Annotated in this window: 80 protein-coding genes and 1 rRNA gene; 56 read left to right on the top strand and 25 right to left on the bottom strand. The window is 32.6% G+C overall.

All coding sequences use genetic code 11. The features are described 5' to 3' along the window. From ACI5KZ_RS14120 to uvrB, 6 genes are all read left to right on the top strand, one after another. The coding region (locus tag ACI5KZ_RS14120) for a T9SS type B sorting domain-containing protein (protein WP_406847992.1) at window positions 1-904 on the top strand (904 nt) is incomplete at its 5' end. Window positions 905-944: 40 nt separating this feature from the next. Next, window positions 945-2,783 carry a gliding motility-associated C-terminal domain-containing protein gene (locus ACI5KZ_RS14115; RefSeq protein WP_406847991.1) on the top strand — a complete coding sequence of 613 codons (1,839 nt, stop codon included), beginning with the start codon at window positions 945-947 and terminating at the stop codon, window positions 2,781-2,783. 93 nt (window positions 2,784-2,876) lie between these two features. Further along, window positions 2,877-7,739 carry a choice-of-anchor L domain-containing protein gene (locus tag ACI5KZ_RS14110; RefSeq protein WP_406847990.1) on the top strand — a complete coding sequence of 1,621 codons (4,863 nt, stop codon included), beginning with the start codon at window positions 2,877-2,879 and terminating at the stop codon, window positions 7,737-7,739. 78 nt (window positions 7,740-7,817) lie between these two features. After that, entirely contained in the window at window positions 7,818-10,148 is a 2,331-nt protein-coding gene (locus ACI5KZ_RS14105) for a choice-of-anchor L domain-containing protein (RefSeq protein WP_406847989.1), read from the top strand. 69 nt (window positions 10,149-10,217) lie between these two features. Continuing rightward, window positions 10,218-13,382: a T9SS type B sorting domain-containing protein gene (locus tag ACI5KZ_RS14100; protein WP_406847988.1), complete on the top strand. Its 3,165-nt coding sequence runs from the start codon at window positions 10,218-10,220 to the stop codon at window positions 13,380-13,382. Between the two features lie 44 nt (window positions 13,383-13,426). Continuing rightward, window positions 13,427-15,430 (top strand): excinuclease ABC subunit UvrB, encoded by a 2,004-nt coding sequence (gene uvrB / locus ACI5KZ_RS14095; protein ID WP_109309042.1) that lies wholly within the window; start codon window positions 13,427-13,429, stop codon window positions 15,428-15,430. Between the two features lie 82 nt (window positions 15,431-15,512). Here uvrB and ACI5KZ_RS14090 read toward each other — a convergent pair whose 3' ends face one another. Further along, window positions 15,513-15,914, bottom strand: a complete 402-nt coding sequence (locus tag ACI5KZ_RS14090; RefSeq protein WP_109309043.1) for a hypothetical protein — start codon at window positions 15,912-15,914, stop codon at window positions 15,513-15,515. A 225-nt stretch (window positions 15,915-16,139) separates the two neighbouring features. Here ACI5KZ_RS14090 and ACI5KZ_RS14085 point away from each other — a divergent pair, with 225 nt between their 5' ends. Beyond that, window positions 16,140-16,409, top strand: a complete 270-nt coding sequence (locus ACI5KZ_RS14085) for a DUF1456 family protein (protein WP_406847987.1) — start codon at window positions 16,140-16,142, stop codon at window positions 16,407-16,409. Between the two features lie 61 nt (window positions 16,410-16,470). Further along, entirely contained in the window at window positions 16,471-17,172 is a 702-nt protein-coding gene (locus tag ACI5KZ_RS14080) for a phosphoadenylyl-sulfate reductase (RefSeq protein WP_406847986.1), read from the top strand. Window positions 17,173-17,237: 65 nt separating this feature from the next. Here ACI5KZ_RS14080 and ACI5KZ_RS14075 read toward each other — a convergent pair whose 3' ends face one another. The 3 genes from ACI5KZ_RS14075 to sucC all read right to left on the bottom strand — a co-directional run bounded on the left by ACI5KZ_RS14075 (window position 17,238) and on the right by sucC (window position 22,211). Continuing rightward, window positions 17,238-18,752, bottom strand: coding sequence for a T9SS type A sorting domain-containing protein (locus ACI5KZ_RS14075; RefSeq protein ID WP_406847985.1), 1,515 nt, complete (start codon window positions 18,750-18,752; stop codon window positions 17,238-17,240). 219 nt (window positions 18,753-18,971) lie between these two features. Next, entirely contained in the window at window positions 18,972-20,855 is a 1,884-nt protein-coding gene (locus tag ACI5KZ_RS14070) for a tetratricopeptide repeat protein (protein ID WP_406847984.1), read from the bottom strand. A 165-nt stretch (window positions 20,856-21,020) separates the two neighbouring features. Continuing rightward, the gene (gene sucC / locus ACI5KZ_RS14065; RefSeq protein ID WP_109309046.1) at window positions 21,021-22,211 is read right to left on the bottom strand and encodes an ADP-forming succinate--CoA ligase subunit beta; all 1,191 of its coding nucleotides are present in this window, start codon (window positions 22,209-22,211) and stop codon (window positions 21,021-21,023) included. Between the two features lie 214 nt (window positions 22,212-22,425). On the opposite strand from sucC, the gene lysA reads away from it, so the two are divergent. Then, entirely contained in the window at window positions 22,426-23,631 is a 1,206-nt protein-coding gene (gene lysA, locus ACI5KZ_RS14060) for a diaminopimelate decarboxylase (RefSeq protein ID WP_109309047.1), read from the top strand. 68 nt (window positions 23,632-23,699) lie between these two features. Here lysA and ACI5KZ_RS14055 read toward each other — a convergent pair whose 3' ends face one another. Next, entirely contained in the window at window positions 23,700-24,689 is a 990-nt protein-coding gene (locus ACI5KZ_RS14055) for a T9SS type A sorting domain-containing protein (protein ID WP_406847983.1), read from the bottom strand. Window positions 24,690-25,161: 472 nt separating this feature from the next. Between ACI5KZ_RS14055 and ACI5KZ_RS14050 the strand changes: the two genes are divergently transcribed. The 35 genes from ACI5KZ_RS14050 (at window position 25,162) to ACI5KZ_RS13880 (ending at window position 68,980) form a co-directional block, all read left to right on the top strand. After that, a complete protein-coding gene (locus ACI5KZ_RS14050) occupies window positions 25,162-27,039 on the top strand; it encodes a tetratricopeptide repeat protein (protein ID WP_406847982.1) in 1,878 nt (625 codons plus the stop codon). After that, entirely contained in the window at window positions 27,040-27,783 is a 744-nt protein-coding gene (locus tag ACI5KZ_RS14045) for a LytTR family DNA-binding domain-containing protein (protein WP_109309050.1), read from the top strand. It begins immediately after the preceding gene. Window positions 27,784-27,965: 182 nt separating this feature from the next. Then, the gene (locus tag ACI5KZ_RS14040) at window positions 27,966-28,397 is read left to right on the top strand and encodes a hypothetical protein (RefSeq protein WP_109309051.1); all 432 of its coding nucleotides are present in this window, start codon (window positions 27,966-27,968) and stop codon (window positions 28,395-28,397) included. 149 nt (window positions 28,398-28,546) lie between these two features. After that, window positions 28,547-29,485: an NAD-dependent epimerase/dehydratase family protein gene (locus tag ACI5KZ_RS14035; protein ID WP_109309052.1), complete on the top strand. Its 939-nt coding sequence runs from the start codon at window positions 28,547-28,549 to the stop codon at window positions 29,483-29,485. Window positions 29,486-29,499: 14 nt separating this feature from the next. Then, window positions 29,500-30,531, top strand: coding sequence for a methyltransferase (locus ACI5KZ_RS14030; RefSeq protein WP_406847981.1), 1,032 nt, complete (start codon window positions 29,500-29,502; stop codon window positions 30,529-30,531). A 33-nt stretch (window positions 30,532-30,564) separates the two neighbouring features. Continuing rightward, complete coding sequence (locus ACI5KZ_RS14025; protein WP_406847980.1) at window positions 30,565-31,086, top strand: RidA family protein; 522 nt, start codon at window positions 30,565-30,567, stop codon at window positions 31,084-31,086. 38 nt (window positions 31,087-31,124) lie between these two features. Next, window positions 31,125-32,678: a M20/M25/M40 family metallo-hydrolase gene (locus ACI5KZ_RS14020; RefSeq protein WP_406847979.1), complete on the top strand. Its 1,554-nt coding sequence runs from the start codon at window positions 31,125-31,127 to the stop codon at window positions 32,676-32,678. 23 nt (window positions 32,679-32,701) lie between these two features. Then, on the top strand, window positions 32,702-33,139 hold the full coding sequence (locus tag ACI5KZ_RS14015; protein WP_406847978.1) for a hypothetical protein: 438 nt from the start codon (window positions 32,702-32,704) through the stop codon (window positions 33,137-33,139). Between the two features lie 79 nt (window positions 33,140-33,218). Then, the gene (locus tag ACI5KZ_RS14010) at window positions 33,219-34,106 is read left to right on the top strand and encodes an alpha/beta hydrolase (RefSeq protein ID WP_406847977.1); all 888 of its coding nucleotides are present in this window, start codon (window positions 33,219-33,221) and stop codon (window positions 34,104-34,106) included. Further along, window positions 34,093-36,087 (top strand): M1 family metallopeptidase, encoded by a 1,995-nt coding sequence (locus ACI5KZ_RS14005; RefSeq protein ID WP_406847976.1) that lies wholly within the window; start codon window positions 34,093-34,095, stop codon window positions 36,085-36,087. The genes ACI5KZ_RS14010 and ACI5KZ_RS14005 overlap by 14 nt, the downstream gene beginning before the upstream one ends. A gap of 13 nt (window positions 36,088-36,100) precedes the next feature. Continuing rightward, window positions 36,101-36,643, top strand: a complete 543-nt coding sequence (locus ACI5KZ_RS14000; RefSeq protein WP_406847975.1) for an acyl-CoA thioesterase — start codon at window positions 36,101-36,103, stop codon at window positions 36,641-36,643. A gap of 30 nt (window positions 36,644-36,673) precedes the next feature. Next, window positions 36,674-37,528, top strand: a complete 855-nt coding sequence (locus ACI5KZ_RS13995) for an SDR family oxidoreductase (protein ID WP_406847974.1) — start codon at window positions 36,674-36,676, stop codon at window positions 37,526-37,528. A gap of 360 nt (window positions 37,529-37,888) precedes the next feature. Further along, complete coding sequence (locus ACI5KZ_RS13990) at window positions 37,889-38,452, top strand: hypothetical protein (protein ID WP_109309058.1); 564 nt, start codon at window positions 37,889-37,891, stop codon at window positions 38,450-38,452. A 236-nt stretch (window positions 38,453-38,688) separates the two neighbouring features. Beyond that, window positions 38,689-39,747, top strand: a complete 1,059-nt coding sequence (locus ACI5KZ_RS13985; RefSeq protein WP_109309059.1) for a proline iminopeptidase-family hydrolase — start codon at window positions 38,689-38,691, stop codon at window positions 39,745-39,747. A gap of 10 nt (window positions 39,748-39,757) precedes the next feature. Further along, on the top strand, window positions 39,758-41,494 hold the full coding sequence (locus ACI5KZ_RS13980; RefSeq protein ID WP_406847973.1) for an amidohydrolase family protein: 1,737 nt from the start codon (window positions 39,758-39,760) through the stop codon (window positions 41,492-41,494). Window positions 41,495-41,537: 43 nt separating this feature from the next. Further along, window positions 41,538-42,788 (top strand): DUF418 domain-containing protein, encoded by a 1,251-nt coding sequence (locus ACI5KZ_RS13975; protein ID WP_406847972.1) that lies wholly within the window; start codon window positions 41,538-41,540, stop codon window positions 42,786-42,788. 28 nt (window positions 42,789-42,816) lie between these two features. Then, window positions 42,817-43,152 carry a hypothetical protein gene (locus tag ACI5KZ_RS13970; RefSeq protein ID WP_406847971.1) on the top strand — a complete coding sequence of 112 codons (336 nt, stop codon included), beginning with the start codon at window positions 42,817-42,819 and terminating at the stop codon, window positions 43,150-43,152. Between the two features lie 33 nt (window positions 43,153-43,185). Next, window positions 43,186-43,956, top strand: a complete 771-nt coding sequence (locus tag ACI5KZ_RS13965; RefSeq protein ID WP_406847970.1) for a DUF6090 family protein — start codon at window positions 43,186-43,188, stop codon at window positions 43,954-43,956. Beyond that, on the top strand, window positions 43,957-44,700 hold the full coding sequence (locus tag ACI5KZ_RS13960; protein WP_406847969.1) for a DUF6090 family protein: 744 nt from the start codon (window positions 43,957-43,959) through the stop codon (window positions 44,698-44,700). A 3-nt stretch (window positions 44,701-44,703) separates the two neighbouring features. Next, complete coding sequence (locus ACI5KZ_RS13955; RefSeq protein ID WP_406847968.1) at window positions 44,704-45,435, top strand: DUF6090 family protein; 732 nt, start codon at window positions 44,704-44,706, stop codon at window positions 45,433-45,435. Window positions 45,436-45,511: 76 nt separating this feature from the next. Further along, window positions 45,512-46,651, top strand: coding sequence for an FIST signal transduction protein (locus ACI5KZ_RS13950; RefSeq protein ID WP_109309063.1), 1,140 nt, complete (start codon window positions 45,512-45,514; stop codon window positions 46,649-46,651). A gap of 16 nt (window positions 46,652-46,667) precedes the next feature. Further along, the gene (locus ACI5KZ_RS13945) at window positions 46,668-46,976 is read left to right on the top strand and encodes an EthD family reductase (protein ID WP_109309064.1); all 309 of its coding nucleotides are present in this window, start codon (window positions 46,668-46,670) and stop codon (window positions 46,974-46,976) included. A gap of 16 nt (window positions 46,977-46,992) precedes the next feature. After that, on the top strand, window positions 46,993-48,132 hold the full coding sequence (locus ACI5KZ_RS13940; protein WP_109309065.1) for an FIST signal transduction protein: 1,140 nt from the start codon (window positions 46,993-46,995) through the stop codon (window positions 48,130-48,132). Window positions 48,133-48,135: 3 nt separating this feature from the next. Next, complete coding sequence (locus ACI5KZ_RS13935) at window positions 48,136-49,278, top strand: FIST signal transduction protein (RefSeq protein ID WP_406847967.1); 1,143 nt, start codon at window positions 48,136-48,138, stop codon at window positions 49,276-49,278. Between the two features lie 3 nt (window positions 49,279-49,281). Next, on the top strand, window positions 49,282-50,442 hold the full coding sequence (locus ACI5KZ_RS13930; protein WP_109309067.1) for an FIST signal transduction protein: 1,161 nt from the start codon (window positions 49,282-49,284) through the stop codon (window positions 50,440-50,442). Next, the gene (locus tag ACI5KZ_RS13925) at window positions 50,439-51,485 is read left to right on the top strand and encodes a sensor histidine kinase (protein WP_109309068.1); all 1,047 of its coding nucleotides are present in this window, start codon (window positions 50,439-50,441) and stop codon (window positions 51,483-51,485) included. Before ACI5KZ_RS13930 ends, ACI5KZ_RS13925 begins: the two co-directional genes overlap by 4 nt. Beyond that, the gene (locus tag ACI5KZ_RS13920) at window positions 51,482-59,035 is read left to right on the top strand and encodes an ATP-binding protein (RefSeq protein ID WP_406847966.1); all 7,554 of its coding nucleotides are present in this window, start codon (window positions 51,482-51,484) and stop codon (window positions 59,033-59,035) included. Before ACI5KZ_RS13925 ends, ACI5KZ_RS13920 begins: the two co-directional genes overlap by 4 nt. Beyond that, the gene (locus tag ACI5KZ_RS13915) at window positions 59,032-60,342 is read left to right on the top strand and encodes an ATP-binding protein (protein ID WP_406847965.1); all 1,311 of its coding nucleotides are present in this window, start codon (window positions 59,032-59,034) and stop codon (window positions 60,340-60,342) included. The genes ACI5KZ_RS13920 and ACI5KZ_RS13915 overlap by 4 nt, the downstream gene beginning before the upstream one ends. A gap of 22 nt (window positions 60,343-60,364) precedes the next feature. Then, entirely contained in the window at window positions 60,365-64,228 is a 3,864-nt protein-coding gene (locus tag ACI5KZ_RS13910) for a two-component regulator propeller domain-containing protein (RefSeq protein WP_406847964.1), read from the top strand. A gap of 7 nt (window positions 64,229-64,235) precedes the next feature. Next, a complete protein-coding gene (locus tag ACI5KZ_RS13905; protein ID WP_109309072.1) occupies window positions 64,236-64,610 on the top strand; it encodes a response regulator in 375 nt (124 codons plus the stop codon). Then, window positions 64,610-65,650 carry an adenylate/guanylate cyclase domain-containing protein gene (locus ACI5KZ_RS13900; RefSeq protein WP_406847963.1) on the top strand — a complete coding sequence of 347 codons (1,041 nt, stop codon included), beginning with the start codon at window positions 64,610-64,612 and terminating at the stop codon, window positions 65,648-65,650. Before ACI5KZ_RS13905 ends, ACI5KZ_RS13900 begins: the two co-directional genes overlap by 1 nt. 31 nt (window positions 65,651-65,681) lie before the next feature. Further along, window positions 65,682-66,242, top strand: coding sequence for a Pycsar system effector family protein (locus tag ACI5KZ_RS13895; protein ID WP_109309074.1), 561 nt, complete (start codon window positions 65,682-65,684; stop codon window positions 66,240-66,242). 69 nt (window positions 66,243-66,311) lie between these two features. Next, on the top strand, window positions 66,312-67,715 hold the full coding sequence (locus ACI5KZ_RS13890) for a vWA domain-containing protein (RefSeq protein WP_406847962.1): 1,404 nt from the start codon (window positions 66,312-66,314) through the stop codon (window positions 67,713-67,715). A gap of 2 nt (window positions 67,716-67,717) precedes the next feature. Beyond that, window positions 67,718-68,764, top strand: a complete 1,047-nt coding sequence (locus tag ACI5KZ_RS13885) for a hypothetical protein (protein WP_406847961.1) — start codon at window positions 67,718-67,720, stop codon at window positions 68,762-68,764. Between the two features lie 72 nt (window positions 68,765-68,836). After that, complete coding sequence (locus tag ACI5KZ_RS13880) at window positions 68,837-68,980, top strand: hypothetical protein (protein WP_406847960.1); 144 nt, start codon at window positions 68,837-68,839, stop codon at window positions 68,978-68,980. Window positions 68,981-68,985: 5 nt separating this feature from the next. On the opposite strand, the gene ACI5KZ_RS13875 is transcribed toward ACI5KZ_RS13880, so the two are convergent. The 3 genes from ACI5KZ_RS13875 to ACI5KZ_RS13865 all read right to left on the bottom strand — a co-directional run bounded on the left by ACI5KZ_RS13875 (window position 68,986) and on the right by ACI5KZ_RS13865 (window position 71,894). After that, entirely contained in the window at window positions 68,986-69,555 is a 570-nt protein-coding gene (locus ACI5KZ_RS13875; RefSeq protein WP_406847959.1) for a hypothetical protein, read from the bottom strand. 12 nt (window positions 69,556-69,567) lie between these two features. Further along, window positions 69,568-70,944 carry a M20/M25/M40 family metallo-hydrolase gene (locus ACI5KZ_RS13870; RefSeq protein WP_406847958.1) on the bottom strand — a complete coding sequence of 459 codons (1,377 nt, stop codon included), beginning with the start codon at window positions 70,942-70,944 and terminating at the stop codon, window positions 69,568-69,570. A 71-nt stretch (window positions 70,945-71,015) separates the two neighbouring features. Then, entirely contained in the window at window positions 71,016-71,894 is an 879-nt protein-coding gene (locus ACI5KZ_RS13865; protein ID WP_406847957.1) for a PPK2 family polyphosphate kinase, read from the bottom strand. Window positions 71,895-72,021: 127 nt separating this feature from the next. Here ACI5KZ_RS13865 and ACI5KZ_RS13860 point away from each other — a divergent pair, with 127 nt between their 5' ends. Continuing rightward, window positions 72,022-72,531: a flavodoxin family protein gene (locus ACI5KZ_RS13860; RefSeq protein ID WP_406847956.1), complete on the top strand. Its 510-nt coding sequence runs from the start codon at window positions 72,022-72,024 to the stop codon at window positions 72,529-72,531. Here ACI5KZ_RS13860 and ACI5KZ_RS13855 read toward each other — a convergent pair. From ACI5KZ_RS13855 to ACI5KZ_RS13825, 7 genes are all read right to left on the bottom strand, one after another. After that, window positions 72,512-73,255, bottom strand: a complete 744-nt coding sequence (locus ACI5KZ_RS13855; protein ID WP_406847955.1) for a hypothetical protein — start codon at window positions 73,253-73,255, stop codon at window positions 72,512-72,514. The genes ACI5KZ_RS13860 and ACI5KZ_RS13855 overlap by 20 nt on opposite strands. Further along, window positions 73,252-74,415 (bottom strand): sigma-54 dependent transcriptional regulator, encoded by a 1,164-nt coding sequence (locus ACI5KZ_RS13850; RefSeq protein ID WP_109309082.1) that lies wholly within the window; start codon window positions 74,413-74,415, stop codon window positions 73,252-73,254. Before ACI5KZ_RS13850 ends, ACI5KZ_RS13855 begins: the two co-directional genes overlap by 4 nt. A gap of 5 nt (window positions 74,416-74,420) precedes the next feature. Beyond that, on the bottom strand, window positions 74,421-75,251 hold the full coding sequence (locus tag ACI5KZ_RS13845) for a mechanosensitive ion channel family protein (protein WP_109309083.1): 831 nt from the start codon (window positions 75,249-75,251) through the stop codon (window positions 74,421-74,423). A gap of 1 nt (window position 75,252) precedes the next feature. Continuing rightward, window positions 75,253-76,566 (bottom strand): ABC transporter permease, encoded by a 1,314-nt coding sequence (locus ACI5KZ_RS13840; protein WP_109309084.1) that lies wholly within the window; start codon window positions 76,564-76,566, stop codon window positions 75,253-75,255. Between the two features lie 3 nt (window positions 76,567-76,569). After that, entirely contained in the window at window positions 76,570-77,496 is a 927-nt protein-coding gene (locus ACI5KZ_RS13835; RefSeq protein WP_406847954.1) for an ABC transporter ATP-binding protein, read from the bottom strand. A 287-nt stretch (window positions 77,497-77,783) separates the two neighbouring features. Beyond that, a complete protein-coding gene (gene dnaJ, locus ACI5KZ_RS13830) occupies window positions 77,784-78,914 on the bottom strand; it encodes a molecular chaperone DnaJ (protein WP_109309086.1) in 1,131 nt (376 codons plus the stop codon). Window positions 78,915-78,916: 2 nt separating this feature from the next. After that, window positions 78,917-79,426 carry a nucleotide exchange factor GrpE gene (locus ACI5KZ_RS13825; RefSeq protein WP_109309137.1) on the bottom strand — a complete coding sequence of 170 codons (510 nt, stop codon included), beginning with the start codon at window positions 79,424-79,426 and terminating at the stop codon, window positions 78,917-78,919. Between the two features lie 165 nt (window positions 79,427-79,591). Between ACI5KZ_RS13825 and ACI5KZ_RS13820 the strand changes: the two genes are divergently transcribed. Both ACI5KZ_RS13820 and ACI5KZ_RS13815 read left to right on the top strand, forming a co-directional pair. Beyond that, entirely contained in the window at window positions 79,592-80,263 is a 672-nt protein-coding gene (locus ACI5KZ_RS13820; protein WP_109309087.1) for a YceI family protein, read from the top strand. A 263-nt stretch (window positions 80,264-80,526) separates the two neighbouring features. Continuing rightward, complete coding sequence (locus tag ACI5KZ_RS13815) at window positions 80,527-81,876, top strand: DUF1254 domain-containing protein (protein WP_406847953.1); 1,350 nt, start codon at window positions 80,527-80,529, stop codon at window positions 81,874-81,876. Between the two features lie 136 nt (window positions 81,877-82,012). Here the strand turns inward: ACI5KZ_RS13815 and ACI5KZ_RS13810 are convergent, their stop codons facing one another. The 4 genes from ACI5KZ_RS13810 to ACI5KZ_RS13795 form a co-directional block, all read right to left on the bottom strand. Continuing rightward, window positions 82,013-82,924, bottom strand: coding sequence for a TIGR01777 family oxidoreductase (locus tag ACI5KZ_RS13810; RefSeq protein WP_406847952.1), 912 nt, complete (start codon window positions 82,922-82,924; stop codon window positions 82,013-82,015). A 157-nt stretch (window positions 82,925-83,081) separates the two neighbouring features. Next, a complete protein-coding gene (gene mnmD / locus ACI5KZ_RS13805; RefSeq protein ID WP_109309090.1) occupies window positions 83,082-83,762 on the bottom strand; it encodes a tRNA (5-methylaminomethyl-2-thiouridine)(34)-methyltransferase MnmD in 681 nt (226 codons plus the stop codon). Between the two features lie 3 nt (window positions 83,763-83,765). After that, window positions 83,766-84,203, bottom strand: coding sequence for a hypothetical protein (locus ACI5KZ_RS13800; protein WP_406847951.1), 438 nt, complete (start codon window positions 84,201-84,203; stop codon window positions 83,766-83,768). Then, a complete protein-coding gene (locus ACI5KZ_RS13795) occupies window positions 84,204-84,719 on the bottom strand; it encodes a DUF4920 domain-containing protein (protein ID WP_406847950.1) in 516 nt (171 codons plus the stop codon). 114 nt (window positions 84,720-84,833) lie between these two features. Between ACI5KZ_RS13795 and ACI5KZ_RS13790 the strand changes: the two genes are divergently transcribed. Continuing rightward, window positions 84,834-85,904, top strand: a complete 1,071-nt coding sequence (locus tag ACI5KZ_RS13790; RefSeq protein WP_406847949.1) for a branched-chain amino acid aminotransferase — start codon at window positions 84,834-84,836, stop codon at window positions 85,902-85,904. Between the two features lie 27 nt (window positions 85,905-85,931). Here the strand turns inward: ACI5KZ_RS13790 and ACI5KZ_RS13785 are convergent, their stop codons facing one another. Then, the gene (locus ACI5KZ_RS13785) at window positions 85,932-86,318 is read right to left on the bottom strand and encodes a nucleoside triphosphate pyrophosphohydrolase family protein (RefSeq protein WP_109309138.1); all 387 of its coding nucleotides are present in this window, start codon (window positions 86,316-86,318) and stop codon (window positions 85,932-85,934) included. 78 nt (window positions 86,319-86,396) lie between these two features. On the opposite strand from ACI5KZ_RS13785, the gene ACI5KZ_RS13780 reads away from it, so the two are divergent. Together ACI5KZ_RS13780 and ACI5KZ_RS13775 are read left to right on the top strand one after the other, a co-directional pair. Next, window positions 86,397-86,582, top strand: coding sequence for a hypothetical protein (locus ACI5KZ_RS13780; protein WP_109309094.1), 186 nt, complete (start codon window positions 86,397-86,399; stop codon window positions 86,580-86,582). A 174-nt stretch (window positions 86,583-86,756) separates the two neighbouring features. Then, window positions 86,757-90,152: a M36 family metallopeptidase gene (locus ACI5KZ_RS13775; RefSeq protein WP_406847948.1), complete on the top strand. Its 3,396-nt coding sequence runs from the start codon at window positions 86,757-86,759 to the stop codon at window positions 90,150-90,152. Window positions 90,153-90,222: 70 nt separating this feature from the next. On the opposite strand, the gene ACI5KZ_RS13770 is transcribed toward ACI5KZ_RS13775, so the two are convergent. Beyond that, window positions 90,223-92,262 (bottom strand): dipeptidyl-peptidase 3 family protein, encoded by a 2,040-nt coding sequence (locus ACI5KZ_RS13770; RefSeq protein WP_406847947.1) that lies wholly within the window; start codon window positions 92,260-92,262, stop codon window positions 90,223-90,225. A 93-nt stretch (window positions 92,263-92,355) separates the two neighbouring features. On the opposite strand from ACI5KZ_RS13770, the gene ACI5KZ_RS13765 reads away from it, so the two are divergent. From ACI5KZ_RS13765 to ACI5KZ_RS13750, 4 genes are all read left to right on the top strand, one after another. Beyond that, complete coding sequence (locus ACI5KZ_RS13765; RefSeq protein WP_406847946.1) at window positions 92,356-93,396, top strand: SRPBCC family protein; 1,041 nt, start codon at window positions 92,356-92,358, stop codon at window positions 93,394-93,396. 101 nt (window positions 93,397-93,497) lie between these two features. Continuing rightward, entirely contained in the window at window positions 93,498-93,863 is a 366-nt protein-coding gene (gene crcB / locus ACI5KZ_RS13760; RefSeq protein WP_109309097.1) for a fluoride efflux transporter CrcB, read from the top strand. A gap of 101 nt (window positions 93,864-93,964) precedes the next feature. Further along, a complete protein-coding gene (locus ACI5KZ_RS13755) occupies window positions 93,965-95,017 on the top strand; it encodes a hypothetical protein (RefSeq protein WP_109309098.1) in 1,053 nt (350 codons plus the stop codon). Between the two features lie 12 nt (window positions 95,018-95,029). Further along, on the top strand, window positions 95,030-96,484 hold the full coding sequence (locus ACI5KZ_RS13750) for a T9SS type A sorting domain-containing protein (RefSeq protein WP_406847945.1): 1,455 nt from the start codon (window positions 95,030-95,032) through the stop codon (window positions 96,482-96,484). 45 nt (window positions 96,485-96,529) lie between these two features. Here the strand turns inward: ACI5KZ_RS13750 and ACI5KZ_RS13745 are convergent, their stop codons facing one another. Next, window positions 96,530-97,132 carry a DUF1684 domain-containing protein gene (locus tag ACI5KZ_RS13745; protein ID WP_406847944.1) on the bottom strand — a complete coding sequence of 201 codons (603 nt, stop codon included), beginning with the start codon at window positions 97,130-97,132 and terminating at the stop codon, window positions 96,530-96,532. A gap of 230 nt (window positions 97,133-97,362) precedes the next feature. On the opposite strand from ACI5KZ_RS13745, the gene ACI5KZ_RS13740 reads away from it, so the two are divergent. Beyond that, window positions 97,363-98,580 (top strand): MDR family MFS transporter, encoded by a 1,218-nt coding sequence (locus ACI5KZ_RS13740; protein ID WP_406847943.1) that lies wholly within the window; start codon window positions 97,363-97,365, stop codon window positions 98,578-98,580. 7 nt (window positions 98,581-98,587) lie between these two features. Here ACI5KZ_RS13740 and ACI5KZ_RS13735 read toward each other — a convergent pair whose 3' ends face one another. Continuing rightward, window positions 98,588-99,031: an Lrp/AsnC family transcriptional regulator gene (locus tag ACI5KZ_RS13735; protein WP_109309102.1), complete on the bottom strand. Its 444-nt coding sequence runs from the start codon at window positions 99,029-99,031 to the stop codon at window positions 98,588-98,590. Between the two features lie 128 nt (window positions 99,032-99,159). Between ACI5KZ_RS13735 and ACI5KZ_RS13730 the strand changes: the two genes are divergently transcribed. Continuing rightward, window positions 99,160-99,543 (top strand): hypothetical protein, encoded by a 384-nt coding sequence (locus tag ACI5KZ_RS13730; RefSeq protein WP_109309140.1) that lies wholly within the window; start codon window positions 99,160-99,162, stop codon window positions 99,541-99,543. An 8-nt stretch (window positions 99,544-99,551) separates the two neighbouring features. On the opposite strand, the gene ACI5KZ_RS13725 is transcribed toward ACI5KZ_RS13730, so the two are convergent. Further along, entirely contained in the window at window positions 99,552-101,987 is a 2,436-nt protein-coding gene (locus tag ACI5KZ_RS13725; protein ID WP_406847942.1) for a helix-turn-helix domain-containing protein, read from the bottom strand. A gap of 224 nt (window positions 101,988-102,211) precedes the next feature. Beyond that, window positions 102,212-102,294 (bottom strand): 5S ribosomal RNA (rrf, locus tag ACI5KZ_RS13720); the annotation flags it as partial.

Genomic DNA, 102,294 nt, shown 5'->3' with positions numbered 1-102,294 from the left:
AAATGGAATTACGTTTCCTATTACCTTTTACGAAACCTATCAAGATGCACTTTTAGAACAAAACGAATTAGCCTCTACATTTAACAACACAGATCCTTACAACCAAACTATTTATGCTAGAGCAGAAAACAACAATGCTTGTTATGGTATTAGCGAGGTGTATATTACTGTAAATGTTTTGCCCGAACTTGAAGAAGACGAAACAGTTTTATATTGTTTAAATACCTTTCCACTAACCATTCCTTTAGAAGCTGGAATTCTAAACGATTCTACTACTAATTACACCTATTTATGGTCTAATGGAGAAACAACTGAAACCATTCATATAAATGCAATTGGCACGTATACTGTAACTGCTACTAATATCTTTGGATGTTCTGTTTCTAGAAATATTATTGTTGAGCCATCAAATACAGCCACTTTTAACGATATTATTGTAGTAGATGCTACAGAAAATAACACCATTACTGTTTTAGTCTCTGGTGAAGGTGAATATGAATACGCCCTTTACGATCAAGATGGCTTATATGCTACATATCAAACAAGTAACATATTTTATAATGTCTATGGAGGTATTTATACAGTAGCCGTTAGAGATATTAAAAACGATTGTGGAATTGTAACATATGATGTTAATGTGATTGGATTCCCTAAATTCTTCACTCCTAATGCCGATGGATTTAACGATACCTGGAATGTCAAAGGAATTTCTGGTTTATTCCAACCTAATACTATGATTCGTATTTTTGATAGATATGGAAAATTGGTAAAACAACTAAATCCTCTAGGAACTGGCTGGGACGGTACTTTTAACGGTGAACCATTACCAGCAGACGATTACTGGTTTTCTGCAACATTACAAGATGGAAGAGAATTTAAAAGTCACTTTACTTTAAAACGTTAAACTTAAAAAGTTGTACATTTATTTCAATAAAACGAATTGAATGTTTCGATTTTTTAAACATGTTTTTCTATTTAATTTACTTGCTTCTAGTTTTGCTTTTAGTCAAGAGATTACGTTGTTTCAACAATTTAATGGTCGATATGATTATTTAGCATTTGGTAACACTTTAAATAGGTTTGAAAATAATATTGAACGGGATTTTTGTGACATTCTATCAGAATCTCAAGCCGAATTACTTATACCTGCGAATACTCAAATTATTGCAGCCTACCTCTACTGGGCTGGATCTGGTGAGGGGGATCCAGAAGTGAGTTTAAACAATCAAACAATTATTGCCGATGAAACATATCTTATTGAATTCGATGACCCAAATTACGGCGTCCTTCCATATTTTTCATCTTATACAGATATTACAAACTTAATAACAACCATTGGTAATGCAACCTATACGTTTTCTAATCTGGATATTTCAGAAACTTTAGAAAACAATGTTGGTTATTGTGCAAATAGAACCAATTTTGCTGGCTGGTGTGTTTATGTAATATATGAAGATATCAACTTTCCTTTAAACCAAGTAAATTTATTTCAAGGACTCGATATTATAAACAGAAATATTAGAGAGAAAACCATCATCTTAGATAATGTGAATGTTTTAGATAATGAAGGTGCTAAAATTGGTTTTCTTGCTTGGGAAGGAGATTCGCTTCTCAATTACGGAGAATCTCTTTTAATCAATAACAATATTATTTCAAATCCACCATTAAACCCCGCTAACAACGCATTTAATGGAACCAATACCTTTACAAATAGTAGTGATTTTTACAATGGTGACATTGACGCCTATGATATTCAAAATAATATTACCATTGGTGACACTTCTGTAGAAATAAAATTAACCACTGGAGATCTAGATATTAATGGTAATCTGCAAGCAGATTTAATTATTATTAATAACATTATTACAGTTTTAAACAGTCAGCTTCCAGATGCAACTGTTCAAATTAATGCCATTGATCTCGAATGTTCTAACAGACAAATTATTATAGATTATACAGTATTCAATAACAATAGCACTGAATTCCTACCAGGAAATACACCTATAGCTTTTTATGCAGATAATGTATTGGTTGGTACAAGTCAAACAACAAATCAAATTGATATTGGTGGTTTTGAAATTGGACAAACTACTTTAACAATTCCCGATGATCTTCCAAACGAAATATCAATAACAGTCGTTGTTGATGATATTGGAGATGGAACAGGAATTGTTACAGAATTAAATGAATTAAACAACCTGGCATCCCAAGACATTCAATTACTTGAAATTGAAATAATACCTCTTCTTCCTCTAACCAGCTGTGATGAAGGTTTTAATAAAGCCTATTTTGATTTAACAATACAGCTCGATGCAATTAATACCAATGGAGAACCTACGACTTTTTATTTAACACTTGAAGATTTACAAAATGACTCTAACGAAATCTTAAACCCAAGTTATTTTCAAAACACAACCGAACCTCAAAGCATCTATTTAAAAGTAGAAAACCATCCATGTTACGATACGTATTATTTCAATTTATTCGTAGAAAATTGTCCACCACAAATCCCTCAAGTTTTCACACCAAACAATGATGGTTATAACGATTGGTTTAACATCCAAGGATTATACGATATTTTCGAAAATCACCAATTACTAATATATAATAGGTATGGCACACTAATTTTTGAAGGCAATAATGACACCCCCTGGATGGGTAAAGCCAACAAAGGCTTGAATAATACCGGCAAAATATTACCTACAGGAACTTATTTTTTTGTACTTTACTTGAACGATAACAATTACAAAACCCAAACAGGTTGGGTCTACCTAAATAGGTAAAAAATGTTAAATTGTGCATTTTATCGTTATTTTTTGCGTTTTGTCTAATTTTTGATTACTTTGCTCGCAGATTAATCCCAAAATCGCATTCTATTGAAAGTAAATATGAACTGGAAAACCTCGAAATATCCCATATGTAACTATTTTCTAGTTATTATATTTATAGTTTTTGTTCAAAACTCCTTTGCTCAGCAGATTACAATTAACGATAATGTACCATTAAACGAACTGATTGAAACACACCTAATTCAAGGTTGTGTTGAAGTTACTAACATCCAATCCAACAGTAATGGATCTGTAAATCAAATAGCTAGTTATGGCTACTTTGAAAAAGCAAGTTCAAATTTCCCATTTGAAAATGGTATATTACTTTCAACAGGATCTGCTGTCGCAGCAGGAAACACAGTAAATGCTAATCCTTTAAATGAAGGTGAAACTACCTGGGGAACAGATGCCGACCTAGAAAATGCACTAGGAATAACAAATACTCTAAATGCAACTTCGATTGAATTTGATTTTATTTCAGTATCTAATCAGGTGCAATTTAATTACATACTAGCTTCTGAAGAATATTATGCCAATTACCCTTGTGAGTATTCAGATGGATTTGCTTTTTTAATAAAGCCGACTGGTTCTGCTGTTCCATACCAAAATGTGGCTTTGGTTCCAGGTACAAGTATTCCAGTAAATACAAATACTGTACACGAAGAAGTCGTTGGTTTCTGTCCTGCAGAAAACGAACAATATTTTGAAGGCCACAATCTTGGAGACACTAATTTTAATGGAAGAACTACGGTCTTATCAGCAACTGCTGCCATCCAACCAAACGTACAATATCATATTAAATTAGTTATTGCAGACCAATCAGATGAAAATTTTGATTCGGCTGTATTTATTGAAGGAAATAGTTTTAATGCAACTGTAGATTTAGGTCCAGACATTACTACTTGTTCAGATAATGTTCTTTTAAACGCAGACACTCAAAATACATTAGCAACTTACCAATGGTTTTTAGACGGACAGCTTCTAGGTGGCGAAAACTCTGAAACATTATCAGCTGTAACTACAGGTTCTTATACAGTAGTTATTAGTATTCCTATTAGTAATACAACATGTGTTATTGAGGATGAAATAATAGTCACACTTAACTCAGAACAATCAGCAGGAGATATTGCTGATTATGAAATATGTGATGATGTTAGTAATGATGGTATTGAAACATTCGATTTAAGTACAAAAGATTCTGAAGTTATTAGCGCTGTACCAGCTTCAAATTATAGTATTAGCTACCATTATAGTTTATCTGAAGCTCAAAACAATATCAACCCCATAACAACACCTATTCAAAATACGGCTAACCCACAATCAATTTTTGTTAGAATTGAAGATTTAGATAATGGCTGTATGGCTTTTGCAAACTTTAATTTGGTTGTAAATCCCTTACCCGTTATTACAGCCCCGCAACCTTTAGACGTGTGTGATGATACCACATCTGATGGTTTTACACAAATTGACTTAACGCAAATTAACGACGAAGTTACTAGTGGTAATCCCAACTTAATAGTAACATACCATTATTCACAAGCTGAAGCAGATGATGGAACAAACCCCATTCCTTCGCCTTATGTCAATACCAACCAAACAGAACAACTTTTTATTAGAGTTATAGATGCCACTACAGGTTGTATTAACACAACATTTATTGTAATAACGGTCTTAGACAACCCTAATATTAATACGGAAACACAAACTATTAATGCTTGTGAACAGGATGGTGATGGCCTTGAAACCTTTGACTTAACATCCATTGTAGACGATGTATTAGCTGGATTAACTGGTGTCTCTGTTACTTTCCATGTAACTTATGAGGATGCTCAAACAGGGGACAATCCAATTACAAACATTACAGATTTCGAAAACACGACGCCAAATGTCCAAACAGTATATATAAGAGTTATTGATGATTTAACTGGTTGTATAGCTATTACAGCAATAGAGTTACATGCTAATATTTTAGATTCTTCAACTAATATTAGAGATTATAGTGTCTGTGATGATGCTTCTAATGATGGTATTGCTAATTTTAACTTAGAAAATATTGGTAATAATATTGTAAATAATCTGGAAAACACCATCATTACGTTTTACGAAACAGAAGACGATCAAACAAACGAAGTTAACCCAATAGATGTTACACAATTATACGAAGTCACTTCCAGTCCACATCCATTATTTATAACGATTGAAAGTACAGATTGCACTTATTTTTCTGAAATAAATTTAGTTATAGATCCTGCTACCATTATTCAACCATTAGAGCCAGTTGATTATTGCGACACAGACGACGATGGTTTTACAACTATTGAATTAGCTACTTTTGATAGTTATGTAAGCACAGGTATTGCTAATCCTGTAGTAAGATATTTTCTAACTCAAGAAGATGCAGATGATATGCAAAACATCTTACCACCATTTTATACAAATATTAGCAATCCTCAAATAGTTTATGTAAGAGTAACAAACTCTGATACTAACTGTTATGATGTATCTCCTCTAGAAATCAACGTCATTCCTGCTCCAACGGTTACACAACCTATAGATGTGGTTATATGCGACAACGATCAGGATGCATTTTATATTATAGATTTAGATGCTAAAATCTCTGAGATAGTATCCAATACAACAAATTTAAACATCACATTTCATACGTCTGAAGATGATGCCAATGCCGATTCAAATGCCATTCCTAATACTACAGCTTACAATGCAAATACACAAACGGTATATGTTAGAATAGAAAGCGATATTACAACCTGTTATGCATTAGTAGATTTTGAGATTACTGTAAATACGTTACCTATAATCTCTGAAATTTCAAATTTTAGAAATTGCGAAATTGATGGCAATCAAACTGCCGATTTCTATTTTGAAGATAAAGATGCAGAAATTTTAAATGGACAAGCAGGCAAACGTGTGTTGTATTTTGAAAATGCTAGTGATGCATTAAATAGAACTAATATTTTAGATAAATCGGCTGCTTATACCAACCAAACAAATCCTCAAAATATTCATGTACGTGTAGAAAACATAAGCGATCAAAGTTGTTTTGAAGTATCTTCATTTATTATTGAAGTAGGTTCAGTTCCAGTTTTCGACGCTCCTTTAGACACCTATTTATGTGATGATATCTCTAATGATAGTCAAGAGTCTTTCGATTTAAATGGCATTATTACCCTCATGTCACAAAACAGTCCTGAAACATTAACCATTACATTTTATGAAAATTTAATTGATGCTGAAAACGAAGAAAACCAATTACCACTAGACTATACCAACCAAACCAACCCTCAGCAAATTTATGCTCGTGTTGAAAATGGTACTTATTGTCATGCCATTGCAGAGTTTGGTTTGAATGTTATTCAAGTACCTTTGGTGAATTCAGCTTCAGCTTTAACGCATTGCGACACAGATCAAGACGGTTCTGCTAGTTTTGACTTAACGGTTTCAGAAACCGAAGTTTTAGATATCAGACAAAACGATATTCTTGTCACCTATCATGAAACAATCCTTGATGTTGAAAATAACGATGTTACCATTCCAAATCCAAGTGCTTATAACAATACATCCAATCCTCAAACGGTATATATAAGAGTGACAAATACGGTTTCTAACTGTTATGTAACCATTCCGTTAGATTTAATTGTAAACGTACCTCCTACCATTAATACAACTACCATAGAGACTTGTGAAAACGATTCAAATTCATTTGATTTATTAAATATTGTAGAAGATTTAATTGGAACTCAAGCACCCATCGATGTTTCATTCTATGCCAATTTAACAGATGCTCAAAATACTCAAAACCCGTTAGCTGCAGATTACACATACATGTCTAACAACGACACTATTTTTGTAAATGCCTTAAATACAGACACAGGTTGTGTTACTATTGCATCGTTTAATTTATTGGTAAATCCAAGTCCGATAGCAAATCAGCCACCAAATTTAATGGCTTGTGATGACGATTTTGACAGTATGCTGTTTTTCGATTTATCGCAACAAACTCCATTTGTTCTTGGAACACAAAATCCGAACCAATTTACCGTTAATTATTTTGAATTAGAAGAAGAAGCTATAGATAACACCAATGCTATTTTAGATTTAAATTACAATGCTTTCGACCAGCAAATAATCTATGTAAGAATTGAGAATAACACCACAGGTTGCTTTAGTACAACGTCTTTTAGTGCGATTGTAAACAGAAAACCAGACGTAAATATTCCAGACCAAACCGTTTGTTTAGACAATTTACCTTTAGTGGTTTCAGCAGAAACTGGCTTTGCAGACGACACCTATTTATGGTCAACAAATGCAACAACTCCTGAAATTGAAATCACTCAAATTGGCACATATTCTGTAACTGTTACGTCCATAAATGGCTGTCAAACTTCCTCGTCGTTTAACGTCATAGAATCTGAACAAGCAACCATAGAATTTACTGAAACCGTCGATTTCTCGAACCCGAATAACATAACGGTTACCATCAGTGGTATTGGAAATTATTTATATACGTTAGATCATGGTGTTCCTCAAGAGTCAAATGTATTTTACAACGTTACTTTAGGACCACATATTATAGAAGTTATCGATTTAAATGGTTGTGCATCTGCTATCAAAGAAATTGTTATCATTGATGCACCTTTATTTTTCACACCAAATAACGATGGTTATAACGATACTTGGCACATTACTGGAGTTAATCAACTAGAAGGAACAGTTGTTTATATTTTTGATAGATATGGGAAGTTAATAAAAACCCTAAATCATAGTTCACCAGGTTGGGATGGAACCTATAGAGGTAAACTTATGCCATCTAATGATTATTGGTTTTTAGCTCAAGTTAAAAAAGATGACATTTCTTTTGAAGTGAAACGACATTTTGCTTTGAAGAGATAAAAAAACACCTCAAGTCTTTAATAACTTTATTCCTTTAAAAAATTAGTATTAGTTATCTTTGCAAACTAATTACTATTCATGAAGCCCTTTTTATTAGTCACATTTTTATTGGTTTCCTGTGTCCTGTTTTCTCAAAACGTGACCACAGATAGTAGAACGTATTCTCCTCAAGAACTCATTGAAGATATTTTAATAGACAGCAATTGCATTACAGATGTCGTAGTTACTAATGTTGTTGGTGGAAATTTTAATGGTACAGATGCTAGTTATGGGTATTTTGAAAGGAATGGTTCTACGTTTCCATTTCAAAATGGCGTGGTTTTAAGTACTGGAACAATAACCAATGTGCAAGGTCCAAATACTACTTTAAGTGATGATGATGCAGCTGGCTGGGTTGGAGATGCCGATTTAGAATATGCATTACAGGAGTCGAATACAATAAATGCCACCATTTTAGAATTCAATTTCAAAGCCGTTGCTGACCAAATTAGTTTTAGATATCTTTTTGCTTCCGAAGAATACCAAGAAGGCAATAGTAATACCTGTCAATATTCCGATTTGTTTGGATTTTTAATCCGAAAAGAAACAGAAACCGAATACGAAAATATCGCCTTAGTTCCTGGAACCTCAACACCTGTTAAAGTTACGACGGTGCATTCTGGAATTCCAGGCGCTTGTAGTCCTATTAACGAAACTTATTTTGGAAGTTGGAATGATGCAACAGCACCTATTAATTTTAATGGCCAAACAGCTATTTTAACAGCTATTGCAGATGTTATCCCTAATGAAACGTACCATGTAAAATTGGTTATTGCAGACGAACAAAACTACAGATACGATTCGGCTGTTTTCCTGGAGGCTGGTAGTTTTCAACTAAATACCAATTTAGGTCCAGATTTAATAATTGCAAACAACACTGCTCTTTGTACCAACGAAACGATATTGTTAGATGCCAATCAACCAGGAATGAATACTTATAAATGGTTTAAAAATGGTATTGAAATTCTGTTAGAAACCAATCCTACCTATTTAGTTACAGATGCTGGGACTTACAGCGTGGAAGTCATCATAGATGGTACATGTTTTTCTTATGGCGAAGTGGTTATAGAAATAGCTCCTGATCCTATTGTTTTTAATACCACACTCATTAATTGCGATTACAATTTAGATGGTTTTACAACTTACAATTTGTTCGATGCAGAAGCAGATATCACAAATAATGACAATACTTTATTTATTGACGGGTTTTATTTTTCAGAAGCTGAAGCCAACACTGGAGCAAGCCCAATACCAACACCAACAAGCTTTGATAACACCTCGTTAAATCAAATAGTTTATGCCAGAGTCTCAAATGCTAATGGTTGTATTTCTGTAGTTGAAGTTGCTTTAGATTTTGCAAATAACCGTATTGTTTTACCATTATATCCAGCTTGTGATGACGAAACAAACGATGGTATTACCAGTTTTAACCTAGATGATATGGGGGCATTTGTCTTGTCTCAAAACAGTGTGCCAAATACTGCAATTGTAACCTTCTATGAGTCTCAAGAAGATCTAGAAAATCAATCGAATCCATTATCAGGTACGTATGAAAATACAGACACACCAGATTTTGATAACTTATATGTCCAAATAGTGGATAATGGTATTTGCTTCGCCTATGCTTCCATTTATCTAATAGTTTATCCAAGTCCAGAATTAGCACCAGACGAAGAAATAATGTATTGTTTAAATCTTTTTCCTCAGACATTTCTTTTAGAAACTGGTTTATTATCTGGAGACCCTTCAGACTTTAGTTATCAATGGCAATTAGATGGAGTTGATTTAATGCTTAACACAGAACAGATTTCAGCAAACGAGATTGGCATTTACACTGTAACCGCTACTAATATCGACGGTTGTTCAACCTCAAGAACCATAACTGTGCTTCCTTCAAACATAGCAACTATAGAAGACATAATAGTTTCAGAAGCATCAAGTAATAATTCAATTACCATTATTGTCTCTGGTGAAGGAGATTACGAGTATGCTTTAGATAATGGTTTTTATCAAAACAGCAACACTTTTTCCAATGTGCCACCTGGATACCATACAGTTTACATTCAAGATAAAAACGGTTGTGGTGTTATTCCTGTAGAAGTTTCTGTATTGGGTTTTCCAAAGTTTTTTACACCAAATGGAGATGGTTATAACGATACCTGGAATCCAATAGGTTTAAACAATTTGGAAATCTTTGCTAGAACAAAGATTTTTGACCGTTATGGAAAACTCATAAAAGAATTAAATGCTTTAGGTTCTGGTTGGGATGGTACTTTTAATGGCTATTTATTACCAAGCGATGATTATTGGTTTATTATTACTTTAGCCGATGGAAAAGAATATCGTGGACATTTTTCTTTAAAGCGATAATTAAAGTAACAATCACATAACGTTGAATCTTTAATTTATTTCCTATTTTTACTTGCTAATTATTTTTTAATGAAACATCTTTTATTTTTATCAACGATTATCTGTGCCTTTTTGTGCCTTAACAATAGTTTTGCAAACAATAATAAAAATATTATCTCTGCAAGCGAAATTAACACGTTTTGTCCAAACCCAATTATTTCAACTTTTTCTCTTTCAGAGGGTCCAGAGAACACGTTAATAACCATAACTGGCAGTAATTTTACCAATGCAGCGTCTGTGTTTTTTGATGGAGTATCTTCAAGCTTCACCATTGTTAATGACACAGAAATTACAGCTTATGTTCCTACTGGAGTTATTAATTCTAACACTATAAGTATTATTAGCACTGGAGGTTGCACAGGAATTAGTGCCTCTAATTTTACGATTATAAATTCAGAATGCGATATCACTGGAGATGTTTTTATTTCTGAAATTTACGATGCGCTTACGGGTAGTTATGGCGTTTTTGAACTTTACAATCCGACAAATTCGGCTATAGCGCTTGATGGTATTTATGAAGTTCAAAGATTTGGTGATATTGGAAACACAACGCCTAGCGTTTCAACACCACTGACAGGTTCGATAGCTGCTTTCAGCACATATATTATTGAAATGGCTTCTTCTGAAAATGTATGTAGTGTGACTCCAGACATCTCACTTCCTGCTGGAATTAATGATAATGATGAAATAAAGCTTCTTAAAAATGGTGTTGTTATTGATGTTGTTGAGGCTCCTAATGAAAGAGGTTATACCATTATTAGAAATCCAAATGTCAATCAACCACAATCAACCTTTGATGCTACCAATTTTCTAATAGATCCTGAAGAATATTGTTCTAATCTTGGGATACATGTTGCAGATCCAATTACAACAACAACTCCTAACATCACACACCCAACTTCTCAAACTGTCTGCGAAAACAATGCTACAAGTTTTTCTGTTTCTATTGATACTGGCGTTTATACTTATCAATGGAAAGTTCTTGACAGTTCAGGAAATTGGGTAAATATCACGAATAATGCGACCTATTCAGGAGCTACAACAAGTACTTTAACCATAAATAATATTCCTATTAGTTTTGATAATAACCAATACTATTGTGAAATGACATCGGTTACTTGTGATCTTGTAAGTCATGCTGCTCAATTATATGTCACAAATCCTCCAGTAGATACCATCTCTAATCAAATTGTTTGTACAAACTATACGCTTCCAGCATTGACTAATGGTACTTATTTTACTGGCACCAATGGAACTGGCACTCAACTAAATCCTGGAGATGTTATTTCTACCACCCAAACCATTTATATTTATAACGAAACTGGAACGGCTCCAAATATCTGTTCTAATGAGAGTAGTTTTACAGTAACCATTTCTGGAACACCTCCTGTAGACACCATATCAGATTATAATGGGTGTTCAAGTTACACTCTTCCAGCTTTAACTAATGGAACTTATTTTACTGGCACCAATGGAACTGGCACTCAACTAAATCCTGGAGATGTTATTTCTACCACCCAAACCATTTATATTTATAATGAAACTGGAACGGCTCCAAATATCTGTTCAAACGAAAGTAGTTTTAACGTCACCATTACTGGAAACCCTCCAGTAGATACCATCTCTAATCAAATTGTTTGTACAAACTATACGCTTCCTGCATTGACTAATGGTACTTATTTTACTAGCACCAATGGAACTGGCACTCAACTAAATCCTGGAGATGTTATTTCTACCACCCAAACCATTTATATTTATAACGAAACTGGAACGGCTCCAAATATCTGTTCTAATGAGAGTAATTTTACAGTAACCATTTCTGGAACACCTCCTGTAGACACCATATCAGATTATAATGGGTGTTCAAGTTACACTCTTCCAGCTTTAACTAATGGAACTTATTTTACTGGCACCAATGGAACTGGCACTCAACTAAATCCTGGAGATGTTATTTCTACCACCCAAACCATTTATATTTATAATGAAACTGGAACGGCTCCAAATATCTGTTCAAACGAAAGTAGTTTTAACGTCACCATTACTGGAAACCCTCCAGTAGATACCATCTCTAATCAAATTGTTTGTACAAACTATACGCTTCCTGCATTGACTAATGGTACTTATTTTACTAGCACCAATGGAACTGGCACTCAACTAAATCCTGGAGATGTTATTTCTACCACCCAAACCATTTATATTTATAACGAAACTGGAACGGCTCCAAATATCTGTTCTAATGAGAGTAGTTTTACAGTAACCATTTCTGGAACACCTCCTGTAGACACCATATCAGATTATAATGGGTGTTCAAGTTACACTCTTCCAGCTTTAACTAATGGAACTTATTTTACTGGCACCAATGGAACTGGCACTCAACTAAATCCTGGAGATGTTATTTCTACCACCCAAACCATTTATATTTATAATGAAACTGGAACGGCTCCAAATATCTGTTCTAATGAGAGTAATTTCAATATAACTATTGCAGGTGCTCCTCCAGTAGACACTATTTCAGATGTATTTATTTGTTCAGAATATATTCTTCCTAATCTAATAAATGGCACTTATTTTACTGGAACCAACGGAACGGGAACACAACTAAATGCTGGAGATATTACTTCAACGTCCCAAACTGTTTATATTTATAATGAAACTGGAACGGCTCCAAATATTTGTTCTAATGAGAGTAGTTTTATTGTAACTATTTATCCTGCTACAAATTTCACTCTTGATGCAACAAACATTGTTATTAATAACAATTCGATAACAGTAGTCATGACAGACACAAGTATTAGCTATGAATATGCTGTAGATAATCAAATTTTTCAATCAAATCCTACATTCCTTAATCTTACAAATGGCATCCATACATTATATGTTCAAGATGTTAATGGATGTGTTTTAAAATTCCTTCAGTTTGAAATTAAAAATACGAACACCCTTTATATTCCTCCATTTTTCACTCCGAATAATGATGGATATAATGACGTATGGCAAATAATAGACCCTCAGAATACAATTGAAGAAATTTTCATTTTTAATAGGTATGGAAAATTATTAAAACAAGTATCTCTTCAACATAAAAGTTGGAACGGCGTCTTTAATGGATATCCTTTGGAGACCAATGATTATTGGTATCTTATCAATTTAAAATCTGGAGAACAACTCAAAGGTCATTTCACCTTAAAGCGATAGTATATTTGGCGCAAAAGCATCATTTTTTTACGTAATTTTAAGGCATGAAATTCAAGATACAATCAGAATTCAGTCCAACAGGAGATCAACCAGCAGCTATTAACCAATTAGCTGAAGGTCTTGATGCGCAAGACAAATATCAAACCTTATTAGGAGTTACTGGTTCCGGAAAAACATTTACCGTTGCCAATGTTATAGAAAGAGTACAAAAACCTACTTTGGTTCTAGCTCACAATAAAACCTTAGCAGCGCAATTATATTCCGAATTTAAACAGTTCTTTCCTGAAAATGCCGTTGAATATTTTGTCTCTTATTACGATTATTATCAGCCTGAAGCTTACATTCCAGTCTCTGGTGTTTATATTGAAAAAGATCTCTCCATTAACGAAGAGATTGAAAAAATGCGATTAAGCACCACATCTTCCTTGCTCTCTGGAAGACGAGATGTGCTGGTAGTTGCATCGGTATCTTGTTTGTATGGTATTGGAAACCCTGTGGAATTTCAGAAAAATGTAATTTCTATTGAAAAAGATCAGATTATTTCTCGAACCAAATTACTTCATCGATTGGTTCAAAGCTTATATTCTAGAACTGAGGCTGAATTTAATCATGGAAACTTTAGAATCAAAGGAGATACAGTAGATATTTTCCCTAGTTATGACGATCACGCATTTAGGATTCATTTTTTTGGTGATGAAATTGAAGACATTGAAGCTTTCAACATTCAAACCAATGAAGTGATTGAAAAATATGATAGAGTCAATATCTATCCTGCAAACATGTTTGTAACATCGCCTGAAGTCCTTCAAGGAGCTATAAAAAGTATTCAGGATGATCTAGTAAAACAATACGATTATTTTAAAGAAATAGGCAAACATTTAGAAGCCAAAAGGCTCAAAGAAAGAACCGAATTCGATTTAGAAATGATTCGTGAATTAGGCTACTGCTCTGGAATTGAAAACTATTCTAGGTATCTAGACGGCAGACAGCCAGGCACAAGACCTTTCTGTTTATTAGACTATTTTCCAGACGATTATTTAATGGTTGTAGACGAGAGTCACGTCACCATTTCTCAAGTTCATGCCATGTATGGTGGAGATAGAAGCAGAAAAGAAAACCTGGTAGAATATGGCTTTAGGTTACCAGCAGCCATGGACAACAGACCTTTAAAATTTGAAGAATTTGAAGCTTTACAAAATCAAGTCATTTATGTGAGTGCCACTCCAGCAGATTACGAACTTCAAAAAACAGATGGTGTTTATGTAGAACAAGTCATTCGTCCAACTGGTTTGTTAGATCCAATTATTGAAGTACGACCAAGCTTAAATCAGATAGATGATTTAATTGAAGAAATTCAAATTCGTGTAGAAAAAGATGAACGTACCTTGGTAACAACATTAACTAAACGTATGGCTGAAGAGTTGACAAAATATCTAGATCGAATTCAGATACGTTGTCGTTATATCCATAGTGATGTGGACACGTTGGAACGCGTGCAAATTATGCAAGATTTACGTGCTGGAATGTTTGATGTTTTGGTAGGTGTCAATCTGCTACGTGAAGGGCTAGATTTACCAGAAGTTTCTTTAGTAGCTATTTTAGATGCTGATAAAGAAGGTTTTTTACGTTCTGCAAGATCTTTAACGCAAACCGTTGGTAGAGCTGCAAGAAACCTGAATGGAAAAGCCATTATGTATGCTGATAAAATAACCAAAAGCATGCAAAAAACCATCGACGAAACCAATTACAGACGCGAAAAACAAATAGCTTATAACACAGAAAACAATATCATTCCCAAAGCTTTAAACAAGAGTTTGGACAATGCCTTATCAAAAAATTCCGTGAGTACTTATAGTTATGAATTAGAAGCACTGAAAGCTGCAGAACCTGAAAGCAAATATCTTTCGAAAGGTGAATTGGAAAAGAAAATTCGTGAAAAACGAAAGTTTATGGAAGAAGCTGCTAAAGCTTTAGACTTTCTACAAGCCGCAAAATTTAGAGACGAGATTAAAGCTTATCAAGAAAAATTGGAAGAATTAAAAAGTTAATTTTAGGTTGAAATTACAGTGACTGTAATTCCTCATGCAAATTAATTGGTATTTTATGTTTCAACTTTTTTTAGAGTTGCTTTTAATTATATTGAACTTTAAAAATGTCAATAAGCACATCTGGAGGAACAATTTTATTAGGAAAACTCTCCATTAAGTATAAAACTTTATTTATTGATTCATGACTTAAACCCATACGAATACCATAGTTAAATAACTTGATTCTTTCTTTATGTGAATGTTCATCATCAATATTCATTAATAACACCAATCTATGGAACTGCACAATTCGTTCGCTATGAGATTCTAAATGTATATAATTAATAGGATGTTCGATAAGGTATTCGAAATCTTCTCTTGAAATTTCAAGTTGTTTTGCAATTGCTAGTAAAAAATTATACTCAATTGGCTTTAAATCGTTTTCGCTTTTGGCAAATGAAATCATTTCAGACAAAAGACTTAATTTTTCAACCCTGTTAATCATTAGAGGAATGGATTAATATTTACTTTATAAAGATACTTATAAACACTATTTGATAATCCCTTATAATTTGTAACTTGTCGAAAAATAACCTGCGTTTTATCGTTATAATCTTGCATTTTATATAAATAAATATGTATCTACCTGATTTTCAGAAATTTAAATCACTTGTGCATTTCATCGATTATTTTACTTTTGTGAGAAAAAAGAAACAGAAAATTACAGTATATGACTAACAACGATATCTTTAAAAAATTAAGAGTTGCCTTAAAACTTCGAGACGACGAAATAGTAAAAATTTTAGAATTAGTAGATTTTAGAATTTCAAAAAGTGAGTTAGGCGCCTTTTTTAGAAAAGAAGACCATCCTAATTACATGGAATGTGGTGATCAAATTTTAAGAAATTTTTTAAACGGTTTAGTGATACATCTTCGTGGACCTATGCCAAAAAAGAAAACTAAAGCTCCTATTACAAAAAAGCCAAAAAAAAATAAATAACTTCTCTTATAGTTTATTAAATATTCTTACATTGCATAAATAAGACTAATTAGTCCTAAATATGATATTAAATAATCCTACAACCATTCAATCATCTGAAATTACAGATGAGAGCATACAGTTACTTAATAAAAAATACAAGTCGCTTTCAGCTACAAATCGCATTAAAGAGCTCTACAAAGATTTCGATATTCAAGATGTTATGCTAACGAGTTCTTTTGCTGCAACCTCAGCTTTTTTATTAAAAATATTTTCGGATGTTAATAAAAAACAACCAGTTTTCTTTATAGATACTGGTTATCACTTTGAAGAAACATTAAAATACAAAGCAGAATTAGAACAACTCTATGGCTTACATGTAAAGTCTATAAGTGCTATTAAAGAAGAGCATGAGTTTACAACAAAAGATGAAACTTGGAAGAAAAATCCTGATTTCTGTTGTTCTATAAATAAAGTAAGACCATTAGAGACTATCAAAAAACATTACAAAGTCTGGGTTTCTGGTTTAATGGAATGGCAAAGCGACCATAGATCTACTCTAGATATTTTTGAAATGCGTGGAGAGATTTTAAAATTCTATCCACTGTTAGACATTACCAAAGAAGAGAGAGATGCTTATATAGAAAAACACCAGTTACCTTTTCATCCATTAGTTGCACAAGGATACAACTCTATTGGATGTAGCCATTGTACAGTTCCTGGAGAAGATAGAAGTGGACGTTGGAACAACAACCCAAAAACAGAATGTGGTTTGCATTTATAACAAAGAAAAGAGCAACAATTAATGTTGCTCTTTTAACTAATCAACTAAACTAAACGCTACTAAACTTAATTTTTAATAACCTTAAACGTTCTCCTACTGTTATTACCTAGTACTTCAATAAGATAGCTACCGTTTGAAAGATTACTCATATCAATAGCTGTTTTCCCTAGAGCATGTATCTGCTTTTCGAGACATAATCTCCCCATAATATCAACAACTTTAATCGTTTCTATTCTAGATTTAGAGATATTATTTATATATAAAATATCAGATGTTGGATTTGGGTAAACTTCTAATTCATTTTCAAACAGATTATTGATAACTGTTAAAGTTGAATAATCTGCATATACTTTTACAACACCACTTACACTATTAGGGTCTTGAGCGTTAGAACTAGTAAAAAGAACGCCTCCATTTGCTGTTAAACCTACACTCGTTCCTTTTCCTGCCTCAGCATCATCATCATATTCCCCTGGTTGAATATTCCAATTAGTTGGACTCGTCAAATTTCGTTTATACAAATAGGTTTTACCTAAATTATTTCCAAAAGTATCATTAAACGGTGCCCCAACAGCTAGAAATAACCCATCTTGATTTAGTGCTAAACTGCTACCAAACCTATCATTACTATTTTCACCAAGAATATATCTATAGAATGTATATGTGCCACCCGTTAAATAATATGTTTTAACATATCCAGCCCCATTAACTGGATCAAAATTAAGACTTTGTGTAGCACTCACAACTAATATACCACTATTGCCACTTAAAGCGACATTGCTACCTAAAATATCATTTTTTATAGATCCTGAATCAACAAAAATCTGATTCCAATCTGAGGTATAGCTATACACTTTAACTTGTCCTGTATTTTGTCCTTCAGGTGTCCCATTAGCGTCAACAAATGGCGCACCAACAGCTAAAAAATCACCTGTATCATTTAAATCAATGGAAGTTCCAAATCTATCATTATCAACAACACCTCCAACTGCACTCCCTAACTGTGTCCAGTTTCCTGTACTGTATTGATAAACTTTCACTTCTCCTTTTGCCACGTTTGCACCTGAAGCTGCTATAGCTATTCTGGTACCATCTGCATTTAGGCTAATAGCATTACCCAAAGAAAGATTTGCAGATTGCCCAACAAAATCGGAACCCAATTGCGTCCAAGTTCCTGAAATATTTTGAAAGACACGCACATATCCAGAAACACTACCATTGATAGCACCATATAAAGTCCCAACTGCTATAATATCTCCTGAAGCATTAATATCTAAACTAGATCCAAACCGGTTTCCTGCTGAATATCCAATAATATCGTCTCCAATTTTAGTCCAGCTATCTGATGTTTTTTGATACACTGATACTTTCCCTATCTGGCTCTCTGTACCAGAAACGCCATTGTAAAGTATAGAAGCCACAACAATAGTACTGCCATCTGCACTTACTGCAGAGGTATTCCCAAAATAATCTCCGGAAACTCCTGCAGGATCATAAACATCATTTCCATAGGTTTCATAATCTTGCGAGAACATCAAAAATGGCATAATAAAAACGTAAAAAAGTAATTGTTTTTTCATAAAATTTGTATTTAATGGTTAATAAAAAACCTATTTATACACTATATATTTTGCTTATGTGTATTTACCAATAGGCAATACAAATCAATACCAAAATTAGTTTTTATGAAAATTTACAGGGACTACAAATGGGCTACAGATTAAATTAAATTACTGTTTAACAGGTTTTTACCTCATATTATGCAATTACTAAGGATAAGTCGAAGAAATTATATGATTTTATATCTCGAATAAAAAGTTTTTAAGATCATCATCTTTTCCAAGGTTTAGTTTCTTTTTTAATCTATAACGACTCATCTTAACACTTTTAGGTGTCACATTAGTAAGTATAGAGACTTCTTTAGTTGATAAATTCATGCGCATATAAGCACATGCTTTTAAATCATTATTTGTCAAATTTGGAAATTCAGTATTTAATGTCTTAAAAAAATTGGGGTGGACATTATTAAAGTGCTTTTGAAATGTAGACCAATTATCATCAAAATTTAATCCTTGCTTAACGATGTCGTTTAATTCTTTAATAAAATTAGATTTAGAAGACTCACTATCATTAAACTCTTTTATCTTATCATCTAAATCTTCTAGTAATTTATTTTTTTGTAGCGAACTCATGGTAAGGGAACTTAACTCTACAGCTTTTAATTCGAGTTCTTTCTTTTGAAGTTCTGCTTCTAATTCTGATGCTATTTTTTCTTTCGTTAAAAGCGCTTCTTTTAATTGAAAGGACTTCTGTCTAATCTTATAGCGATTATATAAAAGCACTAACGTGATAATTGTTAACAATGAAAATAAAACAGCCCAATTTCGATATAACTTAAACAGAGCAACGTCTTTATCTTTCTTGATTGTTTCTGTTTTTAAAATTTGAATTTCCTTTGCTTTTTTTTCAGCTTCATATCGCTCTTGGTAAAAAGCAACTTTCTCGGAAAGATCTTTATTAAACAAACTATCTCTTGTTATTGTATAAAATTGGAAATTAGTGTAGGATTTGGTATAATCTTTCAATTTATGATAAGAATCTGTTAGACCTTTATAGGCATCAACCCGATATGGCATGGATTTCGAATTTTCAGCATTCACTAAAGCCTCTTTATAATAATAGTTTGCTTCTTTATAGTTCTTTTGTTTGTATTGAAGTCCACCCAAGTTTAATAATGTTAATGCTGTATTATCTGTATCACCGATGCTTTGAAACAGTTCATTTGAATTTGAATAATACGCAATAGCCTCTTTTAATTGACTTTTCCTTGCATAAATATTTCCTAGGTTTGAATAAGTACCTGCTAGAGCCCTTTTATCATTTAGCTTTTCAGCAAAATCTAAATATTTCAAATAGTTCGTTTCTGCTTGTTCATAATCTTCTGTTTCATAATAAATAGTTGCTATATTATTAATGGAACTAGCTATCAATCTAGGGTTTTTTATAACTTTTCGAATATCATAAGCTTCTTGTAAATACGATAATGCGTTAGTGTAATCTTCTAAATCTTTATAAAGCAATCCAATACCATTTAAAGCATCTGATGTTTCCTTCTCTAAACCGTAAGCTCTATAAATAGGTAAGGCTTTAAAGTAATAATCTAGAGCTTCATGATAATTCCCTTTTTGTCTGTATAAAGCTGCAATGTTATTGTAAGAACGTGCTACAAAAGATGAATCTTCCAATCGCTTTCTAAACAAAACAGACTTCTTATAACTACTTAAACTAGAATCTACAATCCCCAAACGCTGATAAAGCACTCCTAAATTACTATAAATATCTCCTTTCTTCCTAAAGTCTGAAGCTGGAATACTATGTAAAGATTTTAACCAATAAACGTTTGTACTATCATATTCTCTAAGATAAAAATAAGCAGTTCCTAAATTTTTATATGAATCTATTAAACCATTTTGATAGTCTAATTCTTTACTTAACTCAATAGCTTTAGGTAAATATTTAAAAGCTAATTGAATTTCTGTATTAAAGGATTTCCTCCCTATCTCGTTTAAGAGTTTTACTTTATTAGTATCACTCTTAACTGTTTTCAGTTGTAGAATTAAAGAATCAACTTGGGAGAAAGAATAAGTGGTTATAAGTAGAAAAACAAGTGTAATTTTCTTCATTTTTGGTGGTTTGGAACATCTAAAATACTTTAAATATATATTTTTTACGCAGTTATCCACAAAAAAGACTCCTGATAAAGAACACGTTACAAACCAATACTCACTTTCAAACAAAAAAAAGAGCAACAATTAATGTTGCTCTTTTTAATTTATATAGGATGTTTACTATCCTAAAACTTGTTGTACTTTATCTGCAGCTTCCTGGAATTCTGTTGCACTCATAACATCTAATCCTGAATTATCAATTAATTCTTTAGCGATGTCAGCATTGGTTCCTTGTAAACGTACAATAATTGGCACAGAAATATTTCCCATGTTTTTGTAAGCATCGATGACACCTTGAGCAACACGATCGCAACGAACAATACCTCCAAAAATATTAATTAAAATAGCTTTAACAGCAGGATCTTTTAAAATGATTTTAAAAGCAGCTTCTACTCTAGCAGCATCTGCTGTTCCTCCAACATCTAAAAAGTTAGCTGGCTCTCCACCAGCTTGTTTGATTAAATCCATAGTTGCCATAGCAAGTCCAGCACCATTAACCATACATCCAACGTTTCCGTCAAGGTCTACATAGTTAAGTCCTAAAGCTCCTGCTTCAACCTCAATAGGATTTTCTTCACGTAAATCGCGTAAATCTTGGTAATCTTTATGTCTGTATAATGCGTTGTCATCAATGGTTACCTTAGCATCCACTGCCATAATCTTATTATCACTTGTTTTTAAAACTGGGTTAATTTCAAATAATGAAGCATCAGATGCTACATAAGCTGTATAAAGACTAGAAACAAATTTTGTCATTTCTTTAAAAGCTAAACCTTCTAAACCTAAGTTAAAAGCAATACGTCTTGCTTGAAAAGGCATCAAACCTACAGATGGATCTACTTCTTCAGTAAATATTAAATGTGGTGTTTCTTCTGCAACAGTTTCAATATCCATTCCTCCTTCCGTAGAATACATAATCATGTTACGTCCCGTAGCGCGATTTAATAATACAGAAATATAAAATTCACTAGTTTCACTTTCACCAGGGTAGTAAACATCTTCAGTAACCAAAACTTGATGCACTTTCTTTCCTTCAGCAGTAGTTTGAGGTGTTACTAAATTCATTCCAATAATCTGACCAGCAATAGCTTCTACTTCACCTAGATTTTTAGCAAGTTTAACGCCACCACCTTTACCACGTCCACCAGCGTGAACTTGAGCTTTTATAACATGCCAACCTGTTCCAGTTTCTGCAGTTAATTGTTTAGCTGCAGCAACAGCTTCTTGTGCATTTTTTGCAACAATACCTTGCTGAATACGTACGCCAAAACTAGCTAATATGTCTTTTCCTTGATATTCGTGTAAATTCATCTTTATTAAATTAGTTGTCATTCATTTAAAAGAAAAGAATCTCTTAAATCTATTGTGATGCAAAAGTAAACAACCTAATGCTTTTTACCAATAAATTTTATAGGAAGTATTATTATACTTTTTAAATGACCGAAATATGAAATAATAATCCTAAAAATCGACTTAGAAATATAAAATACTTTTTAGTTTTACGCTTTAAAAAAATTGATTTCAAATGAAAACAAATACCTTATTACAAATTGCGAAGGATTATGGAAGTCCCGTTTATGTTTACAACTCTGAAAAAATGGTTTCTCAATATAAACGTTTAACAGCTGCTTTTAATAAGGTGAAACAGGTGAAAATTAATTATGCCGTTAAAGCTTTATCTAACATTTCGGTGTTAAAATTTATGCACTCACTTGGTGCTGGATTAGATACTGTTTCAATTCAAGAAGTAAAATTAGGTTTAACAGCTGGTTTTTCAGCAGATAAAATTATTTATACTCCAAATGGAGTTTCTTTAGAAGAAATAGAAATTGCTGCAAAACTTGGTGTTCAAATAAATATAGACAATTTATCTATTCTAGAACAGTTTGGTACTAAATATCCAAAAACACCAGTTTGTATTCGAATCAATCCGCATGTAATGGCTGGTGGGAATACGAATATTTCTGTAGGACATATAGATAGTAAGTTTGGAATTTCCATTCATCAAATTCCTCATATTCTTCGAATAGTAGAAAATACGAAAATGAATATTAATGGTATTCATATGCATACTGGTAGTGATATTTTAGACATTGATGTGTTTTTGTATGCCAGTGAAATACTTTTTGAAACAGCAAAACATTTTAAAGATTTAGACTTTATCGATTTTGGATCTGGGTTTAAAGTTCCTTATAAAGAAGGTGATATTGAAACCAATATTGAAGAGTTTGGCGAAAAACTAACAAAAAGGTTTAACGAATTCTGCAAAGAATATGGTAAAGAATTAACACTAGCTTTCGAACCAGGAAAATTTCTAGTTAGTGAAGCTGGCTATTTTTTAACTAAAGTAAATGTAGTTAAACAAACTACTTCTACTGTTTTTGCACAAATTGATTCTGGTTTTAATCATTTAATTAGACCAATGCTTTATGGATCTCAACACGAAATTGAAAATATTTCTAACCCAAAAGGTAGAGAACGTTTTTATTCTGTGGTTGGTTATATTTGCGAAACAGATACGTTTGCAAACAACAGACGCATTGCTGAAATAACAGAAGGAGATATTCTTGCTTTTAAAAATGCAGGAGCTTATTGTTTTTCTATGGCTTCAAATTATAATTCAAGATATCGTCCTGCTGAGGTTCTTTGGCACAATAATAAAGCCCACTTAATAAGAAAAAGGGAAACTTTTGATGATATAATAAAAAATCAAATAGAAATTTCTCTTTAATAAAAAAAATTATACAACACTAAGCGCTTCAAAATATTGAAGCGCTTTTAATAATTTTTACTGGTAATTTATTTTTTTAAGAATTTTTTAGTGTAAACACCTTTATCTGTTGTTATTTTAGCCAGATACATGCCTATTTGTAAATGAGAAACTGAGATAGATGTTATGTTATCATTTACAGATAATACTTGTCTTCCACTGATATCCATTAATGTGATAGAATGAATTGTTTCATTTTGGTTGAATTGCATGTTTAACACATCTCCAACAGGGTTTGGAACGACTGTAAACGCGTTAGTAACCAACACATTATTTGGCGTTGATAATGGGTTTGTTAAGAAACTTTCTAATACTGTTTCATTTATTCCAGCCAAAGCTACCTCTATAGTATTGGATCTAAAGACCAAGTTATTATTACTGTTATCATAATAGTAATAAGATGTTTGAGTAGCAGGGGCATTTATTGGAAATGGCGATGAAATAGATAGTGTTAAATTCTGAACCACCTTTAAACGAGTTATATTACCACTGTAAGTGCCTTCGCCAACATCATTCATATTCAAAGTTCCATAAGCATCTACTGTGGCATTGACTGTTCCAGTAAAAGTTCCCGATGCAAAAGCGGAAGAAAACGTTCCTCCAACTGTATCTGTATTGCTATAACCAAAGTTCAGTGGAAAAGTTCCTATATAAGCATTATCATTAATGTAATTTAAATCAACATCTGGCGCTGCTATTCCAGTTAGTGATAAAACATCTGATATATCCTTTGAATATATTTTATTATCTGCTGAAATTGATAGAACTTCCGTTGTTCCAGGGTAAGTAGCTAATTCACCTGCTGTAGGAGCAGTATAAATATCTAAGTTAGTTCCTGTTGAAGTTAAATTTGTAAAATTCCAAGTTAATCCACCACCAGAGGCACTTTGGTCAATTTCTGGAGTAGATTCCACAATGGCATACGATGACATAGGAATACCGAAAAAATCGTTAATTGGAGCTTGTGCAAAAAATAATGCTGGTAATAATAAGAATATGAATGGTAATTTTGTTTTCATTTGTTATGTTTTTTACAATACTACCAAAAAGATCATAATATGAATAAAAAATGGGGTAACTACTTTAAAATTTCGCTTAAGTGTATTAGCATTCCACATGTTTTTATATTTTTAAACATTTAAGATTGTCCGAAAAAAGTTATAATTATGGCAATAATTCTGCTTTTTATCGAGCAAACTTAAAATCTTATTAGAACATAGTTTACGTTAACAGAATACAAAACAAAGCTAACTCCTTCTCATTTAAATAATTACATGTTTATAAGTGTGTTGTATTTTTTTAGTATCTTTAAACTCTCCTCAGGTCTTTTTTAATAGCGCTAAAAGACTTATGAAAACCAACAAACTAATATCATTTGCACAATTTTGTGCAACCAAGTTTTATTGTGCCAAAATTTCATCGATTTTTTCTCGATGCACTTCATCCAACAATTACTTTAGAGTCGTTTTATTAATGGTTTTTTTATTCTTCATGCCATTTATTTTTGGTCAAAACCCACAAATAGATAGCCTCTCTAATGTACTTCAAAATGAAACTGATAGTTCCATCAAATTAGAACTTATTAATAAGATAGCTAATCTAGAATTTCAAAATAATTTTGAAAAATCTATTGTATACGCCAGACAAGGAGTGGCACTTTCAGAAAAATCTAAAAATACTCATTGGCAACCAATATTTTATGAAATGCAAGGTAGAATACATGCCAACCTTTTAGAATTAGATTCAGCTTCCTTCTATTTCACCAAAGCTTTAAAAGGTTACCAAGCTATTGAAAACAGGAAAGGTCAAGCAACAACATATTTTAAAATTGGTTGGGTTCATAAAAGGAAAGGAGAGATTGAAGAGGCTCTTAAAGTAGATCTTGAAGCCTTAAAACTTATGGAGTCTCTTGATGATAAAAAAGGAATTGCTGGAGCTTACAGTCGTATTTCTGAAGACCTAAATAAACAAGGAAGACATAATGAAGCCCTTGAATACGCACTAAAAACAGTTGAACTTAGTAAAAAAAATCAATTTAAATCCGAGTTGGCTTATGCTTACACATCAGCTGGAGACACTTACATGGCTATGGGTCGTTTTCAAGAATCTTTTAGATATTACGATAAAGCACTTAATCAAGCAAATACACTAAGCTTTTCGGCATTCGATTTAATTAATTTTTCGAACAATAGAGCCAATGCGCTTAAACGAATGAAAAAATACTCTGAAGCAAAAAAAGCATATGAAAGTTCTCTAGCTGAAGCAGAAGAAATAAATTATGAAAATGCCATATATGTTATAACTGCTAATTTAGGAGAAGTCAATCTATTACTAGGTAATTATGAAGATGCTTTAAAATACCAGCTTCAAACAGTTGCTCTCCAGGAAGCCAATAATGATGTTTCAAACTTAACTGAGAATTACGATCATGTTAGTACCATTTATGAAAAATTAGGAAACCTCCCAAAAGCTCTTGAATATCAAAAAAAAGCTAGAAAAATGAGGGATAGCACTGCTTCTATTGAAAGTGACAAAGCCATGTCTAAATTATTAACCCAATACGAAACGGTAAAGAAAGAACAAACAATAAAAAACCAGGAAGCTAAAATATCTCAACAACAAAAAACACAAATATTATACATTGCTATTGCTGCTTTACTAACACTTAGTTTGATTGGCATGTTTTCAAGCATGAGAAATATTAAAAATAAACGTAAAAAACTTCAAACTTTAAACTTAGAATTAGAAACAAAAAATAAGCAAAATGAATTATTGCTTAGAGAGATTCATCATCGCGTAAAAAACAACCTGGAATTAGTGAAGAGTTTGATTTCTTTACAGTCTGCACAACTAGAAGATTCTGCCACTAAAGACGCTATGATTGCTAGTCAAAACAGAGTACAATCCATGGGAATTATTCATCAAAAACTCTATCAAGGAACAAACTTAGGAAGTATTGAAATGAAAGACTATTTTCTAAATTTAAGCGAAGGCATTTTGGATTCGTTTAACACAGAAGATCAAGTAAAAATTGAATGCGCTATGGATAACCTTGAATTAGATGTAGACACTGCAGTACCAATAGGTTTGATAGTAAATGAACTCTTAACTAATGCCTTAAAATATGCCTTTCCTGACAATAAAAAAGGACATATTCAAATTAGTTTATTGCAAAATAATTCAGATATTTTAACTTTAAAAGTTGTTGATAATGGAATTGGCAAAATAAATGGAATAGCACCAAAAGGAACCGGTTTTGGTTCGCAACTCATTAAATTATTAACCCAACAATTAAATGGAGAAATGCACGAGGAAAACACCAATGGCACATCTGTATTATTTCATTTTAAACTTCATAAAGCAGCTTAAATGAAAACACCTTTTAAAATATTAATTGTTGAAGATGAAATGATTATTGCTGCAAATATTTCATTACAATTAACCTCACTAGGCTATGAAGTTACTGGTGTTATCCCACGTGGTGAGGAGGCGTTACTTCATATTAAAGAGCAACAACCAGATATGGTGTTATTAGATATTAATTTAAAAGGAAAAATTGATGGTATTGAAACGGCACTATTAATGCAACAAGATTTCAATATTCCTATAATCTATCTAACAGCAAATGCAGATGATGAAAACTTCAACAGGGCAAAAGCCACAAATCCGTATGCTTTCATTTCTAAACCCTTTAAAAAACTAGATTTACAAAGAGCCATTGAGCTTACAGCAAATCACTTGAAATTAGAAGTTAAAACCGAAAATGAGACATCTAACAACAGTGATATTCCATTAATTTTGAACGACTGTATTTTTGTTCGTCATCATGAAAAAATGGTAAAAATCAGCATCAAAGACATTCTTTATATTGAAGCCGAACGCAATTACTGTCGTATCTATTCAAAGGGTAAAGAATATTTAATTGTTACAACACTAAAGGATATTGACGAAAAATTACCTCAAAATCATTTTTTAAGAATCCACCGTTCCTTTATAGTTAATATTTCACAAATAGATGAAATAGCAACCACACATGTAGTCGTTTCGAGAAAAGCCATCCCAATTAGCAAGCAGTTAAAGTCTGAACTCCTAAAACGCTTACATACTATTTAAATACAATTACAGCCTCATTGTTAATTAGTTGAACACAAAACAGCCTTTATTAATTTCCCTTGATAAATAAATGCTTGTTTTCGGACATTAAAACATCTATTTCGTCCTAAGTCACTTTTAAATAGCAGATTAAATAACTTATTTAGTTAACCTAATTGCTCACTTTTGCACACTCATAAAACATGAAATATTTCAATGCAACTTTAATATTGATAGTTTGTTTTTTACTAATATCGGAAAAAACAACATCTCAAAATCAAGATAACACCATTATATCCCTTAGTGAAATTTACAATAAGATGATCCCTAATGAGGTATCAAGCACAAAGAACATAATTGGTCCTATTTCTAATAACACATTAATTGGCACAGATAAAGAGGGATCTGTTTCAGTAATTAATTCAACATTGATTAATGACATTGTTAATGATTTTAAAAGTAATTGGGAGCACCTCATATTTAACGATCTAGACATAAAAGAAGTAGAAGAAGGCAACATTTTGGTTACGGGATTTCTCATAGGAAAAAATTACGAACAAGGACTCGTCAATTATCAACCATTTCAACACACATGGCTCATTCAAAATGGAATAGTTGTTAAGTTTATTGATTAATCAAAAATATATAACAAACAAGTAGATACGTTATAAAAGCGAATAGCTATATGGTTTCGTGGGGAAAATATTAGTGCTATAAAAACTAATTCATATAGCTATTCTACTTGTTTTAATTTTAAATACAATTACGTAAAAATTCGTTAAAAATGAAAAAGGCAGGTATTATAGGTGGTTCAGGTTTTATAGGAAGCTATATAACCAAAGAGTTTTTAGATAATAATTTCGAAGTAAAAGTGTCTGCCACAGATATTTCAAAAGAAGAAAAATACCAACATTTAATGACTCTTGAAAATTCAGATTATTTGCATATTTGTGAATTAGATGTAACCAATAAAACTGCTCTAAGAGACTTTGTTAAAGATTGTGATATTGTCATTCATGGAGGAACTCCTTTCCAATTGGATTTTAAGGATGCAAAAACCGAATTACTAGAGCCAACAATCAAAGGCACAGAAAATTTTCTAGAAATCATAAAAGAAACACCAACGGTTAAAAAAGTAGTTATCATTGCGTCAGTTGGTGCTTGGAATACAGATTTTCCTTTGCCTGCAGGCACAAAAACTTCAGAAGATATCTTTAGTGAAAAAGACACCCCATTTTTTAATGAAGAAAGTCATCCTTATGCCCAAGCTAAGTTTATAGCCAATCAAACCGTAGAAGAATTTATAAAAAAAAATCCTAAGCTTAATTTCGAAATTACAAGTGTATCACCTACAATGGTTATGGGAAAATCCTTATCAAAACGGGAAGACTCCACCTCTACTGGTATCCAATTTCTTTTCAAAAACAAGATTGCTCCCAACCCCTTTATACAAATGTTTTATGATACAGACATACCATTAGCAATTGTAAATGTTAAAGATGTTGCTACTGGAATTTATAAAGCTGCTACAATTCCTGGAAACCATGGAAAAAATTATTTATTGTCAAGCGAAACTTATCCTGTGTCCGATGTGTCGTTGATGTTAAATAATAAAGATCCAAAAAATACGCCTAAAATCATCTATCAAAACCAAAAAGCAGAACGCGAATTAGGATTGCCCTTTCGTTCGGTAAAATCGACATTACAGGACTATAATTCATAATATACATTAAACACATGGAAACTCAAATAAAACCATCACCAGCAGCAATCCTTCAAATTGGAACTGGTTTTTGGGCATCAAAAACATTACTAACAGCTGTAAATATGAATTTATTTACACTTTTGGCAAATGGAGAAAAATCAGGACAAGACATTCAAGCGAAATTAGGTCTACACAACAGAAGTCTTTATGACTTTCTAGACGCATTAGTCGCTTTAGGATTTTTAAGCCGAACTGGAATAAAAGAAACTGCTGTTTACAAGAATACCGAAGACACAAATCTGTTTCTTGACAAAAACAAACCTTCTTATATTGGAGGGATTTTAGAAATGGCCAATAATCGTTTGTATCCATTTTGGAACGATTTAGAAGAGGGCTTAAAAACGGGTTTGCCACAAAACGAATCCAAAAATAATGGTCAACCGCCATTTGAACTCATCTATGCTGATCCTGCCAAGCTTAGTGAATTTATTCATGCTATGGCTGGTGTGCAAACTGGAAATTTTATAACTTTTTCAAAAGAATTCGATTTTTCAAACTACAAAACCCTTTGTGATATAGGTGGTAGTGGTGGTCATTTTTCTGCACATATTGTTATGAACAATCCGCATATCCATTGTACGTCTTTCGATTTACTACCTGTAGAGCCTATTGCCAAAGACATTATAAATACTATGAATTTGAGTGATAACGTAACACTTGCATCTGGAGATTTTTTTGAAGATGATTTTCCCAAAGCCGATATCATCACTATGGGAAATGTGTTACATGATTGGGGAGAACAAGACAAACTCATGCTTATTGAAAAAGCATACAGAGCCCTACCAATTGGTGGTGCCCTAGTGGTAATAGAAAACATTATTGATGATGCCCGAAGTAAAAATGCTTTTGGATTGTTAATGTCATTAAATATGTTAATTGAAACTGAAAAAGGTTTTGATTTCACCTTCGAAGATTTCAACAAATGGACAAAACAAGTTGGGTTTAAATCTACCACATTACTACCTCTGGCAGGACCAGCGAGTGCTGCGATTGCTTACAAATAATACAGTTTAACTATTAATTAAATATAAATTACAATGACAAAAGCAACCTTTTTAAACCTAGCAGTTTTAACACTTATTATTACTGCTTCATTAGTAAGTTGTAAGGAAGAAACTAAAACTGAAACTCCTCAACCAGAACCTCAACCAATTGTAGTTGAAGTAGATGAAACACCAGACTATTTTCTTCTACGTCCAGAAGTTGAAAAAGCATATGGCTATTCGCATGCAGTAAAAATTGGCAACGACATTAAAATTTCTGGAGCCGTAAGTATGGATGATGAAGGCAACCCAACTGCTGTTGGAGATTTAGAACAACAAATGAAAAACTGCTATGCGGATTTAGAAAAAGTTTTAAAACATTATGGCTGCACATTTGATGATGTAGTGAAGGAAGATGTATTTACAACCAACATGCCTAAATTTTTAGAAGTGGCAGGATATAGAGCTGAAATTTATAAAAAGCAATTCCCAACTGGAACGTGGCTTGGAGTTAAGGAATTGGCCATTCCTGAATTTATGATTGAGATAGAATTGGAAGTACATAAATCAAAATAACAAACATAATTACTCAGTATAATTACAAAATCAATAACATGAAAATATTATCTAAAATTTTTATAACAGGATTCCTTTTTATTGGATTTGCTGCAACCAGCCAAACAACATCTCAAGCACTATCTAAAATTAATACGGAAGGCTTTCAGAAATCGCAAGTTATGAGTTTAATTTCAGACTTATCAGATGTGTATGGTCCACGATTAACAGGAACCAATCAATATTTTATAGCTGCAGAATGGGCAAAGAAAACCCTAGAAAGTTGGGGAGTCGATAACGTGTATTTCGAAAATTATTGTGATGACTGCATGGGTTGGGAAGTAAAATCTTTTAATGTAGAAATGACGGAACCTGCTTATATGAAAATACAGGCCTATCCATATGCATGGACAGAAAGCTCCAATGGTGTGCAAATAGGTGATTTGATTTGGATTGAGCATTATGCTAATTTAGACCAAGTAAAAAAACAATGGGCTGGAAAATTACAAGGAAAAACAATCCTGATAGGTTCAGCTCCAGTACAAAATATGCTATTCGATCCTCTTTCTACACGCTTTACAGAAGACCAAATTAAAGAAGCTGAAAAATCTATTGTACCTGCACCAAACAATTCTTTAAGTCATAATGCTGGAGATTTGGATTTAATTGGAAATTTGGATATGATATTCGCAAGTATGGTAAAAAAAGATGATGCCTTTTTTGCCTTTTTAAAAGCTGAAGGAGCTTTAAGCATGTTAGGAACAACTCCTTTTTTTCCTGGTGTTATTCACCCAAGTGGTACGTATAATTTTAGAGAAAGTGATGAGAAACCAATCCCCTATTTTGCCATTTCGCCAGAAAATTTCGGAAAACTAAAACGTTTATCAGTTAGAGGAATGAACCCAAAAATTAAATTCCATTTAGATTCTGAATTGTATTTAAATCCTAAAAACAATGTCAATATTATTGCAGAAATTACAGGTTCGGATCCAAAATTAAAAGACGAAGTTGTGATGATTGGTGCACATTTCGACTCTTGGCATCCAGCTTCTGGAGCTACAGATAATGGCGCTGGATCTGCAGTCATGATGGAAGTGATGCGTATTATTAAAGCCTCTGGATTAAAACCAAAACGAACGATTAGAATCGCACTTTGGGGAGGCGAAGAACAAGCGTTTTTAGGTTCCTTGGCTTATGCGGAAAAACATTATGGAAAAGTAAAAGAAACGACTAGAAAAAAAGAAGTTGAAAAAATTTCGGCTTATATCAATATGGATAATGGTGCTGGCCAAATGCGTGGCATCTATTTACAAGGAAACGAAGCAGTTAGGCCTATTTTTAAAAGTATGTTAGAGCCATACGCTTATTTAGATGTGAATAATCTAACCATTCAAAATACGGATTTTACTGATCATGATGTTTTCGATTATTACAAAATCCCTGGATTTCAAATCATACAAGATCCATTAAATTATAGTACAGTCACACATCACACGAATTTAGATGATTTAGAATATGTTCCCGAACGCGATATGATGATTAATGCGACTGTAATTGCAGCACTAGTTTATCAAATTGCAGAGAGAGATTCGCGTTTACCTAGAGAAGATTAAAGATAACTATTGAATTTAAAACTATGAAATTAATTTTCGCCTTTATTGTAATGATTTCTATAAGCCTAAATTGCTTAAGTCAGGAAAAAAATAACGGACAAATAATAAATTATAAAACAGGAAATCCAGCAGATTGGCCAAAAGAACTTGATGCTGTGATATCTGCTCCAAATAATCATAAAATTCTATTAGAAAACGATCAGGTAAGAGTTTTAGAAGTGACTCTAGCTCCAGGTGAAATAGAAGCATTACATCATCACCAATGGCCAAGTGTTCTTTATATTCAAGAAGCTGGTGATTTTACAGATTCTGATGGCGATGATAGAGTGCATCCAGGACATGCTAGAAAAATGGTAGCTAAAATGAATGATATGGTTACAAAACCTATTATTATGAAAATACTGAAGGTGGTCATGCAGGTTCTTCAACAAATGAGCAAAGTGCAAAATCAAATGCTTTGATGTTTTCCTATTTGTTGATGAAGTTGAAGTAATTAATATCATAACAATCTGTTATATGCAACCTTTAAAACCAACCAAAATGACTATTTCAAAACCTAGTAATTTTTTATTTACAACAATACTATTACTAGTATTATGTAATTCTCTATTTAGCCAAAAATTAGAGCCAAAAGAAAGATTACCAGAACCTGACCATACTATAACCTCAAAAATAACAGGTCATGACTATCAACTATATATGTCTTTTCCCAGAGGTTACTCAACCAAAGACACCATTTCCTATCCTATTTTATATGTTTTGGATGGTTGGCGTGATTTTGAATTTTTTAATACAGAACAAAGAAGATTATCTGGAAAAATTGAAGATGTTATCATCATAGGTATTAGTTCTGGGCTTGACGGATTAAGTTTTGGACTTTCTAGAACTCTTGATTATACCACAACTGTTGATACAATTTTTACAAGGGATGGGGAAAAAAAATTCAACCTTCCAAAAGGAACTGCAAAATCTGGTGGAGCCTCTCAATTTTTAGAAGCTCTTAAAACCGAAATAACGCCATTTGTCGACAAACATTATAAAACCAATTCAGAGAGAGGTATTTCAGGCCATTCATTTGCTGGACTGTTTACGGCTTACGTATTTTTAAATTCAGATGGTTTTTTTACAAAATTCGGCATCAATAGTCCTTCGCTATGGTGGGATGAAAAGAAATTATTAGATCAAGCTATTTTACAATTTACCGAAAATAAAACCTGGAATATACCACCAACTAAAGTTTATATTTCCGTTGGAGGGAAAGAAGGAATAGATATGGTTCCCCAAATGATTGAGTTCAGCTTAAATCTTGAAGAAGCATCATATAATAATATAGATTTAAAATGGCATGTATTTGATGATGAATCACATGGATCTGTTATTAGACCAAGTTTGACGCAAACATTAATTGAATTGTATGGAAAAGATTAAAAAACACATGAAAATAAAAACAGGTATTACCCTTTGCCTTCAATTATCTATTTTCACCTTATTCGGGCAAAACATAACCGGAAAATGGTATGAAATTCAGGATCCGAATGCGAGTTTAGAATTCACTATCGACAAAACAAGCGAAGCATATTCTGGCTCTTTCAATTGGCAATGGAAAAGTTGGATTAGCACAGTTAATGCACCACTCGATCATATAATTGTTAAGAACGATTCACTTTTACTGGAATTAACACATGCAGACTTTAAACTAAATTTCAAATTAAAAAAAGAGGATAAAACTGAAAACTACAAAGGCTTTTTTTATCTCGGACCACGCCAATTAGGACCAGTTACTTTGAGTCGGACTCCTATAAAACGTGTTTTGACTATTCCCGAAGTCGTCGAAAAAACTTACAGTAGACAAGACACCTTAAGAGGCAAAATAACGGATGAAAGAGCATGGTGGAATTTAACGCATTACGATTTGGATTTTGAATTGGACATAGAAAATAAATTCATCAAAGGCTCTAACACCATTACGTATATAGTATTAGAATCAAAAAATGACATGCAAATCGACTTGCAGCCTCCTTTGAAAATTACTAAAGTGATTCAAGCTGGTGAATCTTTGACTTTTACACAAGAAGGAAATGCGTATGTCATTCATCTGAAAGAAAATCAAACAAAAGGATCCTCAAAAGAGATTGAAGTATTCTATGAAGGAAACCCAAAGGAAGCACCGAGAGCACCTTGGGATGGTGGTTTTTCGTGGGAGAAAGATGCAAATGGCAAACCTGTAGTATTCACCTCATGTCAAGGAGAAGGTGCTAGTTTATGGTGGCCAAACAAAGATCACATGTACGATGAGCCAGATAATGGCATGATCATACGTGTAACCGTACCTGAAGATCTTATAGCGGTTGCCAATGGGAAACTTACAGCGACCGAAAAAAAGGATAATGGTACAACAACTTATCAATGGACAGTTGTTAACCCTATCAATAGTTATGGTGTTGCTCTTAACGTAGCAGATTATGTTCATTTTTCAGATCCATACAATGGAATGGAAGGAACACTGGAATGTGATTATTATGTCCTGCCTGAACATCTAGAAGAAGCCAAGGTTCAATTTAAACAAGCACACTCAATGTTAGAAGCTTTTGAATATTGGTTTGGTCCTTATCCGTTTTATGAAGATAGTTACAAACTAGTAGAAGGTGTTGGCATGGAGCATCAAAGTTCCATTGGTTACTCTGGTGGCTTTATAAATGGGAATCGTGGTAATGATATGTCAGGATCGGGTTGGGGATTAAAATTCGATTATTTGATTATTCACGAATCTGGTCACGAATGGTTTGCGAATAACATTACTTACAAAGATATGGCAGATATGTGGGTCCATGAGGGATTTACAACCTACTCTGAAGCTTTGTATGTAGAATATCATTTTGGGAAAAAAGCTGGAGCAGAATATATAAAAGGACTTTCCCAAGGTATTAATAACGACATCCCAATTATTGGAGAATACGACGTTAATGATACGGATTACACACAAGATGCATACCTAAAATCTGCTACAGTTTTGCACACATTAAGGCAAGTTATTAATGATGACGAAAAGTGGAGAGCTATTCTAACGGGTTTAAATACAGAATTCTACCATAAAACAGTGACTACAGCAGATATTGAAAATTATATTACCAAACAATCAGGATTAGACTTAAGCACATTCTTTGAGCAATACTTAAGAACCATAGAAGTACCTACGCTAGAATACTTTTTTGAAGATAACAAATTTGCTTATCGTTGGATAAATGCTGTTCCCGGATTTGATATGCCATTGAAAGTAAAACTAGATAACAAGGAACAATGGATTCATCCAACCACCAAATGGACACATGAGTACACCAAAGACACTAAAAATGAATTGATCATTGATCCCAATTTTTATGTGGCTGGTTTTAGAAATATGAAAGAATAAACCCTTTTAGAATATGATATACTATTGGCTACATCTTTTTTACATATTCATTGGTTCCAAATTCTTTTGGAAACCAGTAGACTTGACATCTAATCTCACCAGAAAACGACGTGTTAACATTCTTGATTGCGAGACTTTGAGATACATGAACAATTCCAAATACACCAATTACATGGATTTTATTCGGTTTGAAATCATGTTTCGATCTCAATTATTTAATAATTCCGTTAAAAAAGGCATGTTTGCGGTATTAGGTTCACAGAAAATAATTTACAAGAAACCACTAAAAAGATGGTCCACTTTTTCAATAACCTTGTCTCTGGAAGGCTGGGATGAAAAATGGGTATACCACAAACATACTTTTACACAAAAGAATCAAGTTTGTGCAATTGGCTATACAAAAGCGGCTTTTTGGAAAGGTAAAAAAGCTCAGAATATAGACCAAATTCTTAAAAACTCTGGCGTGACTTTAAATGAAATGAACCCATCTGCAAACGTTCTAAAGCTTTTTGAAACCGATTATGAGCTTTTGAAAGAAACAGAAGAAGCAACATAATAATATTACTAATAATTAACACATCAAATTATGAAAACCGTACTCATCACAGGAACTAGCAAAGGCATTGGACTTGAAACAGCACTCACTTTCGGTCGTGCAAGCTACAAAGTTTTTGCAACCATGAGAAACCCTGAAAATGCTTCAGAATTTAAACAAAAAATAGCTTCCGAATCTCTGGACATCAGCATTCATAAAATGGACGTGGATTCAGATGCATCTGTTAATAATTGTATAGATTCTATATTCGACACTCACGAAAACATAGATGTTTTGGTAAATAATGCAGGTATTGAACGTCATGGTTCTATTGAAGAAATGCCTATGGACGATTTTCATTCCGTTATGAACACCAATTACCTTGGAGTCCTTAGATGCACCAAAGCCTTGCTCCCACAAATGCGAAAAAACAAAGCAGGCTGCATTATTAATATAGCATCTGTTGCTGGTCATATTTCAAACAGTCCGTTGGGTGCTTATGCCGCAAGCAAACATGCCCTTGAAGCTATTAGTGAGGCTTTGGCGCAAGAAGTAAAACCTTTTAATGTTCGTGTTGCCATTGTTGAACCAGGCATTATTAATACCGAAATGGCAAATGATATTTCAGTAGATGGAGAATCTATTTATCCGCATTCCAAACGTTTTTCCGGACTCTTTTCTGCATCGTTAAAAACGCCAACACCACCTTCCCTAGTGGCAAATAAAATTTTAGAAATCTCAGAAAGCAACTCTTGGAAATTAAGACATCCTGTAGGACCAGATGCAGAACCATTTATTGCATGGCGTGCCTCGATGAGCGATGAAGAATGGGTAGATTGGAACGCAGTAAATGATGAAGAATGGTATAATTCTGTAGAAAGAGATTTTGGCTTAAATGCGCGATAAAGAGCTGGTTTATTAGAAAATAAACAATAATACTAGTCGCAATTGGTATAAAAAATTGAAAAAAGTTAATTATTTTAAAAGTGTCTTGATTTTATATTTCTTGATTCTATATTTTTTAAAATTAATTAATTACTTGTAGGAAAACATTCGCTTAAATTTTGTATTTTTACTTGAGTGCCAGTTTTTTAAATAAACTAGCACTCAAGTATTTTCTGTTTAATAGCTATTAGCCCTTCCTCTGCTATTGCACATAAGATGATGTTTATAACAAGTTGTGTCTCGCAATTTGAATTCTATAATAAACACATCTAAAAACCTTATTACAGATTGTAATTAATTATTAACTTAAAACCAAGACCCATGAAAAATTTAGTTTTAATAGGTTGTTTATTATTCCTTTTCACTTCCTGCAACAATAAACATAGATACACACAAGAATCTGAAGAAATTGAAATTGTTAAAGCCAACATTAATGATTACGATTACCAAGAATGGGATAAACTAAAATCCCACTATGCAGATTCTGCACAAGTATTCTATAATTCTAGATCTAGAATATTTTCTCCAGATGAATTGATTGAGTATCACAAAAACAACGACATTAATTTATCTACTCGTGCTTTTGAAGATGAAAGTCGAGAATATGAAATGGTAGAAGACAATAACGGCAAAACTTGGGTGAATTTCTGGGGTTTGTGGAAAGGAAACTTAGCAGCCAATAACAAGCAAATTATTATGCCTGTTCATATCACCTATCAATTTGTCAATAAAAAAATTGTAAAAGAATATGGGTATTGGAATTCTGCTGAGATTCAACTAGAGCTTCAAAAAATAGAAGCTAATAAATCATTATTAGAACCTGAAGAAGAAACAGTAGAAATTGTTGAAATTCAAGATATAGAAGACATAGAAGAAGTTGAATAAACTTAAAAATCACCCATTGTTTCAATATTGTATTTCATTAGTGAAACGGACATTCTATGTCAAATTTTAACGCTTTCCTTATTTAATATTCATGTTTAGATAAAAATTTTAGCCTACTCGGACAATAAAATGAAGCATTCGTCCTAAATCGATTTTATACCTTGATAAATATCACTTACTTAGAATTCAATTGAATTTTGAAAAAAGTATAAAAAAATTTATAAAATACCTTCATTATGAAATCGAACATCTTTATACTATGTTGCTTTTTTAGTCTATTTTTTTCTTGTATAGAAAAACAAGAAAAAACTACCGACATTGAAACCGATTGCACGTCCATATATATGGATTATTCAAATAGTAAAGACCAATTTACAGGTGGCATTAATATGATTCCAATTAAAACAGCTAAAGGCACCTTCAATGTTTGGACAAAACGTGTTGGTAATAACCCTAAAATAAAAGTATTACTTCTTCATGGCGGACCTGGTGGGACACACGAATTATTTGAATGCTTTGATGGCTATTTCCCAAACGAAGAAATTGAATATGTATATTACGATCAGTTAGATTCTTATTATAGCGACAAACCAAATGATTCTACACTTTGGACAACAGATCGTTTTGTTGAAGAAGTTGAACAAGTTAGAAAAGCGTTAAAAATGGATCATAGTAACTTCTATTTATTAGGTCAATCTTGGGGAGGTATTTTAGCCATGGAATATGCTTTAAAATATCAAGATAATTTAAAAGGTTTAATTATCTCGAACATGATGGCTAGCATCCCTGAATATGAAAAATATGCTGCTGAAGTATTAGGACCGCAATTAGATCCTGAAGTTTATAAAGAAATTAAAGACATGGAAGCTAATAACGATTTTGAAAATCCAAGATATGCAGAATTGGTCACAACCAATTATTATACAGAACACGTATTAAGAATGCCTTTAAATTCCTGGCCAGAATCAATAACACGAGGATTTAACCACTTAAATCCAAGCATCTATATTTATATGCAAGGCTATAGTGAATTTGGAGTTACTGGTAATGCCTCTTTAAAAGGCTGGGATGTATCGGATAGGTTAAAAACCATAAACACGCCAACCTTAATGATTGGTGCTACTTATGATACTATGGATCCAAAATATATGGAATGGATGTCTAACCAAGTTCCTAACGGTCGCTTCTTATTGTGTCCAAACGGAAGTCATTTCTCTCAATACGATGATCAAAAAAATTATTTCAAAGGATTGATTTCTTTTATCAAAGATGTGGATTCTGGCTCATTTAATTAATCTATTTTTTATGAATAAAATACTTAGTACTTTAACCTTATTTTTCTCTATTACATTTGGTTTTTCGCAAACTTATATCACGAATGTAACCATTATAGATGTTGAGAATCAAAAGTTAATTCCCAATCAAACAGTAGTTATTACTGGAGATAAAATTTCTAATATTCAATCAAGTAAAAAGATTAAAGTTGCAGCAGATACTTCTGTAATTGATGGTACTAACAAATATTTAGCACCAGGTTTAACAGACGCTCATGTGCATTTTTTTCAAAATGGAGGGCTTTACTCGCGTCCTGATGTTATTGATTTAAGAAAGGAAAAATCTTTTGAAGAAGTCATTGAATTTTCTCATGAAAATATGGAAGACCAACTTCGAAGATACTTAAGAAGTGGTATTACTAATGTGATAGACGTTGGAGCCACTTATAACCTCCTTGAACTAAGAAAAACTTTCGAAAACAAAAATTTTGCACCTTCAGTTTACATGACAGGCCCATTGTTAACCACATACGAACCTCAAGTTTACATAGGATTAAAAAAGAACGAACCATTCAGTTTGGTTAAAACCGAAGAAGATGGCAGAAAAATGGTACAAGCACAATTAGCATATAAGCCAGATTTCATTAAAATCTGGTACATCGCTGGTGCAGATGGTTTGGATACAGAAACAAGTGCAAGGAAAAATTCTCCTTTAGTTAAAGCCATTATTGAAGAAGCCCATAAAAACAATTTAAAAGTTGCTGTTCACGCATCCGAAAGAATAACTGCGCAATTAGCAGTAGAAAATGGTGCTGATTTTTTAGTACATAGTGTGGACGATGAAATTATACAACCAGAATTTGTTAATCTTTTAAAGAAAAACAAAGTCATTCTTTGTCCAACTCTTATAGTTTATGATAATTACTTAAATACCTTTGGTCAAAAACACAACTTTAGCAATTTAGAATTTGAACAAACCAATCCATATCAATTAGGAACTTTATTGGACTTAAAGCATCTTCAAGACACAACTCTTGTTAACAACTACAAAAACATGGCAAATTCTAAAAGCCGGGTGTCAGCTCTTAAAAAATCAGATTCAATTAGCATGGTTAATTTAAAAATCCTTTCAGATGCTGGAGTAGTAATTGCAAGTGGAACGGATGCTGGAAATATTGGAACCTTGCATGCTTCATCTTATTTAATAGAATTACAAGCCATGCAAAAAAGTGGCATGAATAATTGGCAAATACTTCAAGCATCCACAATCAATGGCGCAAAAATTTTGGATAAACAAAATGAATTCGGAACCGTAAGTATTGGCAAAAAAGCCAATTTGATTCTTTTAGATGAGAACCCTGTTGAGAACCTAGAAAACTTAACAAAAATATATCGTGTAATAAACAAAGGAACTGTTTTTAATCCAAAGGATATAGTTACAGAAACTCCTGAAGCATTGGTACAACGTCAGTTAAATGGATATAACTCGAGAAACATAGATGCTTTTTTAGAGCCTTATGCAGACGATGTAGAGATTTATAATTATCCTGACCAGTTACTCATGAAAGGAAAAGACAATATGCGTTTAGGTTATACTCAAATGTTTGAATCGATACCTAATTTACATTGCGAACTTAAAGGAAGACTCATTAGAGGCAACGTTGTTATAGACCAGGAATATGTAAAAATGGGAGAAAGCATAGTTGAAGCTATTGCTATCTATCATATAGAAGACAACAAAATTAAGAAAGTATATTTTATAAATTAAAACACCCTAAGTCTTATTATTAATAGCATTATAACTAAGACAGATGACAACCAACAAACCACTACAACCAGTAACTAAAGAAGATAGAATAGATTTTTTGGATATTTTAAGAGGTATTGCTATTCTATTTATTTTCGCTGCTAATATTGTATTTTTTTCTGGATACGTCTTCTTCCCACCCGAGGCACATATACCTGCTACTATTCTAGTAACAGATAACTTTGTAGATTTTACAAATTTCACCTTAATAGATGGCAAATTTTATTCCATATTTTCTTTGCTTTTTGGTATTGGATGCGCCATACAATTCAATAAATTAAATAACCACAACAAACCCTTTGCTCCTTTTTTTAGACACAGAATGTTCTGGCTTTTAATAATAGGGTTAATTCATTTATGTCTTTTTTGGTTAGGAGACATTTTAACTCTCTATGCTTTACTTGGTTTTATACTTATTTGGTTTGTTAACATGTCCAACAAGAAGCTTATAACTTGGGCAATTATTTTAATTTTATTTCCTCTTGTTAACTGGTTTGTTATACATGTGGCCAATTTTAATTATCCGAAATATATATTTCAGCTAAACATAGATTACGCGAAACATTTCGGGTTTCAAATGGCTGAATGGCAAGGTAAAGAATTTACCGATTTTCAAGCATATTTAAAAAATGATAACTTGATTGAGTTTTTTAAAATGAACGTTGGTAATACCTTTATTAGAATAGGAAATATTTTAAGGGAAGGTAGAATCTTTAAAGTGCTTGGTGTTTTTTTAATCGGACTTTGGGCAGGAAGAAAAATTATAAACGAAAATTTGCTAAATAATACCAAATTTTTAAAGAAAGTGGCTATATATGGTTTTAGTATTGGTCTTCCAATAAGTATCATTAGAACCTATCTTGAATTTTTCACAAATCCTGAATCACAAATTTTAGGATTTTTAAACACCCTTTCATATGCTTTTGGCACAGTTCCTCTTGCCATGGGTTATGCTTCTTTACTAGCTCTGTTATATAGAAAAAATTTAAAATTTTTAAACTGGTTTGCACCAGTTGGAAAAACAGCTTTATCCAATTACATTTTTCAAACATTTATATCCATAACCATATTCTATGGAATTGGTTTTGGTTTTGTAGGCAAGCTTGGTATAACAGTAATTATGGGTATTTCAATAGCCGTTTTTTGTTTTCAAGTAGTCTTGAGTACCTGGTGGCTTAAGCATTTTAGGTTTGGGCCATTAGAATGGATTTGGAGACAATTAACCTATAAAAAAAGGATTAAACTTAAGAAATAACATATAATCAAATCAAAAACGAAACATCATGAATTCAATGGAGAAACCTTGGTCAAAAAAAGAATTGCAAATATATATTTTACTGCTTTGTGCCAATGCAGATTCAGAAGAAACTGAAGAAGAACTTGAATTAATAAAATCTAAAACAGACCCTGATACTTTCATCAAAATGCATAAAGAATTTAGTGAAGATACAGAGGAAGATAGGTTCGAAAAAATAGACACCAACGTGCATTTGCATGACTATTCCAATATGGAACTTTCAGATTTTAGAAAAGAGATGTACGAAGTTTTCTTAACAGATAAAAGATACCTTCTCATGGAACGTAATCTCGATCGTATTTTAGATAACATTCTGTATTAACCATCTCATATTTAGTTATTAAAAAAAATATAGATGATAAAATTCTTTAGACATATTCGCCAAACCATGATAAAAGAAAACAGAGTTAGCAAATACTTACTGTACGCCATTGGCGAAATCATCCTAGTAGTTATTGGCATTCTCATTGCTTTGCAAATAAACAATACTAACGAAGCGAATAAAGCAAGAGTAAAAGAATTGCATTATCTTAAAAACATCAAAACCGATTTACTCCTAAACATAGATAACATCAATAGTTTTATTGAAACCAGAGAAACTAAAATTAAATCGGCAAACATTGTTTTGGAGTATTATGAGGGTAAACCTCTCTCTAATCTTAATGATTTCAACAAAAATATTTTAAACGTTTATATCTGGCATAAATTCTATCAAATAAACAACACCTTTTTAGAATTAACCAACTCAGGAAATCTAGCTACAATATCAAATGATGCCATAAAGAACGGTTTACTAAATATAGATGCGCTTTATAAAGAATTAAAAGGCGAAGAAGAGCATTATCGTTTTGACACAGAGGTACTACTTTATGAGCCTTCGTTTAATGTTTTAGACTTAAATCCACTAACAAAAAAATTCATGTACGATGTTAGTAATGGCCAAGCTGGAGAAAATACTGAAATACCTAGAGAAAATTTTGAAACACTTTTAAAAGACACCAAACATAAAAATGGCTTCGTAATGGCAGTTTATGAATTTACAGTTATGAACGGTCAATTAGCAACCATGAAAAACATGTCTGAAGAACTTCTACATCTAATTGATAAGGAACTAAAAAAAGGATAAATGATTAAATTCTTCAGAAAAACACGTCAAAACATGATTAAAGAAAACAGAGTTAGCAAATACTTGCTTTACGCCATTGGCGAAATCATCCTCGTGGTTATTGGTATTTTAATTGCGCTTCAAATTAATAATTGGAATGAAAACAAGAAAATAAATAAATCTATTTCAGAACATTCAGTCATTTTGAAACAAAACTTATTGGAAGACAAAACACAGCTGGAACTATTACATCAAAACATGACTGATAATGTTATTTATTCAGATTCTTTGATGATGCAAATAAAAACTTTAATACCTATTGATGGTAATACAACTAAATATTTAGTGAAATTATTATTGGAATATCAGTTTAGGCCAAATACCAATGCTATGGAAACCATCATGCAATCGAACGAAATTCCTTTTTTAAAAACAGAATTACAAACAGCCATTCTTGACTATTATGCTTTAATTAAAAGTGCTCAAGAACGAGAAAACATTTCAAACACTCAAATTCAAAGTAAATATGAAGTTTTTATTACTTCTCAGTATCCATTGATATTTCAGAGAAATAATAGATGGGATTTTATAAACAACTACTACAAAGACGATCCAAGACCATTATTAGCTTTAAATGAAGAAGAATTTCTTGCTGATAAACAATTGGAAATTTTAATCACATCTCGTTATTTTCAAAGCGTTGCACTTAAAAAATTCTATTCTGATTTGCTGGAAGCTTCAAACTCCATATTAAAACTGCTTTAAAATATGATAAAATTCTTCAGACATATCAGACAGGACCTTCTCAACAAGGGTAAAACCACCAAATACTTCAAATACGCTATAGGAGAAATTGTATTAGTAGTTTTTGGTATTTTAATTGCCTTAAGCATCAATAATTGGAATGAAAACAGAAAACTTCAAAATGAAGAATTAAATCTATTACTTGAAGTCAAATCAAATTTAGAAGTCACCCTAAATAATTTCAAAAACGATACATTACAAAATCTAAATACTATTTATCAATACCGAAAAATAGAACATTACATCCAGGAAGATTTACCTTATAATACTGAGCTAGATGAGGCTTTTGGACTTTTAGGAACTTGGTGGAGTCCATATCCTATTTCAACAGCTTATACAACGCTAAAAACCAAAGGCTTGGACATCATTTCAAATCCATCTTTGAGAAATAACATTGCACATATGTATGAATTTGAGTTTAAGGTATTGAGCGATGATTATGATAAGGGAGAATGGGGAGTAACGTCAGCTATCACACCTCTTATTACTAAACATATTAAAAGATTTACTAAAAATTCCAAACTCTATGCGCGTCCAAATAGTTTTGAATATTTAAAACAAAATAATGAGTTAAATAATATATTAGGTATGCTAATTGCCAAAAGAGAATTTGGTATAAGAACTTACAAAAAAACTATGAATTCTATGGAGGATTTAATTCAAGCAATAAACGATGAATTAAATTCAAGGAAATAAATTAAACAACAAAGCTTAAGTCATAATTCATTTTAACTAACTTTAAAGAATCAAGTAAAAACTCACAATAAAATCCATGAAAGCAAAATCCATAAAAGGACATTCTAATTCAGAAATAAAAACAGCTTTAATTCAAAGTATGGCAGATGGATTTAAACCCACTTTGGCCATCGTCTTTTTATCTATAAGTCAAGATAGAAAAGCAATATGTCAGCTTCTAGATAAAGAAAATATTGCTATCTATGGATCAACAAGCAATGGTGAGTTTATCGACGAAGAAAATGAAAAAGAATCGACTGCCATTTTGTTAATGGATATTAAAAGAGAACATTTTAAAATTTACCTCGAAGAATATCCCAATAAAAACTATCGTGAAACTGCAAAAAACATAGCTTCAAAAGCAAAAAAAGAATTTAAAAAACCTGCATTCTTAATTGCTGCAAGTCATCTTGAAACTGATGCCGAACAATTACTTTATGGTTTTGAAGATATTATTGGAAAGCATGTTAATGTTTTTGGAGGAATGGCAGGAGACGATTATACATTTTCAGATCAATTTGTTTTTACAAATGGAAAAGAAAGCAATATTGGAACTGTAGTCTTAGCTTTAGAAGAAAACAAAATAAAGATTAAAGGAGTTGCCACCTGTGGCTGGAAAGCTGTAGGCACTGAAAAAACCGTTACTAAAAGCGAAGGTAATCATGTTTATACTGTAGATAATATTCCTGTATTAGATATTACCACAAAATATGGTGGTTTAGAAAATGTAACTCCCGAAAACGAAAACTTATTACTTGAGATCGCTGCCAATTTCCCCTTGCAATTACAAAGAGAAAAAGGCGACCCTGTAATGCGACCTGGTTTGGTTGTTGACTGGAGTGATCGTTCCTTTTATTGTAGTGGGTCTGTACCTCAAGGTTCTAAAGTTCGCTTTTCACTACCACCAGATTTTGATGTGATGGATAAAGTAATTAAAGGTGTTCAACACTTAAAAGATACTGAAATGCCTGAAGCAGATGCTTTAGTCGTTTTTAGTTGTGCAGGAAGAATTTTATCTCTTGGACCACTAATGAATCTAGAGTTGGAAGGCGTGAAGAATGTATGGAATATACCAATGGCTGGTATGTTCTCTAATGGAGAATTAGCCAGAGCAACAGGTGGCAACCTTGAAATGCACAACCTAACAACTTGTTGTGTTGCACTAAAAGAAAAATAATTAAACTATAATAAATATGTATAAACTAACTGTATTGTATGGTCATCCAACAAATGCTGAAGCCTTTGAGAAATACTACAAAGAGAAACATTTGCCACTTGCTTCAACTATGGAAGGTGTGGAAAAACTTGAAGTAACCAAGTTACTTGGGACACCAGATGGTCAAAAAGCCGATTATTATAGAATGGCAGAAATGTACTTTTCTAGTGTTGAGCAAATGCAAGAAACCATGGGGTCTCCAGAAGGACAAGCAACCGTTAACGATCTATCCAACTTCGCAACAGGAGGAGTCAATGTAATTGTAGGTATAACCGAAAATGATTAACAACTTAAAAGAATAAATGATTTCAAAAACAGTAAAAGGCAATTCAACCGAAGCTATCAAAAAAGAAATTGACAAGGCAACTTCTGATGGTTTCAAGCCAACATTAGCCATTGTTTTCACTTCAATTAAACAAGACTGGAAAGCTATTATTGATGTATTGAACCAAAAAGAAATTGCTGTTTTTGGAGCTACTACATCAGGCGAATTTATAGATGGAGATATTGAAGAAGGTAGCATGGTCTTGATGCTGCTCGATATAAACCCTAAGCATTTCAGAGTTCTATTTCTTGAAACAGGTGAACATACAACCCATGAAAATGCAAAACAAATTGGTATAGCTGGAAAAAACACCTTTAATAATCCTGCTTTTATTATCGCTTCAGGTTGGTTGCACATAGATGGTGAAAAAATCATTGAAGGCATCATTGAAGGTTTTGGTAATGAAGTAACCGTTTTTGGAGGCATGGCAGGAGACGATTTAGCCATGCAAGGACCACTAGTTTTTACAAATGAAAAAAGTGCCGTGAATGGTTTGCTTGCATTAATTGTTGATGAAGATAAAATTGAAATCAATGGTATTGCAACTTGTGGTTGGAAACCTATTGGAACCACCAAAACTGTTACAAAAAGTGAAGGTAATATTGTTTATACAATAGATGATAAACCCGCTCTTGATATGGTCATGAAGTACCTTGGTCTCGATATAGATTTAGATTCTGGAAATGATGTTCTGACCAATATTGGCGCTTATTACCCTTTACAATTAGAAAGAGAAAATGTAACTCCTGTGATGCGTACTGCAATGTGGGGAAATAAAGAAGACCGTTCTCTTATTTGTGCAGGCACAGTACCACAAGGAGCTAAAGTCAGGTTTTCACTTCCTCCAGATTTTGATGCTATTGAACAAGTAATTGACGAATGCAAAGAAGTGAAAAAAGAACGGCAAAAGGAAGCTGATGCACTTATCATGTTTTCCTGTATTAGTCGTCATTTATCTTTTGGTATTTTAATGACAGAAGAAATCGAGCAGGTGAAACAAGTTTGGGATGCTCCAATGGTTGGCTTTTTTAGCTATGGCGAATTCGGAAAATCAAAAACCGGAAAGCATGAATTTCACAATAACACTTGTTGTGTCGTGGCATTAAAAGAAAAATAAAAGATGAAATCAAAAACAATAAAAGCCAATTCCACAGAAACCATTATCAAAGAAATTGATAAGACAACTTCTGATGGATTCAAGCCAACTTTAGCAGTTGTTTTTTCTTCTATAAAGAGAGACTGGCTTAGCGTAAGTAATGTTTTAAACAAAAAAGAAATTACTGTATTTGGTGCGACAACTGCTGGAGAGTTTATTGATGGTGATATTGAAGAAGGTAGCATTGTCATCATGTTGCTCGATATGAATCCTGCGTATTTTAAATTAGAATTTCTTGAGACAAGTACAGAAACTACTATAGAAGATGCTAAAAAGTTAGGAATTATTGGTAAAGAAACCTATACCAATCCAGCATTCATCATAGCAACAGGTGGAATTTTCATAGATGGCGAACAAATTGTGGATGGCATCATGCAAGGTTTTGGAGAGGAGGCCACCATTTTTGGAGGGATGGCAGGAGATGATTTGATTGCTGAAAAACCCATTGTTTTTACCAACAATAAAAATAAAGACAACGCCTTAATAGCACTCATCATAGATGAAGACAAAATAGATGTAAGAGGTATCGCTAGCTGTGGTTGGGAAGCTATTGGAACTTCAAAAACAGTGACCAAAAGCGAAGGCAATATTGTATATACTATTGACGACAAACCAGCATTGGATATGTTAATGAAATACCTTGGTGTAGATGTAAAGCATGATGATAACAAAGGCATCGTTGCATTTCACAATTCTTGGTATTACCCACTTCAATTGGAAAGAGAAAACGGTGATACTGTAATACGTGCAACCAGATTTGCAAACAGTGAAGATCGTTCACTTATCTGTACTGGAAGCGTACCTCAAGGTGCTCAAATCAAGTTTTCACTGCCACCAGATTTTGACGCCATAGAAACAGTGGTTGCAGAATGTGCTAGTATTAAAGATAATGAGCAACAACAGGCAGATGCTTTAATTATGTTCTCGTGTGTAAGCAGACATTTATCATTTGGAGCCTTAATGAAAGAAGAAATAGAACAAGTACAAAATATTTGGAATGCGCCTATGGTAGGCTTTTTTACCTATGGCGAATATGGAAAATCTAAAATTGGCACAAACGAATTTCATAACAACGCCTGTTGTGTCGTGGCCTTAAAAGAAAAGTAAAAAATGAGATCAAAATCAATACATGGTAAATCTGTTTCTGACATCCAAAGTGAATTGGATAATGCAATGGTTGATAGATTTAACCCAACTTTAGCCATTGTCTTTATTTCTGTAAAGCAAGACAGAAAGGCTATTTGTGACTTGTTAGATTCAATAAATATTGATGTCTTTGGAGCCACATCTTGTGGTGAATTTATTAATGGCCACCAGACTGAAGGTGCAATAGCCATATTACTTCTTGAAGTAGCTAAAGAAAATTATAACATCTTGTTTGAAGATATAGAAGATACTAATCTAGATAACGCGGTCTCCAATTTGGCTAATAATGCGCTCAATCAATTTGCTAACCCATCACTCATCCTTTGCAGTTCAGGAATAAATTTAAAAGAAGAATTTTTAGATGGTGAAAAATTAGTAAATAGTATGAAAAAAAGCCTTGGAGCAGAAAAAATATTCTTTGGTGGTTTGGCTGGAGACGATTGGACATTAAAAGGAAGTTTTGTGTTCACAAATAAAAAAGATTCAGATAATGGTATCGTTGCTTTAGTATTAGACGGAAATAAAATCGCTTTAAAAGGAATGGCAGTAACTGGCTGGAAACCAATGGGAATTAGAAGAACTGTCACCAAAAGTAAGGGTAATTTACTCTACGAGATAGATGGTAAATCTGCTGTTGAACTATACTTGAAATATTTAGGAAAAGAAGAAAAACTATCGGATCAAAATTTTAAAATATACGAGGAAATAGGGTTTGAATATCCCTTCATTGTAGAGAGAGATAAAACCGAAACCATTCTGAAAACGCCTGTGAATATTGACAGTAAAGAAAAGGCACTTGTTATGAACATCCCTATGGAAGAGGATTCAAAATTTTGGTTCACACAACCACCAGAATTCAATATCGTTGAAGAAGTAATTGAAAAAGCAACCCAATTAAAACAAGACATCAATAAAGGAGTTGATGCCCTGTTAATTTTTTCGTGTGCAGGAAGACAACCTATTCTTGGACCCATGTCAACAGAAGAGAACGAAGGCCTCGCCGAACTTTGGAAAACACCTATGGCTGGATTTTTTACCTATGGCGAAATAGGCAGGTCGTATCAAGGCAAGCAAAATTTTCATGCAGGTGCATGTTGCTGGGTAACATTAAAAGAAAAAGCATGAATCAACACCTCAAACATATTTTAGATTTTATTGAAAGTTCAAATCACTTTTCTGAAGATGACAAAGCTGCCTTATTAAAATCGGTAAAGAGTGCCGATAAAGATTTGCTCATTTCAGATTTTAAATTAGAACGAACTGAAAAAGTAAAACGCACCACTGCTATTTTATTAGAGGAAACCATTGAAGAATTAGAGCATAAACGAAAAGCTATAGAAGACACAAACAATGCACTTCAAAAATCGTTAGATGAGCTTAAAGCGACTCAAACTCAATTAATTCAATCTGAAAAAATGGCAAGTTTAGGTGAATTGACTGCTGGAATTGCCCATGAAATTCAAAACCCTTTAAACTTTGTCAATAATTTTTCAGAAGTCAGTAAAGAATTACTCGAAGAAATGTTGGAAGAAATTGAAAATGGCGACATGGAAGAAGTCAATGCCATTGCACAAGATGTCATTCAGAATCTAGAGAAAATAAACCACCATGGAAAACGTGCAGATGGTATTGTAAAAGGCATGTTACAACATAGCCGAAGCAGTTCTGGAGTAAAAGAATTGACAGATGTCAATGTTTTGGTAGATGAATATTTACGTCTGGCTTATCATGGCTTACGTGCTAAAGACAAATCGTTTAATGCTGCATTGGAAACACATTTAGATGATAATATTAAAAGAATAAGTATTGTCTCTCAAGATATAGGTCGTGTGGTTTTAAACCTTATTACCAATGCTTTTTATGCTGTGAACGAAAAGAAAAAAAAACAAACTGATGCTTATGAACCAAAAGTAACTGTTGAAACAAAAAAATTAAAAGATGCCATAGAAATTTCTGTAAAAGACAACGGAAATGGCATTCCTAAAAAAGTATTGGATAAAATATTTCAACCGTTTTTTACAACCAAACCTACTGGACAAGGGACAGGATTAGGCTTATCCTTAAGTTACGATATTATTAAAGCACATGGTGGCGACATTAAAGTAAACACCAAAGAAAACGAAGGCACAGCATTCATTATCACATTACCAACAACCAACAACGCATGAAACTGACCAAAAAAATAGAAACCGAAATCTGGAAGATTTATGATACTTGGATGCAAGGATACCTGAATGCAGATGTCGAAACATATAATTATTATTTTGATGAAGACTATCATTTTATAGGCTCGACAAACAATGAAGAATTTCTAAACAAAAAAGATACTACAGATTTTTTTAAAGCTACAGGAGACCAATTTGCTGGATTGACAGATTTGCGTAAGGAAACCAAAACAATTGAAGTTTTTGGAGAACATGTTTTTATAACCCATTTTTTTGATGCTTGGTTTAAAAACGAAAAAGATTGGAGTTATTATGGGAGATTTCGATTTTCTTCTGTAATGCATAAAACTAAAGAAGGCTGGCGTTTTATATATCAACATTTTTCAATGCCAGACTCTAAATCAGAAGAAGGACAAACCATTGGCTTCGATAAAGTCCATCTTGAAAATCAAGAGCTTCGAGAAGCTATTCAACGTAGAACTACAGAACTAGAGCAAAAAAATCGTGAACTCGAAGTAGAAACAGCTTTAGAACGCATTCGCGCACAAGCAGTAGCCATGAAAGAATCCACAGATTTGCTGGATATTGTGGTAACCATGCGCAATGAGTTTATTAAACTTGGTCACGAAGCACATTATTTCTGGCACATGATGTGGCTCCCAAAAACATACGAAAAAGCCATGACTTCAGGTGATGGTAGCAAAATTGGTTTTGTAATGGAGTTACCAAGGCACATACATGGCGACATTCCTCAATTAGCAAAATGGGAAAAAAGCAAAAAACCAACCGTTGTGTATGTCATGAATGTAGATGAGGCCATTGAATACGTTGACAAAATGATCAACCTAGGGGACTTTAAAAACATAGATCCACAAGCGCCAACACATGATGACATCAGGCATATTGGCGGCCTGACCTTTATCATGGCACGAACCACACATGGAGAAATTGGTTACTCTTTGCCTGGAATTGTAAAAAACCCTCCAAAAGAAGACATTGATATTTTAGTAAAATTTGCAGGCGCTTTTGATTTAGCACATCAGCGTTTCCTCGACCTACAAAAAGCTGAAAAACAAGCCAGAGAAACTCAAATCGAATTGTCTCTTGAACGCGTTCGGTCTATTGCCATGGGAATGTCTAAACCAAATGATTTAATGAATATCTGTAAAGCTGTATTTACAGAACTTCAATCTTTAGGATTTAACGAGTTAAGAAATACGATGATTCATTCTTTTCCTGAAGATGACAGTTACTTTATCAACTATGACTATTCAGATAAAACAGGTAAAAACATCAATCAAATGTCTGCTAAAGGCGATCTCATGTTGGAGAAATTCACTAAGGAAATCCGTAATTCAGATGGTGCCTTTCAACATCTTTCAATTGAGGGGAAAGAGTTAGTTAAGTGGAAGGCGTTTAGAAAAGCAGATAATCAATTTGAAGATAAAAGATTAGATGCTATTGATGCATTACATTATTACAATTATTCAGTCAGTAACAGTGGTATTGGTATTTCAACCTATAGTAAAATTTCAGACGAAAAAATAGAATTGCTACAACGATTTAGAAATGTATTTCAACTCGCTTACAAACGATTTACTGATATTTCTACAGCTGAAAAGCAAGCACGCGAAGTTCAAATAGAATTAGCACTTGAAAAAGTACGAAGCCGAACCATGGCAATGCAACGTAGTGAAGAATTGCAAGAAGCCTCTTTTTTATTAGATCAACAAATAAGAGCATTAGGCATTAAAACTTGGGGATGCGCTTTTAATATTTACGGAGAAAACGAATCAACCGAGTGGTTTGGAAACGAAGCTGGTATTTTACACACTTATACAGTTCCGAGAGAAGGCATATTTAAGGACTATTACAACAAAGGTCAAAAAGGTGAATCACTTGTCATTAAAGAGTTTTCTGGAGACGACTGTGTAGCTCATTACGAATATATGAGTTCACTTCCTGTTATAGGAGATGTATTAAAAACCTTAAAAAAAACAAACAATGGTTTTCCAACCTACCAAATAGACCATGTTGTTTATTTTAGGTATGGCTATCTATTATTCATTACGAGAGAACATGTACCAGACTCACATGATATTTTTAAACGTTTTGCCAAAGTCTTTGAGCAAACCTACACACGTTTTCTAGACCTTCAAAAAGCTGAAGCGCAAGCCAGAGAAGCACAGATTGAAACTGCTTTAGAACGTGTAAGATCAAGTGCAATGGCTATGCACAAAAGTGATGATCTCACAAAAGCAGTAGATATTGTATTTTCAGAATTAAAACAATTAGAATTTAACACAGTTCGTTGTGGTATTGGCATTTTTAATGACCAGTCTAATAATGTAAATGTGTGGACTACCTCATCCAATAACAAGAAAGAAACCTCACATTTGTCTGGCGATGAAAAACTTGAAGGTCATCCACTTCTAGATGGAATCTACAATGCATGGAAAAAGCAAGTAGATTTTTCATATACTTTAAAAAATAAAGATCTTGAAAATTATTACCAGATTGTTTCAAATTCAAACCTTCCGGTCACTGCAACTTTTGATGATGATAAATTAACAACTCAATACTACCATGTCGTTGTTTTTCCTGCAGGAGGACTTTTTGCCTTTAGTGACACCGAATTCACTCAAGATAAAAAACTATTAATGAAGCGTTTTGGAGAAGTATTTCACCTTTCCTTTACTCGTCACCTTGATTTAAAACAAGCTGAAGCGCAAGCCAGAGAAGCTCGAATAGAAATGGCTTTAGAAAAAGTGCGTTCGCGAACTATGGCCATGCAAAATAGTAGCGAATTGCCAGAAGCTGCCAACAACTTGTTTCTTCAAGTACAAGAATTAGGTATTCCTGCTTGGAGTGCTGGCTATTGTATTTGGGAGGACAACCAGAAAAGTGCTTGGTGCAATATGAGCAGTGAAGGTGAGATTCAAAAAGGATTCTCCTTACCTACTATTGGCGAAGGCTATAATTTTGAGAAACCGCTTAAAAATAACGAACCATTTCATGTTGCAGAATTGGGTGGTAAGAAATTAGTAAAGCATTACGACTTTATGAAAACCCTTCCAGGCATTGGCGAAGTTTTAGAAGACTTTGACAAGAAAGGCATTGATTTACCAACTTTTCAAATCTTTCATATTATTTATTATACACATGGTTATCTCATGTTTATCACTTATGAACCTGTTCCAAACGATTGGGAAGTTTTCAAACGTTTCGGAAAAGTATTCGAACAAACTTATACGCGCTTCCTAGACCTTCAGAAAGCAGAAGCACAAACTCGCGAAGCACAAATCGAAGCCGCCTTAGAACGTACACGTACTCAAAGTATGCTCATGCAACATTCTAATGAATTAAACACAACAGCTCAAGTTTTTCATGAGCAACTACAATTACTAGGTATAGATTCTGAATTCTCCTATTTATGGCTGCCGGACGAAACTGAAAAAAATCATCAGTTTTGGGCAACATGGAGTGAACGCAAGAAAAGAAAAACCATTTACAAGAATAAAGCAGTTACGTTTCCATTAGATAAAAGTGAACCCTCTATTGAAGCTTGTTATGTTGCGTGGGAAAGTGGAGAAACTGTTCATGTCAACCCTGTACAGCCAGATCAAGTGGAAGACTATTTTAACACATGGTCCGAATTGCTTAATGGCGTTGAAAAATTTAAACCAGAATTATTTCCAGTGGGATTGTACTATATAGATGCCTATATGGACTATGGTTGCTTTGGTATTATGATAAAACGTCAACTTAATAACGATGAAAAAAATATACTAAGTCGTTTTTCTAAAGAATTTCAACGGACTTACACACGTTTTCTAGACCTTCAAAAAGCAGAAGCCCAAACCAGAACGGCACAAATAAACTTAGCAGTAGAACGCGTAAGAGCCAAAGCTTTAGCTATGCACAAATCTGAAGAGATTATGCAAGTAGTAGCAAAGCTAAAAGACGAAGTCATGTCTCTAGATATTCCTGATGTGATTGCCGCAACTATTTTCTTAAATGAAGGCGAGGATAAAGTAAGAATGTGGGATTTGTCATCCTTAGAAAAAGATGATGCTGGTTATGAGATCCCTTTTGACATCACTTTTAAATTAAAAAAATCGGATCCTCATTTATATGTAAAACGTGTTTGGGAAAATCCAAATGACTACTTTTTAGAATTACAAGAAGCAAAAGACTTTAAAAGAATTATTGCATGGCTTCGAGAAAATAATAAAAATGACATTGCCGATGAAGTTGAAGAATATACTGAATCCACAAAATTAGAACGTTTGCATCATGCCGTAAAAAAATTAAATAATGGCAAGTTGGTTATCGATTTATTGAATCCGCCTTCCAATGAAATGGAAACCATTTTAACTAAAATGGGAGCAGCATTCGATTTAGCCTACAAACGTTTTGAAGATTTACAAAAAGCAGAAGCACAAGCTAGAGAAGCACAGATTGAAGCGGCATTAGAAAGAGTACGTTCACGTTCTTTAGCTATGCAAAAAAGTGACGAATTACTAGATGTAATTGGTATTGTATCAGAGCAAGCAAATACTTTAGGATTAAAATTTGATAGTATTAGTTTTGGTAAAAGCAGCAAAGAAGGTGTTTTCAATTTCTGGATGACCTCGAAAGGGCAACCAAAACCTATTCTAATGGATGTTCCTTATATAAAAAATAATGTACCACAACGTGTAATTAAAGCTCAAAAACAAGGTCTAAAGTTTTTAGCAGATGTAGTAACTGGGAATTCTTATAAGAAATGGAATAATCATATTTTAACAAATACTCCAATACAATTTTTTCCAGAAGTTATTAAAAACTATTTAACTGAAGCACCTGGTTTTGCTAGATCTTCCTTTTTTCTGAAGGAAATTACGTTATATGTAATGAATTACCAAGCCGAGCCATTTTCTGATACTGACAATGCTATTTTTAATCGATTTGCACAAGTTTTTGACCAATCCTATACACGCTTCCTCGACCTTCAAAAAGCAGAAGCACAAGCTAGAGAAGCACAAATTGAAGCATCGTTGGAAAGAGTTCGTTCAAGAACCATGGCTATGCATAATAGTAACGAATTAGGTGAAGTGGCTGCCGTTCTTTTCGAGCAAGTTAGCCTATTAACAGATACACCTAATCGGTTTAACATTGGAATAATTAATGAAACGAAAAAAACTTTTAATATTTGGATTACTGATCAGGAAGGCAAAAATATCAATAACCTATTCGTTGCCGAAGTTAATAAATCACCTATTGTAAAGAAGAATTTTGAAGCGTGGAAAGCTGATAAAAAAAGAATTATTCAAATACTAGAAGGCAAGCAATTAGAAAATTGGATTGCCTATATGGGTGGTGAAGTTGGTGTGCCTTTTGACAAAAAACGCATCTCAAAACAACGTTATATAAATTCTATTTTCTTTAAGCAAGGTTTTATGGGAATCACAACCAGTGAACCCATTGAAGAAAACACTTTAATACTTCTTGAACGCTTTACTGCTGTATTTCAACAAGCCTACACACGTTTCCTCGATTTACAAAAAGCAGAAGCGCAATCAAGAGAATCGCAGATTGAAGCTGCTTTAGAAAAAGTACGTTCACGTTCTTTGGCAATGCACAAAACAGATGAATTACAGGAGGTGGTTGCAGTTGTTGCCGAAAAATTACACGAATTGGGAGTGATATTTGATGCAGGTGGTGTCATACTGTGCACCTATTTTCCAGATAACAAAGATGTTGTGCATTGGATTGCTGTTGATGACTTTTCAACTTCGGGAAGATATTTTGTGCCCTATTTTGATAATCCTATTTTTAACGAAGCTTGGGATTCTAAATCTCGAGGTGATGCCTATTTCTCTAAAGAATTTACTGTAGAAGCAAAAAATAATTTTTTTAAACAAGCATTTGAGCATAGTGATTATAGACAGATGCCAGATGATTATAAGCGGTTTGTACTTCAGGCTGATAAACATTATCTGTCTGCTGCTTGGTCAAAAAATTCTGCAATTATTATCCCTTCGCTTACAGGAGCTGTTCCTTCTGAAAGCGATGCGGAAATCATAAAACGTTTTGCCAAGGTTTTCGAACAAGCTTACATTCGTTTTATGGATCTGCAAAAAGCAGAAGCTCAAGCCCGAGAATCACTTATCGAAATTGGTCTGGAACGTGTAAGAAGTAGAACCCTTGCCATGCAAACTTCAGAAGAATTAGCAGAAACAGCTGTTGTTCTCTTTAAACAACTTATAGATTTAGGCGTTGCTCCAAACAGATTATTTATTGGTATTATCAAAGATGAAGGATCTGCTATAGAAGCCTGGGCAACCAATGAAGATGGTAGTAAAATAGCCAGTCAGTTTACCTTACAAGCATCCAAAAACAAATCCATAAACAAAATGCTGAATGGTTGGAAACAAGATGAAAAGTCTCTTGTTATCGATATGAAAGGCAAAGAATTGCAGGACTATTTTCAATACTTAAATAAAGAAATGAATATTCCTTTTATGTATGGATTAGAACAAAAAAGAAGAGTTCAGACCCTCGCCTACTTTTCAGGAGGATTAATAGGAATGGCTGCTCCTAATGAGCAATCTGAAGACAGCATGCGTTTGCTAGAACGTTTTGCTTCCGTTTTCAATTTAACTTATACGAGATTTAACGATTTAAAAATTGCTGAAGCACAAGCCAAAAAAGCCGAGGAAGATTTAATAAACTTACAGCTTGCTAAAAAAAGTGCTGAAAATGCCTTATCAGAATTACAACTTACACAAACCCAATTAATCCAATCAGAGAAAATGGCAAGTTTGGGAGAATTAACAGCTGGTATTGCTCATGAGATTCAGAACCCGTTAAACTTTGTCAATAATTTTTCTGAAGTCAGTAAAGAACTGTTGGATGAAATGCTGGAGGAAATTGAAAATGGCGACATGGAAGAGGTTAAAGCCATTATGAATGATGTTATACAGAATTTAGAAAAAATAAACCATCATGGCAAACGTGCAGATGGCATTGTAAAAGGGATGTTACAACATAGTCGTGCTAGTGGAGATAAAAAAGAATTAACAGACATTAATGCTTTGGCTGATGAGTATTTACGATTAGCGTATCATGGTTTAAGAGCAAAAGACAAAAGCTTTAACGCTTCCTTAATCACTGATTTTGATGATAAAATTGGTACTGTTAGTGTTATTCCACAAGATATTGGTCGAGTAATCTTAAATTTATTAACTAATGCATTTTACATAGTAAATGAAAAAAAACAATCCAATCAAAATGGCTACGAACCAACTGTATCATTAGTCACTAAAAAAGAGGTAAATGGAGTAACTATTTCTGTAAAAGATAATGGTAACGGTATCCCTAAAAAAGTTTTAAATAAAATTTTTCAACCTTTTTTTACCACCAAACCAACTGGTCAAGGCACTGGGCTGGGTTTAAGTATGAGTTACGACATTATTACAAAGGGTCATGGTGGAGAGTTGCTTGTGGAGACGAAAGATGGGGAAGGCACAACATTTAGTATTCAACTACCAATAAAATCAAATTTATGAAAGCTCTAAAGGATAATTTGTTAGAAAAATGCCATTCAGATTTTATAAATATTTGTTTCGGCGACTTTCCGATTAGAGAAGTAAAAAATAGCGTGAGTCAAAATATCACCGGCTATGGCACCAATATTAACGAAAAAATTAGATCCTTTCTTGATTTTATTTCACTTCTAAATATGCAACGAGAGGAATCGGAAGGCATTGATATGACATTCGATTTCGTCACAATTTCAAAAACGGTTTTTTCTGAAGGAAAATCAGCTGTTTTTATAGATGAAGGATCTGTGAAAATGACCATTGATAATAAACCTATTGAACTCTTTGTACGTCTTTCTTCAATTTTTGAATTTGAAAACATGAAATGGATGACGATTCACTTTCATGGTTCATTCCCTCAAGGTGAAGAAGGGGACCCAGACACTTGGTCTGTAAATGAATGGAAACAAAAGAATGAACGTTTAGAACAGCTTATTGAAAAACGAACGGAAGAATTGCGTCAATCATTAGAACATCTAAAAGCTACACAAACCCAATTAATACACTCAGAAAAGATGGCTAGTTTGGGCGAATTAACTGCTGGTATTGCACATGAGATACAAAACCCGTTAAACTTTGTAAATAATTTCTCTGAAGTAAGTTATGAACTAGTAGATGAAATGAATGACGAATTGGACAAAGGAGATATTGAAGAAGCAAAACATATTGCCTTAGACATTAAACAAAACCTCGAAAAAATAAACCATCATGGTAAGCGTGCAGATAGTATAGTAAAAGGGATGTTACAACATAGTCGAAAAAATACAGGTAAAAAAGAACCTACCGATATTAACAAGTTAGCGGACGAATATCTTAGATTAGCCTATCATGGTCTTAGAGCAAAAGACAAATCTTTCAATACTACAATAATTACCGATTTTGACGACTCAATTGAAAAAGTCAACCTCATCCCTCAAGATATTGGAAGAGTCATTCTTAATATAATTACAAACGCCTTTTATGTGGTTGATGAAAAAAAGAAATCTGAAATCAAAAATTATGAACCTACCGTAACTATTAGCACCAAACAAAGAGGTAAAAACATTGAAATTTATATTACAGATAATGGAAACGGCATTCCAAAAACCATATTGAACAGAATTTTTGAGCCTTTTTTTACCACCAAACCAACAGGTCAAGGCACAGGGTTAGGGCTGAGCATGAGTTATGATATCATTAAAGCACATAATGGTGAATTGAAAGTGGACACAATAAAAAATGAAGGCACTACATTTTCAATTTTACTTTTCAACAATAAAAAATCAAATAGGTAAACTACATAAGTAATTAGAAATTATGAGAACAAAAAAACTAATAAAAAATAAATTCTTTTTCTTAATAACGTTGGGTGTATTTCTATTGACTTTCTTACATCCAAATAATTTGTTTGCCCAAGAAATTGATGCTAATTATATTACAATTTCAGATGGAATGGCGTCTCCTACAGTACAGGCTATATTGCAAGATAGTTATGGTTATATTTGGTTTGGCACTTCAAACGGGCTTCAAAAATATGACGGAATTAACTTCGAGAATTTTAAAAGTATTCCCGGAAAAACGAATAGTTTACCAAACAATAATGTTTGGGTAATTACAGAAGATGACGAACATAATTTTTGGATAGGAACTGATGCAGGTATTTCCTATTTTAATAGAACTAATAAAACGTTTACAAACTACGATTTTACTAAAATATTCAACCTTTCATCCGAACTAAGTGCCGTATTCTCTATTTTTATCGATTCGCAAAAAAACATTTGGGCTAGCTCTAGAGGGGCTGATTTAGTACGCTACGATAAAGAAAAAGATACTTGGATTCGGGCAAGTTTTGCCATACCTAACATATCTGGTGAAGCAAATTTAAAGTTAAGTTTCAATTTATCAATAGTTGAAGATTCCAAAGGTGGTTTATGGACTGGATCTATGGCTTATGGTTTATTATATCGAGCAAAAAATGAAGAAAAATTTAAACCGGTTGTTTTTAAACAAAACGAAAAAGTAGACTTTACAAACGAAAAAAATAATGTCACTGCTTTATATTTCGATCATAAAGACCAACTCTGGATTACAACCTTAAAAGGAATCTACAAATATAATTCTGAAAATAATACCTTAAAAACATTACAAACTTACCAAGATGAAACGCTACTAATGGAAAACTATTTAAATAGTATCATGCAAGATCACAATGGTAATATTTGGATTACCAACAACATCCATGGCATGTTAAAGTTTGAAGGCATTTCAGATCAATTTCAAAACATTCTAGTAAGTGGTGTTTATAAAATGAAAGGACTAGGTTTTAACGTTATATTCGAATGTATGACAATAGACAAAAGTGGTATTTTTTGGATTGGAAGTACAACCAATGGTGTTCTAAAGTATGATCCTGAAAAGAAACCTTTTCTGCATTATACCCATGACCAAACAAATCAAAAAAGTATGAGTATGAATGGTACTTTTGGGTTGCTAGCTTCAAAAGTCTATCCAAACATAGTTTATGTAGGTACCCGTGGTAAAGGTCTAAATATTTTTAATGAAAAAGAACAAACATTTAAAGAGGTACGCTTTAATGCTGTGAATGATTTTTACGGAGGTGCTGTGAGAAGTATTGGAGAGAACCCAGATGGAACTCTATATATAGGTACTTGGGGAGATGGTTTAATAAAGCTAGATAAAAACTATAAAGAAACTGCAAGATATATTTATGATCCCAAATCTGATAAAAGTATTTCAGACAATAGCATTCGTGTGCTAAAAAAGGATGCCAAAAATAACTATTGGATAGGCACAAACAACGGACTCAATTATTTTGACATCAATACAAATACGTTTAAACGTTTTAGTAGTGTTTCAAGCAAAGCTTACCCGGATGAGTTAGTGCAAAAAATAGAGGCATGGAGCCAAAGAAAAAAGGTTATTGCTAAACTATTAGAAGTTACAGATAACCAAAACTTGACACAGACTTTTGAAATAACAAAAACAGGTACTTACTTGATTGCTTCAGTGGGAGAAGGTAATGTTACTAGCATGAGTGATTTTGGGCTTTTGCAAAATGCAGCTAAAGATACCCTTTGGATCTCAAATCAATTTGAGAAAACAAATTATGCTGGAGGAGCTAATAAAAACAGAATTGAAGTCAAGCTTATAGATCTTCAACCTGGAACATACGAACTTAAATACCATTCTGACGACAACCATAGCTTTAGTGACTGGAATGCTCTCCCTCCTGACAAAACAAGCTTATATGGAATTGTTCTTGTCGATTTAAACGACGCTTCAGATAATGCTTTAGTAGAATCTCTTTTAACACAAGGTACAGTTGACTATACTTTAAGTGCCAATAACATATTATCACTAGCACTAACAGATTCTGATTTATGGGTAGGTACAGATGTTGGCGGACTTAATAGGATTGACCTAAAAACCAATACCACTACTACTTATAGAGCAGATGCAAATTCAGAAAATTCACTTAGCAGTGATCTTATTTATGGTATTGCCATAGACCAAAAGGGCATACTTTGGCTTGCAACAAATGCAGGTTTAAACAAACTAGACCCTAAAACTGGAACTGTTACACGTTACGGTGAAACAGATGGTTTGCCAACAAATTTAATAGAAGCTGTTGTTATTGGTAAAAATGACGAATTCTGGGTCTCCACTCAAAACGGATTATCACAAATGGTTAACAACGAAGCTCTAGACAAAGTAACTTTTATAAATTACAGCTCTGATGATGGTCTAGGTGGCGATATTTTTATATCTCAAGTTGCAACAGTTACTCCAGAAGGTAGATTTTATTTTGGTGGAGAACACGGCCTTAATGCAGTAAATAAAATAAAAGCTAATGATGTTCCTCCAAACTTGGTTTTATCAGATTTGTTAATTTCTAACCAGTCTATCTATAACATGGAAGATGTATCTCCTCTTAAAAATAATTTGATGGACACTGAGGACATTTCATTGGCCTTTAATCAAAACAATTTGAGTTTTGAATTTGTTGCCTTGCACTATACAAATCCTAAAAAAAATCAATATGCTCATATGCTGAAAGGATATGACACAGATTGGATTTACGATAATCGTAACTATGCATCGTACACCAATTTAGATCCTGGATCTTATGAGTTTCTTATTAGAGCTTCAAATGCCTATGGTGTTTGGAGTGAAAAAGAAAAATCCATTCGAATTACTATCACACCTCCTTGGTATAAAACTTGGTGGGCATATTCGGCTTACGTATTGCTTTTTGGTCTATTATTTTTTGTTTTTGACCGTATCATGCGAAGAAGGCTAATATTAAGAGAACGCGAAAAATCCAGAGAAAAGGAATTAGCACAAGCTAAAGAAATTGAAAAAGCATACACAGAACTTAAGAATACCCAATCTCAATTAATCCAATCTGAAAAAATGGCAAGTTTGGGTGAGCTTACAGCTGGCATCGCTCACGAAATTCAAAACCCTTTAAACTTTGTGAATAATTTTTCGGAAGTGAATATCGAACTAATCGACGAGTTACAAGAAGAACTAAATGCTGGAAATACCGAAGAAGCTATCGAGATATCAAACGATATTAAAGATAATGAGAAAAAAATAACGCATCATGGAAAGCGAGCAGATTCGATTGTAAAAGGGATGTTAAAACATAGCCGTAATACAAGTGGAGAAAGAGAACCTACAAATATCAATGCGATTGCTGACGAATATTTACGATTGGCATATCACGGACTTCGTGCAAAAGATAAAACCTTTAATGCAACTTTAAACACAGATTTGGATGAATCTATAGGAAACATTAATGTGGTAGGTCAAGATATAGGTAGAGTTATTTTAAATTTAATTACCAATGCTTTACATGCCATTTCAACCAACACTAAAGATTCAAAAGAAAAAACTATTAAAAATCCAACAGTCTGGTTAAGTACTCAGCAAATTGGAGATAACATTATAATTAAAGTAAAAGATAACGGATCTGGGATTCCTAATAGAATAATAGACAAAATATTTCAACCCTTTTTCACAACTAAAGCTTCAGGGCAAGGAACAGGGTTGGGGTTATCCATGAGTTATGATATTATTAAATCGCATGGAGGCGATCTAAAAGTGGACAGCGAAATAGGAATAGGAACCACATTTACAATAACATTACCAAAATAGAAATAAAATGAAAATACTTGTAGTAGACGACGAAAAAGATGTACAAATACTTTTTCAACAACGATTTAGAAAAGAAATAAGAAAAGATGAACTGGAATTTATGTTCGCCTTTTCCGGTGAGGAGGCTCTAGATATTTTAAAATCCATGGACCAAGAAGCAGTATTGATTTTGTCTGACATCAACATGCCAGGTATGAGTGGCTTACAACTTTTAGAAATTATAAAAAAGGATTTTGTAGCACCTCCTCCAGTAGTTATGATGGTTACTGCTTATGGAGATGAAGAAAACTATAACACAGCTAAAAAGTTAGGTGCAGATGATTTTTTAACTAAACCTGTGGATTTTAAGGAATTAAAAAATAAACTAACACAAAATATATAATGGCTAAAATACTAGTAGTAGACGATGAAGCAGATTTAGAGGTCTTAATAAAGCAAAAGTTTAGAAAACAGATTAGAGAAAAAAAATATGAATTCTATTTTGCAATTAATGGCGTAGATGCACTTGAAAAAATTTCTGCTGAACCAAATTTAGATATTGTTCTAAGCGACATTAATATGCCAGAAATGGATGGATTGACTTTATTGACAAAACTAAGCGAACAACGTCCTTTGCTCAAATCTGTTATTGTATCAGCTTATGGAGATATGGAAAACATTCGAACAGCCATGAATCGAGGTGCATTCGATTTTATAACAAAACCCATCAATTTTGAAGATTTAAATATTACCGTTGAAAAAACACTAAAGCATAGTAATCAAATTAAAGAAACACTACAAGCCATCAAAGAAAATAACATTTTAAAAATGTATGTCGATGAAAATGTACTTAACTTTATGGGAAGTCGTGAGTACGAATCCACCATTATGGATAACGATACCATTGAAGCTACAGTCATGTTTATAGATTTATGTGGCTTTACTAAAATAAGTGAAACAGCTCCTGCAGATACAGTGGTTACTATGATAAACACTTATTTTGATGAAATGGTAAAGGAAATCATGGCACAACAAGGTTTTATTGATAAATTTATTGGAGATGCTATTATGGCTGTTTTTAGAGGCGAATATCACTTAGATAGAGCAATTGATGCAGCACTAGCTGTGAGGCATAAAATAAATAACCTTGCAAAGTCTAAAAACTTGCCAGATTTTATACCAAAAGTTTCTATAGGAATTAAAAGTGGCGAAATGATTTCAGGTAATATTGGTTCGGTTAGTTTAAAAAGATTAGATTATACTGTAATTGGAGATACTGTAAATACAGCAGCTCGATTCCAAGATGCAGCTAAAGAAAACCAAATAATTATTTCCGAAGCCTGTTACAACCAAGTAAAAGAAGCCTTTAAATGCGAGAAAATTGGAGACATTAAATTAAAAAACAAAGCAGAAGCAATAACTGTTTATGAAGTTTTAGAATAGAAAATTCAACTTTTTCAAGAAACCAACCCATATGGAAACGCAAGAACCACAAAAGCCAAAAAACAGAAAAAACAAGCATACCGATGATTTAATTGACCATTATTGGGGAAGCATTTCATATGTATCATCCTTAATAAAAGCCTCTGAAATTAAAGCTGGTCTTATTCTTTCATTTTATGGAATTTTACTTAATTTTTCATATAAATACATCGAAATAATTCTTGAAACAGCAACAGACAAAACGTTTCTATATGTACTACTTGGTGCTTGGTTTATAAGCACAGTAATTTCCATTTATTTTAGTGTGCGTTGCTTTATGCCTAGAATAGAAGCTAAATACGAAAAAAATATTTTCTTTTTTGGAGATGTTATTTCAAAGTTTGGAAACATCAAAGAATTTTCAAAAACCTTTTATAATATAAGCTTAGATGGAGAACAACTTTTTGATCAATTAGGTCAACAGATTTTTATTATTTCTAAAATTGCTGCTTTAAAATTTAAGTATGTTAACAAGTCCTTGCGCTTTTTAGCTTTGGGTCTTTTTTTACTCCTTGTATTAGTATCATATAATTTAATAGTCACTCATTCTTAAAAAATTAATCCAATTATAGGATGTGAATTGATTTTTTAATTATCTTTAAATCACTTAATACATCTCATTATGAAACTCTTAGCTTTTATTCTGTGTGTGTTTTGTTTTATTATTAAACCTTTCGCACAAGAACCAAAAGCCCCATCTCCTATTCTATTTATTTATGACGCAAGTGGCTCTATGTGGGGTAAACTAGATGCACAAACTAAAAAAGACATTGCAGCTAACGTTTTAACCACAACGGTAAGCAATTTACCTAAAAACCAACAAATTGGCCTCATGGCTTATGGCCATAGAACCAAAGGAGATTGTGAAGACATTGAATATCTTGTAAATCTTTCAAATAATTCAAAAGAAAAAATTGTTGAAGCAGTAAATGGTATTAATTCTTTAGGTAAAACACCTTTAGCACGTTCTGCAACTCTTGCTATTAATTCCTTGCGGGATAGTAAAACAAAAGCTACCATCATTCTAATTACCGATGGTATTGAATCCTGCGATGGTAATATATGTAAAGTCGTAACAGATGCTAAAGCAGAAGGCATCAATTTTAAATTACACATTGTAGGTTTTGGTTTGAAAGAAAGTGAAACTGAACAATTAAAATGCGCTGCAAAAGCTGGAGATGGTCATTACTACAATGCTGCTGACGCAAGTAGCTTGGATGAAGGACTTGCTGAGGCCACCTCAGAAACAATAGATAAACCAAATGGAAATTTTTCTATTTATGCTACAAAAAACGGACAACCCGTAGATGCTTGGGTAAAAGTAGTAAAATCGGGTACTAAAGATGAAATAGCAGGAACTAGAACCTATCGTGATACAGGTTGGGTTTATTTACCTCCTGGAAAATACGATTTGATAGTCAATCCTCTAGAAAATTCTAGAATTAAAGGCACAACCATTTCCATTGAAAGTGTTAAAGATGAAATAGGACATCAAACAGTAAGTTTTGATGGTGGAAAAATCAACCTCATCACGCTAAACAATAACGAAGGTTGGGATTGCACAAGCAAAGTTACAACACAAGAAGGTGTGGTTGTTGGTGGTAGCAGAACTTATGGTAGACCATTGATTATAGAACTTAATCCAGGAGTTTACGATATTGAATTGATTGCATTAAACATGAAAGGGCATGAAAGCAAATTCACCATTGAAGATGTCATAGTGGAAGCAACAAAAACAACAGATGCAACACATAATTTTAAGACAGGGATTGCTATGATAGGTGTAAAAAGTGACGAAGAACTAATTGATGCCTTAGTCAGTATTAATAGTAAAGATACTGGTCTAAACGTTGCTGGTAGTAGAACCTATACATCAGAGTCCAGCAATCCAAGAGAATTTATTCTAAATCCTGGAATCTATGATGTAAAAGTAACTGCAGCAAAAAAAGAATATTCTGGTAAAACAGAAACCTTTTCCATTGAAGTGAAACAAGGAGAAGTTGTTACCAAAATTTTAAACTTCTAATTATGGCACATCAAGCAGTAAAACCATACAGTTTTTTAATGTACTTTCTAGCTATAATTACTTCATTTTTTGTTGGTCTTACTTATGCTAGTATTGTAGAAGCAGGAAAAGGGCAAATGTTGGCTGGTGGAGCCATTGTATTTGGTTATGGTGTTATTGGTGCTTTTTTGGGTTTAATTATAGCCATATTTATTACCGTAAAAACTAATAGAAAATTAATTATCAAACTCAACCTCTTTCTTGCTTTGGCGATTGTCGCATTTTTCTCTTACTACACCATTAAGTATCAAAAGCTACAAAAAGTAAAAGAGAAAGAAAAATTAGAACAAGAAAATCAAAGACAGGAAAAACGTCTTAAAAAAAATTTAACGGCACCTGTTATGGAAGCTAAACCTAATCATGATAAAGAAATATCTTCAATAAATTATATTCGAGCTAAGCAATTGGCCATGTTAAATAAAAAAGCTGATTTCTCACAAGACAATTCAGAAATGGGTTTAGGTATGTTTTCACCAAATATGTACGAAAATAAAACACTTTATTTCTACGGAAACATTAATTATGAAAAAACTATTAACGACCATACACCTTATGACAGTATTACGTTTAGATTTGACAAATACAACAATATCGAAATTGCTACTGCTCCATCTTGGCTTGTTCCAATGCATTTAAAATTAGACTATGGCATTTTATTTTTTAAAGTAAAAACCATTATTCGAGATTTTATTGAAGTAGAAGTTAATACAACCAATGGACAATCTTCTTATGTAAGCCCAAGTCAAGGAACCGTAAAATTTTGGCCAGAATTTTTATTGCAAGTCCATAGTATCGAGTTTTTAAATCCTGAAACTCAAGAAGCAAAATCTCGTCCTTTTGAATATTCTGACAGAGTGAATATTGCTTTTAAAATCATGCAACCCATAGCCATTAAACAAGATTGGATATTAGTGGCTTTAAAAGACAATAACTATCATAAAGTTGGAACAGGTTGGGTTAAATGGCGTGAAAACGGAAAGCTTTTAGTTAGATATTCTTTTTTAAGTTAATGTTAAATCCTTTATAACATTATAAACAACTCTATTTATTATTTATAGATTCGCAGATTAATAGATTGTGTTATGAGTGGGTTTAATATTGTTATGGTTATTGCCATCATCTTGTTTGCAAGATTAGGTGTGCGTTTAGTGACTGGATATTTTAAAATGAAGAAGGAAGATGAAGAATCTGACAATCTTAATAATTCTGAAGATCCTACTAGTTAGGAGCTTTAGGATTTAACTTTCCCATTAAAATGATCTACTTTAGAATTAATTGGATTTCCTGAGCTTCTTCTAAATGAAGCTATTTGTCCACAATGCCATATGGCATCTGCAATAGGTCCATTTATTTCATTCCAAAAAGGAATTTCTTTATCTCCAATGATTTTATATTGTGAAATATCATCACTCGCCTTTAAAATATTGGCAGCTATTTCTAAATTCAATAAGGTTTGAATGCGTTTTTCTTCAAAAGTCATTTCAACAACACTTTTAGTATTTGGTTTTTTTAAAGTGGAATTTACTATAACTAAAGATAGGCTATAAATATGATTTATGGTTTCTGAAGTAGATCTTGCATTTTCACTTGGTTTATAGTTTAAGTCGGCTTCCGTTAAACTTTCTGTTGCCCAATAATATCTAAAGCCCAAACTTTCAACCATTCTTCCAGCAACTGTTCCAGCTGTATATGTTTCTGGATAATCAGGTAATTCGTAAAAAGGAAGTGTTTGCTCCATGTTTTCTTGTGCTTTAACAATGAAAACTGAAAAGAAAGTAATTAATAATATAAAAGATTTCATAATAAAGGATCTTTAATTAGCTAAACCATATTTATCAAACAAGTATACCAAACTCGCCATAGTTGCAGCTCCAAGTTCAAGCTCACGTTTGTTTACAGCATCAAAGGTATCGTTTGCTGCATGATGATAATCGAAATAGCGTTGCGAATCTGGACGCAAACCTGCCAGCACATTGGTATCTGTTTTTAATGGACCAACATCTGCTCCACTATGTCCTTTCTCAAAATAATGGATTAAATAAGGTTTAAATAGTTCTTTCCAACTTAATATTTGATTCATATCTGTGTCACTACAATCGAAGCTAAATCCACGAGGCGTAAATCCACCCGAGTCACTTTCTAAAGAAAATATATGATTTTCACCTTTTTGCTTTGCAATCTCAGCATATTTTGTGGCACCACGAAGTCCGTTTTCTTCATTCATAAACAAAACAACTCGGATGCTTCGTTTGGGTTTAATACCACTTTCTTTTAGTAACCGCAATACATCCATAGACTGTACCACTCCTGCGCCATCGTCGTGAGCACCATCTCCTAAATCCCAAGAATCTAAATGGCCACCAACAAGAATATATTCATTTGGAAACTGGCTTCCTGTAATTTCACCAATGACATTATAAGATTGTACATCATTTAATTGCTGGCAAGATTGGCTAAAAAAGAATTTTAAGTTTTTGTTTAATGCTAACATACTACTTAACAAATTTGCATCGTTTGTACTTATGGCTGCTGAAGGGATTCTTTTTGAGACAGGTATATCGCCATAGGTCATACTTCCTGTATGAGGAAAATCGTCCTGACGCAAATTCATAGAGCGAACTATTACACCAACTGCACCAAACTTAGTAGCTTCCATAGCACCTGCATACCTTTGATCTACACAACCTCCATAAGCTTCAAATGTTTGTATTAAATCTGCTTGCATAGGACGATTAAAAAACACTATTTTTCCTTCAATGTTTTCTTTTCCTAAAGATTCAAGCTCATCAATACTTTTAACCTCTAAAACCTGTGCTTTTAAGCCTCCAAAGGGTGTTCCAATAGATCCTCCAAGCGCACAAATATTCACTTTAGTTGTTGCTCCAGAAGCTGTTTCAATAAAAGCAAATTCTGGAGCTCCACGAACCCATTTTGGAACCATTACAGGTTGTAACCACACCTTATCTAAACCTATTTTTTGTAATTCTTCCTTGGTATATTCAATAGCTTTTTCGGCGTTTAAAGAACCCGATAATCGTCCACCAATTTGGTTGGACAAATGGTCTAACCATTTATAACTGTTACCATTTGTTAGAGAGGTTTTGTAAATAGTTTTTAAAATCTCTGCATCTGTTTGTGCTGAAACAAAACTTACAAATAGACATGTGAATACTAAAAAAAGGTATTTCATAATATGTGTTTGATAATTGAAAAGTCTAAAATAAGTAAATGCTAATCTATTATTCTAAAAAGAATCTTAAATTAATCGTTTTCTAATTGTTTACGATATGCATCCAAATTTGCTTTTATTTTTGGATCTAATTCTGGTTCTTTAATGTCTTTATATGTATTAAGGGTGTCCAATAAAATTTTAGCTACAATATAACGTGCTGTTGGTTTATCGTCTGCTGGAATAGCAAACCAAGGCGCATGAGGTTTGGAGGTTCTATTAATCGCGTCTTCGTAACAATCTTGGTAGCGATCCCAAAGTTTACGTTCTTTTAAATCTCCGGGAGAAAATTTCCAGTTTTTAGATTTCTTATCTAAGCGTCTAAGCAATCTGTTTTTTTGTTCATCTTTAGATAAATGCAAAAAGAATTTAAAAATAATGGTTCCATTTTGGGCTATATGTTTTTCGAAATTATTGATTTGCTCAAAACGTTTTTCCCAAAAAGCATCATTAACATCATCTAACGAATGTACATCTGGCAGATGCTCTCCTAAAATATATTCAGGATGTACACGAGTTACTAAGACATTTTCGTAATGTGTTCTATTAAACACCCCAAACTTTCCTCGAGCTGGTAAAGCAATATAATGTCTCCATAAATAATCGTGTTTAAGTTCTAAGTCTGTTGGAACTTTAAAGCTATGAACCACCACGCCTCTAGCGTTAAGCTCTTTAAAAACTTCACGAATTAAACTATCTTTTCCAGCTGTATCCATGCCTTGAATACAAATCAAAACAGCATATTTTCCATGCGCATACATGGCATTTTGAATTTTTGCCAGGTCTTTACAAACATCTTCAAGTTCGTCTTCAATTTTATCTTTATCTGCATCTAACTGGTAAGTGGTTGGTATTTTTTTTAAAGAAATTTTTTGAGTTAACTTAAATGTATTTGATTCTATGGTTTTCAATTTTAAAGGGTTTTATTAATTTGAGTTTTAAAGATATCAATATTTTCTGTATTCCTATTAATTGTTTCTATAACTAAAGTACCTTTTATATTCTAAAAACTCATTAATTCGTATTTTAAAATATACCATGAAAAAATCGGTTATTATTCAAGGAAGTTCTAGAAGTAAAGGAGACACCAGTTTAATTGTAAATTATTTAGCAAGTAACTATCATATAGATGTTATTGATTTAAATACAAAAACAATTGGTCAATATGATTATGACTATAAAAATGAAAAGGATGATTTTATAGCAACAATGACAGAAATTATTGAAAACTATGACACCATTATTTTTGCTACTCCAGTTTATTGGTATGCCATGAGTGGAATTATGAAAGCCTTTTTTGATAGAATTTCAGATCTTTTAAGAGTAGAAAAAGACTTAGGAAGACAGTTACGAGGAAAAAATATGGCCATGATAAGCACGAGTAATATGGATGATTTAGTAGCTGGTTTTAATATGCCATTTGTGGAGTCTGCAAATTATTTGGGCATGACATATTTGGGTGATATACATACTTGGGTAGAAGGCAACCGGATTCCTGACATTGTAAAAACCAAAATAGATACTTTTTCTAATCTTTTAGTTCCTTAGTAATTAGTTCTTGAATTTCACTATTATCTTTAAGTATGTCTTTAAGACTCTTTATCGTAATCTCTTCAGAAGCATTTTTCCATGCATGTACAGCTTCCATTACTAAAAAGAGTTTTGGGAAATTATATTCTGATTTTAGAAATTCTGTAAGCTCTGGCTGATTAACTAGTCGTTCTGAAAGTGTTGCACTCCCAATTAATAATGATGCTTTTTCTAAAATATTATTTTTATTGTCATCATTTCCAAATGAAACTTTTACAGTGAAATCTTGTGAACGTTTATAATCTGCTAACTTATTTCTGATATTTGGGTTTACTAATTTTATATCTCCAGTGTTTTCTAGAGTTTCAATGGTACTAGTATTAAATCCGATTACCAAAGATATAAAATTAACACTAAATAAATTTTCTAAAGCTTTATTTGGATCTAAATTGGAGTCTTTAAAGGTTTCGAGATAGGTATGATAATCTAGTTGAAAGGAATCTAGAGCTGCAATTGTTTCTTCAATATATACTTTGTCTTTATTTAGATCGTCTAAAAGCTGATGGTAATAGCCTTGCCTAACATCATTAAGTTTTTTGTTCTCACTCCATAAATTAAGTTGTAAAGCCAGAAAAATTCCAATAACCACAAGTACTATCTCTCCTATGGCATACAACAAATATTTGCTGAATTTGCTTTCAGAAATTAAACCTTGTCTTATTTTTCGGAAGAATTTTATCATTTACTTGCAAATAGTTTAACATCTTTTTCACTTACTTCTTTTTCGCCAAGAATAATCAGTCTTTCAACTACATTTCGAAGTTCACGAATATTTCCAGTCCAATCATAGTCCTGAAGCATTTTAACAGCTTTAGCGGAAAATGATTTTTTTGCAGTGCCTTGTTCCGTTGATATTTTCTCGGAAAAATACTCAATTAATAATGGAATGTCTTCACGTCTATCGTTAAGCGATGGGACTTTAATTAGTATCACTGCCAATCGATGGTATAAATCTTCACGAAATTTACTTTCGTTTATCTCGTTTTTTAAGTCTTTATTGGTTGCAGCAATTATACGAACATCAACTTTTATGTCTTTATCGCTTCCAACTCGCTGTATGCGACTTTCTTGTAAGGCCCTTAACACTTTAGCCTGAGCAGATAGGCTCATATCTCCAATTTCATCCAGAAAAATGGTTCCTCCATTTGCAGCTTCAAATTTACCAGCTCTGTCTTTTACTGCACTTGTAAAAGCTCCTTTTACATGACCAAATAATTCACTTTCTATAAGTTCAGAAGGTATTGCAGCGCAATTCACTTCAATTAAAGGCCCTTTAGAGCGTTCACTTTTCTGGTGTAGCCAATGTGCTACTAATTCTTTTCCTGTTCCATTTGGGCCAGTAATAAGCACGCGTGCATCGGTTGGAGCTACCTTTTCAATCATGTCTTTAATTCGAGAAATAGCATCGCTTTCACCAATCATTTCAAAATTTTTGCTCACCTTCTTTTTGAGCATTTTATTTTCTACTACAAGTTCTTTGCTATTTAAAGCAATACGAACTGTATTTAATAAACGGTTTAAATCTGGTGGTTTAGAAATATAATCGAAAGCTCCTAACCTCATGGTATTAACTGCAGTATCTAGATCGCCATGACCAGAAATCATGACCATTGGTATTTCAGGTTTAATTTTTTTAACTGCTTCAAGAACTTCAACGCCATCCATTTTTGGCATTTTAATATCGCATAATACCAAATCGAAATCTTGATTTTTAATTTTCTCAATTCCTACTAAACCATCTTCAGCCTCTTCCACTTGATAGCTATTGTTTTCTTCGGAAAGAATTTTTACTAAAACTCTTCTAATAGCTGCTTCGTCTTCAATTATTAATATTCTTGGCATAATATTTATTTCTGTTTTTCAATAATATGAATATCTCTTTGTGGGAATGGAATACTTATGTTGTTCTCTCTAAACAACCTGTCTATTTCAAATCTAATATCACTTGAGGGTATTCTTGCATTAAAACTATCGTTTAGAGTGAATGCCACTTTAAAATTTAAAGAGCTTTCTCCAAAATCTGTAAATAAAACTCTTGGAGGTGGATCGTTAAATACTTCTGGATGGTTTTGTGCTGCTTGTAATAATAGTTTCTTAACCAACTGAACATCGCTTCCATATGCTACACCAACACTTACACTTTCTCTAGTTGTAGACCCATTTTGAGTCCAATTATACAAACTGTTAGTTAAATATAAGTGATTTGGAATAATAAGCACTTTATTATCTACAGTTACAGTTCTAGTGGTTCTTAGTTTTATTTCTTCTACTCGTCCAATTTTCCCTTCTAACTCAATAATATCTCCAACATGAACTGTTTGATCTGAAAGTATAAAGATTCCAGAAATAATGTCTTGAAATAGGGTTTGGAGTGCTAAACCAATACCTATTAATAAGGCTGCTGAAGCAGCAAAAAAACCAGTTACATTTACACCTAAGGTATGAAATGTAATAAGCATGATGACGATATATATAAACCATCTAGCATAAGAAAAAACAGACCTAAATTTCTGTTTATCGTCATATGGCAGGTTTCTTGTAATAATTTTTCTAATGAATCTTAAAATTAAGGAAGCCACTACCAATACAAGTACTAGAATAATAATATCCATAATACTTATGGAAATATTTTCTGATAAGGCATACGATTTATTTAAAAATTTTAAAAAATCCTTCATTTTAATATTTAATCCACTTTAATAATTCTTTATATGTAGGTTTTTTACCATACATTAAAATTCCTACGCGATATATTTTAGCAGCAAACCAAACTGTGAAAATAAATGTTCCAATTAATAAACTTAACGACAATATTTGTTGCCATATTGGGACACCAAAAGGAATACGCATAAGCATGACAACTGGAGATGTTAATGGTATAAAAGAAAACACCGTTGAAACCGTTCCATGTGGATCTTCTATCACTGTAAAAATACCAATATAAACTGCCAGTATTAATGGCATTAAAATAGGCAATAAAAATTGTTGAGTATCAGTTTCGTTATCTACTGCTGCACCAATGGCTGCATATAAAGAACTATACAATAAATAACCTCCAATAAAAAACAGAATAAATGCCACTATTAAATTAGTTATTGGCAAATTGTAAAATGCTGTAATTACGTTTTGGATTTCCATATTTACATCTGGATTTTGCATGGCCTGATTTAATAGTTCTTGCTGTCCAGTTGATGACTGCGCAAAATCGATACCAAAAACAAAAGACACCAAGGTCATTAAAACGCCTCCTAAAATAATCCAAATAACAAATTGTGTAATTCCAGCTAATGAAGTACCTATAATTTTACCCAACATGAGTTGAATAGGCTTTACAGAAGAAATAATAATTTCGATTATACGACTTGTTTTTTCTTCAATCACACTCCTCATAATCATGTTTCCATAAATGATGATGAACATAAACAATAAATAACCAGCTAATCCTCCAAAAATTAATTTTACAACACTATCTATTTTTGAAGTTTTCTCACCAATAAAGCTCTCCTGAGCTATATTAACACGAATTCTTGAGGCCTTTATTTTTTCTATATCGACACCTTCAAATTCTAATTTTAAATCTGTAAGTTTTTTTTCTAATTTACTTTCTAAATCAGACATTAAGGTTAATGATGGCGAATCTTCAGAATAAAATTTAATATGCTCTCCTATTTCATTAATATTATTAAAGTTTTCTATATATAACAGACCATATTCTTCATTTTCATTTACATTTTTTTTGGCGTCCTCTAGAGAGATATTTTCTAGAATATTATATTTTATAGATTCTGTATCAGTAAAAGAACTTTTTAATATTCCAGACTCATCTAAAATAGAAATGGTTCGTTCTTTATTATTGTTTATTTGAGATAAGTAAGCTACAACAGCAATTAGAGCAATCATTATTATGGGGCTTAAAATAGTCATCACAATAAATGATTTATTTTTAACCTTGGTTAAATATTCTCTTTCTATGATAAGTGATAAATGGTTCATTTTTTAATTATTCTTTACAGCTTGAATAAAAATATCGTTTGCACTTGGTATTAACTCTACAAAATGAGAAACCTCTCCTTTTGAGGTTAGGTAACTTAATAAATCGTTTGGAAGATCGTTTTCTGAAAGTTTCACATTTAAGGTCAATGCATCACCTAAGGTTTTAAAATTAGCTGGCGATACCTTAAATTTCTGAGATAGTTCTTTTTCTAACAAACTACTATTGGATGTTCTTATTCCAATCTCAAAGGTGTTGGTTTTAAATTGTTTTTTTATATCAATTAATTTCCCGTCTAAAATTTTATTAGATTCATGAATTAAAGCAATCTGATCGCATAATTCTTCAACAGATTCCATACGATGGGTTGAAAAGATTACAGTTGCACCATCGTCTCTTAGTCTTAAAATTTCATCCTTAATTAAATTGGCATTAATAGGATCGAATCCAGAAAAGGGTTCGTCGAAAATTAATAGCTTGGGCTCATGCAAAACCGTAACAATAAATTGAATTTTTTGAGCCATTCCTTTGGAAAGTTCTTGAATTTTTTTATCCCACCAATCTCCGATTTCTAATCTTTCAAACCAGTATTTTAATCTCGTTTTAGCTTCAGACTTACTCAATCCTTTTAACCTAGCTAAATACATGGCTTGCTCTCCAACTTTCATAGATTTATACAAACCTCGTTCTTCGGGCAGATAACCAATATCTCTAATATGATGAGCTTGTAATGGCTCGCCATCTAATATCACCTGGCCTTCGTCAGGCATAGTTATTTGGTTGATAATACGAATAAGTGTTGTTTTACCAGCTCCATTAGGACCTAGTAAGCCAAAAATACTTCCTTTAGGTACTGAGATTGAGACTTTATTAAGTGCTGTAAAATCGCCAAAATTTTTAGAAACTGCATGTGCTTCTAATAAGTTATTCATATAAGTTGGTTATTTGAAATAGAATTGTAAATATATTAAATTTGAGTAGTAAACCTTTATATAAACTTATAATTTAAGTGGTTAAAAAAACAAAACCCACCCTGAAATATAAAATATTTTAGGATGGGAAAAAATTGCTATGAAAAAGAAAAAAACCACTATTCTAAAATAGTGATATATCAAATATAGTGATTTTTAATAAACTATCTCTTTTTTGACTATAATATCTCTGTATATAAACCAAAAATCCGTCTTATTAGACGGATTCATTGATATTGTTTTATTGTTTAAGAGAACATATCTTTGACCTTTTCAAAGAACGATTTGTCTGTACTCTCTGGCTTTGGCGAAAAATGCTCATCTTCTTTCATAGATTCGAAAAAATCTTTTTGTTGTTTATTTAAAGTTTTGGGTGTCCAAACATTTACATGAACCAATAAGTCTCCTCTTCCATAGCCATTAATACTTGGAATTCCTTTGCCTCTTAAACGTAATATTTTACCAGACTGAACGCCTGCTTCTACTTTAATACGCACTTTTCCAGTTACAGTATCTATTTCTTTTGAAGTTCCAAGAACGGCATCTGGAAGACTTATATACATGTCGTAATGAAGATTATCTCCTTCTCTTTGTAAACTAGCGTGCTTTTCTTCTTCAATAGCCACTAATAAATCTCCTGAAATTCCATCTCCTGGAGCTTCATTTCCTTTTCCAGACACTTTAAGTTGCATGCCATCTACAACTCCTGGTGGAATTTTAATAGAAACCGTTTCTTCTTTAACTAGCAATCCATGAGCATCAGCTTCATTAGGTTTCTTATCTATAATTTGACCAGCCCCTCCACAAGTTGTACATGTGGTTGCTGTTTGCATGCGTCCTAAAATAGTATTAGTAATACGTGTTACTTGTCCAGAACCATTACAGGTGTTACATGTTTTATAAGTGGTCCCTGGGGCTTGAACTTTACGTCTTACTTTTACTTTTTTCTCAACTCCATTAGCAATTTCCTCAAGAGTTAACTTAATACGAATACGAAGGTTACTTCCTTTTACACGACGTTGTTGAGCACCACCAAAGCCTCCTCCAAAGCCAGAGAATCCTCCTCCACCTCCAAAAGCACCACCAAAAATATCTCCAAATTGGCTAAATATGTCATCCATATTCATATTACCTCCACCAAAGCCACCATTACCATCGAAAGCTTGATGTCCAAATTGGTCGTAACGTGCTTTTTTATCAGCATTACTTAAAACTTCATAAGCTTCAGCTGCTTCTTTAAATTTAGTTTCCGCTTCTTTATTATCTGGATTTTTATCTGGATGATATTTTAATGCTTTTTTTCTGTATGCTTTTTTAATTTCAGCTGTACTAGCACTTTTATCTACACCTAATATGTCGTAATAATCTTGTTTTGCCATATTTATTGTCCTATAACTACTTTTGGAAATCTAATAATTTTATCTCCTAGTTTATATCCTTTTTCTATTACATCAATAATTTTTCCTTTTAAATCGTCTGTAGGTGCAGGAATTTGAGTAATAGCTTCATGTTTATCTGCATCAAAAATATCTCCTTGAGCCAACGCAACTTCTTCAAGCCCTTGGCCTTTTAAAACGTTTTTTAATTTACTACTAATTAATTCAACTCCTTTTAACAACTCTTTTTCTTCAGATTTAGAAATCTCAATATAAGCTCTGTCAAAATCATCTAAAACAGGTAACAAAGCAACCATGACGTCTTGACTGGCAGTTTTAAATAACTCTATACGTTCTTTAGAGGTACGCCTTTTATAATTTTCAAATTCAGCAAACAAACGTAAGAATTTATCTTTTTCTAGTTTCAATTCTTCTTGAAGCTGTTCTTCCTGGCTAATCAATTGTTCATCAGCCTGTTCTGATGTTATATCGTTTATATTATCTTTCTTACTCATAGTCGTAATCATAAATTTTTTAAATCCTAAAAATAGGATGGCAAAAGTACTGCCATTATTATTAAAATGTCAAAATGTCACTAATAAATTTTAATCTTTTTTTAAGTTTTTTTTCGTTTCGAATTGACTATTTTTGTTCCTTAACACTAAAACAAGTAATTCACCATGAAAAAAAGATTTACAAACATTCTAACTATAGTAGCAATTGCTGTTTCTGTTGTAGCTTGTAAAAAAGCAAAAGAAGCAAATACAAGTGAAGCAGAACCTGCTGCAGTTGCTGAAAGCACATCTCAAAAATATGTTACAGATGTAAATGCCTCAACCATCGAATGGAAAGGATTTAAACCAACTGCAACACATAATGGCACCATTAAAATTGACACAGGAGTTTTTCAAGTAATGGATAATAAACTTCAAAGTGGTACTTTTCTAATTGATATGGCTTCAATTGAAGTTTTAGATTTAGAAGGCGAATACAAAACAAACCTTGAAAATCATTTAAAAGGTACGGTTGAAGGTAAAGAAGGTGACTTTTTTAATATCAATCAATTTCCATCTGCTGCATTCGAAATTTCTAGTGTAGAATCTTTAGAAGCAGGTAAAACTATGTTGTCTGGAAATTTAACTATTAAAGGTATTGAAAATAACATTTCTTTCCCAGTAACTGTTTCTAACGAAGGAGATAAACTAACTATTTCAAGTGAGTCTTTTACTATTGACAGAACTAAATGGGGAGTAAACTATGGTTCTAAATCAATTTTTGATAATTTGGGAGATAAGTTTATTAATGATGAAATGGAATTAAAAATAAATATTGTAGCTTTTAAGAAAGCTTAAAATAAAATAAATATAACAAAAAAACCAACTCTAATGAGTTGGTTTTTTTGTTATATAATAAGTCAATTAGTACAATCTTTACAAGATAGCTACAAACACACTCATTATGAATTACAAATTACTAATCACAGGAATTATCTTATGCGCTTTTTTTTAGTTGCCAGGAAACAAAAAAAGAAGACACTTCTGCTAACTCTGAAGTAAGGACTGAAGAGCCAGCAATAAACACCTATTCACAAACTACAGATATTCCTAAAGGAATAATGACGCCAAATACTGTGGAAACGTCTATAGGAACTTTAAACTTTTTCGATGGCGCACCATTATCAGAAACTGCTGAATTAATTTATGACAATCTGGATCGTATGCGTGGTGTATATGCATTTCTTAAAGGAATACAAGGTGCGTCTGTAAGAGAATTAATTGAAGAGCCAAAAGCCATAGGTGCCAATACCGAGTTTAACAAGATCCTCATCTTCGAGGAGCTTATGGATTCTAAACAAATATTTCTAACAGGAAATACGTCTACTTTATACATAATCCCAACCCTTGATTTAAATGCAAATGGACCGATGGTTCTAGAAGCTCCTCCCGGGTTATTAGGCGGTTTTAATAGCGCTTGGTTTGAATATATAAGTGATATTGGTATTTTTAGACCAGATCAAGGTAAAGGAGGGAAATTTCTCGTTTTACCTCCAGGATATGAAGGAAAAGTTCCATCAGGTTATTTTGTAGTAAAATCACCAACATACAAGGTGTGGAATTTTATGCGTGCATCCATCGCTGATGGATTGGATAAAGCATTGAAAATGGTCAAGGAAACTTTAAAAGTGTATCCTTTGTCCATGGCTGATAATCCTCCTGCAATGGAGTTTATAAACGGATCAAATAAAGCTTTCAATACTGTTCATCATAACGATTATACGTTCTTTGAAGAAATAAATAAAACCATTCAAGAAGAGCCATTGGAAATGTTAAATCCGGAAACACGAGGTTTATTTGCATCTATTGGAATTGAAAAAGGAAAAACATTTGTGCCAGACGATAGAATGAGGAGAATTCTAACTGATGTTGTTACCATTGGAAATGCTACTGCACGTTCAATTGTATGGTATCCAAGAGTAAGTGGTAGTGTTGATAATATTGCAGGAATTCAAATTTATCCAGACACTAACAGTTATTGGATGATGGGCTTTATAGACAAAAACGTATTCTTTACAGGGGAAGACAAGCAAACAATGAATACAGATGCTCGCTTATTCTTCTACTATTCTTATACTGTAGTAACTCCTGCAATGGCAGTATCTTTTCCTGGAAAAGGATCAGATTATGCAGTGGGCTTTGTAGATGCTAATAAAAAACCAATGGATGGCTCTAAAACGTATAAAGTGACTTTACCTCATAATGTGCCAGTGAACAATTTTTGGGCCTTTTCTCTATATGATAACCAAACAAGATCCCAGTTACAAACCGACCAAAGACAACCAAGTGTAGGTAGTCAAACGGAAGAATTTAAAATAAATCCTGATGGTTCTATGGATGTGTATTTTGCACCAATAGCTCCGGAAGGATTTGAAAATAACTGGTTGCAAACCATTCCAGGCAAAAGCTAGTTTACCATTTTAAGAATGTATGGGCCATTAGATCCTTAGCTTAAAAAAGAATGGAGACCTAATGAAATAGAATTGGTTAAATAATTAAAAATAATAAAAGATGGTTTGAGCTTTCATTCAAACCATCTTTTATTATTTAAAAATCTAGCAATTTTTCCAAAGCTGGCAACAGATTTGGATACTTAAATTCAAATCCTTCAGCTTCTATTTTATTTGAACTTACACGCTGGCTTTCAACTAACAACACATGCATATCTCCTAGTATTAACTTTAAAAATACAGTTGGAATATTTGGTAAGAAAAGTGGTTTTCTTAATGTTCTAGCTATTGCTTTTGTTAATTCTTGATTTGAGACAGGATTTGGAGCTACTGCATTAAAAACACCTTCCGAATTAGTCTCTAAAGTATGTATAAATATTCGAGCTAAATCATTGATATGAATCCATGATTGCCATTGAAAACCACTTCCTAAAGCAGTTCCAAAACCATATTTAATGGGACTCATCAATTTTGGCAAAGCACCTTCCTGATTATCTAAAACTAAACCAATTCGAATTTTTGTAACCAAAATTCCTAAATCTGAAAAATCATCAGCTGCTTTTTCCCAAGCTTCAGAAACTTCTCCTAAAAAACTAGAAGATACAACAGGAAAATCCTCATCATAGTAATTAGTAAGGGAATCTGGGTAAATTCCAATAGCGCTTGCAGAAATTAATTGCTTAATCTTTATATTTTCTTTCTTAATAGTAATCTTTAATAGTTGTAAAGATTGCAACCTACTATTTAAAATTTTCTGCTTATATTTTTTTGTCCATTCATTAGAGATTGATGCTCCAGCTAAATTTATTATAGCATCTACACCATTAAAACATGTCTCATCGATTTCTTGTGTTACTGGGTTCCAATGAAACCCTTTATAATTTTCTGTATCTTCAATTTTATCTCTTGAAGTCGTTAAATAATGGACAGAAATATTTTGGTAACGACATTGCTTAACGATGGCTTTACCAATTAACCCTGTAGCCCCAGTAATTAAAACTTTCATCATTAATTTTTATTTAAATATACTGAATAGCAAAGCCATTATCATTGACTTTACATAAGGTTTAACAGATTTAACTTAAGTTTAGGGATTGATAATCGGAACGCATAGAATGCTTAGGGTCTTTTCATTTAAGGTATTTGGCTCGCACACTCGCCGAATATTACACTTCTTTCCAAGCACGTAACATTTCACGTTTACCTGGAGGCCCTGGAATTCTTTCTACTACAAAACCTACAGCTTGCATGGCTCTTCGAACACTCCCTTTTGCTGAATAGGTTACAAGAATGCCATTTTCGGCTAAAGCATCATACATTATTATAAAAATATCTTCTGTCCAAAGTTCGGGTTGAATTCGAGGTCCAAAAGCATCAAAATATATAACATGAAAAGTGTTTATATCTGTAATTTTTGAAAAAAACTTTTGTTGCTTTACTAAAGTGAAGCCTGGTGATATTTCATGTAATTCTTCCCAGGAAACCTGATGAAGATCTTGGAATAATTGACCCGAATTCTCAAAAGTAAATTGCGAACCATAATTCAACTCATTGACTTCTTCAACTGAAACAGGATAGGCTTCTACGCCAACATAATTAATTTGAAGTGCGCTTTTTTTCAACTCATCTAAAGTAGCCATAGCATTTAAACCTGTTCCAAAACCTATTTCTAAAACAGATATAGGTTTTATACTTTTACATAAAGTATAAAAATGCTTCAATCCTTGTTCTATATAAACATGTTTTGATTCTTGCAGTGCTCCATGAATAGAATGGTATTGTTCGTTTAAATCTAAAAGTTGAATTGTTTTAGAACCATCTGCTGTTGTGATGATTTTTCGTTCCAAAATCTATTTAATTAATAGTTTCCGTATTCTAGGAATAGGTCCTGTACATTCGGTTTGGTGACAAGAAATGCAAAGGTTAATGGTGTTGTTATATCGTTTTTCTAAAGGAATTTGAGATTCTGTATTAAATATTTCTTTTTCACTTTCTATAAAAAGTTTTGAAAAACTTTGAAAAGTTTCATTTCTACTCTTAAACTCAGACATTTCTGCCGAATGTATTTTTAAAAAATCTAAGGGAAACTCTACAGGTACAATCCCGTTTAAAATATCTTCTTTAACTTTTAAGTTTTGTGCATACATCTCATTCATCAGGTTTGCCATTTCCGATGGCTGATACATATCGTATATCATTTCTTCTTTCTTTGTTTCAGCTTTCTTTTCAGATTGATTACAGCTTAAAAAGAAGAATAACACACAAAAACTTAATATTAAAATCCTCATTTATTCTTCTTTTAGCAAAACACCATCAGCTTCAAAGGTATAAGTTCGCTTAGGTTCTGTGATGGCTGCTATTTCTTCATCAGATTTACCTGCATCTTCTGCATAGTGACGTTGTTCTTCAACAGAAACTTCGCTAACAAATGCTTTTCCATTGACCACTACTTCTTTTCCTGCAATATTTTTTGGCATAAAAAATCCGTAATCCTTAAACTTTACCATTACCTCTTCATCGTTTCCTAAATCTAATTTCATCCAGCATCCTTTAGCTTGGCAAACCTCATCTACCTTTGCTAACATTTTGGTTGAAAGGCTATCACCTACAATCATTTCTTTATAAGTATCTGCCATTAATTTTGCTTCAATGGCATTGTCTGCTTCAATTTTCTCTCCAAAAGACGCATAGGCTATCTCCTTAATTTCTTCAGTTTCAACTGTGTTTTCTGAAGCTTTAGATGTTTTATCTTTACAAGAAATAAAGACTAAAGAAAAAATTAAAAGGGTTAAAATATGTTTCATAATAATTTTAAAATTTAAAGTAAGTTTAACGTCAAAGGTACGTATTTTTTAAAAATTGTTTTGATTTTTTATCCTGTTTAAATTTTATAAATTCGCAGAAGAAAATAACATATAATGACGAATCCTTCAAATAACGAAATTGATATTGTAAAATCTAATAAATCTAAAATCCATGATGTCGATTTTGAGAATCTAACTTTTGGTAGAACCTTTACTGATCATATGTTTGTTTGCGATTATATTGATGGTAAATGGCAACAACCTAAAATTATGCCATACCAAGCGATGACATTTGAACCATCTGCCAGAGTTTTTCATTACGGTCAGGCTGTTTTTGAAGGTATGAAGGCTTATAAAGACGATTCAGGAAAAGTTTGGTTATTTAGACCAGAAGAAAACCATCGTAGAATAAATATATCTGCAGCTCGATTAGCGATGCCTGAATTTCCAAAAGATTATTTTTTTAATGGACTGGAAACTTTATTAAAAATAGATAAAGACTGGATAAAATCTGGTGTTGGAAATTCGTTATATTTAAGACCCTTTGTTATTGCTACCGAACCCGCAATTTCTGCTTCGCCAGCAAACAGCTATCGTTTTATGATTATTTGTTCGCCTGCAAAAGCATATTATTCTGGAAAAGTTCGTGTTTTATTTGCTGAACAATACAGTCGTTCTGCAAATGGTGGTGTTGGATTTGCTAAAGCAGCTGGCAACTATGCAGCTCAATTTTACCCTACTTCTTTAGCCCAAGAAAAAGGCTATCAACAAATTATTTGGACAGACGCAAATACTCATGAGTTTTTAGAAGAAGCTGGGACAATGAATATTTTTTTTAGAATTAATAACACTCTAATTACTGCTCCAATTAGCGATAGGATTTTAGATGGTATAACTAGAAGAAGCATCATTCAATTAGCCGAAGACAATGGTGTTGTAGTAGAAGTTAGACGAGTTCCTGTAAATGAGATTAAAGAAGCTGCAAGAAATGGAAGTTTAAAAGAAATTTTTGGAGCTGGAACAGCTGCTGTTGTTAGTCCAATTTCAGCTTTTGAACATGGAAATGATGTGTTTGAAATCCCAGATATTGAAAAATCGTTTGCTAGTATGTTTAAAAATCAATTGCAAGAGATTCAACATAATTTATCTGATGATAAACATAATTGGAGACGTGAAGTTAAATAAAAAAAGGGAAGCAATGCTTCCCTTTTTTTATTTATTCAAAATAGCAGAAATATGGGGTTTAAAATAATTTGGTCCTTTTAAAACCTTACCATCTTCTCTGTAAATGGGCTCTCCGTTTTCGTCTAGTTTACTCATATTACTACGTTGAATCTCGTCAAAAACTTCTTCAATTTTATGTTGCAAACCATGCTCAATAATGGTTCCACACAAAATATAGAGCATATCTCCTAGGGCATCTGCAACTTCAACTAAATCGCTGTTATTTGCTGCTTCAAGATACTCTTCATTTTCTTCACGCATTAATTTATAACGAAGCATGTTTTTCTCTAGACCTAAATGTGCTTTTGGTGTTTCTCGATGTCCTATTTTAAACGCTGTGTGAAAAGCTTTTACAGCTTCAATTTTATCTTTCATTAAAAATATATTTTTCATTTCCGTGAAAACAGAAATCTAATCCTAATTGTTTTTGTAATTTTACATAAAATTAAGGATATGTTTACAAATGGTCAATTAGTTTTTGGTATTTTATTTGCTATCGCATTTATAATCATCCTATTTTATACCTATAGACACGATAAAAGGATTCATAGAAAATACTACAAAGGAAGTGTTTGGGTTTTAATTGCTTTTATTTCATTCATTTTATTTATTGTTTCTATTAAATGGGTTTTTAAATAAAACCTAAATTCTAGTATTTATTTTTCATACTTCACATTTTCATTTAATTTATCTAGAAATATAGAATGATGACATCTAATAGTTTTTGCGATATATACAAATAAATAATATTATTATACTGAGAAACATAATATTAATGTATTTTTATCAAGCTATTAATCAAACTAAACTTAAATGAAAAATTCTACTCGAGTCCTCATGATTATTTGTTTAATTACAAATGGACTTTTTGCTCAACAAAAAACAAATCAAAAAATTTCAACCACAAAATCTTCTGTTTCTTTAGAAAAATTGATTAAACAAAAGAACAGCACTTATGTGGTAACAAACGATTATGTTAGTGATAAAACTGGCATAAGGCATGTGTATTTAAGACAAGCCATAGACGGCATGGAGGTTCAGGGCACTGAATCAAACATTCATTTAGATGCTTCTGGCTCTGTAATTATGTCTCATAATAATTTTTTAATGGACATTCAATCTACAATCGTTAGCAAGTCGGTGGCATTAAATGCAAAACAAGCGATAATTTCTGTTGCTAATCAAATGAATTATCCAATAAACGCTCTTGAGATAATAAAAAACGATGGAGGTATAAACAAACAAGCGCTTTTTAATAAAGCAGGAATTTCTTCAGAAAACATCCCAGTGAAACTCAAATATTATTATAGAGAAGATATAGGAACAACCTTAATTTGGGAACTTTCAATCGCTGAACTAAATTCTTCGGATTGGTGGAGTTTTCGTGTTGATGCAGCTACAGGGTTTATCCTGGACAAAGTGAATTTAACATCTTATTGTAACATTTTAGGTAATCATGACGATCATTCACATATTAACTCTGGTGTTAATCAACCTAATTTCATTGGGCCAATTCAAGAAAACACTTACAATAACATATCTCAAACAAACGTCACATCTACTGCTCGATTTGCACCAGCTGCTAGCTATAATGTATATGCAATGCCGACCGAATCACCGAATCACGGAGGAAGAACTTTAGTTACAAACCCTGAAAATTTAGTGGCTTCTCCTTATGGATGGCATGATATTGACGGAGTTGATGACGCTGAATATACAAATACAAGAGGTAATAATGTAAGTGCTTTTGATGAAGATGACAATAACGATTTACCAGATGACAGATATACATATAGTCCTGGAGGAAACTTAATTTTCGACTTTCCTATAAATATAGTCTATTCGCCAGGAGATCAATCGGACGATGCTGTTGTTACCAATTTATTTTATTGGAACAATATTATTCATGATGTGGCTTATCAATATGGATTAAATGAAGCTGCTGGTAGTTTTCAAGAAAATAATTATGGAAATGGTGGTGCAGGTTCCGATTCAGTGAACGCTCATGCACAAAGTGGAGCTGGATCCTGTAATGCTAATTTTTCAACTCCAGAAGATGGTTTCAGACCAAGAATGCGCATGTATGTATGTAATTCAAGAGATGGTGATTTAGATAATGGTGTTATTGTTCATGAATATGGGCATGGTATATCTAACAGATTAACCGGAGGTCCTGCAAATTCATTTTGTCTTCAGAATACCGAACAAATGGGAGAAGGCTGGAGCGATTTTTATGCCTTACTACTAACCATGAAACCTGGAGACGCAGGAACAGACACAAGACCTATGGGTACTTGGTTATTGGGTGAAGATGCTAATGGTGCAGGAATTAGAACCTATCCATATAGCACACTTTTAGCTACAAATCCACATACTTACGATGACATCAAAACAGAAGCTATTCCCCACGGAATTGGCTCTGTATGGACCTCTATGTTATGGGAGATGACCTGGAATTTAATTGACGACCAAGGTTTCGATACCGATTTCTATAATGGAACTGGAGGTAATAACATTGCCTTAAATTTAGTAACACAAGGCTTAATATTACAACCTTGTAGCCCAGGATTTATAGATGGTCGAGACGCTATTTTAGCTGCAGATCAAGCTTTATATGGTGGTGCTTACCAATGTTTAATATGGGAAGCTTTTGCTAAAAGAGGTTTAGGTTACAGTGCTTCTCAAGGGTTATCTTCAAGTAGAAGTGATGGAACCGAAGCATTCGATTTGCCTCCAAATTTTTCTAGTTTTAATACTATAGAAGATGTGTGTTTAGCAGATGGCGTACAAACAGGTCTTTCTGGAGGATTGCCAACTGGAGGTGTATATAGTGGATTAGGTGTTACTGATGACGGTAATGGAACAACATTTACTTTCGACCCAAGCATTGCTGGAGTTGGCCTAGCAACTATAAATTATAACGTTAATGATTTTTGTCTTGGAACACCAGCAACTCTTAACGATCAAATAAATGTAACCAATAATCCACCAGAAATAATAACTAGAGGTGGTGGACAAATTACTTTTACTGATTCAGAATCTGACAATCCTGCAGTAGCAATTCCAGATGGAGATATCGTTGGAGTGACTACAACAATGACAGTCGCTTCAAACGTAGTGATTACAGATTTAAATGTTGATATTGATATTTCACATACTTGGGTAGGTGATGTTACTATAACTATCACATCTCCTAATGGTACATCTGCTGTTATTTTTGACCGACCAGGAGTCCCAGCATCTACTTATGGCTGTAGTGGAAATAATATTTTGGCAACATTTGATGATGAAGCAACAGACCCTATAGAAACAGAATGTGAAGCCACCGAACCTGCAATTTCAGGTAGCTTCTTACCACAAAATCCTTTATCTGTTTTCGATAGTGAAAATACACAAGGTGATTGGGAAATTACAGTATCAGATAGTGTTGGTGCAGATTCAGGAACATTAAACTCTTGGGGAATAACCTTTAATTACGAAGTAGTATCTACACCTTTAGATGTATTTCTTGATGGTTCAGGAAATGCTACTATAAATGCCTCAGATTTATTATATAGTATTACTGTAGATTGTGGTACAAATACAGTTACTGGAGGCAACCCATTAGCTACTACGGTTAGCTTTTCTTGTATAGATTTAGGATCTAATAATGTAGATGTTTTAGCCACAAACCAAGCTGGAGCTTCAACTTCTGGAACTGCTATAGTAAATGTCATAGATAATTTGAATCCTACTGCATTAGGTCAAGACATTACTGTTAATTTAGCAGGAAATAGTTCCGTTAGTATTACAGCAGACGATGTAGATAATGGCTCTTCAGACAATTGTGATTTTACTTTAAGTATTGACGAAGATACGTTTACTATTCCTGGTAACTACCCAGTAGTTCTTACCGTTACTGATAGCTCTGGAAATGAGCATATGGTAACAGTAAATGTAGAAGTAATTGATGTTCCTTTATCTATTGAAAATTTTGAAGCTTTAGATCAACAAATAACAGTTTATCCAGTCCCAACTGAAGCGACTTTAAACATCTCAACAGAATTAAAAATTGATTCTATTGATATGTTCGATTTGTTAGGTAAACAAATTATGCATCTTGAAAACCCTTCTAAATCAATAGATGTTTCAAACATATCCGAAGGTATGTATTTATTAAAATTTAAAATTGAAAACAAAACAGTAATAAAACGCTTTGTTAAAAATTAAAAATCTATTTAATACAAAAAAAAGCCTTAATAAAAATATTAAGGCTTTTTTTTTGTAAGATGCTTTTTTATTAATTCACTTCAGGAAGGAAATTATAGTTTTTACTATAATCAAGCATTTGTCCTGAATATGTTTCCGGTTGTGTTACTTGTATAGCTGTAATCTCTCCATTATCATCTATTTCTGGAACTAAAACAGGATTTACAAATCCACTGTAAGGTGCAGATGTAAATTGCTCATTTCGTTTTAAAACTTCAGCATGAACATCTTGATCCACTTTAACACCATAGGTTTCTACTAAGGTTTCTACAGCTTGATAATCTCCTTCAGATTTTATACGTTGTGTTTCGCGTAATAACTGTCCAAAAAGATCATGCAACTTATCATAATCGTTAATATTATAATATGTTTTACCATCTCGTGTTATTTTTTCAATCACATTATCAGCTTGACCTTTTTCAAAAGCCCAAGCACTTACCCATTGTCTGTTTCTCATGTGAGCTTCTTCAACATCATCACCTAAATTTAAACGAATTAATTGAGTCATCAATCCATTTCTAATATAACCATCATAAGCTGCTTTTCCAACAGATTTCCAATCGTCTACTAGACCTAACTCTTGTAATTTTGGATTGTATAAATAATAAAGACCTACTAAATCTGCACGTCCTTCTTCTAAAGTAGACGCATAATTTTTAAGCGTTTCTTTGGTTTCACCAACGCCTGGATTTAATTGTCCAGAAGCATGACCAATCACTTCATGTAAAGCTGTATGCAATTTATCTGCTGTTTGTCCGTACTTTTCTTCTAGTTGTAATTCTTCTTCATCATTAACAAATTCATGAAGACGTCCAGTACTTCCTGCATTATTATAAGCTTCAATAATATTTCCAAGAGAAACAGATTTACTACCAACAGCTGCCCGAATCCAATTGGCATTTGGTAAATTAACACCTATAGGTGTGCTTGGCGAAGCATCTCCAGCCTCTCCAGCAACATTAACCACTTTATAAGTAACACCTACCACATTTTTCTTTTTGTGTTCTTCCATTAAAGGGGAACTATCTTCAAACCACTGTGCATTATCGGATAATACCTTCATTTTTTGAGACATGTCAAAATCATTGATTTGTACAATACTTTCATAAGAACCTCTATATCCTAAAGGATCATTATAAACTTCAATAAAACTGTTTATATAATCTACGTTTCCAGAAGTTGCAGCTGTCCAGGCTACGTTGTAATCGTCCCAAGTTTGAAGATCTCCTGTTTTATAATATTGGATCAATAACCCAATCGCATCTCCTTGTTCTTTATTTTCTGCTACATCTTGGGCTAATTCTAACCATTTGGTAATTTCATCAATGGCAGAACCATATAAGCCTCCAGATTTATATACTAATTCTTTTAATTGTCCATTTTCTTTTACCAATTTAGAGTTTAATCCAAATGATAAAGGTTTTTCAGGATTTGGAGATTTTTTATTTTTATAGAATTTTTCTACATCTGCATTGGTTACATTTGGCCCATAAAAATTCACTGCAGAAAGTGCCACATTATCTACACCTTTTGCTTGATTTACTTTTTTAGCATCTTTGTCATTAAAAATAACATTAAAGGCTTCACCTTCTAAAGATGTACTTGTTTCTGCTAATAAAGTTTTTAAATACTCTTCTGAAAATTCTGGTTTTAACTTATCGTTAGAGTAATGATGATGAATACCATTACTAAACCAAACACGTTTTAAATAAGATTCAAATGCGTTCCAATCGTCACTAGTTTTATTACCCGAATAATTAGTATAAACATTTTCTAGTGCTTTTCTAATTTTTAAATTATGCCTGTAATTTTGGTCCCACATAATATCTCTTCCTGCTAAACCAGCTTGAGTTAAATAATAAACCAATTTTTGTTCTTTTAAAGTTAAATTCTCCCAACCTGGAATTTGATAACGTAATATCTTAATGTCTGCAAACTGCTCAACATTATAGTCAAAGGCTTTTTCTTCAATGGTTTCTTTTACATCAATTACTGTCTCTTTTTTATCTTGATTACAAGACACAAAAGCAGTTAATACAAAAGCAAAACCTAATACATGTGTGAATTTCATTTCTTTTATTATTTAATATTGTATTGCAAATGTAACATATATTAAGATAGTATAAAATTGATTACCTTTGAAAAAACATCTATAAACCCTACCATGAAAGCACTTAAATATATTCTGTTTCTAACCCTTATTTTAATAATTGGTTTTACCATATACATTGCGGTTCAACCTAATTCATTCGAAATAAAGCGAGACAGAACTATTAATGCTCCAACTGAGGTTATCTATAATAATGTGATTGATTTTAAAAATTGGGAAGCGTGGTCTCCATGGGTTGAAAAAGACCCTGAAACAGTTATTACTTTAAGTGACCAAACGAAAGATGTTGGTGGATCCTTTTCTTGGGTAGATTCTCATGGTATAGGAACAATGAAAACGCTGGAGTCCAATAAACCTCAATCAATACGTCAAGAATTACAGTTTGGCGAGTTTGAGCCATCTCAAATCCTATGGACGTTTGAACCAACTGAAGATGGCAAAACAAATGTTACATGGAAAATGAGTAGCAAGAATGTACCTTTTATGTTTAAAGCAAGTGCGTTTTTTTCTGGAGGATTTGATAATATGATAGGCCCAGATTTTGAAAGTGGCTTAGCGAAACTTGATAAGATAGTTGTAGCTTCAACAAAGGTTTATGCTATTAATGTTGATGGTATTACACAACATGGTGGTGGATTTTATCTTTATAACTCTACTTCTGCTAAGATGGATAATTTTGAAATTGTAATTCAGGAGCTGCTATCAAAAATCAGCAATTATGTACAGGAAAATAACATTACAACTGCTGGTCCACCTTTTGTTTCTTACCATAAATGGGATGAAAAAAATAATACTGTGATGTTTTCGTGTAGTGTACCAACAACGGCTCAAGTTATCTCAACTCAAGACGATATTTTAACTGGGCAACTAGAACCATTTACGGCTGTAAAAACAACTCTTAACGGAAATTACAAGCACCTAAAAGAAGCTTGGGAAAAAACGATTCAATACGCTACAAAAAATGAATTAAGATTTACTGAGCAAGGTCTAATGCTTGAGGTTTATGTTACAGACCCTGCCAAGACACCGAATCCAAGTAATTTAATAACAGAAATTTACATTCAAGTAGAAGAAACAGAACAGTCTCCTTTATAATAAAAGTAAGAAGTTTAAATTATTTGTCTCTTAAATATTCTTTTATATTAAAATACAAGCAAATGCAACCAATTCTTTATAACAATAAATATACTTATTAAATGAAGCAGCTTTTACTTGTTTTTGTAGGTGGAGGGTTTGGAAGCATGTTAAGGTACGTTATTGGAAAGCACCTAAATAGTTACGAAACGGGTATTCCTTATGGTACATTTGCAGCAAACATTATTGGCAGTTTACTTATTGGACTTATTTTAGGGTTTGCATTAAAAAACAACACACTTTCACAAAATTACACCTTATTATTAGCAACTGGATTTTGTGGTGGGTTTACTACCTTCTCAGCCTTTGCTTATGAAAATCATGTGTTTTTAAAATCTGGAGATTTTATGAGCTTTGCTATCTACACCATCGCAAGTTTTGTACTTGGATTTCTTGCAGTTTTCTTAGGCATGTATCTTGTTAAATAAAAAAACAAGTCATTTTTTATAAAATATACGACATTCTACGTATGTTTTCGCTTACTTATAATTAGGATTTTTGAACCATAATCTTTTAAAACCTAATTATCATGAAAAAAATTATCCTAAGTATGGTCTTACTTGTTGTAAGTTATACAAATGCACAAAACACGTTAATTGTAGATAATAACGTATTTATCGACGATTCTCCTTCACATGTATTCACAAGTTTTGCCGCAGCATTAGCAGCTGCGTCCAACGGAGACACCATATTAATACAACCATCTGCCACTTCTTATGGCAACATCAACATTACAAAATCCATTACTGTAAAAGGCATGGGTTATGCACCTGTACTTAACAATGGTGAAAGTTCGTATATAGGCAGTGCTTCTATAAATGCAAGTAACATCAAATTGACTGGAATGAATATAAGTGGTGGTATCGCTGGTGGTAGTGGTATTAGTAACTTACTAGTTGAAGACTGCTACATTGGAAGTGTATCATTAAATGGAACAGGAAATAGCAACCATACTTTTAGAGGAAATGTAATTCTTGCGCAAATTTATTTAAACGCAACAAATACAAATAGTATGAATTTTACTTTTACAAATAATTTAATTCAAAATTTGAACAATTATTCACTCTATAATTTTAATGACACCACTATATTTAATAACAATACTATTATAGCAGATAGAGCTCATGTCTCTTACGTTACTTTTAATAATCCTAACAACCTTGTTTGTCAAAATAATATTTGGGTGTTCACTAGCAACTCATTTTCAGCTGTAAATCAATCAGGGGCTGTTCCAGTTATTCATAATAATTCATTGACATACCACTATGGCTCACCAACTATTACTGCTCTAAATGGTACAGGAAATTTAGATAACCAAAACCCGTTTTTTGCAAACATTCCTGCAAATAACCCATATTGGGCTGCAGATAATGATTATAATTTAGGCGCTAGTTCTGCTGGTAATGATGCTGGAACAGATGGTAACGACGTAGGGATTTACAATGGATATTACGATTTCGATATGAGAGGCTACCCTACAGAATTACCATATTTAACTGAAATGTCAATCAGCAACAACATGGTTCCTGCTGGCTCAAATTTAAGTGTAAACTTAAAAGCTAACGCAAATAAAACTAATTAAACACCAAAAATTATGAAAGCTTTATATACCTTTTTAATAGGCTGCTTTTGTGTTGGTGTTACGTTAGCGCAATCGGATATTGCAAGTGTTGAATATTTCTTTGATACAGATCCTGGTCTAGGAAATGGCATCTCAATAGATATTGATCCAGATGTAGAATTGTTAGACCAAAACTTTAACATTCCTACAACTGGTCTGGATCAAGGAACACATAGACTGTTTATGAGAGTTGTTAATGTAGACGGTTTAACAAGTATGTACAACTACAAAACATTTAGAATTTCTGATGTACCAGATACAAATTCAGCTAGTTTAGTTGAAACAGAATTCTTTTTTAACTCAGATCCTGGTTTTGGAAACGGATATACGAGAGTAACTAATAACTCTAATAGTATGAACAGAAATTTTAATATCACTATTGATGGTTTACCGGTTGGAACTCACAGACTCTTTTTTCGTACCAAAAACAGTGACAATGAGTGGAGTATGTACACATACAAAACCTTTAGAAAATCTGATGCACCAATTACCAATTCAGCAGATATTGTAGAAGCAGAATATTATTTCAATACAGATCCAGGTTTGGGCAATGGCACTAACATTGATGTTGCTGATGTAGCATCATTAGATGAAAGCTTTAATATTTCAACTGCAAGTTTGCCTATAGGCACTCATAGAATGTTCTTACGTGTAAAAAATAGTGATAATACTTGGAGTTTGTACGATCATAAAACATTTAGAGTCTCTGATGCACCAATTACCAATTCGGCAGATATTGTAGAAGCAGAATATTACTTCAATACAGATCCTGGCTTAGGAAATGGAACTCATATAGATGTAGCAGATTTTGCTTCATTAGATGAAAATTTCAGCATTCCAACCTCTAGTTTAAACATTGGCACTCACAGAATGTTTATGCGTGTAAAAAATAGTGACAATTCTTGGAGCATGTACGATAACAAAACTTTCAGAGTTTCTGATTTACCTGAAATAAATACAGCTTCAATAACAACTGCCGAATATTTTATTGATGTGGATCCTGGTTTTGGAAACGCTACATCTTTAACCATTTCTGGAGATGATATTGATGAAAATGTTATAGTTCCTACCTCAGGAAGTATCTCTCAAGGTGATCATTATTTACACATTCGTGTTCAAAATACCGATGGAACGTGGTCTTTATATGACAGGCAGTTATTTGAAATAGATGGAACTTTAGGAGTTGCTTCTGAGGAACTTTCTGAAATAAGTATCTACCCTATACCTGCTTCAGATTATGTAAATATCAAAACGCCTAATCATGTTCAAATAAAATCGATAAGACTTATTGATATGAATGGTAAAATCGTGATGCAAGTTCAAGATCAAATTGAAAAAATAAATATTTCAAACTTACAACAAGGAGTCTATTTAATGCAAATAACCACTAATAATAGTAGTTTATCAAAACGCATTATTAAAAATTAAGTTTAGTTAGTGAGATTAAAGCGCCTAATACTTTTGTTAGGCGCTTTAATGTTTTACAAAATCTTTAACTCCAGCTTTCACCTCAATGTTTAGATAATTTTCCCTTGGAACAATAGGACAAGAGTACTTTTCATTATAAGCACATAATGGGTTATATGCTGTATTAAAATCAATAATTAGTGTATCTCCTTCTGGTATTCTTAAATCAATATATCGTCCTCCTCCATAACTAGCATCACCATTTGTTAGATCTAGAAATGGTAAAAATAAATAATCAGCATATTCTTCTTTCTGCATTAAATCCTTTCCTTGAAAAATGTTTAATTGATGTTCTTTCCCTTTTAAAAAGAAGGTTAAAATTCCAAATACACGTTCTTGAGAAACTCTATCTGTAGTCGTTCGCATTTTAAACCATTTAGAGTCTGGAGTTCTCTTAAGGGTCGCAGAAACGATATAAGTAGAATCGAATTTAAAAAAATCAAGCTCTTTAAAATCTTTACGATCTTTATCTTTCAATGGTGATTTTGTAGCATCTTTAAAATCAGCATTCATCTTTTTTTGAAACTCTGTTTCACCCAGAATTGGCTGTTTGTCTTGAGCACAACTTAAAATAGAAATCAATAAAAAAAAGTGTAGGAAGTATTTCATTTTCATATTTTTTACTTTTCAAAAATACAACTTTAAAATATTTTGTTTAGATTTGATTCATTAAAAGTAAAAAACAATGATTAATTACGTCACTTATTGTAGAAAACAAACCTCTTCTTATTGCAGGTGTTTGGCTTACTATGTATTCTAGTGATTTAATTATCAAATGAAATTATATAAAAAAGTCCGACGCTCTCGTCGGACTTTTTACTTTTAATGAAGCAACAAAAATGAAAAAACTATTTAATAATTATATAAACACCTTTAAAGGATTATCTTCTGAAGTATGGTGGCTTGCATTAATTACATTAATTAATCGAGCTGGAACCATGGTAATACCTTTTCTCTCTTTATACTTAACTGAAGATTTAAATTTCTCTTTTGCAGATGTAGGCTGGGTCATGTCTGCCTTTGGTTTAGGTTCTGTAGCTGGTTCCTGGTTAGGTGGTAAATTAACAGACAAAATAGGTTATTATAAAGTCATGGTAAGAAGCCTTTTAACAACAGGAGTGTTGTTTATAGGATTACAATTCTTAGATACATTTACTTCTTTTTGTTTAGGTATTTTCGTAATTATGTTAGTTGCAGATATGTTTCGACCTGCCATGTTTGTAGCTTTAAGTGCTTATAGTAAGCCTGAAAATAAAACCCGATCAGTTACTTTAATTCGTCTGGCTATAAATTTAGGTTTTTCAGCAGGCCCAGCTGTTGGTGGGTTAATTATAACCACTATGAGTTATGGTGGTTTATTTTGGGTAGATGGAATTACGTGTATACTTGCAACACTGCTTTTAATAAAAGTACTTAATCCAAAAAAGGCCAGAACCTTAGATGTTGTAATTAACGACAACCCCCAATCCGCATATAAAGACAAGGCTTTTTGGATATTCCTGGCTTCTATGACATTGTTTGGTATTATCTTTTTACAATACTTTTCTACCATGCCATTGTATTATAAAGATGTTTATATGCTAACCGAATTACAAATTGGAATGCTATTAGGACTTAATGGTTTTGCTATTTTTATTTTAGAAATGCCACTTATTAAATGGCTAGAGCATACTAAATACACCAAACCAGGACTCATGATCTTTGGAGCAATATTAACAGGTGTTAGCTTTCTAGTATTAGATATAACCTTTTGGGTTGGTTTATTAATAATTGGTATGTTATTGATGACTATTGGTGAGATGATTGCATTTCCATTCTCAAATGCATTTGCTATGCAACGAGCCAAAAAAGGAAATCAAGGCGAATATATGGCCTTGTATACCATAGCATTTTCTATTGCACATATTTTTGGCCATAATGTAGGATTACATCTTGTTGAAAAATTTGGTTTTAATATAACTTGGCTTATCATGGGGATATTAGGTCTTGTTTGTGTAGGCCTTTTATACTATTTGAAACAATATTTAAAGAGTAAGAATGAATTATATATTAAATAATTCATTCTTACTTTAATGGCTTTACTGGGTTATGTTTAATAACATGAGATAATACAATTTGAGTCTTTGTCTCACCATAAACAATTAATTGGTCTATAAAAAACTCTAAATGCTTCTGATTTTTTAATACAACTTCCATCACAATGTTTTCATTTCCTGTTATTCGATAGCAGTTTATTACTTCATCAAAGGTTTTAACTTTTTCTAAAAATGGTTTTAACATACCCATAAAAGCACGAATAGTTATAAGTGCTTTTAATTGATATCCTACCTCAAATGGAGAAACCGATGTATGATAATCCTGAATAATACCCAAGTCTTCCATTTTTTTTATTCTTTCGGAAACTGCTGGCGAACTAATACCTACTTGCCTGCCAATTTCAGCATTAGATAGTCTCGCATTCCCTTGCAAACATTTCAGAATTTTCCAGTTTAGCTGATCTAAGCTCATTTTAAAGAAATATTAAAATATACATTAATTATTAAATCAAATATACAATTATACTTTAAATATGAAAGTTAAATATGGAAACTTGTTCCTATTTTTGATATAATTGCTATTTAAAAATGATTACAAATATGTCCTCACATCTATCCCACTTGCCTATTTATCAAAAGGCTATGGAAATTATTATCTTATCTAGAAGTATCTCTACATATTTAAATCAAGACTTAGCGTTTTTACAGTCTGATGGGACAGAAGATTCTAACATCTATTTCTCTGGAGATATTGTGCAACAATCCACTTCTTTAGCACCAGAAATTGAAAAAGCTGAATTAGAAAAATTTAGTGATAAAAAGTATAAACATATTGCTACTGTTAGACGCTTAACAAATTTATTATACAAAAATTGTAGTCGCTTAGAAAAATCGAATAGCAATGGTAAAGATTATCTTCCAATACTAAGAAGTGAGCTTAAAAAGTTCAGAAAGCTTCAACACACTTGGTCATTAACCCTTTAAGTAAACTTTCAGATATTGTTTAATGCATCAAGCACTAATCGTATTTCACCATAGGTATACTTCTCATTTATTTGATGTTTTAAATCAGATACATTTTCAAAAGTATGTTTTGGAATAATAACCTTTAATTCTTTATAATGTTTTTCAGAAACTAAATCTGTAATCTTAATATCTCCCGAAGAAATAAAACTTGCTAAATGTCCAAAAATAGTATTTGCATTTAATTCTCTTTCTAAAGCTATTTGTTCTATAGATTTACCCGATTTAAATAATTCTAAAGAAATACTCCTTGTCTCACCTTTTTGTCTTTTTGGTTTTGAAGTTTCAAATATTTCTATTTCATTTGAAGTTTGAATATCGTTCTCTTCACAATAATTATAAATAACGGCTAATATTTTTTTTCCATATTTATTTACCCTTACTTTTCCCATACCATTAATTTCACTTAACTCTTTTAAATTTGTTGGTAGAGTTTCACACATATCATATAATGCTTTTTGAGTAAAAACTTGATAGTGGATTAAATTGTTTTCTTTCGCAATGGTGTTTCTTAATTCACGAAGCAGCTCAAATAACTCAATATTTGTTGTGCCATCAACAACAGATTTCCTAGGTTTCTTCGGGGCTTCCTTTGCTAAAAAGACTGATTTGGCTCTTAACTCTAAAAATACAGTTGTTTTGAAACCTTCAGATAAACCCTCAAAAAATAGCAATTTTGTAGCAATTAATTCTTCAATGGTGTCTAACTGCTTGTTAATATCCTTTTCAATGGCCTTGTTATCCGTAGTAAAATTAAAAGTGTTAAATGGTTTAATAATATGAGATTTTGTTTGTTCCATAAAATATTCAATAGCTTTTATAAAACGTTCTTGCAATTTGTTATTCATTTCTGGCTCTTCATCATTTTGAGAAAAGTCAATAAGTTGAGATTTGAATCTGTTAGCAACTTTTAACAAACTATTAATAACGTCCTTAATTGTAATCAATGGCGTTTCTAGGTTCCCTTCAATAATATTTCTATTCTTATAATAGATATCCAAAACACGATTTATAGAATATAAAAACTTATAATAATCGAATATCTCTGATATTAAATCTAGTTGAAACCTCATTCTAGATGTAGATAAAACGAAATCATCAGGCTGATTTTCTTCTGCTTCTTTCGTAAATGAATTCACATTAACATCATTAATAATTTGATTTGAATCAATTTTACTTTTTAACACTAGGCCTTCTAAACTTTTACAACGACTTAATGCTACATAAGTTTGTCCATGTGCAAAAGCGTCATGGGCATCAATAATCGCTTTTTCAAAAGTTAAACCTTGACTTTTATGAATCGTAATAGACCAAGCTAAACGTAATGGCATCTGGGTAAACGAACCTATTCTGTTTTCAGTTATGGACTTAGTTTCAGTATTAACTGTATAATTTATATTTTCCCAAGTTTCTGTTGTTACAATAATATTAAAATCATCGCTAGGGCATTTGACAACTATTTCATCTTTTTCTAAGAGAATCACTTTGCCAATTTTACCATTAAAATATCGTTTATCACCAGAGCTATCATTTTTCACAAACATGACTTGCGCTCCAACTTTTAGTGTTAGTTCTTCTTTATTAGGAAAAGAATATTCAGGAAATTTCCCTTCAACATTTGCAATATAAATTTGGGATTTATTTTCAATTTTTTCTAGTTCTCTTTTATTAGTTGCTTCAGCCTTATTGTTGTGTGTTGTGAGAGAGATATAACCAGAATTTTCTGCAGGAGAAAAATCTGGTATGTATCTTTTATTTAACTCATCTTTTGAAGTCTTTGATAAAGTATTGTTTCTTATCTCGTTAAGAATTTGAATGAATTTAGGATTATCTTGTCTGTAAATATGTTTTAGTTCAACTGTAACCGCTTGACACTTTTGATATACTAAACTGCTAAAAAAAAACGCATTTTTATAAAATGGGTTTAGTAATTGCCATTCGTTTTCTTTTACAACAGGAGATAGTTGTTGTAAATCTCCAATCATTAACACTTGTACACCACCAAAAACTAGATCTTTATTTCTATAACGTCTAAGTGTTTTATCAATTCCATCCAATAAATCAGCACGAACCATACTGATTTCATCTATCACTAATAAATCTAATGATTTAATAATATTTATTTTTGTTTTGCTAAATTTTCGATTAAAACTAGAAGATTGACCAAAAGCTTCATTTGGCAGAATAGGTCCAAAAGGCATCTGAAAAAATGAATGTATGGTAACCCCTTTAGCATTAATAGCAGCAACACCAGTAGGTGCAACAACAACCATGCGTTTTAAAGAATTTATTCTTAATTTATGTAAAAATGTGGTTTTACCAGTACCTGCTTTACCTGTTAAAAACACATTTCTGTTTGTTTCATTAACAAAGCTCCAAGCTAAATTTAATTCATTATTTACCATCAAATTAATATTAGAAACTTTTTTTTATACCATCTATCTTGATAATAAAAAGAAAATATCTTAATCCTAGAAATCTACACTTCTAAAACCTTAACCTTCAATAAAAAGTAAAGTTATTAATTTTTAAGTCAAAGGCAAACATTTTAAAAATCACTCAAACCAAGAACCTTACATAATATATTTAAAAAAAAAATCCCGATTCAAAAAAATGAATCGGGATTCTAAAAAGGCGATGACCTACTCTTCCACAAATGCAGTACCATCGGCGCTAATGGGCTTAACTTCTCTGTTCGGAATGGTAAGAGGT

The sequence above is a fragment of the Xanthomarina sp. GH4-25 genome (genome assembly GCF_045363175.1).
GTDB lineage: Bacteria > Bacteroidota > Bacteroidia > Flavobacteriales > Flavobacteriaceae > Xanthomarina.
The sequence above is the reverse complement of the archived record's forward strand: the minus strand, read 5'-3'. Positions and strand labels throughout refer to the sequence as shown.

Excerpts from the sequence above, each read along its gene's own strand:
- ACI5KZ_RS14115 (WP_406847991.1), top strand. The coding sequence starts at position 945 with ATGTTTCGATTTTTTAAACATGTTTTTCTATTTAATTTACTTGCTTCT.
- ACI5KZ_RS14105 (WP_406847989.1), top strand. The coding sequence starts at position 7,818 with ATGAAGCCCTTTTTATTAGTCACATTTTTATTGGTTTCCTGTGTCCTG.
- ACI5KZ_RS14100 (WP_406847988.1), top strand. The coding sequence starts at position 10,218 with ATGAAACATCTTTTATTTTTATCAACGATTATCTGTGCCTTTTTGTGC.
- uvrB (WP_109309042.1), top strand. The coding sequence starts at position 13,427 with ATGAAATTCAAGATACAATCAGAATTCAGTCCAACAGGAGATCAACCA.
- ACI5KZ_RS14090 (WP_109309043.1), bottom strand. The coding sequence starts at position 15,914 with ATGATTAACAGGGTTGAAAAATTAAGTCTTTTGTCTGAAATGATTTCA.
- ACI5KZ_RS14085 (WP_406847987.1), top strand. The coding sequence starts at position 16,140 with ATGACTAACAACGATATCTTTAAAAAATTAAGAGTTGCCTTAAAACTT.
- ACI5KZ_RS14080 (WP_406847986.1), top strand. The coding sequence starts at position 16,471 with ATGATATTAAATAATCCTACAACCATTCAATCATCTGAAATTACAGAT.
- ACI5KZ_RS14075 (WP_406847985.1), bottom strand. The coding sequence starts at position 18,752 with ATGAAAAAACAATTACTTTTTTACGTTTTTATTATGCCATTTTTGATG.
- ACI5KZ_RS14070 (WP_406847984.1), bottom strand. The coding sequence starts at position 20,855 with ATGAAGAAAATTACACTTGTTTTTCTACTTATAACCACTTATTCTTTC.
- sucC (WP_109309046.1), bottom strand. The coding sequence starts at position 22,211 with ATGAATTTACACGAATATCAAGGAAAAGACATATTAGCTAGTTTTGGC.
- lysA (WP_109309047.1), top strand. The coding sequence starts at position 22,426 with ATGAAAACAAATACCTTATTACAAATTGCGAAGGATTATGGAAGTCCC.
- ACI5KZ_RS14055 (WP_406847983.1), bottom strand. The coding sequence starts at position 24,689 with ATGAAAACAAAATTACCATTCATATTCTTATTATTACCAGCATTATTT.
- ACI5KZ_RS14050 (WP_406847982.1), top strand. The coding sequence starts at position 25,162 with ATGCCATTTATTTTTGGTCAAAACCCACAAATAGATAGCCTCTCTAAT.
- ACI5KZ_RS14045 (WP_109309050.1), top strand. The coding sequence starts at position 27,040 with ATGAAAACACCTTTTAAAATATTAATTGTTGAAGATGAAATGATTATT.
- ACI5KZ_RS14040 (WP_109309051.1), top strand. The coding sequence starts at position 27,966 with ATGAAATATTTCAATGCAACTTTAATATTGATAGTTTGTTTTTTACTA.
- ACI5KZ_RS14035 (WP_109309052.1), top strand. The coding sequence starts at position 28,547 with ATGAAAAAGGCAGGTATTATAGGTGGTTCAGGTTTTATAGGAAGCTAT.
- ACI5KZ_RS14030 (WP_406847981.1), top strand. The coding sequence starts at position 29,500 with ATGGAAACTCAAATAAAACCATCACCAGCAGCAATCCTTCAAATTGGA.
- ACI5KZ_RS14025 (WP_406847980.1), top strand. The coding sequence starts at position 30,565 with ATGACAAAAGCAACCTTTTTAAACCTAGCAGTTTTAACACTTATTATT.
- ACI5KZ_RS14020 (WP_406847979.1), top strand. The coding sequence starts at position 31,125 with ATGAAAATATTATCTAAAATTTTTATAACAGGATTCCTTTTTATTGGA.
- ACI5KZ_RS14015 (WP_406847978.1), top strand. The coding sequence starts at position 32,702 with ATGAAATTAATTTTCGCCTTTATTGTAATGATTTCTATAAGCCTAAAT.
- ACI5KZ_RS14010 (WP_406847977.1), top strand. The coding sequence starts at position 33,219 with ATGACTATTTCAAAACCTAGTAATTTTTTATTTACAACAATACTATTA.
- ACI5KZ_RS14005 (WP_406847976.1), top strand. The coding sequence starts at position 34,093 with ATGGAAAAGATTAAAAAACACATGAAAATAAAAACAGGTATTACCCTT.
- ACI5KZ_RS14000 (WP_406847975.1), top strand. The coding sequence starts at position 36,101 with ATGATATACTATTGGCTACATCTTTTTTACATATTCATTGGTTCCAAA.
- ACI5KZ_RS13995 (WP_406847974.1), top strand. The coding sequence starts at position 36,674 with ATGAAAACCGTACTCATCACAGGAACTAGCAAAGGCATTGGACTTGAA.
- ACI5KZ_RS13990 (WP_109309058.1), top strand. The coding sequence starts at position 37,889 with ATGAAAAATTTAGTTTTAATAGGTTGTTTATTATTCCTTTTCACTTCC.
- ACI5KZ_RS13985 (WP_109309059.1), top strand. The coding sequence starts at position 38,689 with ATGAAATCGAACATCTTTATACTATGTTGCTTTTTTAGTCTATTTTTT.
- ACI5KZ_RS13980 (WP_406847973.1), top strand. The coding sequence starts at position 39,758 with ATGAATAAAATACTTAGTACTTTAACCTTATTTTTCTCTATTACATTT.
- ACI5KZ_RS13975 (WP_406847972.1), top strand. The coding sequence starts at position 41,538 with ATGACAACCAACAAACCACTACAACCAGTAACTAAAGAAGATAGAATA.
- ACI5KZ_RS13970 (WP_406847971.1), top strand. The coding sequence starts at position 42,817 with ATGAATTCAATGGAGAAACCTTGGTCAAAAAAAGAATTGCAAATATAT.
- ACI5KZ_RS13965 (WP_406847970.1), top strand. The coding sequence starts at position 43,186 with ATGATAAAATTCTTTAGACATATTCGCCAAACCATGATAAAAGAAAAC.
- ACI5KZ_RS13960 (WP_406847969.1), top strand. The coding sequence starts at position 43,957 with ATGATTAAATTCTTCAGAAAAACACGTCAAAACATGATTAAAGAAAAC.
- ACI5KZ_RS13955 (WP_406847968.1), top strand. The coding sequence starts at position 44,704 with ATGATAAAATTCTTCAGACATATCAGACAGGACCTTCTCAACAAGGGT.
- ACI5KZ_RS13950 (WP_109309063.1), top strand. The coding sequence starts at position 45,512 with ATGAAAGCAAAATCCATAAAAGGACATTCTAATTCAGAAATAAAAACA.
- ACI5KZ_RS13945 (WP_109309064.1), top strand. The coding sequence starts at position 46,668 with ATGTATAAACTAACTGTATTGTATGGTCATCCAACAAATGCTGAAGCC.
- ACI5KZ_RS13940 (WP_109309065.1), top strand. The coding sequence starts at position 46,993 with ATGATTTCAAAAACAGTAAAAGGCAATTCAACCGAAGCTATCAAAAAA.
- ACI5KZ_RS13935 (WP_406847967.1), top strand. The coding sequence starts at position 48,136 with ATGAAATCAAAAACAATAAAAGCCAATTCCACAGAAACCATTATCAAA.
- ACI5KZ_RS13930 (WP_109309067.1), top strand. The coding sequence starts at position 49,282 with ATGAGATCAAAATCAATACATGGTAAATCTGTTTCTGACATCCAAAGT.
- ACI5KZ_RS13925 (WP_109309068.1), top strand. The coding sequence starts at position 50,439 with ATGAATCAACACCTCAAACATATTTTAGATTTTATTGAAAGTTCAAAT.
- ACI5KZ_RS13920 (WP_406847966.1), top strand. The coding sequence starts at position 51,482 with ATGAAACTGACCAAAAAAATAGAAACCGAAATCTGGAAGATTTATGAT.
- ACI5KZ_RS13915 (WP_406847965.1), top strand. The coding sequence starts at position 59,032 with ATGAAAGCTCTAAAGGATAATTTGTTAGAAAAATGCCATTCAGATTTT.
- ACI5KZ_RS13910 (WP_406847964.1), top strand. The coding sequence starts at position 60,365 with ATGAGAACAAAAAAACTAATAAAAAATAAATTCTTTTTCTTAATAACG.
- ACI5KZ_RS13905 (WP_109309072.1), top strand. The coding sequence starts at position 64,236 with ATGAAAATACTTGTAGTAGACGACGAAAAAGATGTACAAATACTTTTT.
- ACI5KZ_RS13900 (WP_406847963.1), top strand. The coding sequence starts at position 64,610 with ATGGCTAAAATACTAGTAGTAGACGATGAAGCAGATTTAGAGGTCTTA.
- ACI5KZ_RS13895 (WP_109309074.1), top strand. The coding sequence starts at position 65,682 with ATGGAAACGCAAGAACCACAAAAGCCAAAAAACAGAAAAAACAAGCAT.
- ACI5KZ_RS13890 (WP_406847962.1), top strand. The coding sequence starts at position 66,312 with ATGAAACTCTTAGCTTTTATTCTGTGTGTGTTTTGTTTTATTATTAAA.
- ACI5KZ_RS13885 (WP_406847961.1), top strand. The coding sequence starts at position 67,718 with ATGGCACATCAAGCAGTAAAACCATACAGTTTTTTAATGTACTTTCTA.
- ACI5KZ_RS13880 (WP_406847960.1), top strand. The coding sequence starts at position 68,837 with ATGAGTGGGTTTAATATTGTTATGGTTATTGCCATCATCTTGTTTGCA.
- ACI5KZ_RS13875 (WP_406847959.1), bottom strand. The coding sequence starts at position 69,555 with ATGAAATCTTTTATATTATTAATTACTTTCTTTTCAGTTTTCATTGTT.
- ACI5KZ_RS13870 (WP_406847958.1), bottom strand. The coding sequence starts at position 70,944 with ATGAAATACCTTTTTTTAGTATTCACATGTCTATTTGTAAGTTTTGTT.
- ACI5KZ_RS13860 (WP_406847956.1), top strand. The coding sequence starts at position 72,022 with ATGAAAAAATCGGTTATTATTCAAGGAAGTTCTAGAAGTAAAGGAGAC.
- ACI5KZ_RS13855 (WP_406847955.1), bottom strand. The coding sequence starts at position 73,255 with ATGATAAAATTCTTCCGAAAAATAAGACAAGGTTTAATTTCTGAAAGC.
- ACI5KZ_RS13850 (WP_109309082.1), bottom strand. The coding sequence starts at position 74,415 with ATGCCAAGAATATTAATAATTGAAGACGAAGCAGCTATTAGAAGAGTT.
- ACI5KZ_RS13845 (WP_109309083.1), bottom strand. The coding sequence starts at position 75,251 with ATGAAGGATTTTTTAAAATTTTTAAATAAATCGTATGCCTTATCAGAA.
- ACI5KZ_RS13840 (WP_109309084.1), bottom strand. The coding sequence starts at position 76,566 with ATGAACCATTTATCACTTATCATAGAAAGAGAATATTTAACCAAGGTT.
- ACI5KZ_RS13835 (WP_406847954.1), bottom strand. The coding sequence starts at position 77,496 with ATGAATAACTTATTAGAAGCACATGCAGTTTCTAAAAATTTTGGCGAT.
- dnaJ (WP_109309086.1), bottom strand. The coding sequence starts at position 78,914 with ATGGCAAAACAAGATTATTACGACATATTAGGTGTAGATAAAAGTGCT.
- ACI5KZ_RS13825 (WP_109309137.1), bottom strand. The coding sequence starts at position 79,426 with ATGAGTAAGAAAGATAATATAAACGATATAACATCAGAACAGGCTGAT.
- ACI5KZ_RS13820 (WP_109309087.1), top strand. The coding sequence starts at position 79,592 with ATGAAAAAAAGATTTACAAACATTCTAACTATAGTAGCAATTGCTGTT.
- ACI5KZ_RS13815 (WP_406847953.1), top strand. The coding sequence starts at position 80,527 with ATGACGCCAAATACTGTGGAAACGTCTATAGGAACTTTAAACTTTTTC.
- ACI5KZ_RS13810 (WP_406847952.1), bottom strand. The coding sequence starts at position 82,924 with ATGATGAAAGTTTTAATTACTGGGGCTACAGGGTTAATTGGTAAAGCC.
- ACI5KZ_RS13800 (WP_406847951.1), bottom strand. The coding sequence starts at position 84,203 with ATGAGGATTTTAATATTAAGTTTTTGTGTGTTATTCTTCTTTTTAAGC.
- ACI5KZ_RS13795 (WP_406847950.1), bottom strand. The coding sequence starts at position 84,719 with ATGAAACATATTTTAACCCTTTTAATTTTTTCTTTAGTCTTTATTTCT.
- ACI5KZ_RS13790 (WP_406847949.1), top strand. The coding sequence starts at position 84,834 with ATGACGAATCCTTCAAATAACGAAATTGATATTGTAAAATCTAATAAA.
- ACI5KZ_RS13785 (WP_109309138.1), bottom strand. The coding sequence starts at position 86,318 with ATGAAAGATAAAATTGAAGCTGTAAAAGCTTTTCACACAGCGTTTAAA.
- ACI5KZ_RS13780 (WP_109309094.1), top strand. The coding sequence starts at position 86,397 with ATGTTTACAAATGGTCAATTAGTTTTTGGTATTTTATTTGCTATCGCA.
- ACI5KZ_RS13775 (WP_406847948.1), top strand. The coding sequence starts at position 86,757 with ATGAAAAATTCTACTCGAGTCCTCATGATTATTTGTTTAATTACAAAT.
- ACI5KZ_RS13770 (WP_406847947.1), bottom strand. The coding sequence starts at position 92,262 with ATGAAATTCACACATGTATTAGGTTTTGCTTTTGTATTAACTGCTTTT.
- ACI5KZ_RS13765 (WP_406847946.1), top strand. The coding sequence starts at position 92,356 with ATGAAAGCACTTAAATATATTCTGTTTCTAACCCTTATTTTAATAATT.
- crcB (WP_109309097.1), top strand. The coding sequence starts at position 93,498 with ATGAAGCAGCTTTTACTTGTTTTTGTAGGTGGAGGGTTTGGAAGCATG.
- ACI5KZ_RS13755 (WP_109309098.1), top strand. The coding sequence starts at position 93,965 with ATGAAAAAAATTATCCTAAGTATGGTCTTACTTGTTGTAAGTTATACA.
- ACI5KZ_RS13750 (WP_406847945.1), top strand. The coding sequence starts at position 95,030 with ATGAAAGCTTTATATACCTTTTTAATAGGCTGCTTTTGTGTTGGTGTT.
- ACI5KZ_RS13745 (WP_406847944.1), bottom strand. The coding sequence starts at position 97,132 with ATGAAATACTTCCTACACTTTTTTTTATTGATTTCTATTTTAAGTTGT.
- ACI5KZ_RS13740 (WP_406847943.1), top strand. The coding sequence starts at position 97,363 with ATGAAAAAACTATTTAATAATTATATAAACACCTTTAAAGGATTATCT.
- ACI5KZ_RS13735 (WP_109309102.1), bottom strand. The coding sequence starts at position 99,031 with ATGAGCTTAGATCAGCTAAACTGGAAAATTCTGAAATGTTTGCAAGGG.
- ACI5KZ_RS13730 (WP_109309140.1), top strand. The coding sequence starts at position 99,160 with ATGTCCTCACATCTATCCCACTTGCCTATTTATCAAAAGGCTATGGAA.
- ACI5KZ_RS13725 (WP_406847942.1), bottom strand. The coding sequence starts at position 101,987 with ATGGTAAATAATGAATTAAATTTAGCTTGGAGCTTTGTTAATGAAACA.